The 84130-nt window shown below is 56.6% G+C and carries 86 protein-coding genes and 1 pseudogene (1 of these 87 only partly in view); 38 read left to right on the forward strand and 49 right to left on the reverse strand.

Features of this window, described 5'->3' with window-relative positions; genetic code table 11:
• The 4 genes and pseudogenes from CLU90_RS28605 to CLU90_RS28620 form a co-directional block, all read right to left on the reverse strand.
• Positions 1-477, reverse strand: the 5' portion of a protein-coding gene (locus CLU90_RS28605) for a cupredoxin domain-containing protein (RefSeq protein ID WP_232731424.1). 36 nt of this gene lie to the left of the window's left edge; the window shows 477 of its 513 coding nt (coding positions 1-477); its start codon is at positions 475-477; the stop codon falls past the left edge of the window.
• Between the two features lie 32 nt (positions 478-509).
• Positions 510-1256, reverse strand: a complete 747-nt coding sequence (locus CLU90_RS30250; RefSeq protein WP_442906761.1) for a copper resistance D family protein — start codon at positions 1254-1256, stop codon at positions 510-512.
• A gap of 120 nt (positions 1257-1376) precedes the next feature.
• Positions 1377-1604, reverse strand: a pseudogene (locus tag CLU90_RS30255) (efflux RND transporter permease subunit); the annotation flags it as partial.
• Between the two features lie 275 nt (positions 1605-1879).
• The gene (locus CLU90_RS28620) at positions 1880-3832 is read right to left on the reverse strand and encodes an FTR1 family protein (RefSeq protein ID WP_100429680.1); all 1953 of its coding nucleotides are present in this window, start codon (positions 3830-3832) and stop codon (positions 1880-1882) included.
• A gap of 92 nt (positions 3833-3924) precedes the next feature.
• On the opposite strand from CLU90_RS28620, the gene CLU90_RS29580 reads away from it, so the two are divergent.
• The 7 genes from CLU90_RS29580 to CLU90_RS28650 all read left to right on the forward strand — a co-directional run bounded on the left by CLU90_RS29580 (position 3925) and on the right by CLU90_RS28650 (position 13461).
• Positions 3925-4284, forward strand: coding sequence for a hypothetical protein (locus CLU90_RS29580; protein WP_157808924.1), 360 nt, complete (start codon positions 3925-3927; stop codon positions 4282-4284).
• Between the two features lie 91 nt (positions 4285-4375).
• On the forward strand, positions 4376-5695 hold the full coding sequence (locus tag CLU90_RS28625) for a TolC family protein (RefSeq protein ID WP_100429681.1): 1320 nt from the start codon (positions 4376-4378) through the stop codon (positions 5693-5695).
• A gap of 47 nt (positions 5696-5742) precedes the next feature.
• A complete protein-coding gene (locus CLU90_RS28630; RefSeq protein WP_100429682.1) occupies positions 5743-6957 on the forward strand; it encodes an efflux RND transporter periplasmic adaptor subunit in 1215 nt (404 codons plus the stop codon).
• Positions 6958-6966: 9 nt separating this feature from the next.
• Complete coding sequence (locus CLU90_RS28635) at positions 6967-10059, forward strand: efflux RND transporter permease subunit (protein ID WP_100429683.1); 3093 nt, start codon at positions 6967-6969, stop codon at positions 10057-10059.
• A gap of 49 nt (positions 10060-10108) precedes the next feature.
• On the forward strand, positions 10109-10438 hold the full coding sequence (locus tag CLU90_RS28640) for a P-II family nitrogen regulator (protein ID WP_100429684.1): 330 nt from the start codon (positions 10109-10111) through the stop codon (positions 10436-10438).
• Positions 10439-10475: 37 nt separating this feature from the next.
• Positions 10476-10886 carry a hypothetical protein gene (locus CLU90_RS29585; protein WP_157808925.1) on the forward strand — a complete coding sequence of 137 codons (411 nt, stop codon included), beginning with the start codon at positions 10476-10478 and terminating at the stop codon, positions 10884-10886.
• A gap of 157 nt (positions 10887-11043) precedes the next feature.
• The gene (locus CLU90_RS28650; protein WP_100429686.1) at positions 11044-13461 is read left to right on the forward strand and encodes a heavy metal translocating P-type ATPase; all 2418 of its coding nucleotides are present in this window, start codon (positions 11044-11046) and stop codon (positions 13459-13461) included.
• Between the two features lie 35 nt (positions 13462-13496).
• Here CLU90_RS28650 and CLU90_RS29590 read toward each other — a convergent pair whose 3' ends face one another.
• Together CLU90_RS29590 and CLU90_RS28660 are read right to left on the reverse strand one after the other, a co-directional pair.
• Positions 13497-13685 (reverse strand): hypothetical protein, encoded by a 189-nt coding sequence (locus CLU90_RS29590; protein WP_157808926.1) that lies wholly within the window; start codon positions 13683-13685, stop codon positions 13497-13499.
• A gap of 211 nt (positions 13686-13896) precedes the next feature.
• Entirely contained in the window at positions 13897-14847 is a 951-nt protein-coding gene (locus tag CLU90_RS28660) for a site-specific integrase (protein WP_100429687.1), read from the reverse strand.
• 251 nt (positions 14848-15098) lie between these two features.
• On the opposite strand from CLU90_RS28660, the gene CLU90_RS28665 reads away from it, so the two are divergent.
• The 3 genes from CLU90_RS28665 (at position 15099) to CLU90_RS29595 (ending at position 17467) form a co-directional block, all read left to right on the forward strand.
• On the forward strand, positions 15099-16142 hold the full coding sequence (locus CLU90_RS28665) for a DNA-binding protein (RefSeq protein WP_100429688.1): 1044 nt from the start codon (positions 15099-15101) through the stop codon (positions 16140-16142).
• 141 nt (positions 16143-16283) lie between these two features.
• Positions 16284-17174, forward strand: a complete 891-nt coding sequence (locus CLU90_RS28670; RefSeq protein WP_100429689.1) for a hypothetical protein — start codon at positions 16284-16286, stop codon at positions 17172-17174.
• Between the two features lie 50 nt (positions 17175-17224).
• Positions 17225-17467, forward strand: coding sequence for a hypothetical protein (locus CLU90_RS29595; RefSeq protein WP_157808927.1), 243 nt, complete (start codon positions 17225-17227; stop codon positions 17465-17467).
• Between the two features lie 287 nt (positions 17468-17754).
• Here the strand turns inward: CLU90_RS29595 and CLU90_RS30045 are convergent, their stop codons facing one another.
• The 3 genes from CLU90_RS30045 to CLU90_RS28685 are packed head-to-tail and all read right to left on the reverse strand — an operon-like array spanning position 17755 to position 18603.
• Complete coding sequence (locus CLU90_RS30045) at positions 17755-17967, reverse strand: GDCCVxC domain-containing (seleno)protein (RefSeq protein WP_100429690.1); 213 nt, start codon at positions 17965-17967, stop codon at positions 17755-17757.
• Between the two features lie 4 nt (positions 17968-17971).
• Positions 17972-18247, reverse strand: a complete 276-nt coding sequence (gene merP / locus CLU90_RS28680) for a mercury resistance system periplasmic binding protein MerP (protein ID WP_100429691.1) — start codon at positions 18245-18247, stop codon at positions 17972-17974.
• Between the two features lie 11 nt (positions 18248-18258).
• Positions 18259-18603: a mercuric transporter MerT family protein gene (locus tag CLU90_RS28685; RefSeq protein WP_100429692.1), complete on the reverse strand. Its 345-nt coding sequence runs from the start codon at positions 18601-18603 to the stop codon at positions 18259-18261.
• A gap of 65 nt (positions 18604-18668) precedes the next feature.
• Here CLU90_RS28685 and merR point away from each other — a divergent pair, with 65 nt between their 5' ends.
• Positions 18669-19067: an Hg(II)-responsive transcriptional regulator gene (gene merR, locus CLU90_RS28690; protein WP_100429693.1), complete on the forward strand. Its 399-nt coding sequence runs from the start codon at positions 18669-18671 to the stop codon at positions 19065-19067.
• A gap of 839 nt (positions 19068-19906) precedes the next feature.
• Here merR and CLU90_RS28695 read toward each other — a convergent pair.
• From CLU90_RS28695 to CLU90_RS29600, 3 genes are all read right to left on the reverse strand, one after another.
• Positions 19907-20440 (reverse strand): MgtC/SapB family protein, encoded by a 534-nt coding sequence (locus CLU90_RS28695; protein WP_232731426.1) that lies wholly within the window; start codon positions 20438-20440, stop codon positions 19907-19909.
• Between the two features lie 231 nt (positions 20441-20671).
• A complete protein-coding gene (locus tag CLU90_RS28700) occupies positions 20672-21778 on the reverse strand; it encodes an IS5 family transposase (RefSeq protein WP_070221477.1) in 1107 nt (368 codons plus the stop codon).
• Positions 21779-22132: 354 nt separating this feature from the next.
• Positions 22133-22513: a hypothetical protein gene (locus tag CLU90_RS29600; protein ID WP_157808928.1), complete on the reverse strand. Its 381-nt coding sequence runs from the start codon at positions 22511-22513 to the stop codon at positions 22133-22135.
• 320 nt (positions 22514-22833) lie between these two features.
• Here CLU90_RS29600 and CLU90_RS28710 point away from each other — a divergent pair, with 320 nt between their 5' ends.
• Genes CLU90_RS28710 through CLU90_RS28725 form a run of 4 tightly spaced genes read left to right on the forward strand, consistent with a single transcriptional unit; the run spans position 22834 to position 27313 of the window.
• Entirely contained in the window at positions 22834-24513 is a 1680-nt protein-coding gene (locus CLU90_RS28710) for a Mu transposase C-terminal domain-containing protein (protein WP_049289204.1), read from the forward strand.
• A 2-nt stretch (positions 24514-24515) separates the two neighbouring features.
• A complete protein-coding gene (locus CLU90_RS28715) occupies positions 24516-25424 on the forward strand; it encodes a TniB family NTP-binding protein (RefSeq protein WP_003830789.1) in 909 nt (302 codons plus the stop codon).
• Complete coding sequence (locus CLU90_RS28720) at positions 25421-26638, forward strand: TniQ family protein (protein WP_100429694.1); 1218 nt, start codon at positions 25421-25423, stop codon at positions 26636-26638. The genes CLU90_RS28715 and CLU90_RS28720 overlap by 4 nt, the downstream gene beginning before the upstream one ends.
• Positions 26639-26698: 60 nt before the next feature.
• Positions 26699-27313, forward strand: a complete 615-nt coding sequence (locus CLU90_RS28725; RefSeq protein WP_062739166.1) for a recombinase family protein — start codon at positions 26699-26701, stop codon at positions 27311-27313.
• A 66-nt stretch (positions 27314-27379) separates the two neighbouring features.
• Here the strand turns inward: CLU90_RS28725 and CLU90_RS28730 are convergent, their stop codons facing one another.
• The 8 genes from CLU90_RS28730 to CLU90_RS28765 form a co-directional block, all read right to left on the reverse strand.
• A complete protein-coding gene (locus CLU90_RS28730) occupies positions 27380-27811 on the reverse strand; it encodes an EamA family transporter (protein ID WP_005797960.1) in 432 nt (143 codons plus the stop codon).
• Positions 27812-27839: 28 nt separating this feature from the next.
• A complete protein-coding gene (locus CLU90_RS28735) occupies positions 27840-29192 on the reverse strand; it encodes an ATP-binding protein (protein WP_062739164.1) in 1353 nt (450 codons plus the stop codon).
• Entirely contained in the window at positions 29168-29833 is a 666-nt protein-coding gene (locus tag CLU90_RS28740) for a response regulator transcription factor (RefSeq protein WP_005797956.1), read from the reverse strand. Before CLU90_RS28740 ends, CLU90_RS28735 begins: the two co-directional genes overlap by 25 nt.
• Before the next feature lie 22 nt (positions 29834-29855).
• Positions 29856-30614: a COG4705 family protein gene (locus CLU90_RS28745; protein ID WP_005797954.1), complete on the reverse strand. Its 759-nt coding sequence runs from the start codon at positions 30612-30614 to the stop codon at positions 29856-29858.
• A 9-nt stretch (positions 30615-30623) separates the two neighbouring features.
• Positions 30624-31073 (reverse strand): hypothetical protein, encoded by a 450-nt coding sequence (locus CLU90_RS28750; protein ID WP_005797953.1) that lies wholly within the window; start codon positions 31071-31073, stop codon positions 30624-30626.
• A 29-nt stretch (positions 31074-31102) separates the two neighbouring features.
• Positions 31103-31885, reverse strand: a complete 783-nt coding sequence (locus tag CLU90_RS28755) for a COG4705 family protein (RefSeq protein ID WP_005797951.1) — start codon at positions 31883-31885, stop codon at positions 31103-31105.
• Between the two features lie 70 nt (positions 31886-31955).
• Positions 31956-32552 (reverse strand): undecaprenyl-diphosphatase, encoded by a 597-nt coding sequence (locus CLU90_RS28760; RefSeq protein ID WP_040329257.1) that lies wholly within the window; start codon positions 32550-32552, stop codon positions 31956-31958.
• Positions 32553-32608: 56 nt separating this feature from the next.
• Entirely contained in the window at positions 32609-32944 is a 336-nt protein-coding gene (locus CLU90_RS28765) for a PepSY domain-containing protein (RefSeq protein WP_005797945.1), read from the reverse strand.
• Between the two features lie 247 nt (positions 32945-33191).
• Between CLU90_RS28765 and CLU90_RS28770 the strand changes: the two genes are divergently transcribed.
• The 9 genes from CLU90_RS28770 to CLU90_RS28810 all read left to right on the forward strand — a co-directional run bounded on the left by CLU90_RS28770 (position 33192) and on the right by CLU90_RS28810 (position 40253).
• Positions 33192-33767 carry a recombinase family protein gene (locus CLU90_RS28770; protein ID WP_076573120.1) on the forward strand — a complete coding sequence of 192 codons (576 nt, stop codon included), beginning with the start codon at positions 33192-33194 and terminating at the stop codon, positions 33765-33767.
• A complete protein-coding gene (locus tag CLU90_RS28775) occupies positions 33748-35406 on the forward strand; it encodes a DDE-type integrase/transposase/recombinase (RefSeq protein WP_076573121.1) in 1659 nt (552 codons plus the stop codon). Before CLU90_RS28770 ends, CLU90_RS28775 begins: the two co-directional genes overlap by 20 nt.
• Entirely contained in the window at positions 35396-36367 is a 972-nt protein-coding gene (locus CLU90_RS28780) for an ExeA family protein (protein ID WP_076573122.1), read from the forward strand. The genes CLU90_RS28775 and CLU90_RS28780 overlap by 11 nt, the downstream gene beginning before the upstream one ends.
• A gap of 8 nt (positions 36368-36375) precedes the next feature.
• Entirely contained in the window at positions 36376-37080 is a 705-nt protein-coding gene (locus tag CLU90_RS28785) for a hypothetical protein (protein WP_076573123.1), read from the forward strand.
• A gap of 195 nt (positions 37081-37275) precedes the next feature.
• Positions 37276-37593, forward strand: a complete 318-nt coding sequence (locus tag CLU90_RS28790) for a hypothetical protein (RefSeq protein WP_076573124.1) — start codon at positions 37276-37278, stop codon at positions 37591-37593.
• Positions 37594-37792: 199 nt separating this feature from the next.
• Complete coding sequence (locus CLU90_RS28795) at positions 37793-38053, forward strand: hypothetical protein (protein ID WP_076573125.1); 261 nt, start codon at positions 37793-37795, stop codon at positions 38051-38053.
• 36 nt (positions 38054-38089) lie between these two features.
• Positions 38090-38557 (forward strand): hypothetical protein, encoded by a 468-nt coding sequence (locus CLU90_RS28800; RefSeq protein ID WP_100429695.1) that lies wholly within the window; start codon positions 38090-38092, stop codon positions 38555-38557.
• 27 nt (positions 38558-38584) lie between these two features.
• The gene (locus CLU90_RS28805; RefSeq protein WP_076573127.1) at positions 38585-38947 is read left to right on the forward strand and encodes a hypothetical protein; all 363 of its coding nucleotides are present in this window, start codon (positions 38585-38587) and stop codon (positions 38945-38947) included.
• Between the two features lie 137 nt (positions 38948-39084).
• A protein-coding gene (locus CLU90_RS28810; RefSeq protein ID WP_100429255.1) for an IS3 family transposase occupies positions 39085-40253 on the forward strand; the annotation gives its coding sequence in 2 pieces (ribosomal slippage) (positions 39085-39349 and positions 39349-40253; 1170 coding nt in all).
• 373 nt (positions 40254-40626) lie between these two features.
• On the opposite strand, the gene CLU90_RS28815 is transcribed toward CLU90_RS28810, so the two are convergent.
• The 7 genes from CLU90_RS28815 to CLU90_RS28835 form a co-directional block, all read right to left on the reverse strand.
• Positions 40627-42516: a hypothetical protein gene (locus tag CLU90_RS28815; protein WP_232731427.1), complete on the reverse strand. Its 1890-nt coding sequence runs from the start codon at positions 42514-42516 to the stop codon at positions 40627-40629.
• Between the two features lie 606 nt (positions 42517-43122).
• The gene (locus CLU90_RS29605; protein ID WP_139335842.1) at positions 43123-43410 is read right to left on the reverse strand and encodes a hypothetical protein; all 288 of its coding nucleotides are present in this window, start codon (positions 43408-43410) and stop codon (positions 43123-43125) included.
• Positions 43411-43596: 186 nt separating this feature from the next.
• Positions 43597-43866 (reverse strand): hypothetical protein, encoded by a 270-nt coding sequence (locus CLU90_RS28820; protein WP_076573128.1) that lies wholly within the window; start codon positions 43864-43866, stop codon positions 43597-43599.
• Positions 43863-44267 (reverse strand): hypothetical protein, encoded by a 405-nt coding sequence (locus tag CLU90_RS28825; RefSeq protein WP_198511366.1) that lies wholly within the window; start codon positions 44265-44267, stop codon positions 43863-43865. Before CLU90_RS28825 ends, CLU90_RS28820 begins: the two co-directional genes overlap by 4 nt.
• A gap of 55 nt (positions 44268-44322) precedes the next feature.
• On the reverse strand, positions 44323-44712 hold the full coding sequence (locus tag CLU90_RS29610) for a hypothetical protein (RefSeq protein WP_157808929.1): 390 nt from the start codon (positions 44710-44712) through the stop codon (positions 44323-44325).
• 286 nt (positions 44713-44998) lie between these two features.
• Positions 44999-46251 (reverse strand): IS3 family transposase gene (locus CLU90_RS28830; protein WP_100429696.1). Its coding sequence is split into 2 segments (ribosomal slippage): positions 44999-45972 and positions 45972-46251, totalling 1254 coding nucleotides; the frame shifts between segments, so codons are not numbered across the junction.
• Positions 46252-46514: 263 nt separating this feature from the next.
• Positions 46515-47683 (reverse strand): IS3 family transposase gene (locus tag CLU90_RS28835; protein ID WP_100429255.1). Its coding sequence is split into 2 segments (ribosomal slippage): positions 46515-47419 and positions 47419-47683, totalling 1170 coding nucleotides; the frame shifts between segments, so codons are not numbered across the junction.
• 194 nt (positions 47684-47877) lie between these two features.
• Between CLU90_RS28835 and CLU90_RS28840 the strand changes: the two genes are divergently transcribed.
• Both CLU90_RS28840 and CLU90_RS28845 read left to right on the forward strand, forming a co-directional pair.
• Positions 47878-48549: a heavy metal response regulator transcription factor gene (locus CLU90_RS28840; RefSeq protein WP_071080232.1), complete on the forward strand. Its 672-nt coding sequence runs from the start codon at positions 47878-47880 to the stop codon at positions 48547-48549.
• Positions 48546-49973 carry a heavy metal sensor histidine kinase gene (locus tag CLU90_RS28845; RefSeq protein WP_100429697.1) on the forward strand — a complete coding sequence of 476 codons (1428 nt, stop codon included), beginning with the start codon at positions 48546-48548 and terminating at the stop codon, positions 49971-49973. Before CLU90_RS28840 ends, CLU90_RS28845 begins: the two co-directional genes overlap by 4 nt.
• Before the next feature lie 42 nt (positions 49974-50015).
• Here CLU90_RS28845 and CLU90_RS28850 read toward each other — a convergent pair whose 3' ends face one another.
• From CLU90_RS28850 to CLU90_RS28885, 8 genes are all read right to left on the reverse strand, one after another.
• On the reverse strand, positions 50016-50501 hold the full coding sequence (locus CLU90_RS28850; RefSeq protein WP_070289033.1) for an arsinothricin resistance N-acetyltransferase ArsN1 family B: 486 nt from the start codon (positions 50499-50501) through the stop codon (positions 50016-50018).
• A 103-nt stretch (positions 50502-50604) separates the two neighbouring features.
• Entirely contained in the window at positions 50605-51264 is a 660-nt protein-coding gene (locus tag CLU90_RS28855) for an NADPH-dependent FMN reductase (RefSeq protein WP_198511367.1), read from the reverse strand.
• 77 nt (positions 51265-51341) lie between these two features.
• Positions 51342-52085 (reverse strand): arsenical resistance protein ArsH, encoded by a 744-nt coding sequence (gene arsH, locus CLU90_RS28860; RefSeq protein WP_070289034.1) that lies wholly within the window; start codon positions 52083-52085, stop codon positions 51342-51344.
• Positions 52078-52509, reverse strand: coding sequence for an arsenate reductase (glutaredoxin) (arsC, locus tag CLU90_RS28865; RefSeq protein WP_070289036.1), 432 nt, complete (start codon positions 52507-52509; stop codon positions 52078-52080). Before arsC ends, arsH begins: the two co-directional genes overlap by 8 nt.
• A 14-nt stretch (positions 52510-52523) precedes the next feature.
• On the reverse strand, positions 52524-53807 hold the full coding sequence (locus tag CLU90_RS28870; RefSeq protein ID WP_100429698.1) for an arsenic transporter: 1284 nt from the start codon (positions 53805-53807) through the stop codon (positions 52524-52526).
• A complete protein-coding gene (locus tag CLU90_RS28875; RefSeq protein ID WP_100429699.1) occupies positions 53801-54310 on the reverse strand; it encodes an arsenate reductase ArsC in 510 nt (169 codons plus the stop codon). Before CLU90_RS28875 ends, CLU90_RS28870 begins: the two co-directional genes overlap by 7 nt.
• A gap of 69 nt (positions 54311-54379) precedes the next feature.
• A complete protein-coding gene (locus CLU90_RS28880) occupies positions 54380-54880 on the reverse strand; it encodes an arsenate reductase ArsC (protein WP_070289039.1) in 501 nt (166 codons plus the stop codon).
• A gap of 57 nt (positions 54881-54937) precedes the next feature.
• Positions 54938-55264, reverse strand: coding sequence for an ArsR/SmtB family transcription factor (locus CLU90_RS28885; RefSeq protein WP_070289040.1), 327 nt, complete (start codon positions 55262-55264; stop codon positions 54938-54940).
• 541 nt (positions 55265-55805) lie between these two features.
• On the opposite strand from CLU90_RS28885, the gene CLU90_RS28890 reads away from it, so the two are divergent.
• The gene (locus tag CLU90_RS28890) at positions 55806-56150 is read left to right on the forward strand and encodes a CzcE family metal-binding protein (protein ID WP_083287603.1); all 345 of its coding nucleotides are present in this window, start codon (positions 55806-55808) and stop codon (positions 56148-56150) included.
• A gap of 39 nt (positions 56151-56189) precedes the next feature.
• Here the strand turns inward: CLU90_RS28890 and CLU90_RS28895 are convergent, their stop codons facing one another.
• Positions 56190-56618 carry a YybH family protein gene (locus tag CLU90_RS28895; protein WP_083287604.1) on the reverse strand — a complete coding sequence of 143 codons (429 nt, stop codon included), beginning with the start codon at positions 56616-56618 and terminating at the stop codon, positions 56190-56192.
• A 443-nt stretch (positions 56619-57061) separates the two neighbouring features.
• On the opposite strand from CLU90_RS28895, the gene CLU90_RS28900 reads away from it, so the two are divergent.
• The 10 genes from CLU90_RS28900 to CLU90_RS30190 all read left to right on the forward strand — a co-directional run bounded on the left by CLU90_RS28900 (position 57062) and on the right by CLU90_RS30190 (position 66932).
• On the forward strand, positions 57062-57415 hold the full coding sequence (locus tag CLU90_RS28900) for a hypothetical protein (RefSeq protein WP_070289041.1): 354 nt from the start codon (positions 57062-57064) through the stop codon (positions 57413-57415).
• A gap of 1 nt (position 57416) precedes the next feature.
• A complete protein-coding gene (locus CLU90_RS28905; protein ID WP_100429700.1) occupies positions 57417-58802 on the forward strand; it encodes a TolC family protein in 1386 nt (461 codons plus the stop codon).
• Positions 58799-60190: a multicopper oxidase family protein gene (locus CLU90_RS28910; protein ID WP_070289043.1), complete on the forward strand. Its 1392-nt coding sequence runs from the start codon at positions 58799-58801 to the stop codon at positions 60188-60190. The genes CLU90_RS28905 and CLU90_RS28910 overlap by 4 nt, the downstream gene beginning before the upstream one ends.
• Before the next feature lie 25 nt (positions 60191-60215).
• Positions 60216-60545 (forward strand): copper-binding protein, encoded by a 330-nt coding sequence (locus tag CLU90_RS28915; protein ID WP_100429701.1) that lies wholly within the window; start codon positions 60216-60218, stop codon positions 60543-60545.
• A 21-nt stretch (positions 60546-60566) separates the two neighbouring features.
• Positions 60567-60935, forward strand: a complete 369-nt coding sequence (gene copC / locus CLU90_RS28920) for a copper homeostasis periplasmic binding protein CopC (protein WP_070289046.1) — start codon at positions 60567-60569, stop codon at positions 60933-60935.
• Entirely contained in the window at positions 60936-61835 is a 900-nt protein-coding gene (locus CLU90_RS28925) for a copper resistance D family protein (protein ID WP_070289047.1), read from the forward strand.
• Positions 61836-61876: 41 nt separating this feature from the next.
• Positions 61877-62380 carry a cupredoxin domain-containing protein gene (locus tag CLU90_RS28930; RefSeq protein ID WP_413770987.1) on the forward strand — a complete coding sequence of 168 codons (504 nt, stop codon included), beginning with the start codon at positions 61877-61879 and terminating at the stop codon, positions 62378-62380.
• A 99-nt stretch (positions 62381-62479) separates the two neighbouring features.
• The gene (locus CLU90_RS28935; protein WP_100429702.1) at positions 62480-64861 is read left to right on the forward strand and encodes a heavy metal translocating P-type ATPase; all 2382 of its coding nucleotides are present in this window, start codon (positions 62480-62482) and stop codon (positions 64859-64861) included.
• Positions 64862-64903: 42 nt separating this feature from the next.
• Complete coding sequence (locus CLU90_RS28940; RefSeq protein WP_232731428.1) at positions 64904-66295, forward strand: hypothetical protein; 1392 nt, start codon at positions 64904-64906, stop codon at positions 66293-66295.
• A 97-nt stretch (positions 66296-66392) separates the two neighbouring features.
• Positions 66393-66932 (forward strand): flagellar basal body rod protein FlgB, encoded by a 540-nt coding sequence (locus CLU90_RS30190; protein WP_306821361.1) that lies wholly within the window; start codon positions 66393-66395, stop codon positions 66930-66932.
• Between the two features lie 161 nt (positions 66933-67093).
• Here the strand turns inward: CLU90_RS30190 and CLU90_RS28950 are convergent, their stop codons facing one another.
• Genes CLU90_RS28950 through CLU90_RS28965 form a run of 5 tightly spaced genes read right to left on the reverse strand, consistent with a single transcriptional unit; the run spans position 67094 to position 73847 of the window.
• Entirely contained in the window at positions 67094-67354 is a 261-nt protein-coding gene (locus CLU90_RS28950) for a hypothetical protein (protein WP_070289049.1), read from the reverse strand.
• A 58-nt stretch (positions 67355-67412) separates the two neighbouring features.
• The gene (locus tag CLU90_RS29615; RefSeq protein ID WP_131687601.1) at positions 67413-67772 is read right to left on the reverse strand and encodes a hypothetical protein; all 360 of its coding nucleotides are present in this window, start codon (positions 67770-67772) and stop codon (positions 67413-67415) included.
• A gap of 5 nt (positions 67773-67777) precedes the next feature.
• Positions 67778-70933 (reverse strand): efflux RND transporter permease subunit, encoded by a 3156-nt coding sequence (locus tag CLU90_RS28955; RefSeq protein ID WP_071080257.1) that lies wholly within the window; start codon positions 70931-70933, stop codon positions 67778-67780.
• Entirely contained in the window at positions 70930-72501 is a 1572-nt protein-coding gene (locus CLU90_RS28960) for an efflux RND transporter periplasmic adaptor subunit (protein WP_071080259.1), read from the reverse strand. Before CLU90_RS28960 ends, CLU90_RS28955 begins: the two co-directional genes overlap by 4 nt.
• On the reverse strand, positions 72498-73847 hold the full coding sequence (locus CLU90_RS28965; RefSeq protein WP_232731429.1) for a TolC family protein: 1350 nt from the start codon (positions 73845-73847) through the stop codon (positions 72498-72500). Before CLU90_RS28965 ends, CLU90_RS28960 begins: the two co-directional genes overlap by 4 nt.
• Before the next feature lie 755 nt (positions 73848-74602).
• On the opposite strand from CLU90_RS28965, the gene CLU90_RS28970 reads away from it, so the two are divergent.
• Complete coding sequence (locus CLU90_RS28970) at positions 74603-77575, forward strand: Tn3 family transposase (protein ID WP_100429703.1); 2973 nt, start codon at positions 74603-74605, stop codon at positions 77573-77575.
• Positions 77576-77743: 168 nt separating this feature from the next.
• Here the strand turns inward: CLU90_RS28970 and CLU90_RS28975 are convergent, their stop codons facing one another.
• From CLU90_RS28975 to CLU90_RS29010, 8 genes are all read right to left on the reverse strand, one after another.
• Positions 77744-78049: an ArsR/SmtB family transcription factor gene (locus CLU90_RS28975; protein ID WP_100429704.1), complete on the reverse strand. Its 306-nt coding sequence runs from the start codon at positions 78047-78049 to the stop codon at positions 77744-77746.
• A gap of 105 nt (positions 78050-78154) precedes the next feature.
• Positions 78155-79279 (reverse strand): alkene reductase, encoded by a 1125-nt coding sequence (locus CLU90_RS28980; protein WP_100429705.1) that lies wholly within the window; start codon positions 79277-79279, stop codon positions 78155-78157.
• 166 nt (positions 79280-79445) lie between these two features.
• Positions 79446-79748, reverse strand: coding sequence for a putative quinol monooxygenase (locus CLU90_RS28985; protein ID WP_100429706.1), 303 nt, complete (start codon positions 79746-79748; stop codon positions 79446-79448).
• Positions 79749-79922: 174 nt separating this feature from the next.
• Positions 79923-80918 carry a zinc-dependent alcohol dehydrogenase family protein gene (locus CLU90_RS28990; RefSeq protein ID WP_100429707.1) on the reverse strand — a complete coding sequence of 332 codons (996 nt, stop codon included), beginning with the start codon at positions 80916-80918 and terminating at the stop codon, positions 79923-79925.
• Positions 80919-81213: 295 nt separating this feature from the next.
• Positions 81214-81570: an EAL domain-containing protein gene (locus tag CLU90_RS28995; protein ID WP_232731430.1), complete on the reverse strand. Its 357-nt coding sequence runs from the start codon at positions 81568-81570 to the stop codon at positions 81214-81216.
• 127 nt (positions 81571-81697) lie between these two features.
• On the reverse strand, positions 81698-82681 hold the full coding sequence (locus CLU90_RS29000; RefSeq protein ID WP_198511368.1) for an IS5 family transposase: 984 nt from the start codon (positions 82679-82681) through the stop codon (positions 81698-81700).
• A gap of 344 nt (positions 82682-83025) precedes the next feature.
• On the reverse strand, positions 83026-83256 hold the full coding sequence (locus CLU90_RS30260) for a cupin domain-containing protein (RefSeq protein WP_100429710.1): 231 nt from the start codon (positions 83254-83256) through the stop codon (positions 83026-83028).
• A 54-nt stretch (positions 83257-83310) separates the two neighbouring features.
• Positions 83311-84130, reverse strand: an 820-nt coding sequence (locus CLU90_RS29010) for a LysR family transcriptional regulator (RefSeq protein WP_100429711.1), incomplete at its 5' end; no start/stop codon positions are given.

Here is an 84130-nt window from a genome sequence, read left to right on the forward strand (position 1 = left end):
CGCCTCAAAGTGACCGGGTTGTAAGCACGCAAATTCCACTTTGCCGGCTTTGTCGAACTGCCAGACAATGGTTCCCGATTTTCCAGGCGTCAGGGTCACCTGATTGGGTTCCGCATGCTCCATCTCCGGAAACTTTGCCATTTGTTGGGCATGTTCTTTCAACTCGCTCTCTGAGCCAATGACCATCTCATGCTTGATCTTGCCGGAATTGTTGACGACAAAGCGAATGGTCTCGCCCCGTTTCACGGCAATAGACGCTGGGTTAAAGCGCATGGCGTCGTTCATATCGACAGTGACGGTACGCGTCGCTTTTTTCGGGTCACCCGCCTTGCCCACAAGAGATGCGCTCTGCTCATTTGCGCCATGTTGGTGGCCACTGTGTGCTGCTGGGCTGCTATCCGGTACCGCAGCAATGCTGAAAGTGCTCAAACTGGCCAGTAACATTGCTGAAATTGCATTTAAGGTCATCTTTTTCATATCGTACTCCCTTGTAGAAAACCGTCGCGACACTACATCGCGGTAGGTGGTTGTTGAGTGGTAAGAATTGCCGCCGCAAACAGTGCACCGAGCAGTAGCAAGGTCTCTACTTGTAAAACGACTCTCACCAGAGTGACGCCGCGGGAGGAGCGGGAGGCGGCTGGCAGTCCAAGAAATTTGTTGTAGCCGCCCAAGGCGATGGCAACGAGGACCAATGCAACTTTGACCAGCAAGGTAATGCCGTAGTTGGTATGAATAAGATGCTCTGAGCTCCCCACTCGGTGCCATGTGCTGTAAATTCCAGTAGCAACAATGGCAACTACTGCAAGCATTGCTGCCTGGGACATCAGTTCGAGGTATTGATCAGTGGACCCCGTATCAAATTTCCTTATCCGCGACTCATGTAGAACAAACCAGCCGGAAACCATCACTGCACCAGTCCATAGGCCGATGGCAAAAAAATGGATCGCTTCAACCGCTAGCGGAATGGTCCAGAAGCCTTCCTCGCCCGCATGCCCCATGGACGCCCGTGTTGCAGAAAAAATAGCCAAAAGCAGAACGACAGCAATATCGCTGCTGCGGCCAACTCCGCCTACTAATCGAACAAAAAAGAGAACAAGCATCGCCACAACAATGGCGCAGCCTGCATGTCCGTAGTCGGTTGTCGACACCATCATCCAGAACATCGGGCACGCTTCGCGTTGGCCTACACCTCCCATGACCGCCGTCGCGCTCAATAGTGCCGATGCACTACCAACCATGCTGATTGCCGCTGCCATCAAGTCAAGTTTGCGCAGCGCTGGTTCGAAATGATCATGATCGACACCGCTAGAACGTATCCAGTAGCGTGCAAACCATGATCCGACGAGCCAGGCAAAGCCGAGGTTCAGCAGCAAAGCTGCCGCACCAGTGCGCAGCTCACGTCCCACTTCAACTTCAGCGACGTCGCGGATGCGGACCGGCACGCCCTGTACTGTGTTGAGAATGACATTGCGCATATCGTCGAGCGACTTGACCTGGCCCGGCGCGCGTATCAGGAATTGCTCGTCGCGTTTTTCGATGTATCCGGCGCCGACGTTATTGTTGTTGCTGTCGAGCGCGGTGACGATGTCCTGGAAAGTCAGACCACCAGCGCGCATCACGCTGGTGCTGACTTCCGCGACATCAAGTGCCAAGGCGGCTGGCGCCACGATGGCACGGGGCAAGGTTACATCGAGGAGGCCGGTCGGTTCGAGGATCACGCGGCCGGAAGCCTGCTATGTGCGAGGGCGAAACGAAACTGATTCGCATAAACGTCGAGACCCCGCCAATTACAGTAACTTCGCGCCAACTCCCAATCGACGAACGGAAATCCAGTCGGTCATCTCCCTTGGACGAGATTACGGCAATTATCTTGACCGAGTCAACGTTCCATCATGGCCTCAGCCGCTTTTGCACTTGATTTCCGTTGTGACTGGATATTGTAGACAACGCTGGCCACAATAATCATCAGGGTCAGCACTTGCGCCAGGATGGTTTGCATCGACGGATAGACACCCAGGACATCAATCCGAGGCATGGTGATTGGCGTTATTTCCAGATAGCCAATCTTTTGCAGTGCGGCGACACCTTTACCCATGAGCACAATTGCCAGCACTGCAACCAGAGCCGAGCTGAACGCGAAAAACTGGCTGATCGGCAAACGCGCCGAAGAGCGCAATAAAATCACACCGATGGCAGCGAGGATTGCCGTGCCGGTCGCAAGGCCGGCGAGCAAGTACCCACCGTTCTCCGGTGTCCATAGCGCCGCGTAAAACAGGACGGTTTCAAAGACCTCACGATAGACCGTGACGAACGCTAATAAGAACAGCATCATGGCCGATTTTTTGTTCAGCGCCGACGACAGCTTTTGTTTGACGTAGGACTGCCAGCGCCCCGCCAGACTCTTTTGATGCATCCAGATGCCAACGCCGAGTAGAACGACGGCGGCAAAGATGGCCGAAAACCCCTCTGTCATCTCGCGGCTAGCACCGCTCAGGTCGACTAGGTACGTGGCGACCGCCCATGTTAGTCCGCCTGCCGCCAGCGCCGCCATCCAGCCGGCATGCACATAGGGCAGAACGTCGGTGCGTTCAGCCTTCTTCAGAAAAGCTATCATCGCGACTACAACCAACAATGCTTCAAGCCCTTCGCGTAGCAGGATCGTCAACGCGCCCACAAACGTTGACAGCGGATCATTGGATGAATCGAGCGCTGATTGCGCTTCGGTCAGCAGCACCTGTAAACGCTGTTCGATGGAATGCGCCTGCTGGACATTCCCAGAAGTGACCGCATTGCGATATGAGCCCATGGTCTTTTCGATATTCTCAAACAAGCCCTTGTTCTTGGCGGCCAGCGCCGGCTCGACTGGTTCGAATCCGTCGAGATAGGCAGATAATGCAAGCTGCGACGCAGCCGACTTGTCTCCGCTATCCAATGCGGCAATGCTATCCCGTAACTTGTTTTTGGCAATCGGAAGACTGTCCGCGCCCGATGCATTGAGGGCGTCCGGCGTGCTTCTCAAATAGGCGACCAACGGCAGCGCCGCGTCCCCTACAGCGGTCTTGGCAAGCGCCGCCTCGGAGGTCAGGCTCAATTTGGCGAGCGTGGGCACGGCCGCGTGCAGATCGGCACGTGAGGACCATAGCTTTGCGCCCGCCTGGCGTTCACTCCCGGAGTACGACAGCGTAGACGCAAAATAGGCGACAGCCCAACGTTCATCCTCGGACAGTTGCGCAAAGCTTGGCATTGAGGTACCCACGACGCCCTGTGTGATGATTTGTTGCAGGGCGAATACGCTACGCTCTTGAGCGCGACTGTGGTCCGACAGTGCAATGGGTGGCGGATTCAATGTGGCGGCCAGTGGGCCATCAGCATGGCCCGACACTCCGTGACAAGATGCGCACTGGCTTTGGTAGAGCGCCGCACCACGCTGCAGATCCGGCAATTTGGCGGGAGCAACCGGAACAGGATAGGTCGCGAGCAAGGCGGCAGCTAACGCGTGCGCCTGGTCACCGACCGCCGCCGCAGGCGCTTTTTCAGCTACGGACGCACGCAGCGTGGCCGCGCCCTTTAGCAACCTTGGCAGGGCCTGGCTGGTCGGCATTTCTGTCAGTTGCCGTTCCGCAGCGTGAGCAAACTCCTGCATCTCGGTGTATTCCAGTTGGTTGACCACCGCGCCGTCCTTGACGGATTTACGATAATCGACAGCGATATAGTCGAGCAACTGCCAGACCTGCTTCGTTTTGTTCTGTGTGGTCAGGTCATCGGCATGAACCGGCAGCATCGATGACGCGAGACAGATCAGGGTAATCGAAAAAAAGCGGAGAGTGAGCATACAATTTCTTCTTAAAGAATCGAAAGGTTAATGCGAATAATTCGCATTGTAATCTTCTTTTGCTAGCCGTAGGCTTATGTGTATAATCTGGAATGATGAAACGTGCGCTCCTGATCCTGCTAATGATGTTGTTGCCGCTCCACATGGCATGGGCAGCGGTAGCAGGCATACGCGAATTGGCCGACACGAGTCTTTCGCAGGCTGCGGCTGAAAACGCAGGGCAGCGCTCGACCGTTGATAAGTCCACTCAGAAAATTGCCAACAAGTATCAACGTAGTTGCTGCCCGGGTTGCCACATGTTTTGTAATCTTGTCGCCGCTACGCCATCGTATTCCTTCAACTCATCAATTCCGCTAGAACAAGACTTTGTGGCCGTTTTATCCGATGCCACGGCATACCAATCGCACATTCCCGATGGGCCAATACGGCCTAAATGGCCTGCCGCCAGCTGAGCTGGCGGGGGCGTTCTATTCTAAGCGCACACTTTAGTAGTGCGCTGTTGCGACCTCTCGCCGAATATTCCTCGTTTTGTTGGAGAATTCGATGCAAGTCGTTATGCTGCCGCTCTTTGCGGCATTACTAGCCATTCCCGTTGCTGCCCATGCCAGCGAACGGGTGATACAAATCTCAGTTGATCAAGCTGTCGTTACTGCCCGGACCTCCGGAACCTCGCTCTCGCTCGAACAGGCGTTTCTGCGTGCTGAACAACAGAACCCAGACCTGCGCCGTGCCCTAGCACAGCGGGCGGCGGTCGAAGGCGAAGCAGCGGACGCGCGCGGCCTGCTACATAACAATCCAGAACTGTCATTGGAACGCACGCGGCGCACTGTGCCCCAAGCTGGCTTGACATCCGACATTCAACGCGAGTGGATGGTGGGCATCGCCCAAACTGTCGAAATCGCGGGCCAACAAGGTTATCGGCGCCAAGCGGCGCGACAGGAACTCGATGCGCTCGATGCATCGATTGACGAGGCGCGCCTCCGATTGCGCGGTGAAGTAGAACGCCGATTCGTCCAAGTGCTGTCGTTGCAAGAGCGCGCGGCAACGGAACAGAGCTCACTGAAAACCATTGAAGATACCGCACTGGCGATCAAGAAACGCGTGACGGCCGGCGAGGATAGCCGTCTCGACGGCAACTTGGCACAAGTCGAAGCGGTTCGTGCCAGAAATCAAATAGGCTCATTGCAAGAACAGCTGATTCAAGCCCGTGCAGAATTGGGTACGGTTCTCCAGATGCCACCCGGCCAGCTTCCCGAAGCGATAGGTTCGCTGGATGTTCCGACGCCCGTATACACACTGGAAAAATTGCTGGAACAAAGCGCAAACCGTCCGCTGCTGCGAGCACTCGGTCATCGCGAGCAGGCGGCGATACATCGCCTCTCTCTTGAGCGCGCGGCGCGCAACCCGGACGTGACAGTGGGAATTGCGACCGCCCGCGAAGGCGCCAGCGATGCCCGCGAACGGCTCACCCGATTGACGCTATCACTGCCGTTGCCACTATTTCGAAACAACGCCGGCGGGATCGGACGTGCAAGCACCGAACTGACGCAGGCACAGATCGAACGGCAAAGCGCTATCCGCGACACAGAGAGCGACATCAACGCGCTGTGGCAAAAACTACAGAGCCAGACCGTGCGAACGAACGCTTTGCGTCAGTCCGCTCTTTCCGCTCTTGAAGAGAACCAGCGCTTGTCGCTCAAGAGTCTCCAGGCAGGCGAGATCGGATTGATGCAACTCCTTCTCGTAATCCGCCAGGTACTCGATGGCCGGCGCGACCTGATCGATGCCGAAACCGAACTGCGGATGACACGTATTGCCCTGCTGCAGGCAGCCGGTTGGCTCGACACCGGGGCACCACGATGAGTCCAGAGATCCAGCCCAACCCCAAATATTCTTACGGAAAAATATCCATGACTTCACTCCAATGGCGTTGCGCTTACGCGCTCCTCCTGATAGCGGCCCTCGCCGGTTGCGGCAAAGGGCAATCCTCGACACCGACCGCCGCTAAACAAGAACAGCATGCTGGACAGCGGGCCGACTCGGCGAGCGACAAAGGGAAAGCGGCAGAAAGCGCCGAACATGAAAAGGGAAAGCTGCTGCTTTCCGCTGAAGAGATTCAAGCTGCGGGCATCACTGTCGCCCCGTTACAGGAAAAAGAGGTCAGTGAGCAAATCGAAGTGACGGCATCGATCGGTGCCAATCAAGACAAGTTCGCGCACGTCGCGCCGAGGGTAGCAGGTCGACTGGTCAAAGTATTAGGCAATCTGGGGGACAAGGTGCGGCCGGGGCAAACGCTGGCGTTGATCGACAGCATTGAAGTGGGAGAAGCGCAGTCTGCATTCATCCAGGCGGTCAGCGAACATGCTTTGGCAAAGGCTGGTGCGGAACGTGCAGACAAGCTGTTTGCCGATCAAATCATCCCGCAAAAGGATTATTTGCGTGCCAAGGGCGACTTCGAAAAATCCAGGGCAGTGTTGCGCGCCGCGCAAGCCAGGCGTCAGACCTTGGGAATCGCTGGCCACCAAGCATCCGCAGGCGATGCCTCCGTGTTTGCCGTCTCCGCGCCGTTTTCCGGCACGGTGGTGGAAAAAAAGGCGGTGCTCGGCGAACTTGCGCAACCGGATAAGGTGCTCTATGCCATAGCTGACCTCTCCAGTGTCTGGATCGATGTCAACCTGTACGAGAAGGATATCGCGAGAGTCAAGACCGGCGCAGCGGCCCTCATTACCTTGACCGCTTACCCTGGCGAGAGCTTTACAGGAAAAGTCTCCTATATCAGCAGCCTGATGGACAAGGAGACGCACACGATCAAAGCCAGAGTAGAAGTTCCCAATCCGGACGGGAAGCTGAAATTGGACATGTTCGCTACGGCGGCGATCATGGCGGGAGGCGGAAGCAAGAGGCTGCTGCTTCCCGAACAGGCCGTCGTGCTGATTCAAGGACAACCCACCGCATTTGTGCGCGAGGACGATGGTTTCGAGGCGCGCGCGGTCGACCTAGGTGAAAAATTGCGTGGGAACGTGGTGTTGAAGTCGGGTATCAAGCCAGGCGAGAAAGTGGTGACCTCCGGTGCCTATGCATTGAAGGCCAAGATGCTCAAGTCGCAAATCGGCGACGCGGACTAAGGGACCACTATGTTAAATACCATTGTTGATGTATCGCTGCGCTACAAGGTGCTGGTCATTGTCGCGTTCGTGATCGTTATTATTTTGGGGGTAAAGACTTGGCGCGATTTGCCGGTTGATGCCTTCCCCGACGTCACCCCGGTTCAAGTCAATATCTACACGGAATCGCCAGGACTGGCTGCCGAAGATGTCGAGAAACTGCTGACGACGCCGATCGAAACGAGCATGGCTGGACTCGCCGGTGTGGAGGCGATTAGGTCAGTCTCGCTGTTTGGGTTGTCGTATGTGAGCGTCAATTTCAAGGATGACGTCGATACCTATTTCGCGCGGCGACTGGTCAGCGAAAAATTGCTGGAAGCGAAACAGCGGATACCTGAAGGGTATGGCGAGCCAACACTCGGCGCTAATAGTTCAGGACTGGGACAGGTCTTCTGGTATACCGTCGAATCGGCCGATCAACGCATGTCGACAATGGACTTGCGCACGCTGCAAGACTGGAATGTGCGCCTCAAACTGCGCACGGCGGCCGGCGTAGACGACGTGACCTCCTGGGGCGGCGATGAAAAGCAGTATCAGGTACTAATCAATCCGAACCAGTTAATCAAATACGGCATCAGCCTCAAAGCCGTCATGGAAACGCTAACGGCCAATAACCGCCAGGTCGGCGGGCAGTATTTGAACATCGGACAAGAGCAGTATCTGGTGCGCGGCCTGGGCCTGGTCGCCAGTGCGAAAGACATTGGCAGTGTAGTACTGGCGACCCGCAACGGCACGCCGGTTTATGTGCGGGATATCGCCGAGGTCAAGGAAGGCCCCTCCCTGCGCTCAGGTGCGGTAACAAAGGATGGCAAAGAAGTCGTGCTTGGCACCGCGCTGCAGCGCATCGGCGAAAATGCCAAGGTTGTCGTTGAAGGCGTAAAGGAGAAACTCAAGGTCGTTCAACAAGGGCTGCCCAAAGGCGTGTCGATTAAGGCCATTTATGACCGTACCGAACTGGTTGACAAAGCAGTCGCCACGGCGGAACGTGCATTGATTGAAGGGTCAATTCTGGTGGCACTCATCCTGTTCCTGTTTCTGGGTGAAATCCGGTCCGCCCTGGTCGTTATCGTCACCTTGCCGTTGGCCATGCTAATCAGCTTCATCCTGATGAAGCAATGGGGTCTCTCAGCCAACTTGATGTCGCTTGCCGGCTTGGCGGTGGGGATCGGCATGATGGTCGACGGCGCGGTCGTGCTGGTCGAAAATGGATTTCGCTTGCTGTCCCATCAAGGCGGGAAGTCCGTCAACAAGACCCACATCATCCTTGAGGCGGCGCGCGAAGTGATGAACCCCGTTGCGTTTGCCATCCTGATCATCATTGTCGTCTTCCTGCCCTTGTTCTCCCTGACGGGATTAGAGGGCAAGATGTTCAAGCCGATGGCATTGGCCATCACCTTTGCCATGATCGGTTCATTGGTCCTGACGCTGACGCTGGTACCCGTATTGTCGGCGCTAATTCTGAAACCCAAGCAAGAAAAGGATACCTTCGTCGTTCGGCATGCAAAACGACTCTACCTGCCAATGCTAGATTGGGCACTGGAACGAAAAAAGCTCGTCATCAGTGTAGCGGTCGTGGCGCTGCTCGCGTCCTTTGCATTGATCCCCTTTCTGGGCAAAGAATTCATGCCTTCCCTACAGGAGGGCACGATCATGTTCAGGGTAAGCAGCATCCCATCAACTTCGCTCGACGAATCGATCCGCATCTCCCAGCAACTGGAAAAGACACTAATGACGTTCCCCCAAACTGACTCGGCCATTGCCATGATCGGTCGGGCCGAAAAGGGCGATACGGCAGACGTGAACTACATGGAGCTGCTGGTGAACCTGAAACCGCAGGCCACGTGGCCCGAGAAGATCAGCGTGCCGGCGTTGGCAAAATCGATGCAGGAAAAGCTCGAAAAGACCGCGCCTTCATCGGTGATTTCAGCGACCCAGCCAATCCAGATGCGCGTAGAAGAGCTCATTTCAGGTGTACGCGCGACGCTTGCATTGAAGCTGTATGGCGAGGACCTGAACGCGCTGGACCGGCTATCCGGCCAGCTCAAGGGCGTACTTGACAAAGTTCCTGGCGTAGCGGATCTGTCGCTTGAAGCAAACAAGGGCAAGCCGCAATTGGTCATCAATGTGAACCGGGATGCCGCAGCGCGCTATGGGATCAATGCCAATGACATCCTCGATGTGGTCCAGGCCGGTATCGGCGGCAAGGCCGTGTCGACGGTGATCGACGGCACCAGACGCTTCGACATCCAAGTATGGCTAGCGCCAGAATTTCGTAACAGCGTCCAAAGCATCAGCGCCATCCCGATCCGTACCGAGAGCGGCGCCCTGTTACCCCTGTCGGATGTGGCGACAATCGAACTCGATGAAGGCTATTCATTCGTCCGCCGGGAACAGCTGCAGCGCTATGCGGTCATCCAGATGGACGTCAAGGGCCGGGACGTGGATAGTTTCGTGAAAGAAGCCAGCGCAAAAATCGCTCAGCAGGTCAAGCTTCCAGAGGGCTACGTAATCGAGTGGGGTGGTGCCTTCGAAAATCAGCAACGCGCGATGACCAAACTGGCCATCATCGTTCCCTTGACCATCGGCCTGATCTTTATTTTGCTCTACACGGCATTCAATTCACTCACGTATGCCACGCTCATCATCGCCAACGTGCCATTCGCGACTATTGGCGGTGTAGTGGGCCTGTTCATCACGGGACAATACCTGTCCGTGCCCTCGGCGATCGGATTCATCGCGGTCTTTGGCGTTGCCATGCTCAATGGCATTGTCCTGGTCACTTTCCTGAACGACCAGCGCGAACAAGGCATGTCGATTCGCGACGCGGTGCGGCAAGGAGCGGCATTGCGTTTGCGTCCGGTCCTGATGACTGCATCGATCGCGATTTTTGGCCTGGTGCCTATGCTGTTGTCGAGCGGAGTCGGGGCCGAGACGCAGCGCCCGCTGGCCACCGTTGTAGTTGGCGGTCTATTCACTTCGACGGCGCTGACCCTCTTACTACTGCCGCTGCTCTATGAGTGGGTGGAGAATCGCAAGCAACGTAAAGCTTTATCAGCGACTTAATCGACCATTTTCCGCCCGCACCGGGCGGCATTTTTTAGAGGAGCATGACATGAAACAGATCAACGCTTTCGTACATCCTCATCGCATCACCGCGGTGACGGAGGCATTGCGTGACTCCGGAATGTGCGACATCACTTCGGGGGTCGGTTGCTATCACCTGACAGTTTCGACAGTGCAAAGACTGTACACCAGTGCGGACCCGCACCAGCAGCACTATTCCGTCGAACTTGCCGAGCCGGTAGTGGCGGAAATGAAGTTGGAGCTCATTTGTGACGACAACTTGGCTGAGCCGCTGCAACAGCTCATTGTTCGGGCTGCGCGGCCGAGCACAGGATGGGTCTTTATCAGCGACATTCAAAGCGCCACTAAAGTTGCCTAGCGACGAGGCGATCTGACCACCATAGAACTGGACAACGATGAAAACTCATATATTTGCATTGGCAGCATTGGCATCGACGGCTGCGTCTCTGGCTCTGACAGGATGTGCGACAGATCCGAGATTGGGACCCGACGGTCGAGCCGGCTATGTTAGCGAAATCTACACCGCTGAGAAATTGCGGGTGTCCCCGCCGCGTTGTCTCACTTCATTGACATCAGCGCAGATCGCTGCCGGAACTTACGTAGGAATCAAGGTTCCCCATGGCCGCCACAGCGAATATCTCAGCGCGCATGTGCCGGCATCGATCAAGCCTGAGCTTCACGACAAGGTCGAAATATCCCCGCAATACTGCAAGGATGGGAATGTGCCAGAAGTAATACAGATTCTGTCGGTTAGCATTCAGCCTGATACCGCTCCCAAAACCCATCTGCTTCGGGACAGAAAGTGAGCCACGCCGCCAAGCTGGCCGCCTTCGATAGCATGCGCCGAGCGGCGTAAACAGAGATCGCACGGAGAATAATGCAATTCCGGTGTTCTTTCTTAAACAGTCATCAGCGTTACCCCTGCCAAGAAACGCATGGGGAACATGAACAAAGGAGTTCTGTATGGACAAAAGCAAATCAACAAGTTGCGGATGCGCAACGACATCATCGACGTCAATAATGACCTCCTCGCCTGAAGACCAGAGTCGCGCGACATATCACATCGAAAATATGGATTGCCCGACCGAGGAAGGGCTGATCCGGGGCAAGCTCGGCAAAATCACCGGGGTCAACGGCCTAGATTTCAATCTGGTACAGCGCAAGCTGACGGTGACCCATTCTCTGCCATCTCTTGAGGCAGTAGAAGTGGCGCTCGCTGGCATCGGCATGAAGGCGCGCCGCGAGAATATCAGCGGCGAGCGCACGAGCATACTTCGAATCTCCAAAATGGACTGTCCGACCGAAGAAGGACTGATTCGAGGAAAACTGAGCGGCATGACCGGCATCATGGATCTGCAGTTCAACTTGATGCAACGCACGCTGACGCTACGCCATGCGCCTGAGGCCCTTTCTGCTGCCTTGACCGCCCTGAAATCGCTTGGACTCGAAGCGGAAGTCGAAGGTGGCCATGAAGCGGAAGCGACCGAAGCCGCCCTGCCTGAAAAAACCAACTGGTGGATGATCGCCTGCTCAGGCATTGCTGCACTTCTCGCAGAGCTTGTTTATTACCTTAATGACGGCATTCACTGGGCGGTGATTGTGCTTGCCCTTGCCTCGATTTCGACCGGTGGACTATCTACCTATAAGAAGGGCTGGATTGCACTGAAGAACCGAAATCTGAACATGAACGCGCTAATGTCGATTGCAGTCACCGGTGCTATGCTAATTGGCCACTGGCCCGAAGCGGCGATGGTCATGTTCCTGTTTGCGTTGGCCGAAGTGATCGAAGCAAAATCGCTCGACCGTGCGCGAAATGCTATACGCGGCTTGATGGATCTGACGCCCGAGACTGCTACCGTGCGGCAGCAGGATGGAAATTGGATGGACATCCCGGCCAAACACGTAGCGCTCGACATGGTGGTGCGCGTCAAGCCAGGCGAGCGCATAGCGCTCGACGGCGTGATCGTCAACGGTCAATCCGCAATCAATCAGGCACCGATTACCGGAGAAAGCCTGCCTGTGGAAAAAGGCGTCAACGATACTGTGTTCGCAGGCACCATCAACGAATCCGGGTCCTTTGAATACAGGGTCACAGCCCGGGCGAGCGATTCCACGCTGGCCCGCATTATTCACGCCGTCGAATCGGCGCAAGGTAGTCGGGCACCGACGCAGCGCTTCGTCGACCAGTTTGCGCTGATCTATACGCCAGCGGTTTTCGTGGTCGCGCTGCTGATGGCGGTTGTGCCGCCATTGGCAACGGGTGCAGCGTGGATGGACTGGATCTACAAAGCCCTGGTACTGTTAGTGATCGCTTGCCCATGTGCACTTGTCATCTCGACCCCAGTGACGATTGTTAGTGGTTTGGCCGCAGCTGCGCGCAAGGGCATTCTGATCAAAGGCGGCGTCTATCTAGAGGGCGGCCGTAAGCTGACGGTACTCGCCTTGGATAAGACTGGGACCATTACGCACGGCAAGCCAGCGCAAACCGACTTCCAGGTATTGAGCGGCGATGAATCAATGGTGCGTTCGTTAGCTGCTAGCCTTGCCGCGCGCTCGGACCATCCGGTGTCACAAGCGATAGCGCGCGCGGCACAGGATGGCGGCATTGCGCAACGTGATGTCACAGATTTTTCAGCCATTCCCGGCCGGGGAGTACGGGGACAAATTGATGGCCAGGTGCTACATCTTGGCAACCACCGTTTGATTGCCGAGCTTGGTCTCAGCACGCCAGATCTGGAGACCACGTTGGAGGCACTTGAGCGCCAAGGAAAAACGGCGGTCATGCTTGCGGCCTCCGAGAAGGTATTGAGTTTGTTCGCGGTGGCAGATACGGTAAAGGAGACGAGCCGACAAGCGATCGCCGACTTGCACGCGCTTGGTGTGCGCACCATCATGTTGACAGGGGATAACCCTCATACGGCCGAGGCGATTGCAAAGCAAGTTGGTATCGACGAGGCGCGCGGCAACCAGCTGCCTGAAGACAAGCTAAAGGCCATCGAATCTGTTGTGGGCGGCGATGGCCAAGTCGGGATGGTGGGCGATGGCATCAACGACGCACCGGCACTGGCGCGCGCTGACATCGGTTTTGCAATGGGCGCGGCAGGTACGGATACCGCAATCGAGACTGCCGATGTCGCGCTGATGGATGATGACCTTCGCAAGATTCCAGCCTTTGTACGGCTGTCACGGACCACAGCAAGCATCCTGACCCAGAATATTGTGCTGGCCTTAGGTATCAAGGCGGTATTTCTAGTGCTGACGTTTTCTGGCCATGCGACGATGTGGATGGCGGTGTTCGCTGATATGGGTGCAAGTCTGCTGGTAGTGTTTAATGGTCTGCGCCTACTACGCCACAACCAGCTCAAGCACTCAACGACATAGTCATGCCTTAAGCTTGGGCGAAATCGCCAGCTTGCTCAAGCTTGAGGGTTACCGATGCGGTCAATCAGCACATTTAAGTTAGCGGCAAAGGCGAAAAAAGGCGCTGCCCCCCAAATGCGGAAGAGCCCGTCAACAGCGCATTCTATGGGAAATTGCCGGGCATCGGCGTCGCCGATTTGTTGATGTTCGCTCATCAGCGAACGGTTTTTTTTGAAATCATTCACGCACGTGCTAGACCGCTGCGTAAATTTGGACGATGACCCGGTGCGGATAGCCGAACTGACTGAGTAGTTTCGGCCGTGGACGGCAGGTTTTACGCATCAGATCGAGGCTCAGGCTGATGGCTTTTACCAAACCCATCACTTCATCTATCCAATGGGCCCTGCTTAAGGTGCTCAGTGGATACGTCCCTTCGGCACAGCCGCATATGTCCGATCACGTGATCTCAGGAGGATGCAGGTTCTGCTCAATGCGGTGCTGGTTAAAGGGATCTTCCCTGTCAATGTAGCGCATGGCGGACTGGGCATTTTTCCATCCGACGTGTTCCATCAGCGTTCTCAGATCCCACCCATTGGCGGTTGCCCAACTGGCAAAGCCGCGCCGCAGCGAGTGGGCGCTGTACAACTCAGGCGCATCCACGCCGGCTTCATGCAGGATAGTGCGTAGGAGCGGTACCAAGCTATCGATATTCAGTCCGTTAGCGCGGATGTTGCCCCAGCGATCGATAGCGCGGAACACGGGCCCAGCCCTCAATGTCGCTGTGGCGATCCATTCCTCATAAGCGCTGACTGGGCACAGGCGCGACAGCAACGGCACCTTGAAGTTACCTCCCTTGAGCTGGCGATCACCTTTGGTGCGCGGCAAGAAGCAAGTCATCCCTTCGCCAGGCGTGACGTGAACATGCTCGATCTGCAGGCGAGTCAGCTCGTCGCCGCGAAACCCTCGCCAGAAACCGAGCAAGAACAACGCTTTGTTGCGGCGGTACCTCAGCTCGTTAGCCAGTTCTCCCTGGGATTGCGCGGCATCGACTCTGGCCGTCAACCAATGGTCAACCACTATGAGTTGATTGATTTGGAATGGCTTTGCGCGCTTTTCCTGGGCTGGGTGCAGCGTCTGGATGCCGCGCAAGACCTGGCGTACTACCGGTGCCTTGGTCGGGTCTGGAAAGCCTTGGTCGAGATGCCACTGGGCTAATGCGGCCAGTCGCTGACGCAGGGTGTTGACGACGTGCTTACCAGCGCGGTCGGCTAGGTAATGTGCCACGCTATCGGCCGTCGCCGGCAAAAAACCACCCCATTCCACTTCAAAGTCACGGATTGCGCCTTGATAGCTTTTTCGCGTGTTCTCGCGTGTAGCAGCCTGCAGAAAGAGGTCGATATCAGACATGGCATGACAAGGAGAAAAAAGCGGGCGGGAAACGCCGGCGGTAGATCGTTGCGAGCGGCGTCACCAATTATGTCTGCCGCCATCGGCAAATGTACAGCAAACGCGGCCAAAATGGCACAAAAGCAGGTATGACACAGGATAACCTTATATTATCCGGCCTCAATTTCAAGCCGAATATCACCTTGATTTTCGCCAAAAATGGTATGTAATTACATGGTACGTAAGACGTTATCTTATTTCATGGAGTGGCCATGGCTCGTGCTGGACTGTATCATTCGGATGTCAAAAAAGCACGCGATGCCTTGCTTGCGCAGGGGCGTCACCCTTCGGTTGACGCTGTTCGTGTGGCGTTGGGTAACACCGGGTCCAAGACCACTATCCACAAGTACCTCAAGGAACTGGAGGCTGAGGACGGCGGCGCCGGCGGTAAGCGCTCATCGATCAGCGACGCCTTACAGGATCTGGTCGAGCGGTTGGCCGCTCGGCTGCAGGAAGAGGCAGAGGAAGACGTAACGGCGCTCCGCGCTGAAGCCGACGCGAAGGCGGCCGCGCACGTGGTTTCCTTACAAGCGGCCCAGATGGAGAACTCGCAGCTGCGGTCTCGCGTATCGGAGCTTGAAATAGCCCTGGAAAAGCAAGGTGCGGCACTGGTGGCCAGCCAGGCCGATCATCAAAGCGAATCAATCATGCGCCTGGTCGCCGAGCAGCAGGTGGCGGATCTCGTGCAGCGCCTAGCCGAGAACCAGGCACATCACCAATCGCTGGAAGAAAAGCATCTGCATGCGCGCCAAGCGCTGGAGCACTACCGCCAGTCCGTAAAGGAGCAACGCGAAGCCGACATACGGCGCCACGAGCAGCAGGTCCAGCAGGTGCAGGCCGAGCTACGCTTGGCACAGCAAACGATCGCTGTGAAACAAGACGAAACGACCCGCCTGAACCAGGAGGGAGCGAAACTGGTTGCCGAGCTGGCGCACGCTAAGCAGGACCGATATGAGCAACTGACGCGGGGCCGCAAGCTGGAGGAGAAGATCGACACGCTGCAATCCTCGCACACCCACGCTGCCGATACGGAGCGCCAACTCGCCGGAAAAATCGCCGAGGCAGAGCTGCTGGCTGAACAGCTGAGGGACGCCAACGATCAGATGGCGCCCGTCCGGGCCCAAGTTCGCGAACTAGAGCTTTTACTTGCGCAGGCAAACGCGAAGCTGCAGGCGCAGGAGCAAATTGGCGAGCAGATGCGGGCCTACCTCGACAAGATCGCGGCCGTTCCAACAACAGAACGGGCAAATCATTGAGCTTCTCCGGTCGCTACGGCTGAACTCGACGATGCGGGCCTCTGATTGCTTGCTTTAGGCTTCGGCACATTCATGTTCTAATTGTGAAAGGGAGAAGTTCGTGAGCGGAATATGTCAAATTTATTGAGAAGGTAGGTCGATATGGGACAATCAAAAATCAAGCAGCGTGAAGGCTTTCCACCAAAGCTTATCGACGAGTGGGAAGCGGACGATTGCGTCAATTTCGCGGTCGCATTGGCTAGGCTAACTGGCTGGCTGCTTCACGTCGACTGGATCGTCAAATCGCTACCGCCATACGATGATGTATCGGACGACAAACTCTCACCCTTGCGTGTCTACGTCCAAGACAATCGTGAGGGGATTTTTGATGTGCGCGGAGTGAAGACACTTGTCGAATTCCAAGAAAGCACAATTGCCAAACGCGCTATAAAAGTCCTGACGGCATTGAGGATTAATGGCGGAGTGCTCACGCGGTTCTACTCTGAGAACAAGCTATCCACGCTGCCATTGAGAAGCTTGCCGGATGAAAGTAAGATCGCGCAGGCTTTGGAGGCAATCAAGGCAAATCCCACCTATCTCGAAGCAATCCCCCAAAAGCCGCAGTCGCGTATTCCTGTACACGATGCCGCTAGATACACTTTTGGACGGTGCGTCGCTTATGCCGAGGCTATGCATGAGCTGACAGGTCTACAGCCCGTCGCAATCTTGGGGAAGAAGTTTTCCCCACTGTACAGTGCAACGGAGCGCTCTAGCGATGGCTATGTCCACAGTATTGTCGTGCATCCTGACGGAATGGGGGAGGACGCATGGGGTATCGCGCCCATTCAGGATATAGCTGGGCGCTTTGGGGCGGTCGAGTTTGAGATTAGTAGCGATACCCACGGAGAGGTCGTTCAAAATTATCATCGAACTTCCAGCGATATATATGAAGCCGAACTGAAGGTTGCTCGTCAATTGATAGCTCAATATCGACTGGAATCGAGTGCCGCATTACGAGCGAGGCCCCGTCATCCTGGCCGACCCTCTTCTTGAAGTCGCTTGAATGGTCGGCCCCACAAAAGTAAAGTTTGAGAGGTCTATACATGGAAAATCAATTTATCGAAACACCTGAGAATTATGCTGATGCGCTCAAAGAAATAGATGTACTTATGTCAGCAGAACCTGGAGCTTCAAAAGGACGGCGCCTAGAGATTTTGGTGGACCTCGTTCAGAAATATGAGGCGAAACATTTCCCGATGAACCTTCGTACAGAGGCAGATGAGGGCCTGCCGATTGACGAGGAGATCCCTGGCCGGCCTAGCGCCACATCAAACCGGGCACATTAACCGGTATGGTGATTACACACTCGATCAGGAACTACAACTGCCACCGATGAACTACATAACGAGAATTTTCCAATAAATCAAACAGTTACAGCATGATTTGGGTATTTTTACACGAATCACGGCCGCCCCTCCAAAGGCAGATCACTGAGCATCCGTCTATTGCCAATATCAGAATGACAATTATATAATCGTTTTTTGAGAAAATGACCGTTTTGTAATCGTTTTTGAGTCAAATTAATTGTTTTTGCGTGCTTATGTCGATCAGTAGCAGTCCATTCAGCGGCTGGCTAGCCACAGCACCCACGCTGCAGTTGGATTGGCGGACATTTCACTGTGCCGTATGAACAGAAGACGCAACAGTCGCCGGCCTTCGGCCTCAACACGATGGCGCAGCCCGTACATTCATAATAGAACTGGCACGCATCGGTAGGCATGACTTCCTGCTTGCTTAGTCGGCAGTGCGGGCAGGTCAGGGTCGATGTGAGAATTGCCTCGGCCATGGCGTTACTTCCCGACCGTCGACGGGAAGCCCGCATCGGCGGTTGCCTTGGTCAGCAGCGCGATACTGGCCTTGTCCGCATCCAGATGCACCGTTGCGGTCTTGTGCTCGAAATCGATCTTCACATCGCTCACACCTGGAACCTGCTCCAGCGCTTTTTTGACGGTGATCGGGCATGCCGGACAAGTCATATTCTGGACATTGAGGGTGACGGTTTTCGGCGAACTGGCGAAAACCGATCCAGCCAGTAGCAGCGAGAAAATGAAGGTGGGGATGCGCATAGAATATGCTTTCAATAGAACAGCGGGGCATACAAGGGAAATGCCAGCAGCAGTATCACTGGCAACGTAACGAGCCAGTACAGGATGCGTTGGTTCCTGATGACTCGATCTGTAGCGCACGCGTCACCCGGCGCGCAGGCGCGTCGACGCACATAGAGATTGTAGAAGGCCAGGCCGAGAAGCAGCAGCGTCAGGCCGGTGAAATAAGGACTGTACAGTTCAAATGCGATAAGGCGCGACGCCCAACCACCGCCGACGCCAAGCATCAGCAGGACGAGCGGGCCAGCGCAGCATGCAGATGCGCCAAGCGCCGCCAATACCCCAGCGGCCAGAGTGCCTTTCGTTCCGATCGTCATGGCGACTCCAATTGGTTTTACACGAGAATAGGATAAACTCCGTACATAGATACGGAGTCAAGTGCATGATCGAGAAAATGACCATCGGCCGTTTGGCCGGCGCCGCCGGCGTGAACGTGGAAACAATCCGGTTTTACCAGCGTAGCGGGCTAATCGACGAACCGGCGCGGCCGCACGGAGGCTACCGGACCTATGGAGAAGAAGACATCCGTCGGATTCGGTTCATCAAGCGCGCGCAGCGACTTGGCTTCACGCTCGATGAAATTACGAGCTTGCTCAAACTGGAAGGTTCGCTGGCCTGCATCGGCACGCGCGATCTGGCTGCCAGGAAGCTTGCCATGGTGGAGTCAAAATTGGCCGACCTGCAGGCGATGAAAATCGCTCTCACAGGCATGGTTGCGCGGTGCGACAACGAGGAACGGGACGATTACTGCCCAATCATTCAGGCGCTGATCGACGACTGAAATGCAAACCCTTGTAGCCCAGACACGAAAAGCCGTTGAGGCCGAGCTGTACTACCATAATGCCATCTTATGATAAGGACCTTCGAAACAAAAGTTGGGTGCGGATCACTTGGCGTTTTCTTAAAAGGACTTTTGTGAGAGCGAGAATCTATCTTGTCGATGATGCATTAGTTGCGGACTGCGAAAGCGGCCTTCGTTTATCGCACTCTGATGCCACTGAACTGGCTGATCTTCTTTGGACAAACGATGTGACATCGGAAGAAGTATCCATGATTGACTGGCATGAGGACGTAGAGCGCGCTCCTCTGTCCGGGCACAAGATAGCCATCTATCAGCGTCTACGCCTGCATGAGCAATCATTGGAGTGACAGCCGGCTTGGCGCACAGGCAGGAGTTGATTAAGTAGCACAGCGGGAGTGCTCAAAATGCTGTTGGCGCACATGTAGATTGAATAGAACACAGGACCCACGACCCACGACATAAAAGTCTATCCATTTATAAAAAAACATCAATAGGAGACTATTGTATCCACGGGGGATAGAGAATTATGTCGCTTTACCATTTCTTTCCATGTAATCAATAGCTTAGTTAGCTTTTCGCGAAAAAAACCGCAATCCCGGCCGACCCTCAGTCCGGGCAAAAACCGCGCTCTTCGAGCGCCTGGTAGACGCCAGCTTGGTAAGCACCCATAGCGCCCCCTCCCTGCAGGACAAGGGCGACCCGCTTCTTTCGGACGGGCGCAGGAGAATTCACGCTGGTGTTCATTTGAATGGAGTCATCTCTCGCATGTAAGTTGGCCGGGGATGGCATGTTGCTGTTGCACGAGACATAGTCTGAAGCTAATCGTGCTCTGCCTCAGCCTTATTTCGAACGTTGAAATTGCGCTTGGTGAACGTTGCCCAGCCCGGCACGTGGTGCAAAACCAGCATGGCATAGATAAGCCCTGTCGTGAGAGCGGCGAGCACGTACATACCAAAACCGCATGCCATGCCAATGGCTGCGGTGGCCCACAAAGTTGCAGCGGTTGTCAAGCCAGCAATTCTGCCTCGCACCTGAAGGATCACCCCAGCGCCAAGAAAACCGATACCTGTGACGACTTGAGCCGCAATTCTCGCAGGATCGGCCGGAGACACATGCCAGGAAATCAAGCTAAAAACGCAAGAGCCGATCGAAATCGCCATGCACGTCCTCACGCCGGCGTCACTGCCTTGCCGTTCTCGATCCCACCCGATCAAGGCGCCGAACAGTGCGGCGAGTATAACGCGCCATGAAAAGAGTAACTCTGTTTTCCAATCCATACCCGCCCATTCAGTTTTGAAAAGTGTTCGACTCACCCGGCTACTCGGTTTCCACCCGGACGTAGGATCGAACATGGATCGCCTGGAAGAGGAGTGCAACTCTTGGCAAGGCCACTGTCGCTCAGCATTATAGGTGTTGATCAGGGTTGCACCAATCGAATTAGCAGGCTGCTGAAATACCAGCCGACGGAAAACGGTCGTATGGCGAAATCATGAGGATTTCGAAATTCGTTTCGTAAAGTGAAAAGTCTTACGCGAACATGACCGTTTTCTCCTGTTTTCGTCGGATTTCGAACCCGTTTTCCCTTACTGCGCGCCCTGCGGACGGATTTGTCCTAGGGAACGCATGCGCACCAAGTTATAAGCCGCCATGTTGAGCACGAACATCTGGTCAACTTTGCGCAGGCCGCGCACCATCACCTGGCGGATACCGCCAATCATCTTGGCCCAGCCAAACCCCTGCTCGATGAGCTTGCGCTTCTGCTGAGAAATCGCGTAGCCCAGGCTCTGGGCAATCGTGTCAGGCACCGCCGAGCTGCGGCCCGACTTGTTCTGCGCCACATGTGGCATCACGTTCATGGCCGCACAGGCCTGGATGAATTCTGCCGCGTCGTACCCCTTATCGGCGCCCACCGTGATCACAATTGCGGGATCGCTCAGCGCTTGCCGCGCATCGTTCACCATCGCCTTCGCCGCTTCCCGTTCAGCATAGCCGTCGGCCTGGGTCACACGCGCATTGGCGATCAGTCCGTGGCGGTTGTCGCTCAGGGTATGGCCCATGTAACGCAGCTCGCTGCCTGTGTTGCCCTTGCGGTACAGGCGCGCTTCGGGATCGGTCTTCGATTGGTGTGTTTCGTTGCTGCGCTTCTTGCCCCTGAAGTCACCGCCGTCGCCATTGCCGTCGCCGCCATCACCGTCTTTGCGCACGAAGCTCTTGTGGCCTGCCCAAGCTTGGATCAAGGTGCCGTCCACGCTGAAATGCTCGCCCGATAGCCAGTTGTTCTGGCCGGCGATGGCCAGCACTTCATTGAAGAATTCGATGACGGCGTCGTGCCGAATGAGGCGCTCGCGGTTCTTGCTGAAAACGCTGGCCACCCAGACGTTGTCGTCCATGGCCAGGCCGATGAACCAGCGGAACAGCAGGTTGTACTGAACCTGTTCCATCAACTGCCGCTCGGAGCGAACGCTGTAGAGCACTTGCAGCAGCATGGCGCGCAGCAGCTTTTCCGGCGCGATGCTGGGGCGGCCGCCTTTGCTTTCCGATTCGTACATGCCGGCGAACAGACCTGCCATCTTTTCCAGCGCCGCGTTGGCCATCTTGCGGACCTCCCGCAGCGGGTGATCTTGGGGAATGAAGTCTTCCAGCTTGCGCATCATGAACAAGCTTTCGGTGAAGGTGTCGGCGCCGCGCATCGATTCTCAGGTAGGGGAACGGGAGTGACAGGATAACATTCAGATCGCCGCTCTGGACGGGCGGCCGCTCTGGTATTTCAGCAGCCTGTTAGGCGGAGCGTGAGTGGCTCGGATTGAAGAAGCCGAGGAACTTTGGTCTTCGGCTAGCCAGTATCGTGACAACTACGTTGACAAACACCGTGGTCGGAACCTAAGTCATTCTTGGCTGTGCCATGAGAGAAAACCGCCCACCATATTTCAAAAAAAATCGCGCTGTCAAGGCGCGATTTTAGATTTTAGTCTAACTACTGCTGCGTCAGCCCTGAGTATGGACGTCATCGGATTACGGCCGGATTGAAAGAATTCCTGATCGGGTCAGTGATGGCCCCGTGGCGACATACTCACTCGGCGGTGGCGCCCTTCGTCGTAAGCGTAACGGTTGTCGCTGAATTCATGGCCGCGACGTTGGCCCCGGTGCAAGTCTTGGTAGCGGTTTGCGGCACGAGCGTTGTCGCGACGATGCTGCTGATCATAGTCATTGCGATAGCCGTAGCTATTGTCGCGCAGCCCCATAATTTGAACGTTGCCATAGCGGCCATTGTTTTGTTGATAGCGCTCCTGCACATTCCGGTCACTGTTTTGCTGGTAGCGCTCAGACATATCCCGGTCTCCCTGGTAGCCATGTTGGGCAAATGCGCTGCCGGTGGTGGCAATGCTCAATACAAAAAAAGCTGATGCAATCAAAGTAGTTTTCATTGTAATTCTCCTCTGGCGAAACTGCGGGGCTGCAGCGACAAAGCCATTACATCGCAAGTTTGGCCTACGAGGTGAAGCAGTTCGGTAAGCAATGCAACTAAACGTATCAGGTCTCCCCCGCGCGAAGACTTCCAACAAACGAGGGTTTATTGGACTCCCGCGCGCGGCCGGCATGTGTGTCATTTTCAGAAGACGACTGCACCAATTGACGGGGCGTAACGCCAGGTGTGCAGTCGGCTCCTGACCACGCAATATCAGAAGTCATCTGCACCAATCTCGACTATGCTCAATACTCGTGTGCACCAAAGCGAGGTGTGAGCATGGCGTCAGACACATTACCAATTGCCGAGCAGGGCGTGGCCACCCTGCCCGATGCGGCATGGGCACAGGCCCGGCACCGGACCGAAATCATCGGGCCGCTGGCAGCGCTTGAAGTGGTTGGGCATGAAGCCGCCGATGCCGCTGCTCAAGCGCTGGGCCTATCCAGGCGGCAGGTGTATGTCCTGATCCGGCGTGCCCGGCAAGGTGCTGGGTTTGTGACGGACCTGGTTCCCGGCCAGTCCGGCGGCGGAAAAGGCAAGGGACGCTTGCCGGAATCAGTTGAGCGCATCATCCGCGAGTTGCTGCAAAAGCGCTTCCTGACCAAGCAGAAGCGTAGCCTGGCGGCGTTCCACCGCGAGGTCGCGCAGGCTTGCAAAGCGCAAAAGCTACGGGTGCCGGCGCGCAACACTTTGGCCCTGCGGATCGCCGGCCTCGACCCGCTCAAGGCCACTCGCCGCCGGGAAGGTCAGGATGCGTCCCGCAGCCTGCAAGGTGTCGGTGGTGAGCCTCCCGCCGTGACCGCGCCACTGGAACAAGTGCAGATTGATCACACGGTCATCGACCTGATCGTGGTGGACGAGCGCGACCGGCAACCGATTGGCCGTCCGTATCTGACCATCGCCATCGACGTGTTTACCCGCTGCGTGCTCGGCATGGTCGTCACGCTGGAAGCGCCGTCATCTGTTTCGGTCGGCCTGTGCCTTGTGCATGTCGCCTGCGACAAGCGTCCCTGGCTGGAGGGTCTGAATATAGAAATGGATTGGCCGATGAGCGGCAAGCCCAGGCTGCTCTACTTGGACAACGCGGCCGAGTTCAAGAGCGAGGCGCTGCGCCGTGGCTGCGAGCAGCACGGCATCCGGTTGGACTATCGTCCGCCAGGGCAGCCGCACTACGGCGGCATCGTGGAACGGATCATCGGTACGGCGATGCAGATGATCCACGATGAATTGCCAGGGACGACCTTCTCCAACCCTGACCAGCGCGGGGACTACGATTCCGAAAACAAGGCCGCCCTGACATTGCGTGAGCTGGAGCGCTGGCTCACGTTGGCGGTGGGCACCTATCACGGCTCTGTGCACAACGGCCTGCTTCAGCCGCCGGCGGCGCGCTGGTCAGAAGCCGTGGCGCGTGTCGGTGTACCGGCTGTCGTCACCCGCGCCTTGGCTTTTTTGGTCGATTTCCTGCCCATCATTCGCCGTACTCTGACTCGCACCGGCTTTGTCATCGACCACATTCACTACTACGCCGATGCGCTCAAACCGTGGATCGCACGACGCGACCGCTTGCCCGCTTTCCTGATCCGGCGCGACCCGCGTGACATCAGCCGTATCTGGGTGCTGGAACCGCAGGGGCAGCATTACCTGGAAATCCCCTACCGTACCTTGTCGCACCCGGCTGTCACCCTCTGGGAACAACGGCAGGCGCTGACGAAATTGCGGCAGCAGGGACGCGAACAGGTGGATGAGTCGGCGCTGTTCCGCATGATCGGGCAGATGCGCGAGATCGTGACCACCGCACAGAAGGCCACGCGCAAGGCGCGGCGCGACGCGGATCGACGCCAGCACCTCAAGGCATCGCCTCCGCCGGACAAGCCGATTCCGCCGAAAACGGACGTTGCTGATCCGCAGGCAGACAACCTGCCTCCGGCCAAACCGTTCGACCAGATCGAGGAGTGGTAGCCGTGGACGAATATCCCATCATCGACTTGTCACACCTGCTGCCAGCGGCACAGGGGCTGGCTCGGCTGCCGGCGGACGAGCGCATCCAGCGCCTTCGCGCCGACCGCTGGATCGGCTACCCGCGCGCGGTCGAGGCGCTGAACCGGCTGGAAACCCTGTATGCGTGGCCAAACAAGCAACGCATGCCCAACCTGCTGCTGGTTGGCCCGACCAACAACGGCAAGTCGATGATCATCGAGAAATTCCGGCGCACGCATCCGGCCAGCTCCGACGCGGACCAGGAACACATGCCGGTGCTGGTCGTGCAGATGCCGTCCGAACCGTCGGTGATCCGCTTCTACGTCGCGCTACTTGCCGCGATGGGGGCACCATTGCGCCCGCGCCCACGGCTGCCGGAAATGGAGCAACTGGCGCTGGCACTGCTGCGCAAGGTCGGCGTGCGCATGCTGGTGATCGACGAGCTGCACAACGTCTTGGCCGGCAACAGCGTCAACCGGCGGGAATTTCTCAACCTGCTGCGCTTCCTCGGCAATGAGCTGCGCATCCCATTGGTCGGGGTCGGCACGCGCGACGCCTACCTGGCCATCCGCTCGGATGACCAATTGGAAAACCGCTTCGAGCCCATGATGCTGCCGGTGTGGGAGGCCAACGACGATTGCTGCTCACTGCTGGCCAGCTTCGCCGCTTCGCTTCCATTGCGGCGACCCTCGTCGATTGCCACGCTGGACATGGCCCGCTACCTGCTCACACGCAGCGAGGGCACCATCGGCGAACTGGCGCACTTGCTGATGGCGGCGGCCCTCGTCGCCGTGGAGAGCGGCGAGGAAGCGATCAACCACCGCACGCTCAGCATGGCCGATTACACCGGCCCAAGCGAGCGGCGTCGGCAATTCGAGCGGGAACTGATGTGAAGCCAGCGCCACGCTGGCCGCTGCATCCGGCTCCCAAGGAAGGCGAAGCCTTGTCTTCATGGCTCAACCGCGTGGCCCTTTGCTATCACATGGAGGTGTCCGACCTGCTGGAGCACGATCTTGGTCACGGCCAGGTTGATGACCTGGATACCGCGCCACCACTGTCGCTGCTGATGATGCTCTTCCAGCGGAGCGGCATCGAGCTGGACCGGCTGCGTTGCATGAGTTTCGCCGGCTGGGTGCCTTGGCTACTGGATAGCCTTGATGATCAGATTCCAGACGCATTGGAAACCTATGCGTTCCAGCTCTCGGTGCTGCTGCCGAAACTCCGCCGTAGGACGCGATCCATCACGAACTGGCGTGCCTGGCTGCCCAGCCAGCCGATACATCGCGCCTGTCCGCTCTGTCTGAACGACCCGGCAAACCAAGCCGTACTGCTTGCATGGAAGCTGCCCCTGATGCTGAGCTGCCCGCTGCATGGTTGCTGGCTGGAATCCTATTGGGGCGTGCCTGGGCGGTTTCTCGGCTGGGATAACGCCGACACTGCGCCGCGCACCGCCAGCGACGCGATTGCAGTGATGGACCGGCGTACCTGGCAGGCACTGACGACCGGCCATGTGGAGCTGCCGCGCCGACGCATCCACGCTGGATTGTGGTTTCGGCTAATACGCACGCTGCTCGATGAGCTGAACACCCCGCTTTCGACGTGCGGAACCTGCGCGGGGTATCTCCGCCAAGTATGGGAAGGCTGCGGGCATCCGCTGCGTGCTGGGCAAAGTCTGTGGCGACCGTATGAAACCCTGAACCCGGCAGTACGATTGCAGATGCTGGAGGCGGCGGCAACGGCAATCAGCTTGATTGAGGTGAGGGATATTAGCCCGCCAGGCGAGCATGCAAAGCTGTTCTGGTCCGAGCCCCAAACCGGGTTCACCAGTGGCCTGCCGGCGAAAGCGCTGAAGCCCGAACCCGTCGATCACTGGCAGCGTGCGGTCAAGGCCATTGATGAGGCCATCATTGAAGCGCGGCACGACCCCGAGACGGCACGCTCGCTGTTCGCGTTGGCTTCCTATGGTCGGCGCGACCCCGCTTCCCTGGAACAGTTGCGCGCTACCTTCGCGAAGGAAGGCATCCCCACGGAATTTTTGTCACATTACGAGCCTGACGAGCCCTTTGCATGTCTTAGACAGAATGACGGGTTAAGTGACAAATTTTGACGACCAGAACTTTCCGGTTCACACTGTCACATAATCGAACGTATATGTGACAGGTGCAAGATGCTGATTGGCTACATGCGGGTATCGAAAGCAGACGGCTCACAGGCCACCGACTTGCAGCGTGATGCACTGATCGCTGCCGGCGTCGATCCGGCCCATCTCTACGAGGATCAAGCGTCGGGCAAACGCGAGGATCGTCCCGGCCTGTTGAGCTGCCTGAAGGCGCTACGACCGGGGGATACGTTGATGGTGTGGAAACTTGACCGGCTCGGGCGCGATCTGCGGCATCTCATCAACACCGTGCATGACCTGACCGGGCGAGGCATCGGTCTGAAAGTGTTGACTGGGCACGGTGCAGCCATTGACACCACGACGGCCGCCGGCAAGTTGGTCTTCGGCATCTTCGCCGCGCTGGCCGAGTTCGAGCGCGAACTGATTACCGAGCGCACGATTGCAGGATTGGCTTCGGCGAGGGCGCGCGGTAGGAAGGGCGGCCGGCCCTTCAAGATGACTGCCGCCAAGTTGCGGCTGGCGATGGCCGCTATGGGGCAGCCCGAAACCAAGGTCGGCGATCTATGTCAGGAACTGGGCATCACAAGACAGACCTTGTATCGGCACATTTCGCCGAAGGGCGAGTTGCGCCTTGATGGCGAGAAACTGCTCAGTCAAGTTTGATGGCAGGACAGCGGTTACTGTAGACGAATCGTGACGACTGGTTGAGTCAGTATGTCCTACCTGTTATCACTTGAACGCCAATAACAGAACGCCTCCGGCGACCATCGAAATGCCGGACCACTCCCTCAGTGACGGGCGTTCGCCCAAAAAGGCGAAAGCAAATACCGCCACCAGGACAAGACTGAGTTTATCCACTGGCGCAACCTTGGATGCATCGCCAATCTTGAGTGCGCGGAAGTAGCAGACCCACGATGCCCCTGTCGCCAAGCCGGACAGCCCGAGAAAAAGCCATGTCTTGGGTGATAACTCCAAGGGGTTGGTCCATTTCCCCGTGTAGGCAACAAACGCCGACAGGACGACGATGATGATGGCCGTGCGGATCAAGGTGGCCAGATCGGAATCAACTCCCTGAATGCCAACCTTGGCAAAAATAGCCGTCAGTGCCGCAAGGATAGCGGACAGCAAAGCCCAATAAAACCACCCCGCCGAATTAACCATTTAGCCTGCCTCCGCGTTTCTCAAACCGCTACCGCATGGGAGCGATAACGGCAACATTTAAGCCAGTTTGCTTCTCTTGATCTGAGAAGTCGAGGCGGATTTCAGCACCGATGCGATTGGCAATCGTCTGGACAATGGATAGTCCCAGACCCGAGCCGATCTGCTCGCTCCCCAGCGTGCGGTAGAAGGGATCAAACACTCGATCCCGTTCAGCCAACGGAATGCCAGGCCCACTGTCCTGAATACGTAGTACGACCTTCCCTTCCGAAACACCCACAGAAAGATCAACACGCCCTCCCTCTGGCGTGTAGCGGATGGCGTTATCGACTAGGTTCTTGACCACAGCGATCATGTCCAGCTCGCTTGCCCACACTTCGGCGTCCAGCGCGCCTTCGACACCGATGTCGATGTGCTTGGCCTCGGCCAGCGGCATGAGGTCTTCCAGCACGCGGCGGTAGATGCTCTGGACAGATACAGGCGACTTCGGCAGGTCGGTGGCCGACTGTGCCTTGGCCAAGGTCAAGAGTTGATCGAGCAGGCTGCGGCCGCGCTCGATCCCTTGGCGCAAAACCGTCAGCCGTTCGCGCGCCACGCTGGACATTTCCGCTTCCGCGAGCCGTTCTGCTTGCAGCGACATGGCTGTCAGCGGCGAACGTAGCTCGTGCGCGGCATCCGCCACAAAGCGGCGCTGAGATTCCATCGACTGGCTGACACGAGCGAGCAGGCGATTGATCGCCACGGCAAACGGACGTACCTCGACCGGAAGGTGGCGGTCTTCGACGGGATGCAGTTCCTGCTCTGCCCGCTGGTCTATTTCCTTGGACAGCGCCGCGATGGGCTGGAACATCTTGCGCACCAGGTCAGCAACGATCAACAGCAGCACCGGCACGAGAATCAAGAAAGGCATCACCGTGCGCAGTGCCCCGTCGCGGGCAATTTCATTGCGGAAACCGGACTCCTGAGCCACAGCAATGCGTTCGCCGCTCGCCGTGGTCTTGACCAGCACGCGAAACGTCTCGCCACCAACTTCCAGCGTGTGCAATCCATCCGCCAAGGTCGCCGGGAGCGGGAGCACGCCTCCTGCATCCACGCCTACCGTAGAGGGACTGACCTCACCCAAGCGCTGGACGATCACGCGCGACTCTTCATCGACATCCTTGAGACGGATATCGGTGGTTGGCACGGCAGGCAACAAGCGCTGGCGATCCATGAGCTGCGCCACCTGGCGCAGTACATCGTCCTGTAGTTCGTGCGCTTCATCGAAGGCGGACAGGAACGAGAATACGCCCGCCACAACGGCCACCACGAGGATGGCCAGCGACAAGGTGAAGGACAGCTTGAGCTGAACTGATTCGTTCAAGCGCCTTTTGAGACCATCCATCCGACCCCCCTGACGTTCTTGATGACCTCGCCACCGAGCTTGCGCCGCAGTGCGTGGATCAGATATTCGACGGCATTGCTTTCGACTTCTTCCCCCCAGCCATAGATGCGATCCTCCAGTTCGCTGCGCGAAAGGATGGCACCAGGCCGAACCAGCAAGGCTTGCAGTAACGAGAACTCGCGGTTGGACAGTTGCACTTGGGGGCCATCATTGGCACAAGCCTCTTTGGTGGCCGGGTCGAGCGTCACCACGCCGTTGCTGAGCACGGGAGCTGCCGTGCCACCTTTGCGCCTCAGGACGGCGCGCATCCGGGCCAGCAGTTCCGCCATCTGAAAGGGCTTGGACACATAGTCGTCGGCCCCGCCATCCAGGCCGCGCAGGCGATCATCCAGACCATCGCGAGCCGTGATGATGAGCAGGGGAACCGGGTTGTCCTTGGCTCGGATGCTGGCCAGCACCTCCAGCCCATCCTTTCCGGGCAGACCGAGGTCGAGTAGCACCAGGTCGTAATGCTGGCAGCCCAGCGTGGTGAGCGCCGTCTGCCCGTCCTTCACCCAGTCGGCGGCGTAGGACGCATCCTTCAATGCGCCCTGGATCGCGTCACCGATCATGGGATCGTCTTCGACAAGCAATACCCGCATTCCCCCTCCGTTCAATCGTTGTTCAATGTGCCGTCCTGGCTGCTCTCTGCCTGAACAGCAGGATCGCAGTCAGCATGAAGGCCAACAGTGCGGCCGATGCCGAATAGCGGCTCAACGCCAGACCACCCGCGCTCAGTGGCTTGTCCAGAAAATCCCCGACCACGGCACCCAGCGGGCGAGTCAGGATGAACGCCGCCCAGAACAGCAGCGTGCGGGACACGCTCGTCCAGTAGTAGGCTGCCACGACCAGCGCGAGCAGCCCGCCGAACACGACGGCCGCACCCGTGTAGCCCAAGCCCGCCGTGTCGGCTGTCCAGTCGCCTAACGCGGTGCCCAGCGTTTGGGAGAACATGATCGTCAGCCAGTAGAAGGCTTCTGCCTTGGGCGAGCTGACCGTGCTCACCGACACGGAGCCGAGGGTGCGATGCCAGACGAAGAGCGAGCCGAGCAGCAAGGCCAGCAGCAAGCTCGAACCTCCAGCGTACCCGATTCCCAGCGATCGATCCGCAAAATCGGCCAATGTCGTGCCGACCGTGGTCGTGGCGATGATGGTTGTCCAGTACAGGAAGGGATGGAAGCCTTTGGCCTTGACCTGCGCGACGACGGCAGCCAGGAAGATCGCCGCGAAGATGGCTGTACCGACCAGGTAGCCCAGGTTCATGGACATCGAAACCGCATCACCGCCAGTTTCACCGAGCGTCGTGGCGGCAATCTTGATGAGCCAGAAGCCCAGCGTGACTTCGGGCACCTTGGCCAGCGCGTGTTCAGTGGATGTTTTCATGGGGCGCGCTCACTTTCCTTCGAGCGTGTTAAAGGTTTTCAGCAGGGCATCCATCGCAGCCTTGCAGTCAGCCTGGCTTGGCGTGTCTGCGCGAAGCGTCGCAAGCGACTTGTCGATGGCCTTGTCGAGCAGATGCCAGTCATCTGCCGCGCGCGGTTTGAGTCCGGCTTCGGCCGAATCCCATGCGACTTCCAAGTCCTTGATGCGTGACTTGGCAGCAGGCAGATCGCCCTTGTCAACGATGGCGGCGACATCGGTGGCGATGCTGCGGAAGGCCGACAGGTCGCCCAGCTTGGATGCAGTTTTGACTTGCAAGGCCGAGACAGTCTGGGCCGGTGTAGTTGATGCCGAGCTTGCGTTGTTCTGATCGGCAGATTTGGAACAACCAGCCGCGAGGACCACGAGCACGGCGGCCGAAATGGCGGCAACAGGGCGAGCGATTGAGTGCTTTATGAGCATGTTTTTCTCCTTGTGTAGAGCGAAGATGGTTATTCGACGAGCTGGGCCGAGCGGCGTCCATTCATGCCGATCTGCGCGACGGCCACCAGCATGACGATCACCGTGAGGAACAAGGCGCTTGTCCACATGGCACCCATGCCAAGGCCGCCATAGGTCTTGGCCTGAGTCAGCAAGTCGCCGAGTGCGGCCCCGAAGGGGCGGGTCAATATGTAGGCGATCCAGAAGGTCAGAACGGCGTTGCCGCCCATGCGCCAGGCGGTATAGGTGATGCCAATCAGCACACCGAACGCCACCGCGCCCCAGGTAAAGCCCAAGCCCAATGCCTCGGTCGCCAAATCGCCAGCAGCCGTGCCCAGCGCGAACGTGCAGAGGATGGCAGCCCAATAGAACAGCTCCCGGCTGCGCGTCACAATGTCGTGAATGGACAGGGTGCGCTCGATCCGATACCAGACGAAGAAGATCGCGGCGAGCGCAACGGCGAACGCCGAGGTGCTGATGTACAGGCTGACGCCAAGGCCATCGGTCAGCAGATCGGTGATCTGGGTGCCGACCACGCTGACCAGTACCACCGTCAGCCAGTAAATCCAAGGGGTATAGCGTCGGGTGCGCAACTGCATGAACAAGGCGGCCGCCAACAGGGCAGCCATGACGGTTCGAGTCACGCCTTGCCCCCACCCTGCGTTGACCGCCAGGAAATCGGCTCCCGTCTCGCCCACCGTGGTGGACATGATCTTGATGATCCAGAACGACAGCGCGACTTCCGGGACTTTATTGAGCCAGCCAGTGGTGCTGCTCGTGGGCAATTTGTTCATGGTGTTCTCCTGCCGGGGGTGAAATGGTTTGCCAGCAGTTTGAACATGCTGACTTAGCCCGCCCATAGGCTCACTCGCGCACCCATCCAAGCGCGATCAACCCGCTGAAAAGCCGCCGATGGATTCCGGTGGCAAGTTGATAACTTGGCAATAGATACCAGTGTGCTTCACGTAACGTCAGCCAGGCACAGATTGCAGCAACGGCGATGGCCCCGAGCATGTCGAATGGGAAGTGCACTCCAAGGTAGATGCGCGCCCAGGCAATGGGAACGCCCAGCAAAGCCAAAGTCACGCCTGCAATTCGTGGGCCTCGTTGCAGCGCGAGGCTGAAGGCAACCGCCCACCACAGCGTCAGGTGATCGCTTGGGAAAGACGAATCGGCAACATGAGGGATGAGGGTGTGACCCAGGCCGATCATGAAAGGTCGGGGATGCAACCAAGCCAGGCCGATGATCTGGTTGATGAGCAGGCCCAGCAATCCCGATGCGCTAGCAACGAGCATCGTCTTGCGGGTAGGCTCGCCGCCGCGAAGCCAGCCGATGCCGATCAGGAGTGGAACCGCCCAGATGAGCTGTTCGGCCAAGAAGGTGGCCAACGTCAGAGCCAAAGCACTGGGATGCTCCGGTGCGTTGAGCCAGAGAAAAAATGTATGGTTGAGTGATTCCATGAGGTCTCCGGGCCGGATCGCCTCCGAGGGAAACGATCCGGCCATACTGTCGGGAGTCAGTCCCGCTTGTCGTGGTCATCATCGTGATCCGCCTTGTCCTCGGCAGACGAGATGACCGTGCCCTTGTCGGCATCGACCCGGACATCGAAGACCTTGGCCCCGCTGACGACTTCCACGTCGTAGACCCAGCCTTGCTTCGAGTTCTCGTACTCGGCGCGTGACGCCTTGCCATTGGCGTGCTGCTCGGCGACGGTGACCGCCTGTGTGAGGGGAATCTTGGCCTTGCTGATTGCCAGTGCGTCGTTTTCCATACCGCCATTGGCGGCGTAGGCGACCGCGCCGGTTGCAGCGATGGCGACGGCCAGAAGGGAAAGTTTGGTATAGCGGTACATGATGCTTCTCCAGAAGAGTGCAGGGATTTGCACAGTGGAGAAGGTACGCAGGCAGACTTAGCTCGCACTGAGCCGGGAAGTTTTCGCTCTCGCCGATGTAGTGTTATCGACTCCTGACAATTGGTGCAGTCGTCTTCTGAAAATGACAATGTGGCGGCCTTTTCAAGCACACCGACAATCCACAATCCCTATCCAATATTCAAAGTCCAGCTATACTGAGTTTTCGTGATTAATTGGACAAGTCGCCATGCTGATCGGCTACGCCCGCGTCTCGACCGACGACCAAAATCTGGACTTGCAGCGCGATGCGTTGCAGGCGGCCGGCTGCGAGCGGGTTTTCGAGGACATGGTGAGCGGTGCCAGGGCGGAGCGCACCGGGCTGGCCACCCTCATGAGCATGCTGCGCGCCGGCGACACGGTGGTCATCTGGCGGCTGGACCGGCTGGGGCGGTCGCTCAAGAACCTCATCGAGCTGGTCGAACGGCTAGAGGCCGCCAAGGTCGGGCTGCGCAGCCTTCAAGAGAACATCGACACCACATCGAGCGGCGGCAAGCTGGTCTTCCACCTGTTCGGCGCACTGGCCGAGTTCGAGCGCAATCTGATCCGCGAGCGCACGCAGGCCGGGCTGCTCGCGGCGCGTGCACGCGGCCGCATGGGCGGACGGCCCAAGCGCCTCGATCCGGCCAAGCTCGCGCTGGCCCTGAAATTGCACCGGGAGCGAAACCATACTGTTGAGGAAATCTGCAAGATGATGGGGATTTCCAAATCCACGCTCTACAACTACCTCGACAAGGCTGACGGTGATGGCGGCCGGGTGGCGTAAGCAGATATCGGTCGAGTCGCTGCTGCAATTGCGGCAGCGACTCGACCGTCTGCCGCACAAAAGTTCGGAGCGCGCCGCCCAGGTGCGGGCCATGTCCGAGCTGTACGGCATCTCCACTTCAACGGTATATCGCGCCCTGACGGAATTTTTGAAACCTCGCGTGATCCACCGCACCGATCACGGCAAGCCTCGCGTGCTGCCGAAATCGGAACTGGAGCGCTACTGCGAGCTGGTCGCCGCCCTCAAGCTGCGCACCACCAACAAGCAGGGCCGCCACCTGTCCACGAAGCGCGCCATCGAGCTGCTGGAAGAGTATGGCGTCGAGACGGCGCAAGGCCTGGTGCGCGCGCCGCAAGGCGTGCTGACGCGCAGCACGGTCAACCAGTACCTCACGCTTTGGCACCTCGACCAGCCGCGTCTGCGCCGCCAGCCGCCAGCGGTACGCTTCCAGGCCGAACACAGCAACGACTGCTGGCAGTTCGATATGTCGCCATCCGACCTCAAGCGGATCGACCGGCCGGAATGGGTGGAGCCAGGTAAGGGCGAACCGACCATGATGCTGTACAGCGTCGTGGACGACCGCAGCGGCGTGCCTTATGTGGAGTACCGCTGCGTTTATGGGGAGGATGCCGAATCGGCGCTGCGCTTCCTGTTCAACGCGATGGCGGCGAAGGCCGACCCTGAATATCCGTTCCAAGGCCGGCCGCTGATGATCTACCTCGACAACGGCCCGGTCGCCAAGAGCCGGGTTTTCCAAAACGTGATGCAGGCGCTGGGCATCGAGTGGATGACGCACATCCCGGCCGGCAAGGACGGCGAGCGGGTTACGGCGCGCTCCAAGGGAAAAGTTGAACGACCGTTCCGCACGGTGAAGGAAGCCCACGAGACGCTGTACCACTTCCACAAACCGGAGACCGAGCAGCAGGCCAACGAATGGCTGATGCGCTACCTGATGCGCTACATTCGCCAGGATCACCGATCCGAGCCGCATTCGCGCATCGAGGACTGGCTTGCCAACTTCCCCAGCGGCGGCATCCGGGAAATGTGCGCATGGGAGCAGTACTGCCGCTTCGCCCGCGAGCCGGAACGGCGCCGGGTGGGAGTGGACGCGCGCGTGTCGGTCGAGGGCACCAGCTACGAAGTCGAGCCGGACATGGCCGGCGAATACGTGCTTCTGCTTTGGGGGCTGTTCGACAACGAACTGTACGTCGAGTACGAAGGCGTGCGCACCGGCCCATACTATCCGGTCGCCGGGCCGATCCCATTAAACCGCTACCGTGCATTCAAGCGTGGCGCGGCCGACGCGCGCGCCGACCGCATCCGCACTCTGGCCGACCAGCTCAAACTGCCCATCGAGGCGCTGGCCGGCAAGGAGCTGCACTTGGCCCCACTAAATCTACCAGGCGAATTGCCAATCCAGCCCTTCAACGCCGAGGCGCACGAATTCCATTTTGCGAACGTCATCGCCGCCAAGCTCGCGATTGCGGACGAGCTGGCCAGGCCGCTGGCCAAGCTGTCGCAAGAGGATCGCGCCGTCATCGACCAGGTGCTGAGCGAGACGCTGACACGCAGCGTCGTGCTCGCTCGCATACGAGATTATTTCCGAAACAAGAAGACTGGAGAGGACCATGCGAGTTGAAGTGATGCAGTACTACGGGCTGACACAGCCGCTCAGCCAGGCCGGCTACTACGAAACCGACCACCACAAGCAGCTGATCAAGGACATCAAGGGCGCGGTCCTTGAGGGGCGGCTGATCGCCCTGTGCGGCGTTGTCGGCAGCGGCAAGACGGTCACGCTGCGCCGCCTTCAGCAGATTTTGAAGGACGAGAACCGCGTGGCTGTCGCCAAGTCGCTATCCGTGGAAAAGCACAGCATCAAGCTGGCCACCTTGATCTCCACGCTCTACTACGACCTGACGCAGGACAAGCAGGTACAAATTCCCAAGCAGAGCGAGAAGCGCGAACGCGAATTGCAGGAAATCGTCAAAAAAGGGAAGCGGCCGGTGGCGCTGTTCGTCGACGAGGCGCACGACCTGAACGGACACACTCTCATCGGCCTCAAGCGCCTGATGGAAGTGGTCGAGGACGCGGGAGGCCGGCTGTCAGTGATCCTGGCCGGCCATCCTAAACTGCGCAACGACCTGCGCCGGCCGACCATGGAGGAAATCGGCTACCGCACCGACATCTTCACGCTCGATGGCGTCGCCGGCAGCCAGCGCGAGTACATCCTGTGGCTGCTTGGCGCGAGCGCGGCCCCGAACACCGATCCCGAGTCGATACTCGACGGCGAAGCAATTGATATCCTGTCCACCAAACTGCGCACGCCGCTACAAGTCCAACTGCACCTGACCCTGGCGCTGGAGGCGGGCTACCAGACCGGCGAGAAGCCCGTCACGGCCGCGCTGGTGGAAACCGTGCTGTCGCGCCAGCTGGACGATCTGGAGCCGACCCTGACCCGCCACGGGTACAGGCTGAAGGATATGGTCGAGCAGTTCGACGCCAAGCCGGCGGAAATCCGCGCGCTGTTCAACAACAAACTCGAACCGGCGCGCACCGCAGAGCTGCGCGACCGGATACTTGCCGCAGGCCTGCCGATCTGATATTGCCCATGAAATTTAAACAATTTACCGTCGCCTCCTGCTTTTCGTCCTTTATGCTGCCGCACGTCCTGTTCTTGAACGAACTGGAGGCGCGGAAGAAGGCGGTCATGAGCTGCTGCCTGGCGTGGAACATCAGCCTGTTTCCTGACGCCGAGCAAGAGGACCACGTCGACAGAATCTGGAAAATGGTCGAGGCCGACAACCAGGAGGCACCACCTCCCGGCTTGGAGCATGGATTCAAGCAGGACCTGCGCATGCTGATCGAGCAGAAACAGGAGCTGTTTCCGTGGACGCACACGAACATCCCAAAGGCAGACTTGATCGGAGCGGGCTTCCACGATGTATTGAGGATCGACACCGGCACCGCCATGACCGAGGAAGTCGAAATCCTTGCTTGGCCGAATCCGACCGGCCTGCCGCTCATTATCGAACATCTGCGGGGCATCCAGAGCGACACGGCCGCCCAGGTCGGACTGCTGGCGCAGGCCAGGCGCGTCCCTGGATCATTCACCGACATCGAGGCAACTCAGATGACGACAGCGTATTGCGTACAGCGGGCCGATCTGGTCGGCTACCGGCACATCCTGACGGTGTGGCGCGACACCCAGCCAGCGGCGAGCGTCAAGCGCGTCATCGACCACTGGCTGGGCGTGCTGGCCGAAATCGAGGCCGATACCAAGGCGGTGTTGAACATCCTGGTCAGTTGCAAATAATTCTGGTTCGCGCCGATGGAATGCAAGTCCGCGCGGATAAATGCAGGTTCATTCGCAGCTAATGCTGGTTTGAGGGGGCCTTCATTCGCAGTTATTCCTGGCCGAGAATCGGCTGGATTGCTGGTCCGGCCCGTTTCGATTGCAGGTCGTTACACCTAGTGTTCCGCACCCGATAATCAAACAAGGAAGTATCGTATGTCGCAAATTGTCATCAGTGAACCAGACATTGTAGCTGCTGTAGCACACCTGCGAGTGCTGCCGTATTCGGCCACGGCATCGATGCCGGTCGAGTGGTCGCGCAAACGATTCTTGGACACGCTTGCGGCCACTTTGAAGGCGAACCCCAAGGCCAATGGCACTTTGCAGGTTGCGCCTGGCGTATGGGCGCTGGTGCAGCCCTTTGGCGTCGATCTGGCCGGTACTGAATTCGACCGGGACGAGCGGCGCCAAGTTTGGGTTCTCCTGCGTTCGGTCGGTACTGATCCCGGCCGCATCGAAACTCTGGCAATTTGATCGAGGAATTTCCATGAACGACGAACGACGTGGGAAGATACAAAAAAAGACGAAGAAAAATGGTACGAAAACTCAGTTGTACAAATTGTTGCCGGTTTAATAATCGGGTACGGAATAATTCGACTAATTAGATTCTTGGTCGAGTCTGCATCCTAAACTAGGATGGAAAACGCGCCCTGGGTGTAAACAAGGAGCTAATATGTATGAAAGTGAAAAATATATCGAACATTCAGCAATCCAATGCGGCGGCGTCGATATCGCTGATACAAGCAAGGGGAACACTCCGACCCGTGATCGCATTTGGGTTGGTGTTGGCATTGAGGGAAAATGGCTGACTTCACGTGAGGTCCGTGAAGTGGCTGCTGCTCTGATAATGACTGCAGATGCGCATGATGCACGTATGACCGATAAAGCAACGATGCCAGACTATCTGGCCGCGATGGATCACGAGAACTCGTAATTTTGTACCGGAGAGAAAGTTGATTTGGAGAGCAGAATGAAACCAGACCAAAAGCAGGATTGTAAAGTATTGACGTCCGAACGCGCTATTGCAACCGCTACTCCGGCTGAGAGGACCGCACACGCAAAGTGTATCGCTGAAGGATATATCGAGTCAGCCGCGACAAGATCGGATTTTGGCGGTGCGGATGGATTCAGCTATGCATACGCGCTTGGCCTGACCGGAGGCTGGTATCACGGTGCCCTTATTTCGGAAGTCGAGATGGATGAATACCGGGCACGATTGGCAGCTGCCATCGTTGATCGTGAAGAGAGAGATGATCTGACGGACGTAGATGAGGAAGGCGCTGAATTGGAGCATTCCTGGTCCATCACGGCGCGTCTAGCCGCGGTCGATGTCGCAGATACGGCTGCGTTGCCGCCGCAACTGGTTGCACTGATTCAAGAGGCTAAAGAACTCCATCCATCTATGGCGATGCTAGCAATCGCCACATCTACTCATTAGTGGGAAATAATGCGATACGGAGACTTGATGCACCCGCTGGATATGACGCAGCTTCAGCTCTCGGATGATATGCGGGCCGACCTAGAAGTGATGCGATACGCTGAGGCATATGACAGGACGCTACGAGCGGAAATTGTAAGCGACCCTGCTACTTGGACGCGTGCGGAAATAGAGGCATACGCCGGCGACGACTGGATGGGATTTTCTCGCCTACGGGGTTATACCGAAGCTGAAATTCATGATTTTCAACAGCGCCTCGACTTGTACCACTGCTTGTTAGTGAAGTATAGCGCCGATGATGTCGGATGGATTGGCTACACGCTGCAAGAAATAACGGGCATTCTTCACCTCACACCGCAGCAAATTCTTAGTCGTGATTTTCACGGCTAACATGAAGGAAATTCGTGCTTATCACGCTCGCCGCACACAATCGTCCAGGTACTCGCGGTGAGGCATGGCGGGTTATCTGAGGTACCCTGACTTTTTCGGACACTCTAGTTTGGTAAACTTCACCAACTGGAGAACTTATGACACGCTCAACAACATACACACCGGAGCTTCGGGAAGAAGCGGTAAAACTGGTCCTGACACAAGGCCTGACGCTGGAAGACGCCGCGTTGCGTCTCACCATTCCCAAGGGCACGCTAGCGAACTGGGTCAGTGCGGCAAGGCGCGGCACGTCGCCCAAAGTAGCCCCTGGTAGCCGCTCCGTGCCGGAGCTTGAGGCTGAGGTAACCAAGCTGCGCAAAGAGCTTGCCGAGGCACGCATGGAGCGCGATATCGTAAAAAAAGCGGCAGCGTACTTTGCGCGGGAGTCGCTGCCAAGTACGCGGTCATGAAGACCTTGCGACTCGAATTTCCTGTCACCATCATGTGCCGCGTCTTTAGCGTCTCGCGCAGCGGTTTCTACGCTTGGGCGAACGGCAAACCGTCGCAGCGGGCGCAGGACGACGCACGCCTGAAGGTCGCCATCGAGGCCGTGCACGCGCAGAGCCGGCAGACTTATGGCCCGTTGCGCATGCAGCCGGAACTGACGGCGCAAGGCTTTCCGGCCGGCCGTGATCGTATCGTCCGTCTGCGTCGCGAGCTCGCCCTGCGCTGCAAGCAAAAGCGCAAGTTCAAGGCCACCACGAACTCGAATCATGACCTGCCGGTGGCCGACAACCTGCTCAATCAGACTTTCGCGCCGACCCGGCCGAACGAAGCCTGGGTGACCGACATCACCTATGTGGCGACCGGCGAGGGCTGGCTTTACCTGGCCGGTATCAAGGACGTGTTCACCTGCGAGCTGGTGGGCTACGCGATGGACGAGCGCATGACGCAAACGCTGACGGCAACAGCACTGTGGAAGGCCGTGCGCAACAAACGCCCCGCGCCGGGCTTGATTCACCACTCCGACCGTGGCAGTCAGTATTGCGCCCACGACTATCAGAAACTGGTGACGCAGTTCGGCATGAAGCCGTCCATGTCGCGCCGAGGAAACTGCTATGACAACGCGCCCATGGAAAGCTTCTGGGGCAGCCTGAAAAACGAGCTGGTGCACCATCAACGTTACGCGACCCGGGCCGACGCGAAAGCCGCAATACAGGAATATATCGAAAGCTTTTACAACCGCCAGCGACGCCATTCGCGCCTTGGCAATGTTCCGCCCGCGTTGTTCGCTGAAAAATTCAGCAAACAGCCGCGGGTGGCTTGAAACAAGAGTGTCCGCTATTGACAGTACACCTCAATCGACAAGCGCATGACGGTTGGTTTCTCCGCTCAGGCGGGGCCGTGGCTGTTGGTAGTGCCGGCGGGCTTGCCACCGGAGGCCTTTGCCGCACGCTGGGTGCATGGCATCATGGATCACGAATTTAAGGTACTACCTGGTCCACCAGGCTGAATGAACGAACAATGCTTTATGAAAAAAAGCACCAAATCCTATTCAGGAAATGGTGCTTTTTCGCTTAGATGAACGGCATTTCTGCCGAAGAACGATAATAGAAACTTACTTTATTGCATGAACTCGACATCCCTTGTCGGCTTTTCCGGGGATAGTCAAGGTGAGGTTGTGATAGATGACGGCTCTGCTATGAAGACGTGTCAATATCGAACATGTCCAATTGTGGGGCCGGTGGTAGTAGTTTCTGGTGCTCAGCATTCGAGATGGACTTCTGCACCAGGTAGTGCTTTAACTCAACTGGAGAAAGATCAAAACGAAGGGAAAGGTTTGCGAAGTATCGATTGCGAAGCGCAATCTCCTGGTACCTTTGGGTGTGGCCAGTTGGGAGGCTGACAATCCCCTGATTCAGCCAGAAGGTGGCAGATTCAGATGCCGACATATTATTGCAATCGATCGACATCGTAGGGTATACGCAGGTGATGAACTCACAGGCTTTTTCTGCATCAACACTGAGTTGGTCGGTCTCGTTGAACCAGGTGGTATTCTTGCCTTTGATTACGCGGTGTGAAAATTGCCTTTCAGGGTGAAGGTATGGGTTCCATAACTCGTCAACCACGCTGCGCATACCTTCGGACGGGGCTTCGTGGTCATATTTCCCCACCTTGAACCATCGTGTGGTTGGAATGGTCAGTTTCGGTGCCTTGTCGGGTTTTGGGATTGAATATCGTCGTCCTAAAATGTTCACCTCATACCAGATGGCCACGGCGGGAAATGCTTCGACGGCTTGATAGTGATTGCTCCAATGCCAATCAATCAGCGCCAGCTGTTGTAAGGAAATGAGTTCAAAAGTTGGGTTGGACATTAGGCGGTTTTCTTTCGTGTCAGCCACGCTGCCTATGAAAATGGCGGCTTCCAATTCTTCCGCCCTGTCCCTTTCGTTGGCATCCACTGACAAGAGGTAACGGAGCATGGATTGTCGAAAATCATATGAATACACGTCTGGCCGGATAGGAATGTAACCAGCTGCGCTGACCGTTCTGCCGACTATCTCGCGCGACTCCATGTCGAATTGAGTTAGCATTAGCAGGTTGCGGAAGTCGTTGAGAGGCCGCATAAAGGCATTTCGTTCAAGAGTCAGCATGCTCTCCATGCTTTTGTCCGCTGCGCCGGTCAAAGTGCAAAATGCGCACCCGGTGCGTGCCCCGCAAGGTTGCTTATTTCCCCCGTCACCCAGCACAACGCCACATACACCATCGTTCGCATCTTGGTAGATGGTGAACAGTCGATGCACACTTTCTGCTGAAATCGGCGACAGATATGGGCTACTTTCTGGCTCCAACAGCATTTCTAGCGTTTCCCAAACATCGGATAGTGTCCAGTTCGCGATGATGCTCAAGACCAACTCGCCGGAAGATCCACGGACTGGTTCATTTGCTGATTCACCGCGACTTTCCATCCGTCCTTTCCGCACGGTCGACTCGTCCAGGCGCGACCCAATTATTGTGACCATTTCACGGCCAGTTTGCGCAATCGATCGCGCGTCCAGTTCGGAGGCCAACCGCTGGGCTGGGTGGTATTTCCAGTCAACGGCACATTGGCGAGCCTTACTGTTTTCTGGAAAGCGCGGAAGCGTGCCGCGTCCGATCGTTGTTACGATGAACGACGATGCCAGCGATGGGTGTGTCAGGTATATCTCTATCGGCAGTGCATGTTCGGAGAAATGCTCGCGCATTTCATCTTGAACGGTCAATAGATGCATTTCCATCAATGGGTTTTCGATGCCAGTGCTGCTGCTGCTGATGTAGTGCGTTGTTGTGATGCCTTCGGCAACAGCTCGACGCACAGCTTCGATCATGAGGACGACACACGAAGTTGAGTCCTTGCCAGAACTGAATCGTAGATGCAGGGAATGACGCTGGCGGATGAGCTCGAGCAGTGTCTCAATGCCCTGCTCCTGGATTGATTTCGAGTGGCCAATATGGCTGGCTTTAGCATCTTGCGGTGTCGTTGATTCGAGCAGTGCCAAGAGTTCGTTGGTCGTGTCGTTACTGGTTGGTCGTGAATGTTGAATGTACATTTTTGAACTCGAGGTTGATCCAACAGGCACCCCATACGGGTGGAGTGCCCGAGGGGTGATTGTTTAGATGGCGTGAGACCATGTATGGATGCCGAAAGCCGGCGTTTAAATTCAGCGAGACTACTCACCTTTGCATGGCAAAGATCAGTGTCGAAGTACTGAACGCGAAATAACCAGCCGAGGTGGGCTTGGTGGTCCAGTCTGCGGGTAGTGCTATGAGGCGGCATCCTGCGGTTGGCATGGCACCAGAAGATGGGATGCGCTCACTCTATGGCAGCATGGCTGTCATAGAGTGGCGCATGGTGTTTCGATTTAAGAAGAGACCACCTTGGTAGTCATTGTTTCCTGATTCACTTGCGGTGGATGGTTTTTGTTTGACTTGATCACGATGTCATCGTCTGCTTGCGCATCGCGCTTCCAGGAAGCCAACGTAACAGGCGGACGTCGACGCATAGCTGCACGATCAGCATCGGTGAGGGTACTGCTTGTAGGTGAGCGGGACATGGTTTTAGGTGCTTTCCGATATAAATGGCGGAGAGCACCACCGAACGGGGGTGTTTCCCCGCTAGGTTGAATGCCGCTATGCGGCTTGGTGTGGTTCGTTGATTAGTCGTGGATGACGCAAGGATCACCGCTCGCATTTGAGCAATGGCGGCACTCTTGCATTTCTTTCATCATTTCTTGGTCTTTTCGGCCCTCGCTCCATGCTGCAAGCAAGGCCGGCGCCGAATTGAATTTTGCTGGGACAGTTGGATAACGATCATTGCAAGACTGGGTTCCCAGCGTGTAAGCAGCAACCAGGCCTTCTATCGGCTGCGCCTCACCTAATTTATGGTGAACTGCGTGTAACTGCACTGGGGCGCTCGAGTGATTATGGATTTGATTGGCTTGCATGTAATTCTCCTAATTGTTTCGTTCGCAATACTTGCGAATGTGTAGATGGCGCGAGGCCGTAGATGGATGCCGTGATTCGGCGTAGATAACTGTGCGGTTACTCACCTGTGCAGGGCAAAGGTCAGTAAGACGGTCCAGTCGAACACACCAGCGCAGGGCTGGTGTGTCATATGGATAAGTGGAGGTTTAAACTTCGATTGCAGCGAGGATTCGGGTCAACTTGGTGGTCAATTCTGGTGTGCTAGAAGTGCTGCGATAGCAGTCATCTTCCAACACCAGGTACCCAGGTTTCGTCATCGTCCCCATAATGGATTGGAACTGGTTATGCGTAGCGCCTTGGGCCTGCATGGCAGCGTAGAGCACGCCGCCAGGAGCGCCCTGCTCGCCGGCTACAGCGACCGCCTCGATGATACCCAGGCTGACTGTTGCAAGAACCATGAGCTGGTCTTTTGTCATTCTGTAACCTCTTGCACATGTATCATCCAAACCGCAGCGGACGGCATACCCTGAATCACGTCCAGGATCTTCGATTCGCTCGGGTGGTGGACCTCGATGTAAGTGCCCTTCTGCAGAGCGCTCAGCATGTACATGCAATCAGCGAGAGTGCGTACTCCATGCTCCTCACCTATTCCAGTGAGCGTCTCGTGCGCGTCCAGCAGTTCTTGCATGAAGCTGGCAGACTTTGCTTTCCCATTGAAGATATTGGTGAGAGCCGCGGTTGCAGCGTCAGATTGTGATTCGGGATCGTCGGGTTCAAATTCGGCCTCGTTGAGCACGCCGTGGCCAATGAGAAAATTGATGATGTTGTCGGTGAAGTCTGTGCAGGAAAAAGCCATTGTATGCTCCAATATAGGCATGGGGCTCCCCTAGCGGGAGAGCCCCACTAGGGTTAAGTTTGTGTAGTAGCCGGGGCTAGCCCAAAGTTACTTGTGCTTGTGAATCACGGCGGTTCGTCCACCAGTCCAGTGCATCTTCTTTTGCGACCTGAACGGCTAGAGGTCGGGTTAAAGCGTGACCTTCGCCAAAGGTTTTTTTCGATCCATTTGGATATATTGCAATAACAGTCCATCCATCCCGTATCCCTCCCACATGGTGAGAAAGCAATACATACGTGGCGCCTCCAAAAAGAACTGATCCAGAGGTACTCAGCTTTCTTAAAAACTGGTCCTCGATCGACTGCGGCAATGCGATACCGTCGCGATTACTAAGAAACACAACTGCTTCGGCGTAACATGCCAGGGGCGCCAATGATGGTGTGGTCTGCACAGGTGTGCGTAGATTTGATGACATGAGTTGACCCAAGTATTTCTTAAAATGCCCAGTTAGCGAAAACCTCTGAGAATGCTTTCGATCTTTTGAGCGATGGCAGATTTGTGAAGTGACTCAAGCGTGTATCTTTATGAGATGCTCAAGCATGTGTTTTGCAAGAACGCCGATAAAATTCTGGATGCCGTCGATATCGAGTGGATTTACGCAGAATGTGGCATACCCGCGATCTCCATAACTCTGGTCAACATGCCACCAGCCAAGCTCATTAGGGTTGATTAGATAAAGTGGATCCATCAGTCAAGACACTTTCCCGACTAATTTAAGCTGTGCCCGTTTCCACTGCTCCAGCTGCTCGGCGCTGACCCGTATTGCTCTCTTCCTGTGACTTCTTCTTGTCGTCACCAAACCGGTCGACGATCAGCGCACCGCCGCCAACCCCGTCGCGGTAGACTTGGTCGGGCGTCTGGTAGCTCAGCGATTGGTGCGGCCGCTCAGCGTTATAGAACGCGAAATACTGCGCCAGGCCCACCGTCAATTCCGCCATATTGGCGTATCCTTTCAGATACACATCCTCGTACTTCACGTTGCGCCACAGCCGCTCGACGAAGATGTTGTCCAGCGCCCGACCGCGCCCGTCCATGCTGATGGCGACGCCTTCGCGCTTGAGCACGTCGGTGAAGGCCGTGCTGGTGAACTGCGAACCCTGATCGCTGTTGAACAACTCCGGCTTGCCATGCTGGCGCAAGGCGTCCTCCAGGCAGTCCACGCAGAACGACGCGTCCATGCTGTTGCTGAGGCGCCAGGACAGCAACTTGCGGCTGTACCAGTCGATGATCGCCACCAAATACGCGAAGCCCCGCGCCAACCGGATGTAGGTGATATCGGTCGACCATACGTGATTAGGACGCGTCACGGGCACACCGCGCAACAGGTACGGATAGACCTTGTGCTGCGGATGCGCTCGGCTCGTATTCGGCCCCGGCGCCATGCCCGCCAGCCCCATGCCGCGCATCAGACGCTGCACGCGCTTGCGGTTGACTACATGGCCCGTCGCGCGCAGGAACACGACCATGCGCCTGCTGCCATAAAAAGGCCGACTGGTGTATTCCTCGTCAATCAGCGCGCTCAGCTTCAGGTCGCTCTCGTCCTCGCATGCCTGCCGGGATGCCGCGTCGATCCGGCGGTACACCGTCGCGCGCGGCACGCTTGCCAGCTCGCATTGGCGCGTCAGCGGCAGCTTCTCGTGCCCGGCTTCGATCCAGCCCAAGCGCGCCTCCTGGCTCACGGCCCCAGCTTTTTTTTAAGCCAGTCCACTTCCATCTTCAGCCGACCGATCTCGCCGTATAGTTTGTCCTCGGGACTGCTTTCATCGATCGGCTTGGGGCCGCGCTTGGTGTCGAACAGCGCGCCGGCGTTCTCCAGGATTTCCTTTTTCCACTGGCCCACCAGCACCGGATGCACGCCGAACTCTTGCGCGATCTCCGTCACCGTCTTGACGCCGCGAACGGCCTCCAGACCGACCTTGGCCTTAAACTCGGCCGTGTGTACCCGACGTTTTTTACCTTCACTCATTTGCTGTCATCCTTTCACGGACCACAGCTTAAACCATCGTCTCAGATTCGGGATCCACTATACTGCGAATGGGTGGGATCTGAGAACGCTGATGGAGCATGTGGGCTGGAAAAATGCCCAGTCCGCCATGCGCTACATCGATCGGGAAGATCCCTTTAACCAGCGCCGCATCGAACAAAACCTGTATCCTCTTTATAGCAAGTAATTAAACAGCTGCAGGTGGACCTTTATGAGGTGTACTGTCAATAGCGGACACTCTTGTTTCAAGCCACCCGCGGCTGTTTGCTGAATTTTTCAGCGAACAACGCGGGCGGAACATTGCCAAGGCGCGAATGGCGTCGCTGGCGGTTGTAAAAGCTTTCGATATATTCCTGTATTGCGGCTTTCGCGTCGGCCCGGGTCGCGTAACGTTGATGGTGCACCAGCTCGTTTTTCAGGCTGCCCCAGAAGCTTTCCATGGGCGCGTTGTCATAGCAGTTTCCTCGGCGCGACATGGACGGCTTCATGCCGAACTGCGTCACCAGTTTCTGATAGTCGTGGGCGCAATACTGACTGCCACGGTCGGAGTGGTGAATCAAGCCCGGCGCGGGGCGTTTGTTGCGCACGGCCTTCCACAGTGCTGTTGCCGTCAGCGTTTGCGTCATGCGCTCGTCCATCGCGTAGCCCACCAGCTCGCAGGTGAACACGTCCTTGATACCGGCCAGGTAAAGCCAGCCCTCGCCGGTCGCCACATAGGTGATGTCGGTCACCCAGGCTTCGTTCGGCCGGGTCGGCGCGAAAGTCTGATTGAGCAGGTTGTCGGCCACCGGCAGGTCATGATTCGAGTTCGTGGTGGCCTTGAACTTGCGCTTTTGCTTGCAGCGCAGGGCGAGCTCGCGACGCAGACGGACGATACGATCACGGCCGGCCGGAAAGCCTTGCGCCGTCAGTTCCGGCTGCATGCGCAACGGGCCATAAGTCTGCCGGCTCTGCGCGTGCACGGCCTCGATGGCGACCTTCAGGCGTGCGTCGTCCTGCGCCCGCTGCGACGGTTTGCCGTTCGCCCAAGCGTAGAAACCGCTGCGCGAGACGCTAAAGACGCGGCACATGATGGTGACAGGAAATTCGAGTCGCAAGGTCTTCATGACCGCGTACTTGGCAGCGACTCCCGCGCAAAGTACGCTGCCGCTTTTTTTACGATATCGCGCTCCATGCGTGCCTCGGCAAGCTCTTTGCGCAGCTTGGTTACCTCAGCCTCAAGCTCCGGCACGGAGCGGCTACCAGGGGCTACTTTGGGCGACGTGCCGCGCCTTGCCGCACTGACCCAGTTCGCTAGCGTGCCCTTGGGAATGGTGAGACGCAACGCGGCGTCTTCCAGCGTCAGGCCTTGTGTCAGGACCAGTTTTACCGCTTCTTCCCGAAGCTCCGGTGTGTATGTTGTTGAGCGTGTCATAAGTTCTCCAGTTGGTGAAGTTTACCAAACTAGAGTGTCCGAAAAAGTCAGGGTACCTCATTAATTCTGACAAGATTGTAATCCTGGCGTTAGACGATTGTCATCTTTCCAAGGTAGACTGAAGACAGAGACCGATGGCGATCTTCACCATCCGCATAACGTGGACACAGCAGTTGAACTAGTGGAAAAGTGACATGCGATTATTAGTGGTTGAGGACGAGCAAAAGGCGGGCGAATATATTCAGAAAGGTCTGAGTGAGTCTGGTTTTGTTGTTGACTTGGCGAGAACTGGGCCCGACGGACTTCACGCTGCCACTACTGCCCATTACGACCTGATCGTGCTTGACGTCATGCTTCCGGGCTTAGACGGTTGGCAAATCATCGCTGAGTTGCGCAAAACGGTTGATACGCCGGTGCTATTTCTTACCGCACGGGATGGGCTCGATGACCGCATCAAAGGTCTGGAGCTTGGTGCGGATGATTACTTAGTTAAGCCATTCGCTTTCGTTGAGTTGCTTGTTCGTATTCGAACGTTGTTGCGCCGAGGGCCGATCAGAGAAGCTGATATTTTTCAGATTGCCGATCTGGAACTAGACATTCCCAAGCGAAGAGTCATACGGGCTGGGGTTCGGATTGATTTGACTGCGAAAGAATTTGCACTTTTGCATCTGCTATCCAAGCGGGTCGGACAGGTTTTGTCCCGGCCGTTAATTGCATCGCAAGTCTGGGACATGAATTTTGATAGCGACACGAACGTGGTGGATGTCGCGGTACGCCGTCTACGGGCAAAAATTGACGACCCCTTCGAAGTCAAACTGATCCATACGATTCGGAGTATGGGCTATGTATTAGAAGATAGACAATGAAGGCCAAGAACTGGTCTCTCACCACGCAGCTGGGGGCGCTCTTCGCCTGCATCTCGGTAATTGTATTTTCGGCCTTAGGCATCTATCTCTATCAAGCTCTCGCGGTGCAGCTCCAAGCACGGGATGATGCAGACCTTGTCGACCGTATTGTGTTCATCAGACATATGCTTGAGGAGACACCGAGTGTAGAGTCGATTCGTGTGGATCCGCACCGTTTTTTAGATGCTGTCGATTTGCATGGCGGCTTTTTGCTCGTTATGCAGGCACAAGACGGTGAAGAATTAACCCGCAATACCCGTGACCGTTCATTCATGCATGCCAGCGGGGCTGTGCCGGTAGAGACGATGCCAGAGCCATCTCACGTACGTGCTGCACTAGGGCATAGCGAACCCAACCTAAGAGTTATTGCTGCGCTGGGTACCGTTGGTTCGACAGGTTCCGTGGTGAAAATCACGCTCGCCAGAAGCGAAGAGAGCCGCGCAGCTGTTCTATCTGCATACAAGTTAAAAGTGCTTGCATCGGGCTTCTTTGGTGCGGTGCTAACAGCCCTACTGGGGTTTCTACTAGTACGTCGCGCGTTGCACAAAGTAAAGCTCATCGCGCAGCAAGCTCAGCAAGTCAGTGCGCACAATTTGGAAGTGCGCTTGCATGCAAAATCAGCACCGAAGGAAATCCAGATACTGGCTGATTCGTTCAATGAGGTGCTTGACCGCCTGCAAAATAGCTTTAATAACCTTTCCCAGTTTGCAGATGACTTGGCACACGATTTGCGTACGCCTCTCAACAATCTGATGGTTCAAACAGAAGTTGCCCTGTCTCAGCCCAGATCATCCGATGAATATCAAAACCTGCTTTCATCTAACTACGAGGAGTTTGGCCGTCTAGCTAGAATGGTGGAAAGCATATTATTTTTGGCGCGGGCTGACCATGACCAAGTTTCGCTAGCAACTGAGCAGCTTGATATGGATGTTGAGCTGACGCGAATCGCCGAGTATTTTGAAGGGCCGGCATCCGACGCAGGGATATCATTCATCGTCATCGCCTCAGGTAAAGTGCTTGCTGATGGGCACCTGCTTCGCCGCGCGGTGAGTAACCTTGTATCGAACGCTCTTCGGTACACGCCGAAGGGCGAAATTATCTTGCTCAAGGCGATAGAGGACGACGACGGGGCCGTAGTTTCTGTTTCCAATCCTGGCCCAGGCATCGCGCAGGAACACCTGTCGCGGTTGTTTGACCGGTTCTACCGTTCCGATAAATCGAGGGCCAGTACGTCAGCCTCCGCTGGATTGGGTCTTTCAATCGTCAAATCCATCATGGCGCTTCACCATGGCCGAGCCAGTGTCACGAGTGAGCTTGATGGAGTTACCCAATTCACGCTATTTTTTCCTGGCACGACAGCATCGAACGAAACAGTTAAGCGCTGAAAATGGATTTTTGAGGACAGAAATCTTGTGCTCAGCGGTTAACTAAGCAAGCTGCAGCTCCCAGTATCCGACATCAATCCACTGATCAAATTTACAGCCAACCCGCTTGAACATGGCCACCTTCTCAAATCCTAGGCGCTCGTGCAAAGCAACGCTAGATTCATTGGGCTGCGCAATGCCACCAATGACCACTTGCAGTTGGCGGTGCCGGAGCTCCTCGATCAGGGTACTGTAAAGCTGTCGACCGATGCCCTGACCGACTCCATCGTGCGCCACGTACACCGTTGACTCGACCGAAAAACGATAGGCGCTCCGGGCACGCCAGGGCGTTGCGTAGGCGTAACCTAGTATTTGACCATCGCGTTCAAAGACGTACCACGGCAACTGCGCACCCACAGAAGCGATGCGCTGGGCCATCTCATCGATGGCGACCATCTGCTCTTCAAACGTGATGGTGGAGCTGCTGACGTAATGGTTGTATATCGTGGCGATCGCAGCAGCATCGGCGGTAGTGGCAAGTCGAATCATCAGCGGGATCCAAATAGACGTGAAATGGCAGGAAGGAGCACGGCCGCAAACTACGCACGGCACCCTAAAGTATCATTCTAGCAATAATCCATCCTATGTGGCTTCACGGCGCATTGCGTTGAGTAGGATCGCGCAGAAAAGCTGGTGAAGGCCCTGTGCCTCCCGAGCGGGCCCGCTCCCGTCCTGCGGCCTCTGCCCACCAGATCAACTGGGAAAAGGTGCGTTCGATATAGGAAACCCAACGCGTACTGTCGACTTCAGGTGCAAAGCTGCCATCGGCAGCAAAAACAGTATGTGCTGTCGGAATATGGATCATGGCCGACACCGGCAAACAGCCCAGCTCGGACAGAAAAGCGCGCATACCCACCGCCGCCCGCACACCACCCCACTGGCCCGCCGAATAAGTGACGATGGCGCTGGGCTTGAAGGCAAACAAAGAACTGCCAAAGTGGTTCAGTAAATGCATCAGTGCCGGACTCATTGAATGATTGTATTCAGAACTGACCATCACATACCCATCGGCGCTGGCAATCTCACTGGCCAGTTGCTCCAACGGCAAGGGCGCGCGCCCCTGCGCATAGGAAAAGTGTGGCTTGAACACGTCACCTAGCTCGTAATCGAGCGGATCGATGAGCACCACATTGTGGCCATCATGGCGGCACTGCGCCACGATGGCCTTGGCGACCCGTTCGCCCACGCGCGCAGGCAGGGGCGGTGTGCTGGTGCGAATAGAACCGAGAAACACCAGAATTTTCATCTTCATCTTACCCTTTCCAGCCAAAACCTCGGCTAGGTCATCGTGCAGTGAAAACCCGGCGAACGGGCCAACATGAAAACAGCCTATTTGCTTGGCGTCTCGTGATTCATGGCCGCTTCGGCGAGGGCGCGTACTTCGGCCGGCATGGATTCCTTGCGCTCGCTATAGCGGCTGGTCAGGTAATCCGAGCGATCGCGCACCACCAGGGTGAATTTATACAATTCCTCCATGACGTCGACCAGGCGGTCGTAATATGGCGACGGCTTCATGCGGTCGTTTTCGTCGAATTCCTGGTATGCCTTGGCAACGGACGACTGGTTCGGAATGGTCACCATGCGCATCCAGCGGCCCAGCACGCGCAAGCCGTTGACGGCGTTGAACGATTGCGAGCCGCCCGACACTTGCATCACCGCAAGGGTCCGCCCCTGCGTCGGACGCACGCTGCCCATTTCCAGCGGCAGCCAGTCAATTTGTGACTTGAACACACCTGTCACAGCGCCATGGCGTTCCGGACTGCACCAAACCTGGCCTTCCGACCAGAGCGACAGCTCGCGCAGCTCCTGCACCTTGGGATGGTCAGGGCTGACGCTGTCGACCATGGGCAAGCCATGCGGGTCGAAAACCCGCGTCTCGGCGCCAAAATTCTGCAGCAGCCGCTCCGCCTCCAGAGTCAGCAAGCGGCTGAACGAGCGTTCACGTAGCGAGCCGTACAGCAAGAGCATGCGCGGCGGATGCGTTGCCACCGTCGCTGGCATAAGTTTATCAACCGTCGGCGTATCGAGGTGCGCAGCACTGATATTGGGCAAGTCCTTGACTGGCTTATACATGGGGCACCACCCGCTTTCCTTGCGCATCGATGACCGCCTCGCCGTCTTCTTTGGCAAACGTGCCCAGTTGCGGCAAGGGCAGAACGTCAAGCACCAACTCCGATGGGCGGCATAGGCGCACGCCAAGCGGCGTGACCACGAACGGACGATTGATAAGGATGGGATGGGCCAGCATGGCGTCCAACAGTGCCTCGTCGCTGATTTGGGCCTGGTCGAGACCCAGTTCCAGGTACGGCGTACCTTTCTGGCGAATGGCCTCGCGCACGCTCAAGCCAGCACGGGCAATCAAATCGACCAGGGTCTCGCGCATTGGCGGTTGCTGCAGGTATTCGATGACCTGCGGCTCAGTGCCAGTATTGCGGATTAACGCCAGGGTGTTGCGCGAAGTGCCACAGGCCGGGTTGTGATAAATAGTGATATCCATAATAAATCCTTTCCTTAATAACTGAGGCGCAGTGCCAGCGCCGCCAGGGTCACCAGCAACACAGGCAAGGTGAGGACGATGCCGACGCGGAAGTAATAACCCCAGGAGATGTGAATCTTCTTACTGTCGAGGACATGCAGCCACAACAGGGTCGCCAGGCTGCCGATAGGGGTAATTTTCGGCCCCAGGTCACTGCCAATGACATTGGCATAAATCATCGCCTCGCGCACGGCGCCCTGCGCTGAGGTAGGATCGATCGACAAGGCCCCGATTAGCACCGTCGGCATATTGTTCATGATCGAGGACAGGACGGCCGTCAGCACGCCTGTGCCCATGGCCGCGCCCCATACGCCATATTGGGCAAAGTAATTGAGTACGCCAGTCAGGTAGCCGGTCAGGCCCGCGTTGCGCAGGCCATATACGACCAGATACATGCCCAGAGAAAAAACAACGATCTGCCATGGTGCATTGCGAATGACTTCGCGCGTGGGTATCACATGGCCTTTAGCGGCGACAGCCAGCAACAGAGCGGCGCCAACGGCGGCCACGGCACTGATCGGCACGCCCAGGCTCTCAAGCCAGAAAAAGCCGATCAGCAGCAGCGCCAGGACCAGCCAGCCGGCCTTGAAGGTCGCCATGTCGCGGATCGCGGCGCCGGGGCGTTTGAGCTGGGAGACGTCATAGTCTTGCGGGATGTCCTTGCGGAAAAACCACATCAGTGCAAGCAGGGTCGCTATCACTGCCACCGCGTTGACCGGCACCATCACGGCCGCATACTCGGCAAAGCCGATCTTGAAATAGTCGGCCGAAACGATATTGACCAGGTTCGACACCACCAGCGGCAGGCTGGCCGTGTCGGCGATAAAGCCGGCCGCCATCACGAAGGCCAACGTAGCTTTGGCTGAAAACTTCAGTTCGAGCAACATGGCGATCACGATAGGCGTCAGTATCAGCGCCGCACCATCGTTGGCAAACAACGCAGCGACAGCGGCGCCCAGCAGGACCAGCAAGACAAACAACTTGCGGCCGCTACCACCTCCCCAGCGTGCCACGTGCAGCGCGGCCCACTCGAAGAAACCGGCCTTGTCGAGCAGCAGGCTGATGATGATGACGGCGATAAACGTGCCGGTTGCATTCCAGACGATGTGCCAGACGACGGGCATGTCCGACAACTGGATGACACCAGCCAGCAGCGCGACGCCAGCGCCGATGGCCGCGCTCCAGCCAATACCCAAGCCACGCGGCTGCCAGATAACCAGTACCAGAGTCGCCAAGAAAATCAGGAAAGCAGTCAACATACGAGCGCCTCCTTGGGGGCAGCCGGGGCAAAGACACTAGAAATGTTGTCGAGTTCAGCTTTCAGGCGTACAGGGTCATGCTGCAGCTGCTCTAGCGGCAAGGCGAAGAAAGCCTCGATGCGTGCGCGCAGAATGCCATACGTCACCCGGAAAGCAGCGTCCTTTTCTGCGTCCGTCCCCGTGACATGGCCGGGATCGTCTACACCCCAGTGGCTACGAAGCACTGGGCCCAGGTAGGCCGGGCACGTCTCGCCAGCGGCGCTGGCACACACGGTGATGACGATATCGGGCACGGAAGGCAGAGCGTCCCAGGACTTGCTGTAATACCCCAGGGTCGATATCTGCTCGTTGGCCAGCAACGCCAGTGCTCCTGGGTGCAGCGCCCCGGCCGGATGACTGCCTGCGCTCAGCGCATGCCAGCCTGCCGGCGCCAGATGATTGAAAGTCGCTTCTGCCAGGATGGATCGGCAAGAGTTGCCGGTACACAAAAAAAGAACGTTCATGAAATTATCGCAAAATAGTGAAAAGTAAGGCATGCCCGTTATCAACAGGCATGCCGGGGCGCTCGCCTACTAGACGGCGCTTTGTCCAATTGCCTTGATCTCGTGCTGGATCGCGTTTTTTTCGAGCATGTGCAGCGGCAAACTGACGAAAACGTTCATCCGGGTCATGATCTGCCGGAACACCTTATGGAATACCTCGCGCTTTTCTGCGTCGGTGCCAGTAGCTGCAGCCGGATCTTCGAATCCCCAGTGCGCCGAAAGCGGATGACCTGGCCAGTATGGGCAGACTTCGCCGGCGGCGTTGTCGCACACAGTAATGATGAAGTCCATGTGTGGTGCGTCTGGAGTACCGAATTCATCCCAGCTCTTGCTGCGCAGTTTATCGAGCGGATAGCCGGTCGCTTCAATTTGCTCGATGGCGAATGGGTTGACGCTGCCGCCCGGGTGGCTGCCAGCCGAAAAGCCACGGAAGCGGCCCTTGCCCATGGTGGAGACCAGCGCCTCGGCCATCACGCTACGGGCTGAGTTGCCGGTACAGAGAAACAACACGTTGTACACTTTGTCGGTCATGACGAATCCTTTAATCACTGCGTTGGTTGGGGGGCGATTCAATTTGTACGTTTGGATTCATGCGGCATCACAGGCTGCGCCTTGCGCAGTAGTGCAAGGCGCGCCGCCGCAGCAGTTTTCGGTCAAAAAGCCGATCAGGGCATTCATGCTGTCGATATGCGCGGCGTAGATGACAAAGCGTCCATCTTGGCGCGGCACGATCAGGTCCGCGTGCACCAGTTCCTTCAAGTGAAATGACAGGGAAGATGGCGGGATGCCCAGCTGTTCGGCAATCTTCGTTGCCGCCATCCCTTGCGGTCCGGTCTGGACAAGCAAGCGAAAGATGGCCAGGCGTGACTCCTGTGCCAGTGCCGCCAACGCAGCGATGACATTTTTAGTTTCCATGTGCACTCCTTTTAATTTCATATTTCTATAATAATCGAATTATGAAATTAATGTAAACCTATTTTTATGCGCGGCTATCGATTCACCTTGGTACGGAACTCTTGACGTCCTGGTCTTCTCCAGACGTATCGACATACCAATTAGCTGAATCTTCGTACTCAGTGGCAGAGGTGTGCGTCTCTCAGCACGTTGGAAACTCTGGTATCGCATGTATCTGGCGACAAACGACTTATCGAGAGGTAATAAGCTGCTCAATCAAATGGCGGTACTGCTAGCGCTTAAAGCGAATGCTTGGCGGCCGCAACGACGGCATGCCTATCTTCACACTCGACCTACTCTTGATAAACCATTGCTGCGCCTAGCATGTTGCCGCAAGAAAGTCGCGGTTCCACTTCGAACCTGCTACCTTAATCAAATTATCAAGGTTTCTGTAATGAAAATGTAATGTTTCAGTCATTCGGGTGTGCGGGTCCCCTACGTAGAATAGCTTCATCGGATCCGCAACTTCATTCACCCGCACCTGAAAAATAAGGACATTCCAATGAAATCCATCAAAGCCAACATCGTCGCCGTTTTTGCTGTCATCGCTCTCAGCCCGCTTGCCGCGATGGCACACCAAGGCGAAATGCACTCGAATCCAGCGTTTGGCAGTGCTGCTCCGGCGCCGGCCGCCACGCGCACTATCACGATTTCATCGACTACGAAGTATGTGAATGTCGCCCAGGGCGACGTCGTCAAGTTTGATGTGGATGGTAAGACGTTCACTTGGCAGTTCGATACGCTACGAGCCAATTCGAGCTTTGACTTTTCGGCAATTGCGCCGTCTGGCGTGAATACCCACGGCGTACGTGTGTACGTGGCACCTAACCCGACCTACGCCAACTAATTACATGTACGCCCGCCAGTGTACTGCTGGCTCATGAAGTTATTGAGATTTGCGGGACGACCAGTGCAGATGAAAGATGACCCATTGATCGCCCTGTTTTTCGAGCAAAGCTGTTTCCGTGCCGAATAAGTGCACATTTTTGCCCTGGAATTGTCCTGTGGTCTCTGTTTCCTGCATCACGACGGCCAGGTTTCCATCAATACGTTCGTTTTGTTTTAGGACTTTGCTTTTAGTGGCCTTAGCAAAGGCGGTATCGGCTGGCAGGTGATGGCCAGCGTATTCATCACGTGAACGCTCAACATGCCCAGATTCGTAAATTTTAATTTCAGGGCTAAGCAAAGTGCTCGCCTGCTCGGATATTCCGCTGGCGAGCGCTTCGTGAAATGCAGCAACAGTTTCAGTTGGTGTGGCGGCGTATAGGGGAAGACTGAATACGGAAATAGCGATCAGGGAAGTAAGTTGGCGCACGAGGTCTCCAGTGTTTTTGTTTATATGATGAATTGCAGTGATGCAATTAAATCAGCGGGCGGTGATTGTGACAAGGTGGAAGTGAAAATACTCTGGAAAACTGAAATTCGCTTGACCTTCCGCCAGTTGGAAGGTGTAGCGTAAAAAGGCGATTTCATCTCAGGTGGTTCAGGTAATTTGCAAGGAACTTAGTTGTCCGTCATAGGGAAGATACTGCAGATGAATTTCATGCTGACGCGCATTGTAAGCAACCGGGCCGAAATAGGTGCAGGACAGCGTACGCCTTACTCTACCTTTGGAGGCAACAATAGCCGCCACTCATTCCTCGCGTCCCTTGAGCTCCCTCCACACCACTTTCCCCGCCACCTCCTGAAATCATGCACTGGCGTTCGCCTCACCTCGTGCTGTATCCACCCAGTAACCAGTCATTTTGAAAGAGAATCATGCAACGCTTCCACTTATTGCTTCTGGCAACGGTTAGCTTCTCGCCGGTTGTCTATGCACAATCCACTCAACCCGCGAGCACCACGGCGACAGTGACGGATGCTAAGGCCATTGTGCCGCCGTTGAAATATGTTTCTGCTTTTGCGGATGCTAAGCCGATTGGGGAGCCCCCGATATCTCCAGATAAGGCCTGGATTCAGGCAAATAAAGAAGTGACAGGGGACTCTCAGCATGGCGATCTGGGGGACATGTCGATGGAAATGGTACCCGGTGCAAAAAGCCAGGAAGAACCCAAGCCGTCTTCGGCGAACGATCCGCACAAAGGCCATCAAATGAACATGAAAGGCAAATGACATGAAGCGACTATCGTTGCCAACACCCAATCGGGTAGCTACTGTATTCGGTGTCATATTTCTTGCAGGTTGCGCCAGCTTTTCACCGGATGGTGGATTAAATGATGTCTCTCGGCTAACGCAAGAGAGGATTGGACAGGTCAAGCCCTTCACGAAAGAGACGCTGAAAGATAGCCAACAGTCCACTTCACAGGTGCAATCACTGCTGTCCGCGCCACTGACGCCTGAATCTGCGGTTCAGATTGCGCTGCTCAATAATGCAGCGCTGAAGATCTCCTTCGCTGAATTGGGCGTCTCGGAGGCTGAGTTTGTACAAGCTGGACGGATGCGCAATCCAAGTTTTAGTTTCGGCCGCGTCAGTGGTGGTGGCGATGCGGAAATCGATCGCAGTGTGATGTTTGATATTGCGGGCCTGCTGACGTTGCCCACGCGTCGCCGCGTTGAGCAAGGACGCTTTGAGCAAGCCAAGTTGCTAACAGCTGCTCAGGCTGTGCAGTTGGCGGCAGAAACCCGTCGGGCATATTTTATGGCCGTTGCGGCGGCCCAATCGGCCGCTTTCGCGGAGCAAGTGCGTGGCGCCGCCGAGGCATCATCGCAACTCGCCGACAGCATGACCAAGGTTGGAAACTGGAGCACACTTGATCAGGCCCGTGAGCGTGCGTTTTACCAAGATGCGTTGACACAATTAGCGAGGACCAGGCATGAAGCAACAGCCACGCGCGAACAGCTCATTCGCCTCCTGGGCCTGTGGGGAGAGCAGCAAAATTTCGTCCTGCCTGACAGATTGCCTCCACTGCCGGAAAAGCCGCAGGAAACGAACAATGCGGAAGCACAGGCAATGTCGCAACGTCTCGATATGCTGTCGGCCCGCCGCGATACCGAGGCAACGGCCGCGGCACTTGGCTTGACAAAGGCAACTGGCTTCATCAACGTTTTTGATGCCGGCTACACCAATAAGAGTACGACAGGTTTGCCACGCGAGAGCGGCTACCAGATTTCCCTTGAATTACCAATTTTCGATTGGGGTGGCGCCAAGGTCGCGCGGGCCGAGGCGCTCTACATGCAGTCCGTTCATCGCACCACCGACACTGCCGTGCGGGCGCGCTCGGAAGTTCGGGAGGCGTACTCCGCATACCGCACTAGCTATGACATCGCCCGTCATTATCGTGACGATGTTGTGCCGCTGCGGAAAAAAATATCCGACGAGGTTCTGCTTCGCTACAACGGGATGCTTGCCAGCGTATTCGAATTACTGGCAGATTCGCGCGAGCAACTGGTGAGCGTAAATGCCGCCATCGAAACCCAGCGCGACTTTTGGATTGCAGAAACCAAACTTCAATCCGCCATCAACAGCGGAAATACGAACGATACAAGGGCCATGCCATGATTTCACGTAGAGATTTTTTCAGAGGTGCAGGTGCTGTAGCGGTAAGCGCCGCTGCCGTTAGCAAGGCCGGTGCCGCGTCATTGCCTGAGGCCATGTTGATGGACAATGCCAAGACGCACATCCCTCCGGTGCCACCCACTGGCCGGCCCTACAATCCGGTCGTGACCCTGAATGGCTGGTCATTGCCATGGCGGATGAATAACGGCGTAAAAGAATTCCATCTCGTTGCCGAACCCGTGGTGCGTGAACTTGCACCAGGGATGAAAGCCAACCTTTGGGGCTATAACGGGCAATCCCCAGGCCCGACAATTGAAGTGGTCGAAGGTGACCGGGTGCGTATTTTCGTGACCAACAAGCTACCTGAGCACACCAGTGTTCATTGGCATGGCCAGCGCTTGCCGAACGGTATGGATGGCGTAACGGGCCTCAATCAACCGGGTATCGCTCCGGGAAAGACTTTCGTCTACGAATTCGAGGCCAAACGGCCAGGTACATTTATGTATCATCCCCACGCCGACGAGATGGCCCAGATGGCGATGGGGATGATGGGCTTCTGGGTGACCCATCCAAAGGATCCATCGCTCCATGCTGTGGACCGTGATTTCGTTTTCCTGCTCAACGCGTATGACGTGGAGCCGGGAAGCTATACGCCGAAGATCAACACCATGCTGGACTTCAACCTGTGGACATTCAATAGCCGCGTCTTCCCCGGCATTGATTCATTGCCTGTGCGCCAAGGTGACAAGGTACGCATCCGTGTCGGTAACCTGACGATGACGAATCACCCTATTCATATACATGGCCATGAGTTTTTCGTCACTGGTACGGATGGCGGCTGGACACCACCGGCGTCGCGCTGGCCTGAAGTCACCACCGATGTCGCAGTTGGGCAAATGCGCGCCATCGAGTTCGTCGCTACTGATCTGGGTGACTGGGCACTTCACTGCCATAAATCCCACCATACCATGAATGCAATGGGCCATTCGGTACCGACAATGATTGGCGTCAACCATCGCGGGGTTGCTGAAAAAATTAACAAAATCGTCCCTGAATATATGGTGATGGGCGACAAGGGCGGCTCCATGGGAGGCATGGAAATGCCGCTACCAGATAATACTTTACCGATGATGACGGGTGAAGGACCGTTCGGTGGGGTTGAGATGGGGGGAATGTTTACCGTCTTGAAGGTGCGCAAGGACCAGAAGCGCGGCGACTACTCCGATCCTGGCTGGTACAAGCATCCGGCCGGAACCGTGGCATACGAGTGGACGGGTAACCTTCCTGAGCCAGAACGTGCAACTAACGCTGGGGGGCAGTCGATGCCGACGATGAACAAACCCAATATTGAAGTTACTGTTCGTAAACCGACCGGACATAGCGGTCACTAATTTTTTTTAACTGAAAGGAAACATCATGAAAAACCTGCACAAAGTTGTATTGGCAACCTTGATTGGCCTGTCATCCGTGGCAACGACCTCCGTGGCGCTCGCACAGCAGCAGAGCGCCTCCGCGACGCAAGACGCGATGAGCGAAGGGGAAATCAAGAAAGTGGATAAGGACGCCGGCAAGCTGACCATCAAACATGGCGAGCTGAAGAACTTGGGCATGCCTGGGATGACTATGATGTTCAAGGTCAAAGAGCCGTCGATGCTTGACAAGGTCAAACAAGGCGACAAAGTACGTTTCGTGGTGGAAAAAGTTGGCGGTGCATTGACGGTCACTTCCATCGAAGCAGTAAAGTAAATTTAACAAAGAGAGTTGAACATGAAGACACTGCGGAAAATGATTCTTGCCACATCCATTGTGGCGGCAACGCTGGCTACCCCATTTGCCTTGGCACATGCGAGCTTGAAGAGCTCCAATCCCGAGGCAGGTGCCTCCCTGGCAGTTGCACCAAAGGAGATTGCGCTGACCTTCAACGAGAAGGTGGAAGAAGCCTTTAGCTCAATCACTCTGAGCGATGACGAAGGCAAAGCCGTTGCTGCAGACAAGGCAAAGGTTGATGCAGCAAATCCGGCCATCTTACGCTTGGAAGTACCGACATTGAATGCTGGCGCCTATACCGTGAGCTGGGCAGTTGCAGGGCACGATGGACACCGTCGCAAAGGCGACTTTAAGTTCACGGTGAAATAAATGGATGCAGTCTCGCTGTTGCAAGTCAGTTCAGCTTTGCTGCTGAACCTCGGCTTTGCCTGGCTCGTTGGATCATGGTTTGCACGCTACTGGATGCGTTCTAGCGGTGTCGATCATGATCATTTCGAACCAGCGCTGCGCAAACTTGACTTGATGGCAGCGGCAATCAGCATGGTTGGTAGTGCATCGGCACTATTGAGCGCGACGGCGGTCATGGGAGGTGTAGGGCTACGCGAAGCGTGCCCGATGTTTTGGATGATGGTGTCGACAACTGACTACGGACATGCAGGCTGCGCCATTGTTGTGACGATGCTTGTTCTCTTTATTGTTCGATTTGTAGGCGGAGTCGGCCGCAGCAGCGATATTGCTGTCGTTCTGCTTTTGGCTATTTTTTCTGCAACACGGGCGTCCATGGGGCATGCGGGCGAGGAAGGCTTCTGGACCATTCCGCTAGCGGTTGAAGCGATCCATTATTTTGCCATCGGCCTATGGACTGGTGCAGTGATGGTTTCCGGCTGGTTTGTTCTACATAAGTCGCGGATAAGGAAATTTGATACGGGTACCACCGATCAATACCTAGAATTGATGTCCCAGGCAGCAATGCTTGCAGTAGTTGCCATTGTTGCTACTGGAATTTACAGCGCATGGCACCGAGTGGGGAGCTCAGAGCATCTTGTTCATACCACCTATGGCATCACCTTACTGGTCAAAGTTGCAATGGTCCTTCTTGCCGTCGCCTTGGGCGGCTACAACAAATTTCTTGGATTGCCTGCCGCCTCCCGCTCCTCCCGCGGCGTCACTCTGGTGAGAGTCGTTTTACAAGTAGAGACCTTGCTACTGCTCGGTGCACTGTTTGCGGCGGCAATTCTTACCACTCAACAACCACCTACCGCGATGTAATGTCGCGACGGTTTTCTACAAGGGAGTACGATATGAAAAAGATGACCTTAAATGCAATTGCAGTAATGTTACTGGCCAGTTTGAGCACTTTCAGCATTGCTGCGGTACCGGATAGCAACCCAGCAGCACATAGTGGCCACCAGCATGGCGCAAATGAGCAGAGCGCATCTCTTGTGGGCAAGGCGGGTGACCCGAAAAAAGCGACGCGTACCGTCACTGTCGATATGAACGACACCATGCGTTTTAACCCAGCGTCTATCGCCGTGAAACGGGGCGAGACTATTCGCTTTGTCGTCAACAATTCCGGCAAGATCAAGCATGAGATGGTCATTGGTTCTGAGAGCGAGTTGAAAGAACATGCCCAACAAATGGCAAAGTTTCCGGAGATGGAGCATGCGGAACCCAATCAGGTGACCCTGACGCCTGGGAAATCGGGAACCATTGTCTGGCAGTTCGACAAAGCCGGCAAAGTGGAATTTGCGTGCTTACAACCCGGCCACTTTGAGGCGGGCATGAAGGGGCAGGTAGTGGTTTCTGCCAAATAGATGACTTCATTCGGCGGGAATGTTCAATTCCCGCCGTTGCCGCAATAGCTGGTTCCACCACAGCCAACGAAACAGGCGAATCTGGCCAAGGAGTGATTCATGAGTAGAACTGACGCCGAGCATCATGCACACGAGCATCATCACGACAGCCACAGTAAAACTGAACCCGACGATGCGCGGCTGGCAGTAGACGAAAAACCATTCATTGACCCGGTATGCGGTATGCACGTTGGCGCAAATCCCGAAAAAGAAATCACCTACAAAAGTATGGTCTACCACTTCTGTAGCGGAAAGTGCATGACAAAGTTCAACGCAGCGCCAGATTCCTTTATCGATAAAGCGAATGCGGCACCCAACCCTGCGCATGCCCCCCAGGAGGGAGCAGTCTACACCTGCCCGATGCACCCCGAGATTCGCCAGCCAGCACCGGGAACTTGCCCTATTTGCGGCATGTCGCTCGAACCTGAAATGCCGACGCTAGATGAGGCGGAAAACCCGGAGCTAGTCGATTTTCGCCATCGTTTCTGGTGGACGCTGCCTCTTACCTTAGTGGTGTTCTTACTGGCGATGTTTGGGCATGTGTTCCTTTCTATGGGGCTGCCAGGCCAAAACTGGATTGAATTCGCATTAAGTACACCTGTCGTACTGTGGGCCGGCTGGCCATTTTTCAGACGCTGGGCGCAATCGCTGGCACGCATGAGCCCGAATATGTGGACTTTGATTGGCTTTGGCGTAATGGCTGCTTATGGCTATAGTGTCGTCGCCACAATCGCACCGGGCCTCTTCCCGCTTACCTTTGCTGCACATGGCCGCATAGGCGTATATTTTGAAGCAGCGGCAGTCATTGTTTCGCTCACGCTTCTTGGACAGATACTTGAGCTGCGCGCACGCTCCCAAACTTCCGCCGCAATCAAATCCTTACTTGGCCTCGCTCCAAAGACGGCTCGACGCATTCAGGACGATGGCTCCGAGGATGACATCCCGCTCACGCACGTCCACGTCGGCGACAAACTCCGTGTCCGACCCGGTGAGAAGGTACCAGTTGATGGCGTAGTGCTCGATGGCGAGAGCTCGCTCGATGAGTCAATGCTGACTGGCGAGCCCTTACCTGTGACAAAGCGTGCAGGAGACACGTTGATTGGCGCAACGATCAATACCAGCGGGAGCCTGATTATGCGTGCCGAAAAAATCGGCAGCGACACGATGTTGTCTCAAATCGTACAAATGGTCGCGCAGGCGCAGCGCTCCCGCGCGCCTATGCAACGACTCGCCGATAGTGTTGCAGGCTATTTCGTGGTCGTTGTCGTGGCAATAGCGCTACTGACGTTCGTGTTATGGGGAATGTATGGCCCTGAACCGAGCTGGGTCTTTGGTTTTGTTAACGCCGTTGCAGTACTGATCATTGCTTGCCCATGTGCATTGGGGTTAGCCACGCCGATGTCCATTATGGCCGCCACAGGCCGCGCGGCCACCCAAGGTGTGCTCTTTCGGGATGCCGCAGCGATAGAAGACCTCAAGAAGGTCGACACACTGATTGTCGACAAGACGGGGACCCTCACTGAAGGTAAGCCTTCCTTTAACAGCGTGGTCGCAGCGCCCGGTTTCAAGGACGAAGACGTCCTGCAAATGGCGGCGAGCATAGACCAGGGCAGCGAACATCCGTTAGCGCACGCGATCGTCTACGAAGCGAACAGGCGAGCACTGGTGCTAACCAAACCTGACAGTTTTGAGTCTGCCAGCGGTATTGGCGTGCGCGGCACGCTTGGCGGGGTGCACATCGCACTGGGCAACACCGCGCTGATGGATGCTGACAAAGTCGATTGGAGGCCGCTTGCTGAGGTCGCTGAACGCCTGCGGACAGAAGGTGCTAGCGTCATGTATCTATCCTCTGACGGCGTTTTGGCTGGACTGATTGCGGTGTCGGATCCCATCAAGGCAACGACGCATGAGGCCATAGAAGGCTTGCGCGCTGAAGGGCTGACCGTAATCATGGCCACTGGCGATGGCGTCACCACTGCGAAGTCCGTAGCCGAAAGGCTGGGCATCACGGAGTTCTACGGCGAGGTGAAACCACAGGACAAGTTGGCCTTGGTAGAAAAACTGCAAAAGCAAGGCAAGGTGGTCGCAATGGCCGGCGATGGAATCAATGATGCCCCCGCACTGGCGAAGGCCAATGTTGGTATTGCCATGGGTACAGGAACAGACGTGGCTATCAATAGCGCTCACGTCGCTTTAGTAAAAGGAGATCTGCGTGGGATTGCCCTTGCCCGTCGAATCTCGGTCGATACTGTTCGAAATATGTGGCAGAACCTGGGCTTCGCGTTTGTCTACAATGCCTTGGGCATTCCCCTGGCTGCCGGTGTGCTGTATCCATTTACTGGCCAACTGCTATCGCCGATGATCGCCGCGTTAGCGATGAGCCTGAGTTCCGTGTCTGTCATTACCAATGCACTCCGGTTGCGCGGTACCGGTCGGCCTTAACCGCTGACTGTGGCACCGAGCGACATTCTTGTGGAAGCAAACATGAATATACCTGCGATAGTGAAAGCTGCATCGAATAATGGCTGCTTGCTTAGCAACGAAGAATTGAATTTTCTTCCGGCTGCACGCCTCAATAGAGACTGTTTCTGCACCAGTTTGGATAGCTCCGCATTGAAAATAGCGCTTTCTAGCGAACCGGGCATGGACGGATTGCACGAGTTGATCGAGGAGCGGTGTCCCTATCTATTTTCTGCGCGGCCTATTTTTGTCTCGTATCGCCAAAGCAAACGTATTGCGGACGTTATTGCAGCGATTGAATCCGTAATATCGCTGCCATCGTATCGTGCGCGCGTTCTGACTGATGCTCCTGACATTGCCAAGCATAATCCTGATGATGCAAAAGGAGTATTTTTTGGCTATGACTTCCACATCCACGACGATACCTTGGCGCTCATCGAAATCAACACAAATGCCGGTGGAGCGATGCTCAACGCCGCGATGGCAAAAGCCCATAGATCGTGCTGTCTCAGCGATAGTGAATTGACACGAGCCATTGATAGCGGTGCGACCCTTGAAGATACCATCTTCAACATGTTTGAGTCGGAATGGGCGCTCTCTCAACGTTCACAGCCACTTCGGACAGTCGCGATAGTTGACGATCATCCAGAGCAGCAGTATCTCTATCCCGAGTTTGTTCTTTTTCGACGCTTGTTCGAACGCCACGGCATAGAGGCCGTTATTGCCTCACCATCGGACCTTACCTATCGTGATGGCGTTTTACGTCATGGGGATCTTGCTATCGACTTGGTCTATAACCGGCTGACCGATTTCATGCTTGAGTCGCCCCAGTGTCTCCCATTGCGTTCGGCGTATCTAGAAAGCGCAATCGTGCTAACGCCGCACCCCCAAGCGCATACCCTCTATGCAAATAAGGCAAATCTGGTTCTGCTATCGGATAAGAAAGAGCTCGTAGCGCTTGGCGTAGCCCCCGCCGTGCAAGATATTCTGCTCAAGAGCATACCGCGAACGCAGATTGTGACGGCCTCCGATGCGGACCGCTTGTGGACGGAGCGCCGAAAGTTGTTTTTTAAACCTGTTGCAGGTTACGGGGGGCGAGCCACGTACCGTGGTGAAAAGATCACCAAACGGGTATGGCAGGACATTCTGGCTGGTGACTACGTCGCTCAGGCCCTCGTCATACCCGGTGAGCGCTCGATCGGTTCCACCGATAATCCTAGCTCGCTGAAATTCGACCTTCGAGTCTATGTTTATGACGGAAAGGTGCAGTGGACCGCGGCCAGGATGTATCAGGGGCAAACCACCAACTTTCGCACCCCTGGAGGTGGTTTTGCACCTGTTTATAGTTTGGACGACGAGCGCACTGCGAATGAAATCAGCTCTATCGCGACTAGAGCTAGTTCCCATCACGATTGAGACGTGTTTGATCCTTAAAGCGAACAGGTTAGTTAGTTACTCTATCCGACCAGCTCTCTGAAACGTCAGAAATCGAATGTCAATGAGGGAGGAATCCATGAATAAAATTGAATCGATCCAGGCATCTATCGGGCTCACAGTTAAGGGTAGCACCAGCGCGGAAGGCAAGACGGCAGGGCAAATGTTTTCTGCCACATTAGCTAATGCACTAGGATCGACGCCAATAGTGGCAATGGCCTTGCCTCCAGTGGCAACTATTCAACACACACAGTTTGACCTTCCATTGAATTTGACCGCTGCTAAGATTTGGCAGCAGGTGAGTATCAATGAACGTGCGCTCGGACTGCGGGCGTACCGTCAAGAACTTCTCGCATCCAATATCGCGAATGCCGATACGCCTGGATATGTGGCGGTAGATATTGACATTGAGAAGGCCTTAAAAACAGGAAAGTCAAAAGATGACGTTTCCCTGCAATTTCGTATTCCAGCCCAAGGTAGCATTGATGGAAACACCGTTGATATGGATGTTGAACGGGCCCAATTTGCTCACAATTCCCTCATGTATGAATACAGCGTTGATCGTGTCAAGGGACGCTTCAAGGAACTAGATGACCTTTTGAAAAATACACCATATTAGTAATCTCTTCTTGGAAATACTGACAGTAGCGACTTAATGCAACTACCGCAGGCAACGGAAAGATTAAGTCATGGCGTGATCGGGTAAGCACCTGAATGGATACGATCGCTGCTGGCCGCATATGCCACCAGCAGCGATCGCATCCAGCACTCAAAACCGCGTTACTTTTTCTTCATCATTTCCTGACAGTCCTTCATCATTTGATCCATTTTTTCATACATTTTCGGATCCATTTGATGATCCTTTTTTGGCTCCATCTGATGTTCCATTCCAGCTTGCGGGGCTTTATTGGCCGCTCGCATCATTTGCGCCTGCTTGGCCTTGCGCCCTTGCTCAATCAGTTGCCAGTCCGGGCCAGCGAAGGCGGGAAATGCAGTGCTAAGAGTGCTGATACAGAGCAGCGTAAGTAGTAATTTTTTCATGATAGACTCCTCGATAAACTAATTTGATGTATGCATCGTCATCCCCATGGTCAAGTGGCTAATTCAACCATCGACAATACAAAAGCCGCAGCGCAACTGCGGGAACGTCTGACATATCAGAAAAAAAATCACTTCTATCCGTTTGCGAAACAAAACGCATCGTAGCAGTGGTAGCACCGAGATCCGGATAGTCGCCGCCTGCGTTATGGTCGGCAAAAGGTGGTCCCATATAGCAGAAGGCGCATGTCTGGCAGCTTGGCATGGCCATCGGCTGCGCAATCGCCGCAGATGCAGGCATGTCGTTTTGCAGTGGAAACGCCGGTATATGGCTGCACCAGATAAAACCGAACAACACCACCGCACACCTCACGAAATACACGAGGTGCTTAGCCGAGCGGTAGGTGCCGAACGGTCTCATGACGGCTAATTCTCCTCTGCTGCTGCCGAGCCGGCGGCACGGATCTGACGCCGACGAAGCAGCAGATAAACCGCAGGGACCACAAACATGGACAACAACGGCGCGGTAATCATGCCGCCAACCATCGGCGCGGCGATGCGCTGCATGACCTCCGACCCGGTGCCGGTGCCCAGCATAATCGGCACCAGGCCGGCGATAATGACCGCCACCGTCATTGCCTTGGGCCTCACGCGCAAGACCGCCCCTTCACGAATTGCATCGAGCAGATCGGTTTCACTAGCGTTACCATTCGCCAGACGTTCATCCCAGGCATGCTTTAAATAAAGCAGCATGATTACGCCGAATTCGGCCGAGACGCCAGCCAACGCGATGAAGCCGACGCCGCCGGCGACTGACAGGTGATAGTCGAGCAACCACAGTAGCCAAATGCCGCCGGCCAGCGCAAACGGCAGCGTTGCCATGATCAAGGCCGCTTCATCGAAGCGCTTGAAGGTCAAATAAAGCAGCACGAAGATAATAAGCAAGGTCGCTGGCACGACGATTTTGAGTTTTTCAGTGGCACGCTCTAGATATTCGAACTGCCCCGACCATGCAATGGAGTAACCCGCCGGCAATTTGACTTCCCTGGCGACGACTTGCTTCATGTCATACACAGTCGAACTCAAGTCGCGATCGCGAATATCGACATACACCCAGCCTGACAGCCGGGCATTTTCACTCTTGAGCATCGGTGGGCCGTCGTCGATGCGGATCGCGGCGACATCACCCAGCCGGATTTGCGCCCCCCGCTCTGTCAGCACCGGTAGCTGGCGCAGTTTCTCAATTGAGTCGCGCACCTCGCGTGGATAGCGCACATTAATCGGGAAACGCTGCAATCCTTCAACAGTTTCACCGATATTGTCGCCGCCGATCGCCGCCGACACCACGCTTTGCACGTCTGCTATATTCAAGCCATAGCGGGCGGCCGCGTCGCGATCGATGTTGACGTCGATGTACCGTCCGCCGTTCAGGCGCTCGGCCAGCGCTGAGGAGACACCCGGCACCTTCTTGACTGCGCGTTCTATCTCACCAGTGATGCGGTCAATTTCCTGCAAGCTAACGCCTGCGACCTTGACGCCGACCGGGCTTTTTATGCCGGTGGCCAGCATGTCAATCCGGTTGCGGATCGGCGGCACCCAGATGTTGGACAGCCCAGGCACCTTGACGGTGCGGTCCAGTTCCTGTATCAATTTTTCCGGCGTCATGCCAGGGCGCCACTGATCGCGCGGCTTGAACTGGATCATGGTTTCGAACATTTCCAGCGGCGCCGGATCAGTGGCGCTCTCGGCTCGACCGGCCTTGCCGAAGACGCTTTGTACCTCTGGTACCGTTTTAATCAGCCGGTCAGTCTGCTGCAACAACTGCGCGACCTTGCCGGCCGACAGACCGGGCAACGCCGACGGCATGTACAGCACATCGCCTTCATCCAATGGCGGCATGAATTCGCCGCCGAGCCGGGTCATGGGCCAGATCGTGATGGCTGCTACCAGTGCTGCCGCCAGCAAAGTCAGCTTTGGAAAACGCAGTACGACATCGAGCAAGGGGCGGTATAGCGCGACCAGGAAACGATTGAGGGGATTCTTTTGCTCATCGGGAATCCGGCCGCGGATCAGATAGCCCATTAAAATGGGAATCAGCGTCACCGCCAGTCCAGCCGCCGCCGCCATCGCATACGTCTTGGTAAAGGCCAGCGGCGAAAACAGACGGCCCTCTTGCGCTTCCAGAGTGAACACGGGAATAAACGAGAGAACGATGATCAAAAGCGAAAAGAACAGTGCTGGTCCAACCTCAACAGCAGCGTCGCCAATGACGCGCCAATGCTCATGACCCTTTAGCTGTTTACCTGGATGGGCATGATTCCAGGCTTCAATATGCTTATGGGCATTCTCGATCATCACCACGGCGGCATCGACCATCGCGCCTACAGCAATGGCGATACCGCCCAGCGACATGATATTGGCGTTGACTCCCTGGTAGTACATGACGATAAAGGCGATCAGGATGCCGATCGGCAGCGTGATGATGGCCACCAGCGCCGAGCGCAAGTGAAACAGGAACAGCGCACAGACCACAGCGACGACAATGAATTCCTCGATCAGCTTTTCTTTCAGGTTGGTCACAGCGCGCTTGATCAGGTTCGATCGGTCGTAGGTGGGGATGATCTCGACGCCGGGCGGAAGGCTCGCTTTTAGCTTTTCCAGCTTGACCTTGACGGCATCGATGGTTTCCAGCGCATTTTTCCCGGAACGCATGATGATCACGCCGCCAGCAACTTCGCCCTCACCATTCAAATCGGCAATCCCGCGCCGCATCTCTGGCCCGATCTGGATGCGCGCGACATCGCCCAGCCGGACCGATACGCCAGCGTCAGTCGTCATCAACGGAATCTTGCGGAAGTCGTCAAGCGACTTCAGATAACCAGAGGCCCGTACCATGTATTCGGCCTCGCCCAATTCCAGCACGGAACCGCCCGTTTCCTGGTTGGCTTTCTGCACGGCATCGATAATTTTGCCATGTGGGATGTTAAAGGCGCGCATCTTGTCTGGATCGAGCACGATCTGGTACTGACGCACCATGCCGCCAATGCTGGCCACTTCCGAGACGTTGGGCACCGCTTTCAACTCATACTTGAGAAACCAGTCCTGCAAGGCGCGCAATTGCGACAAATCGGTCTTGCCGCTACGGTCGACCAGCGCATATTCATAGACCCAGCCGACGCCGGTCGCATCTGGTCCGAGCGCGGTTTTTGCCTGCGGTGGCAGGCGTGACTGCACCTGGTTCAGATATTCCAACACCCGTGAACGCGCCCAGTACGGATCGGTACCGTCTTCAAACAGAATGTAGACGAAGGAGTCACCGAAAAACGAGTATCCGCGCACCGTCTTGGCACCCGGCACCGACAGCATGGTGGTGGTCAGTGGATACGTGACCTGGTTCTCGACGATTTGCGGCGCTTGCCCCGGATAGCTGGTGCGGATAATAACCTGCACGTCCGACAGGTCGGGAATGGCATCGAGCGGCGTGCGCGCCAGCGACCAAATGCCCCAGACCGTAATGAATACAGTCGCCAACAAGACCAGAAAACGGTTGCTGATAGACCAGCGGATCAGTTTTGTGATCATTTCGCCACTCCCGCGGGTGCTTTCATGCCACCCATGGGTTTATTTTCGGGTTTCGGCGCACCGGAGGTCGGCGCAATGGCCACGATCTCAAAGCTGCCATCCTCGCCTTGCTGGATGTCGAAGGCGACTCGGTCACCTATGCCAATATTGCGCTGCAAGCCCGTGGAAGACACTTTGAAACCCATCGTCATCGCCCCCCACTGCAGCGACGTGATAGGGCCATGCGAAATGGTGATTTCATCCTTGCCGATCTGTTCGACCTTGCCTACCCCATGGTGGCGCGGAAGTGCCTTGTCTGCGTCAGGGGACTGCGTATCGCTCATGCGTGTCGTCGTTCCCTTCAGGCTGGCCTCGGAATCGATCAAGAACTGCGCCGAGACGACCACTTTCTGACCAGCGGATAGGCCCTTGCGAATTTCGGTGAGACCACTGCCTTCGCTGCCGACCTCCACATCGACGGGCATAAACTTGCCGCCCTCCTGGGCAAGCATGACAACGCTGCGCGTACCCGTCTGGATGACTGCCTCCGACGGCACCTGCAAAACATCGGTGCCACTGTTTGACGCGAAGGTCAGAGTAGCAAACATACCGGGCAACAACTGAGCGCCGGGGTTAGCCAGCTCCACACGGGCTTTCAGGGTTCGCGTCGCGGCATTAACTTCCGGCAAAATGGCACCCACCTTGCCCTTGAAAATAGTTCCGGGTAGCGCCTGTACCTGCGCTTCGACGGCGTCACCAGGGCGAACCTTGGCCGCCACGCTTTCGGGAACCTCCGCGTTGACCCATACTGTCGCAAGTCCATTGATGCGAAACAGCGGCGCACCAGCGGAGACGGTCATTCCTTCGCGGGCGCCAAGCTCTGCGATCACACCGCTGATGGGTGCTGAAACCGTCAAGCGAGGATGGACCTTTCCACTTGACTCGACTAGCCGGATTTGCCCCTCACTCATACCAACTAGCCGCATGCGCTGGCGGGCAGCGTCGACCAGGGATGCTGTTTCATTGCCTTGCATACGACGGCTTGCCAGATAGTCTTCTTGTGCCGCGATCCAGTCAGGGACATACAAGTCAGCCAAGGGTTGCCCCTTTTCCACCGGATCGAGCAGGGCACGCGCATACAAGCGCTCTACAAATCCACCGCTACGCGCCTGCACCAGTGCCACGTCGCGCTCGTTATAGGCAACGTTACCGACGGCAACCAAGCCGGCGGACATCCTTCCTGATGTGACGAGCGCTGTGCGCACTCCCAGGTTTTGCTGGACCCGCGGGCTAATCGTAACATTACTGTCCTCACCATCCCCCGCAGCATAGACGGGCACCAGCGGCATATCCATGAACGGTGACTTACCGGGTTTGTCAAACTTCTGGCCCGGCACCATGGGGTCATGCCAATATAATGGTTTCTTGTTGGCAGCACTCGCGGCGCCTGCTGCGTTGCCGGATACCGCCTTGACGTCACCTGTAGATACTGTCTGATGTGCTTGTCGTAAACCAAACTGGTAACCGGCATAAGCGACCGCTGCAAGGGATCCCGCAAGTACCAGGACGCGTAATTTCTTATTGTTCATTTGAATTCCTGCTGGCGATGTACTGCGGAAATCTGCGTGATTGCGATGTCGGGAAAGAGGAAGCGAAGCTGTGCCCAGAACTGGGCTGTATTCATCTGCAACTGCAGCAACTGAACGTGCATGTCCGCACTGTTACGCCTGGCAGCGAGCACCTCAGCCAAAGAGGCTTTTCCGCCACGATAAGAGGCCAGGACCGCTTGGCTTCGCTTGTCGGCAAGGGGCAATAGCTGGAGCGCGTAGCGCTCGCTACGTTCTTGGCCACTCCTCCATTCGATGAGCAAGGCACGGATGTTGGCGGCATCTTCTCGCAGCAGTTCGTCGCGTTCGCTCCTCGCTTGTTCGACCAAGGCGAGTTTGGAGCCTAGTTCGCGGTCCTGCCGGTTTTTGCGATCCCACTGTAATGGCAGGGATAGGCCAACGGAGACCATGTTCGAGTAGGCCGCGCCGCGCTGCTGGAATGCGAACTCGATACTCCAGTCCGGATGCCGATTCGCTTGCGCCAGATTGACGTCGGCCTGGGCGACTTCTTCCTGCCGATTCAACACCATGATCTGCGGGCGGTGCGCCAGTTCAGTGTCGAGCAACACCGGGTCCAGAGGGATGGTGCCCAAGTCGGGCATGCTGGAATCGGCAAGTTCGCCGCTGCTGCCAGTCCAACGCACCAGCATGTTTTTTGCCGTATTGAGGTCGCGTTCGACCTGACTGGCTCGGTCCTCAAGGGTTAACAAGGCAGAACGCGCAGCCAGCACGTCGGCCTGGCTGCCACGCCCGCCCCGATAGGCGGCCGTAGCGGCGTCAATTTCCTGGCGGGAAAAGACCACTTGTTCTGTCAGAACTACTGACATTTTCCGAATGTAGTAGACGTTGAGCCAGGAGATCGCCGTGTCGCGCTGAATCGCGGCGAGTGCGACATCTTTTTGCGCCTGCGCCTTGTCGGCTTCGCGCTCAAGACGTGCGGAACGCCAGCGCAATTTATCGGCGCGTGTCAGTTCCTGCGAAATGCCGATGCGCCGCATCGTCATGAAATCCCCGCTCAAACTAAAGCGATCGGTGCCACTTAAGGGCACATTATCGATGCCGACCTTGAGAGTGGGATCGGGGCGCTGCGCCACTGCTACCGCCATTTCGTGTGCGGCGACAGTTGCCTGGTCCTGCGCATGAAGTTGGCGCGAGCGGGCGACAGCCTGCTGCAGCGCCTCGGTGAAGGTGACTGGCTGGGGGGCCGCGCGCGCATCATGAACGAAGGCAAGCAGCGGAACAGTAAGGGCGAGAGTTAACGCCGTCTTCATGAATGGGTGAAGGCGGACGACGCGTGCATTTGTATGCACGGTGTACGGGATTGACATGGCAGCTCCAGAATGCGATGGGAGGCATCGCCTTGTCGAACCCGACAAGGCGATGGCGATCTAGGCAGTCTGGAGTGTTAAATACGGAAACAGCAATGGCGGATAGCGATAGGCGGTGCCGTTGGCCTCGCCAAGGTAATGAGCAAAGGAGGTTTGGCTGTATACACTACGGGAGTGTCATAAATAGCTAACGTCAGAAGCAGGACAACAGGTACGAAAGATGGGTGGTCGGCGACAGGCGTCTTGTCCAGCGACTGCCTGGACGCATCCCCCACAGCATAAATTTGACACAACGTCGACTGGTCAGTGTCCATGCCGGCGCAGTCTGTCATCGCGGGCATCGCAGACACCCCAACACCTGCGGATGTAACGGAACTACCGACTCCCATCGGTACGCCGGGGCATAGGTATGAAGCGACCGCATGCTGCATGAACAGCATGCTAAGTATCGCGACAAGAGCCGTGAACAATCGCACTGTGCGGGAGGTCTTCATAAACTATCTAAACGGATGATATTCGTAGCCTAGGTTGTATCAAACCAACTGTCAAGCTATTGCTATGCTGTCACTTGACCGTGAGCAAGTACGGATCGAATGACAGATATCATCACTATACGCATTACCATAATGGGAAGGTCAATCAAAGACATATGTCGCCGGATTGGAATGCTTTACGTTTAATTGCTTGACAAAAAACTTGCAATCGATGCACCATTTCCAGCAATTCCTTCGCTGGACCGGTGTCGATTGATTTCAATGACGAATATCCATGAAACGGCTTATCCACGCCTGAAACAAGAGTTCACTGAGCAGGAGCTCGGGGCGATCTACACGCCTTCGCGCGCACAAATTGACCATATCTTCACGCTGTATCGCCAAGCATCGCATCGTACTTTTTTGCTGATCCAACTTATGCTGTTGCAAAGGCTCGGTTATTTCGTCCCTTTGTCGAGCATCCCGTCTATCGTGGTGCGGCATATCTGCGAACATAGCGGTCTGCGCGTTCCGGCAAAACGAGCGCTGGCGCAATACGATCAATCCGGTAGCAAGACAACACACCAGCGCCGTCTGCGCGGGTACGTGGGGATCCGGGTGATGGACTCGTCCGATGAATACTGGCTGGAAGATCAGGCCCTGCAGGCTGCCCATACCAAGCAGGAGCTACCCGACATTATCAATGTCCTGATTGAAGAGTTGGTCCAGCGTCGCCTGGAACTGCCTGGATTCACCTACTTGTTCAGGCTGGCTCGCCATTCCCGTACCAGCGTCAATGACGGCATCTATAAGGCGGTGGCTGGCGGATTGCCAACTTGCGTGGTCGAGCGTTTTGAACACATGCTCACTGCGGGTGAGAACCTGCGCATATGGGATAGCCTCAAACGCGAGCCGAAGCAGCCCAATGTGCGTGCGGTGACGGATTTCCTGGCCCACATTGACACCATGATCGCGCTGGCGCAGGATCTGCCCAATACCGAGGCCATCGCCGCAACCAAGCGTGAACAACTCGTTTTGGAGGCGCGTGCCCTGGATGTGGCGGAAATGCGGCGGATCAAGCCACTCAAGCGCCACACCCTCATCGTGCTGCTGATTCAAAGCCAGTTGCAAAAGGCAATGGACGATATCGCCGAAATCTTCATCAAGACCATCCGCAGCTTGCATAACGGTGCCGAGGAACGGTTGCGGCAATATCACCTGCAGCACGCCGAACAGATTGAGCGTTTGATCGGACAGTTCCGCGAAGTGCTGACCGTCCTGAGCGACGAGGGCAGCGACGAGGAGCGCGTCGCTAGGGTCGAGCAATCCCTCGACGGGGATCTGGGGGCATGGATCACTGAATGCGACGAGCACATGGCGTATGCTGGCAATAACTATTATCCGTTCATGCTGGTCGGGTATGTTGGCAAGCGCAGCCTGCTCTTCAAGTGCCTCGAAGCGCTCAGTCTGGAATCGAGCTCACAGGATCAGAGCCTGCTGGCGGCGATCGCCATCATCCAAAAGCATCGCTCCAGCCACAAGGAACAACTGCCAGCGGCAGAAGGTGCGCTACCTGAATTGGCACTGGACTGGATGTCCGATAAGTGGCGCAAGCTGGTTTTTGGCCGAGTCGCAGCCGATGCCCCAGCGAACGTGCATCGCAAGTATTTCGAACTTGCCGTGATGACGCAAGTCATGGATGAACTCAAGTCGGGCGATCTGTACGTCGAGCATAGCGGCGACTACGATGATTATCGCAACCACCTGGTGGACTGGGAGCAATACGAACGTGAAGTGAAATCCTATGGTGAACTGGCAGGGCTGTCGGTGGAAGCTCCGGCGTTTGTCGCGCAGTTGCGCGACAAACTCGGCAGTCTAGCGCGCGACGTTGACAGCCGATTCCCACAAAATAGCCTTGCCGATATCGACGAGAGCGGCATTGTGATTCGTCGCATGGAGCGCCCGAAGCCGCCACCCGAACTTGACGCCATCGAGCAGATGGTCACCAATGAAATGGATCCGGTGAGCATCCTTGATGTATTGACCGAGACTGAAAAATGGTTGGACTTGCATAAAATCTTCGGTCCGTTGTCCGGTTTCGAGGCCAAAGTAGACGCTCCGCGCAAGCGCTTTATCACTACGTTGTTTTGCTATGGTTGTAACTTGGGCGCCACGCAGACCGCACGCTCGATCAAGGGCCTGAGCCGCAAGCAGGTGGCCTGGCTCAATCTCAAGCATGTCACCGAGCAGCGCCTGGACAAGGCGATCGTCAAGGTGATCAATGCATACAACCGCTTCGCATTGCCACGTTACTGGGGATCAGGAAAGAGCGCGTCGGCCGACGGTACCAAATGGAACATTTACGAGGCTAACCTGCTTTCCGAATACCATATCCGCTACGGTGGATACGGCGGCATTGGCTACTACCATGTGTCCGACAAGTACATCGCGTTGTTCAGTCACTTTATTCCATGCGGCGTCTATGAGGCGGTTTACATCCTCGATGGGCTAATCAACAACCAGTCGGACATCCAGCCAGATACGCTGCACGGCGATACCCAGGCCCAAAGCACGCCTGTCTTTGGCCTGGCTTCGCTGCTGGGTATCGACCTGATGCCGCGCATCCGCAATATCAAAGATCTGGTGTTCTTCAAGGCGGACAAGGCCGACCAGTATGACAATATTGGCAGCCTGTTCCGTGGATCGATCGACTGGGAACTGATCGCGCGCCATATGAAAGACATGCTGCGCGTCGTCATTTCCATCAAAGCGGGCAAGATTGCGCCTTCGACGATCCTGCGCCGCCTAGGGACGGCTAGCCGCAAGAACAAGCTCTACTACGCGTTCCGCGAGCTCGGTAGAGTACATCGGACCATGTTCCTGCTCAAGTACATTAACGACGCGGAACTGCGTCGTACCATCCATGCAGCAACCAACAAGAGCGAGGAATTCAACGGCTTCATCAAATGGTTGTTTTTTGGGGGCGAAGGCATCATTGCCGAAAACGTTCGGCACGAACAGCGCAAGGTTATCAAGTACAACCAGCTCGTTGCGAACATGGTCATCCTGCACAATGTCCATGAGATGACGCGGCTCCTCAAGACAATACAGGCAAAGGGATATGTGCTAACGGAGGAGGTGCTTCGCGGCTTAGCGCCATATCGGAAAGGGCACATCAACCGATTCGGTGAATATATGCTGGACCTTGAACGCGAGGTAGCCCCGATGAATTATAAAGTCGAATTTACCAAATAAATCAATTGGTTAGTTCGTTTTTTGCGAAAAAAGCTGCAATCCCGGCCGGCCCTCTGCTGAAAGCCAGGTTGTTGCTGATAGGGAATGGAATTCGGAGTTAACATCTTCTATCCTACATATTTCAAAATATAGATTTTTAAGGGCTGAAAAAACGCCTGCGAGCAGGCATCAAATCAGCGCTTTCAAGGCCACCTGGAACGCCGCGATGTTCTGCTCATGGCGTTTGTAATAAGTCCAGGGACCGATGCGTTGTGAGGTCACCAGTTGCGCCCGCTGCAAGGCAGCGAGATACAGCGAGACGGTCGACTGCGACAGGCCTACCCGATCCTGGATGATGCTCACGCAGACACCGACCTGCTCAGGATCCACCTCCTGCTCGGGGAAATGATGACGCGGATCCTTCAGCCAACAGAGGATGTTCAGGCGGGTTGGGTTGTCTAGCGCCTTCAGCGCTTCGCTTACGTCGATACTCATAGGTCAACACGATAACTATTTTTTGCGATATTACGATATGCCCGCTCAACTGTCAATGCGCCGGCCCCCGAACCTATCGCTCGGGGGGCCGGCACCTCGAGCGGACTATTCGCCATAGGTCGGATAGTCGGTGTAGCCGACAGCGGTTCCGCCGTACATGCTGGCCGGATCGACCGGGTTCAGCGGCCAGCCATTGGCAATTCGCTTGGGCAGGTCCGGGTTGGCGATGAACGGACGGCCGAAGGCTACCAGATCGCCCCAGCCCGCCTCGAGCACACGCTTGCCTCGCTCGGCGGTGTATTTGCCGGCATAGAGGATGCGCCCGCTGAAGACCTCGCGCACCGCGCTGCGGAAGCTTTCCGGCAGCTCCGGTGCGTTTTCCCAATCCGCCTCGGCCAGCGACAGGTAAGCGATGCCGACTTCTTCCAGCACCTTGACCGCTTCGACATAGGTCTCGTGTGGGTTTTCTTCGACCAGGCCGAGATATACGCGGGCCTCGTCGGTGCTGGCGAACAACGGGGCGAAACGCACGCCGAGCCGGTCTTTACCGACCACCGCGGCCACCGCCTGGGTCACCTCACGGAGGAAGCACAGGCGATTTTGCAACGAGCCGCCGTACTCGTCGTCGCGCTGATTGCTGTGCGCGGAAATGAACTGGTTGATCAGATAACCGTTGGCGGAGTGGATTTCGACGCCGTCGAAACCGGCGTCGAGGGCGTTGCGAGCGGCCTGTGCATAGAGCTGTACCAGCTCCTTGACCTCGGCGGTGGTCAGTGCACGTGGCATCGAAGGCGGCGCCAGGGCGCCGGTGCCGGGACCTGTCTCGATGAATACGCTGACGCCCTCGGCCGGGATCGCCGATGGCGCCACCGGGGCTTCGCCATTGGGTTGCAACGAGGTGTGCGAGACCCGGCCGACATGCCAGAGCTGGGCGAAGATGGTGCCGCCCTCGGCGTGTACCGCATCGGTCACTTTGCGCCAGCCGAGGATCTGTTCGGCACTGTGGATGCCCGGGGTCCAGGCGTAGCCCTGGCCGCGCGGCTCGATCTGGGTGCCCTCGGTGACCATGAAGCCGGCACCGGTACGCTGGCGGTAGTAGGTCGCCATCAGGTCATTGGGAATGTTGCCTGGCTGCGAGCTACGCGAACGGGTCAGCGGCGGCAGGACGATGCGGTTTTTCAGGCTGTAGGGGCCCAGCGTGGTGCTTTCGAAAAGAATGGAATCTTTCATGTGTAAGTACCTATATATTTGCGTTTGTAGATAAGTAGATGCTAGTGCCTGGACAGGCACCTCTCGAGCGCTCCGTTTAGAACAGGCCGGTGGACGTCCAAGCTCAGTCGCGTCCCTGCCGCCGCAAAGCGGTAGGGACGCGACTGGAGCGCCTTGTTGGGTTTGCTTAGCCGGGTAGCTTGGCCGCCAGGACGTCAACCTTCTCGATTGACGGCGGTTTGGCAAACAGCTCGGCAGCCTTTGCCATAAGCGCCGCTGCGACCTTGCCCGAAAGATGAGCCTGCCGACCTGCTTCATCCGGGAAGGCATCAAAGATGCCAAAGGTGGACGGCCCCAAGCGGATTCCGAACCACGCCGTAGTGGCTGGCTCTTCCTGCACTATTGGAAGGCCATCCAAGAGAAAGTTCTCTACCTCTTTCTCTTTCCCAGGCTTTGCTTCCAGACGAACGAACAACGCTACTTTGACCATGACGTGCCTCCTGTTGTTACGACGATATTACCATGCGTGACGCATTCCAGTAATGCCCAACGCGATATTTGCCGCCCAGCTCCAGCGTGGCGGGGATGAAGGGGCAGCGTCGAGTCATTTCCGCAGTCGCGGGAAAGGCGACTCTGCCCTCTCCTGGTCTTTCACGAACTGCCTCTACCGAGATACGGTGACGACGATCTTGCCAAACTGCTGGTTCGATTCCATGTAACGGTGCGCTTCGACGATCTGCTCGAAGGGGAAGGTCTTGGCAATGATCGGCTTCAGCTGTCCGGCCTCGAGGCCGCGCGTGATAAAAGCTTGCGCAGGCGCCAAGCGTTGCGGATCACCGGTCAGTTCGAACAGCGTGTAGCCGCGCACGCTCAGGGCCTTGTTCATCGCTGCCAAGGCCGGGAACGGCGTCTCCTGACCGCTGAGATTGCCATAGATGAAAATCAGGCCCTGCTGACTCATCGCTTGCGCCAGTGTTTCGACTTGCGGCCCCGCGACCGGGTCGAAGGCGATGCGCGCGCCGCGACCGTCGGTGATCCGCATTACCTCCGCGACCAGGTCCTGCTCCTCGGTGGCGATCACATGCGCCGCCCCCGCCTCGCGTAGCGCCGCCTCCTTCGCGCGTGTCCGGGTCGTCGCGATCGGAATGGCGCCGACGCTGTTGGCGATCTGGATCGCGGCCAAGCCGACGCTGCTCGAAGCCGCCGTGATGATCACCGCATCACCGCGCTTGAGTTGGGCAATCTCGATCAGTGCGCCATAGGCGGTCAGATACTGCATCCAGATCGCCGCCCCCGTCACCGCGCCGACGCCCGCCGGCCGCTTCAGAACCCCCGTGGCCGGCACGATCGCCTGCTCGGCATAGACGCCAAACTTGTTCATGGAAAAAGCCGGAATCACGCTGACCGCTTCGCCAACCTCGAAGCCGTGAACGCCGCTGCCCAGCGCCTCGACGATGCCGGAAGCTTCGTAGCCGAGCCGGGCCGGCAGCTGCGTCGGCTCCAGGTACACACCCGAGCGGAACATGGCTTCCGCGCGATTCAGGCCGATCGCCTCGACGCGGATGCGCAGCTCGCCGGAGCCCGGAGCGCCAACTTCGAGCTCTTCGATCTGCAAGACTTCGGGGCCGCCGATCTGATGAAAACGGACAACATGGGTCATTTTGGGTCTCCTTCTATTGAGGGATGGGAACAGTGAGCCAGCCTTTGGCTGGCGCAGGTTAGCCGCCCCGCGCGTTACAACGTCGCTTCGGTCTGTGTGTCCGGCGCGTCGCTACTTCACGGGCATGCAAATTCTATTCTCCATATCTAGATTTGTAAATATGTATTTTAATAATTTTATGCCCGTCCCTGCTCCCCCTATCTACGCTGCCTATGAACTCTCCCTGTCGAAAAAAATACTGCCATCCGCTAAGTGCGCCACGGCGTGGTTCGCTCTGGTTTGGTCGCCGGTCATCTCATGGCCCAGCACCATTCCTCTGGGACCGGAAAGCGGCCCGGCTAGAGATGCCGGCCGCTCCCGCAGATGTTGGGTGGTAGTCAGACAGCAATTCACGACCGGCGTAGCCAGCGCCGAAGTCATCAATGGCGGTACCGAAACCTAGCTCGTCATAGGCTCGAATGATGCGCATTAAGTGTGCACGGTTCTGCACGCGTTCGCCTTCGGTCACTTCGAAAATGATGTTCTCGACTGGGAAATTATACTCGCGTGCTGCTGCTATGGTCGACTGAATACAGGTTGCCGGATGACTGACGGCGTTCGGTAAAAAATTTATAGAAAGCCGCTCTCGGATACCTAAGGAAGCGCTGATCAATTGACGATTTTCAGCGGACCTCCCTTTTTTTGCGGCAAAGACCAGCCTGGCATTCTGAGATGCGATTTCTGCCCTCAGGACAGGCGGTTTTCAGCGAATTGATCGGTTTTTTTGCGCCTTCCGGCGCTCAAGGCGCACGTCGGGATTCAGTGATCGAAAATCGCCGGCCGGCCAGCACCAGATTGGCGAAACCGAACAGCGTGAACAGCTGAGCAGTATTTTTGGCCAGGCCGCGATAGCGCGTCTTCCGATGACGAAACAGGTTCTTGATGACGTGGAACGGATGCTCGACTTTCGCTCTCACACTGGCTTTGAGATGCTCCAGTTTTTCAAGCATACGACCGACCTTATTTTTCGGCAGTGCCTTGCGTTTGGATCGCTTCATTGCGACATGCCAGGTGACCGATCTGCCCTGATTCTCCGGGCGCTTCTCGACACCTTGATAACCGGCATCGCCGAGCGCAGCAGACTCATCGCCATGCAATAGCGCACAGGCTTGGGTGACGTCGGAGACGTTGCCAGCAGTGCCGATAACGGTGTGCACCAGACCGGACGCAGCATCAACGCCCACATGGGCCTTCATCCCAAAGTGCCAGTCGTTACCTTTCTTCGACTGGTGCATTTCCGGATCGCGCTCTCCGTTTTTGTTCTTCGTCGACGGTGGTGCCGCGATCAGCGTGGCATCGACGATAGTCCCTTCGCGCATCATCAAACCCTTTTCCGCGAGATGACCGTTGATGGTGTCGAAGATCTTTTTGGTCAGCTCATTGTCCTCGAGCAGGTGCCGAAACTTCAGCAATGTCGTCGCGTCGGGGGCGGACTCTCGATTGAGGTCGATACCGACGAAACCACGAATCGCCTGGCTGTCGTAGATCGCATCCTCGATGCCTTCGTCCGACATGCCAAAGCATTGTTGGGCCACGTACATGCGCAGCATGCGCGCAAGACCAATTGGAGGACGGCCAGCGCCATTGACCCTCGGGTAAAACGGTTCGATTTCTTGATGCAGCTTACCCCACGGAGTGGTCGAGTCGAGCTCTGCGAGAAACACGTCGCGCCGCGTCAGCTTCTTCTTGTTGGCATACTCGAGATCGGAGAAGCTTTTCTGCATGATCGACAGGGCGGCGTTGAGTGAAGTGAAATTATCTCAGACGGACAGCGTCGACGGAGCGCTTGGTGGCGAATAAATCAGTGCTTCCCTAACGCTTTTCGGGAGCACTGGACCTTATAGGTAAGCAAATGTCCGCTTCTAGATGAACAGTGCGAATTAGCGAAGGTCCGCTTTTGGCCGAACCCGGCCATCCAGCCATCCAGCCATCCAGCCAGCATAGCAGGTTGCCAGGCTGAAAAAGTCACGGACTGCCATGAAGGGCAGAACCCAACCCGAAGCAAGCGCCGGAGGCACGTACGCCATACCGCGCTAATTCGACTTTTGTGAATCGAACGCAAGAGAGTTTACGGCATAACTGGTGAGATTCTCCATATCTTGATATCACCGTCCAACCGCTCGAAGTGATGCGAACATCCTCTTGGAACGAACAATACATCGCCAGCGGTGCATTGCATCTCTGAATCATCACTACGTAATACACCGTAACCCGAAATCACGACATATACGGTTTCATCTTGGCCATTATTTACGTGGTCACTTTCTGCATGAGACATGCATCGAACTTCAAGTGCCATCTTTTCGCTCGGGCCTGACAACTAGATTAGCTTGATGCTCGACTTTCGACATCTTCAGTCAATCGCGAGCTCAGCGATCAGGTTTCGCAGCCACTGATTTCCAGGCTCCTTATGAAACTTGGCATGCCAAAACAGATTGACGTCGAACTCCGGGATCGGAACCGGATGAGCCAGGTATGTCAGCCCGAACGGCCCCATGCTCTCGCGCACATACCGCTCGGGAATCGTCGCGATCAGGTCGGTCCGCGCCAGGATATGGCCGAGCGCGATGAAGTGCGGAACGCTCAACCTGATGTTTCGCTTGATTCCCCTGCGCTGGATCGTGTCGTCGGCGATGGCGTGCCCGGTGCCACCTGCGACCACGACCACGTGCTGTGCGCCTTCGAAATCATCCAGCGTCATCGCACCCTTGTCGAGCGGATGGCCCTTGCGCAGGACGCAGACATAGCGCTGGCGGAATAGCAGGCGCTGGAAGAAGCCCCCCTTCAGCTGCGGCAGCAGGCCAATCGCGATATCGACCCGTCCTGCTTCCAATTCGTCTGCCAGGTTGACGTTCGTATTGCGCACCGTACTGACCGTCACGCCCGGCGCCGCCTCGGCCAGGCGGCTCATCAGCTTCGGCAGGAAGTGGATTTCCCCCAGGTCGGTCATGGCGATCGTGAACTTGCGCACGCTCGCCGCAGGATCGAACTCGAGCTGCCGGTCCAGCGTGTCACGGATAGTGGCCAGCGCATAGGCGATCGGCTCGGCCAACAAGGTGGCATATGGCGTCGGTTCCATTCCGCGCGCCGTGCGCAGGAACAGTTCGTCGCCCAGCATTTTCCGCAGGCGGCTCAGCGCATTGCTGACGGCAGGCTGTGTCAGGCCGAGGTTT

Origin of the sequence: Janthinobacterium sp. 67 (genome assembly GCF_002797895.1) — a bacterium.
Taxonomy (GTDB): Bacteria; Pseudomonadota; Gammaproteobacteria; order Burkholderiales; family Burkholderiaceae_D; genus Janthinobacterium.

What these genes read in the sequence shown, in the direction of transcription:
- CLU90_RS30250 (WP_442906761.1), bottom strand. Translation starts at nt 1,256, where the DNA reads ATGGCAGCGGCAATCAGCATGGTTGGTAGTGCATCGGCACTATTGAGC.
- CLU90_RS28620 (WP_100429680.1), bottom strand. Translation starts at nt 3,832, where the DNA reads ATGCTCACTCTCCGCTTTTTTTCGATTACCCTGATCTGTCTCGCGTCA.
- CLU90_RS29580 (WP_157808924.1), top strand. Translation starts at nt 3,925, where the DNA reads ATGATGAAACGTGCGCTCCTGATCCTGCTAATGATGTTGTTGCCGCTC.
- CLU90_RS28625 (WP_100429681.1), top strand. Translation starts at nt 4,376, where the DNA reads ATGCAAGTCGTTATGCTGCCGCTCTTTGCGGCATTACTAGCCATTCCC.
- CLU90_RS28630 (WP_100429682.1), top strand. Translation starts at nt 5,743, where the DNA reads ATGACTTCACTCCAATGGCGTTGCGCTTACGCGCTCCTCCTGATAGCG.
- CLU90_RS28635 (WP_100429683.1), top strand. Translation starts at nt 6,967, where the DNA reads ATGTTAAATACCATTGTTGATGTATCGCTGCGCTACAAGGTGCTGGTC.
- CLU90_RS28640 (WP_100429684.1), top strand. Translation starts at nt 10,109, where the DNA reads ATGAAACAGATCAACGCTTTCGTACATCCTCATCGCATCACCGCGGTG.
- CLU90_RS29585 (WP_157808925.1), top strand. Translation starts at nt 10,476, where the DNA reads ATGAAAACTCATATATTTGCATTGGCAGCATTGGCATCGACGGCTGCG.
- CLU90_RS28650 (WP_100429686.1), top strand. Translation starts at nt 11,044, where the DNA reads ATGGACAAAAGCAAATCAACAAGTTGCGGATGCGCAACGACATCATCG.
- CLU90_RS28660 (WP_100429687.1), bottom strand. Translation starts at nt 14,847, where the DNA reads ATGTCTGATATCGACCTCTTTCTGCAGGCTGCTACACGCGAGAACACG.
- CLU90_RS28665 (WP_100429688.1), top strand. Translation starts at nt 15,099, where the DNA reads ATGGCTCGTGCTGGACTGTATCATTCGGATGTCAAAAAAGCACGCGAT.
- CLU90_RS28670 (WP_100429689.1), top strand. Translation starts at nt 16,284, where the DNA reads ATGGGACAATCAAAAATCAAGCAGCGTGAAGGCTTTCCACCAAAGCTT.
- CLU90_RS29595 (WP_157808927.1), top strand. Translation starts at nt 17,225, where the DNA reads ATGGAAAATCAATTTATCGAAACACCTGAGAATTATGCTGATGCGCTC.
- CLU90_RS30045 (WP_100429690.1), bottom strand. Translation starts at nt 17,967, where the DNA reads ATGGCCGAGGCAATTCTCACATCGACCCTGACCTGCCCGCACTGCCGA.
- merP (WP_100429691.1), bottom strand. Translation starts at nt 18,247, where the DNA reads ATGCGCATCCCCACCTTCATTTTCTCGCTGCTACTGGCTGGATCGGTT.
- CLU90_RS28685 (WP_100429692.1), bottom strand. Translation starts at nt 18,603, where the DNA reads ATGACGATCGGAACGAAAGGCACTCTGGCCGCTGGGGTATTGGCGGCG.
- merR (WP_100429693.1), top strand. Translation starts at nt 18,669, where the DNA reads ATGATCGAGAAAATGACCATCGGCCGTTTGGCCGGCGCCGCCGGCGTG.
- CLU90_RS28695 (WP_232731426.1), bottom strand. Translation starts at nt 20,440, where the DNA reads ATGTTCGATCCTACGTCCGGGTGGAAACCGAGTAGCCGGGTGAGTCGA.
- CLU90_RS28700 (WP_070221477.1), bottom strand. Translation starts at nt 21,778, where the DNA reads ATGCGCGGCGCCGACACCTTCACCGAAAGCTTGTTCATGATGCGCAAG.
- CLU90_RS29600 (WP_157808928.1), bottom strand. Translation starts at nt 22,513, where the DNA reads ATGAAAACTACTTTGATTGCATCAGCTTTTTTTGTATTGAGCATTGCC.
- CLU90_RS28710 (WP_049289204.1), top strand. Translation starts at nt 22,834, where the DNA reads ATGGCGTCAGACACATTACCAATTGCCGAGCAGGGCGTGGCCACCCTG.
- CLU90_RS28725 (WP_062739166.1), top strand. Translation starts at nt 26,699, where the DNA reads ATGCTGATTGGCTACATGCGGGTATCGAAAGCAGACGGCTCACAGGCC.
- CLU90_RS28730 (WP_005797960.1), bottom strand. Translation starts at nt 27,811, where the DNA reads ATGGTTAATTCGGCGGGGTGGTTTTATTGGGCTTTGCTGTCCGCTATC.
- CLU90_RS28735 (WP_062739164.1), bottom strand. Translation starts at nt 29,192, where the DNA reads ATGGATGGTCTCAAAAGGCGCTTGAACGAATCAGTTCAGCTCAAGCTG.
- CLU90_RS28740 (WP_005797956.1), bottom strand. Translation starts at nt 29,833, where the DNA reads ATGCGGGTATTGCTTGTCGAAGACGATCCCATGATCGGTGACGCGATC.
- CLU90_RS28745 (WP_005797954.1), bottom strand. Translation starts at nt 30,614, where the DNA reads ATGAAAACATCCACTGAACACGCGCTGGCCAAGGTGCCCGAAGTCACG.
- CLU90_RS28750 (WP_005797953.1), bottom strand. Translation starts at nt 31,073, where the DNA reads ATGCTCATAAAGCACTCAATCGCTCGCCCTGTTGCCGCCATTTCGGCC.
- CLU90_RS28755 (WP_005797951.1), bottom strand. Translation starts at nt 31,885, where the DNA reads ATGAACAAATTGCCCACGAGCAGCACCACTGGCTGGCTCAATAAAGTC.
- CLU90_RS28760 (WP_040329257.1), bottom strand. Translation starts at nt 32,552, where the DNA reads ATGGAATCACTCAACCATACATTTTTTCTCTGGCTCAACGCACCGGAG.
- CLU90_RS28765 (WP_005797945.1), bottom strand. Translation starts at nt 32,944, where the DNA reads ATGTACCGCTATACCAAACTTTCCCTTCTGGCCGTCGCCATCGCTGCA.
- CLU90_RS28770 (WP_076573120.1), top strand. Translation starts at nt 33,192, where the DNA reads ATGCTGATCGGCTACGCCCGCGTCTCGACCGACGACCAAAATCTGGAC.
- CLU90_RS28775 (WP_076573121.1), top strand. Translation starts at nt 33,748, where the DNA reads ATGGCGGCCGGGTGGCGTAAGCAGATATCGGTCGAGTCGCTGCTGCAA.
- CLU90_RS28780 (WP_076573122.1), top strand. Translation starts at nt 35,396, where the DNA reads ATGCGAGTTGAAGTGATGCAGTACTACGGGCTGACACAGCCGCTCAGC.
- CLU90_RS28785 (WP_076573123.1), top strand. Translation starts at nt 36,376, where the DNA reads ATGAAATTTAAACAATTTACCGTCGCCTCCTGCTTTTCGTCCTTTATG.
- CLU90_RS28790 (WP_076573124.1), top strand. Translation starts at nt 37,276, where the DNA reads ATGTCGCAAATTGTCATCAGTGAACCAGACATTGTAGCTGCTGTAGCA.
- CLU90_RS28795 (WP_076573125.1), top strand. Translation starts at nt 37,793, where the DNA reads ATGTATGAAAGTGAAAAATATATCGAACATTCAGCAATCCAATGCGGC.
- CLU90_RS28800 (WP_100429695.1), top strand. Translation starts at nt 38,090, where the DNA reads ATGAAACCAGACCAAAAGCAGGATTGTAAAGTATTGACGTCCGAACGC.
- CLU90_RS28805 (WP_076573127.1), top strand. Translation starts at nt 38,585, where the DNA reads ATGCACCCGCTGGATATGACGCAGCTTCAGCTCTCGGATGATATGCGG.
- CLU90_RS28815 (WP_232731427.1), bottom strand. Translation starts at nt 42,516, where the DNA reads ATGTACATTCAACATTCACGACCAACCAGTAACGACACGACCAACGAA.
- CLU90_RS29605 (WP_139335842.1), bottom strand. Translation starts at nt 43,410, where the DNA reads ATGCAAGCCAATCAAATCCATAATCACTCGAGCGCCCCAGTGCAGTTA.
- CLU90_RS28820 (WP_076573128.1), bottom strand. Translation starts at nt 43,866, where the DNA reads ATGACAAAAGACCAGCTCATGGTTCTTGCAACAGTCAGCCTGGGTATC.
- CLU90_RS28825 (WP_198511366.1), bottom strand. Translation starts at nt 44,267, where the DNA reads ATGCCTATATTGGAGCATACAATGGCTTTTTCCTGCACAGACTTCACC.
- CLU90_RS28840 (WP_071080232.1), top strand. Translation starts at nt 47,878, where the DNA reads ATGCGATTATTAGTGGTTGAGGACGAGCAAAAGGCGGGCGAATATATT.
- CLU90_RS28845 (WP_100429697.1), top strand. Translation starts at nt 48,546, where the DNA reads ATGAAGGCCAAGAACTGGTCTCTCACCACGCAGCTGGGGGCGCTCTTC.
- CLU90_RS28850 (WP_070289033.1), bottom strand. Translation starts at nt 50,501, where the DNA reads ATGATTCGACTTGCCACTACCGCCGATGCTGCTGCGATCGCCACGATA.
- CLU90_RS28855 (WP_198511367.1), bottom strand. Translation starts at nt 51,264, where the DNA reads ATGAAGATGAAAATTCTGGTGTTTCTCGGTTCTATTCGCACCAGCACA.
- arsH (WP_070289034.1), bottom strand. Translation starts at nt 52,085, where the DNA reads ATGTATAAGCCAGTCAAGGACTTGCCCAATATCAGTGCTGCGCACCTC.
- arsC (WP_070289036.1), bottom strand. Translation starts at nt 52,509, where the DNA reads ATGGATATCACTATTTATCACAACCCGGCCTGTGGCACTTCGCGCAAC.
- CLU90_RS28870 (WP_100429698.1), bottom strand. Translation starts at nt 53,807, where the DNA reads ATGTTGACTGCTTTCCTGATTTTCTTGGCGACTCTGGTACTGGTTATC.
- CLU90_RS28875 (WP_100429699.1), bottom strand. Translation starts at nt 54,310, where the DNA reads ATGAACGTTCTTTTTTTGTGTACCGGCAACTCTTGCCGATCCATCCTG.
- CLU90_RS28880 (WP_070289039.1), bottom strand. Translation starts at nt 54,880, where the DNA reads ATGACCGACAAAGTGTACAACGTGTTGTTTCTCTGTACCGGCAACTCA.
- CLU90_RS28885 (WP_070289040.1), bottom strand. Translation starts at nt 55,264, where the DNA reads ATGGAAACTAAAAATGTCATCGCTGCGTTGGCGGCACTGGCACAGGAG.
- CLU90_RS28890 (WP_083287603.1), top strand. Translation starts at nt 55,806, where the DNA reads ATGAAATCCATCAAAGCCAACATCGTCGCCGTTTTTGCTGTCATCGCT.
- CLU90_RS28900 (WP_070289041.1), top strand. Translation starts at nt 57,062, where the DNA reads ATGCAACGCTTCCACTTATTGCTTCTGGCAACGGTTAGCTTCTCGCCG.
- CLU90_RS28905 (WP_100429700.1), top strand. Translation starts at nt 57,417, where the DNA reads ATGAAGCGACTATCGTTGCCAACACCCAATCGGGTAGCTACTGTATTC.
- CLU90_RS28910 (WP_070289043.1), top strand. Translation starts at nt 58,799, where the DNA reads ATGATTTCACGTAGAGATTTTTTCAGAGGTGCAGGTGCTGTAGCGGTA.
- CLU90_RS28915 (WP_100429701.1), top strand. Translation starts at nt 60,216, where the DNA reads ATGAAAAACCTGCACAAAGTTGTATTGGCAACCTTGATTGGCCTGTCA.
- copC (WP_070289046.1), top strand. Translation starts at nt 60,567, where the DNA reads ATGAAGACACTGCGGAAAATGATTCTTGCCACATCCATTGTGGCGGCA.
- CLU90_RS28925 (WP_070289047.1), top strand. Translation starts at nt 60,936, where the DNA reads ATGGATGCAGTCTCGCTGTTGCAAGTCAGTTCAGCTTTGCTGCTGAAC.
- CLU90_RS28930 (WP_413770987.1), top strand. Translation starts at nt 61,877, where the DNA reads ATGACCTTAAATGCAATTGCAGTAATGTTACTGGCCAGTTTGAGCACT.
- CLU90_RS28935 (WP_100429702.1), top strand. Translation starts at nt 62,480, where the DNA reads ATGAGTAGAACTGACGCCGAGCATCATGCACACGAGCATCATCACGAC.
- CLU90_RS28940 (WP_232731428.1), top strand. Translation starts at nt 64,904, where the DNA reads ATGAATATACCTGCGATAGTGAAAGCTGCATCGAATAATGGCTGCTTG.
- CLU90_RS30190 (WP_306821361.1), top strand. Translation starts at nt 66,393, where the DNA reads ATGAATAAAATTGAATCGATCCAGGCATCTATCGGGCTCACAGTTAAG.
- CLU90_RS28950 (WP_070289049.1), bottom strand. Translation starts at nt 67,354, where the DNA reads ATGAAAAAATTACTACTTACGCTGCTCTGTATCAGCACTCTTAGCACT.
- CLU90_RS29615 (WP_131687601.1), bottom strand. Translation starts at nt 67,772, where the DNA reads ATGAGACCGTTCGGCACCTACCGCTCGGCTAAGCACCTCGTGTATTTC.
- CLU90_RS28955 (WP_071080257.1), bottom strand. Translation starts at nt 70,933, where the DNA reads ATGATCACAAAACTGATCCGCTGGTCTATCAGCAACCGTTTTCTGGTC.
- CLU90_RS28960 (WP_071080259.1), bottom strand. Translation starts at nt 72,501, where the DNA reads ATGAACAATAAGAAATTACGCGTCCTGGTACTTGCGGGATCCCTTGCA.
- CLU90_RS28965 (WP_232731429.1), bottom strand. Translation starts at nt 73,847, where the DNA reads ATGTCAATCCCGTACACCGTGCATACAAATGCACGCGTCGTCCGCCTT.
- CLU90_RS28970 (WP_100429703.1), top strand. Translation starts at nt 74,603, where the DNA reads ATGACGAATATCCATGAAACGGCTTATCCACGCCTGAAACAAGAGTTC.
- CLU90_RS28975 (WP_100429704.1), bottom strand. Translation starts at nt 78,049, where the DNA reads ATGAGTATCGACGTAAGCGAAGCGCTGAAGGCGCTAGACAACCCAACC.
- CLU90_RS28980 (WP_100429705.1), bottom strand. Translation starts at nt 79,279, where the DNA reads ATGAAAGATTCCATTCTTTTCGAAAGCACCACGCTGGGCCCCTACAGC.
- CLU90_RS28985 (WP_100429706.1), bottom strand. Translation starts at nt 79,748, where the DNA reads ATGGTCAAAGTAGCGTTGTTCGTTCGTCTGGAAGCAAAGCCTGGGAAA.
- CLU90_RS28990 (WP_100429707.1), bottom strand. Translation starts at nt 80,918, where the DNA reads ATGACCCATGTTGTCCGTTTTCATCAGATCGGCGGCCCCGAAGTCTTG.
- CLU90_RS29000 (WP_198511368.1), bottom strand. Translation starts at nt 82,681, where the DNA reads ATGCAGAAAAGCTTCTCCGATCTCGAGTATGCCAACAAGAAGAAGCTG.
- CLU90_RS30260 (WP_100429710.1), bottom strand. Translation starts at nt 83,256, where the DNA reads ATGGCACTTGAAGTTCGATGCATGTCTCATGCAGAAAGTGACCACGTA.